The organism is Photobacterium sp. NCIMB 13483 (assembly GCF_003025475.1).
GTDB lineage: Bacteria > Pseudomonadota > Gammaproteobacteria > Enterobacterales > Vibrionaceae > Photobacterium > Photobacterium piscicola.
Genome location: NZ_PYLV01000005.1, coordinates 1 through 115,343, shown reverse-complemented (window position 1 = coordinate 115,343; position 115,343 = coordinate 1). Strand labels below are relative to the sequence as shown.

The 115,343-nt window shown below is 36.4% G+C and carries 105 protein-coding genes, 5 tRNA genes and 1 CRISPR repeat array (1 of these 111 running past the window's edge); of the genes, 75 read left to right on the top strand and 35 right to left on the bottom strand.

Annotation, left to right across the window (positions count from 1 at the left end; all coding sequences use genetic code 11):
• From C9I86_RS06310 to C9I86_RS06285, 6 genes are all read left to right on the top strand, one after another.
• Positions 1 to 1,378: the 3' portion of a sulfatase gene (locus C9I86_RS06310; protein ID WP_080155485.1), read on the top strand. 242 nt of this gene lie to the left of the window's left edge; only the last 1,378 of its 1,620 coding nucleotides appear in the window; its start codon lies beyond the left edge, outside the window; its stop codon occupies positions 1,376 to 1,378.
• Positions 1,379 to 1,455: 77 nt separating this feature from the next.
• Positions 1,456 to 3,015, top strand: a complete 1,560-nt coding sequence (locus tag C9I86_RS06305; protein ID WP_107275941.1) for a DUF2264 domain-containing protein — start codon at positions 1,456 to 1,458, stop codon at positions 3,013 to 3,015.
• Between the two features lie 116 nt (positions 3,016 to 3,131).
• Positions 3,132 to 3,986 (top strand): tagatose bisphosphate family class II aldolase, encoded by an 855-nt coding sequence (locus tag C9I86_RS06300; RefSeq protein WP_045036245.1) that lies wholly within the window; start codon positions 3,132 to 3,134, stop codon positions 3,984 to 3,986.
• Between the two features lie 191 nt (positions 3,987 to 4,177).
• Positions 4,178 to 5,158 carry a sugar kinase gene (locus C9I86_RS06295; protein ID WP_107275940.1) on the top strand — a complete coding sequence of 327 codons (981 nt, stop codon included), beginning with the start codon at positions 4,178 to 4,180 and terminating at the stop codon, positions 5,156 to 5,158.
• Entirely contained in the window at positions 5,145 to 5,789 is a 645-nt protein-coding gene (locus C9I86_RS06290) for a bifunctional 4-hydroxy-2-oxoglutarate aldolase/2-dehydro-3-deoxy-phosphogluconate aldolase (RefSeq protein ID WP_158258925.1), read from the top strand. Before C9I86_RS06295 ends, C9I86_RS06290 begins: the two co-directional genes overlap by 14 nt.
• Positions 5,790 to 5,798: 9 nt before the next feature.
• Complete coding sequence (locus C9I86_RS06285) at positions 5,799 to 6,386, top strand: DJ-1/PfpI family protein (RefSeq protein ID WP_080155489.1); 588 nt, start codon at positions 5,799 to 5,801, stop codon at positions 6,384 to 6,386.
• Positions 6,387 to 6,528: 142 nt separating this feature from the next.
• On the opposite strand, the gene C9I86_RS06280 is transcribed toward C9I86_RS06285, so the two are convergent.
• Positions 6,529 to 7,212 (bottom strand): type 1 glutamine amidotransferase domain-containing protein, encoded by a 684-nt coding sequence (locus C9I86_RS06280; RefSeq protein ID WP_107275939.1) that lies wholly within the window; start codon positions 7,210 to 7,212, stop codon positions 6,529 to 6,531.
• 268 nt (positions 7,213 to 7,480) lie between these two features.
• Positions 7,481 to 8,203 (bottom strand): YebC/PmpR family DNA-binding transcriptional regulator, encoded by a 723-nt coding sequence (locus C9I86_RS06275; protein WP_080155491.1) that lies wholly within the window; start codon positions 8,201 to 8,203, stop codon positions 7,481 to 7,483.
• Between the two features lie 326 nt (positions 8,204 to 8,529).
• Here C9I86_RS06275 and C9I86_RS06270 point away from each other — a divergent pair, with 326 nt between their 5' ends.
• The 4 genes from C9I86_RS06270 (at position 8,530) to C9I86_RS06255 (ending at position 10,659) form a co-directional block, all read left to right on the top strand.
• Entirely contained in the window at positions 8,530 to 9,258 is a 729-nt protein-coding gene (locus C9I86_RS06270; RefSeq protein WP_199190749.1) for an IclR family transcriptional regulator, read from the top strand.
• 17 nt (positions 9,259 to 9,275) lie between these two features.
• Positions 9,276 to 10,286, top strand: a complete 1,011-nt coding sequence (locus C9I86_RS06265) for a formimidoylglutamase (RefSeq protein WP_241956854.1) — start codon at positions 9,276 to 9,278, stop codon at positions 10,284 to 10,286.
• Positions 10,287 to 10,451: 165 nt separating this feature from the next.
• Positions 10,452 to 10,542 (top strand) — tRNA-Ser (locus tag C9I86_RS06260).
• Positions 10,543 to 10,582: 40 nt separating this feature from the next.
• A tRNA-Asp gene (locus C9I86_RS06255) sits at positions 10,583 to 10,659 on the top strand.
• 795 nt (positions 10,660 to 11,454) lie between these two features.
• On the opposite strand, the gene C9I86_RS06250 is transcribed toward C9I86_RS06255, so the two are convergent.
• A complete protein-coding gene (locus C9I86_RS06250; protein ID WP_107275937.1) occupies positions 11,455 to 12,075 on the bottom strand; it encodes a LysE family translocator in 621 nt (206 codons plus the stop codon).
• 343 nt (positions 12,076 to 12,418) lie between these two features.
• Here C9I86_RS06250 and C9I86_RS06245 point away from each other — a divergent pair, with 343 nt between their 5' ends.
• Positions 12,419 to 13,057: a deoxynucleoside kinase gene (locus tag C9I86_RS06245; RefSeq protein ID WP_158258924.1), complete on the top strand. Its 639-nt coding sequence runs from the start codon at positions 12,419 to 12,421 to the stop codon at positions 13,055 to 13,057.
• A gap of 67 nt (positions 13,058 to 13,124) precedes the next feature.
• Here the strand turns inward: C9I86_RS06245 and C9I86_RS06240 are convergent, their stop codons facing one another.
• Entirely contained in the window at positions 13,125 to 14,159 is a 1,035-nt protein-coding gene (locus C9I86_RS06240; protein WP_107275935.1) for a PotD/PotF family extracellular solute-binding protein, read from the bottom strand.
• Positions 14,160 to 14,347: 188 nt separating this feature from the next.
• Between C9I86_RS06240 and C9I86_RS06235 the strand changes: the two genes are divergently transcribed.
• The 5 genes from C9I86_RS06235 (at position 14,348) to C9I86_RS06215 (ending at position 17,928) form a co-directional block, all read left to right on the top strand.
• On the top strand, positions 14,348 to 15,628 hold the full coding sequence (locus C9I86_RS06235) for an FAD-binding oxidoreductase (protein ID WP_080155497.1): 1,281 nt from the start codon (positions 14,348 to 14,350) through the stop codon (positions 15,626 to 15,628).
• 104 nt (positions 15,629 to 15,732) lie between these two features.
• The gene (locus C9I86_RS06230; RefSeq protein ID WP_107275934.1) at positions 15,733 to 16,080 is read left to right on the top strand and encodes a RidA family protein; all 348 of its coding nucleotides are present in this window, start codon (positions 15,733 to 15,735) and stop codon (positions 16,078 to 16,080) included.
• A 163-nt stretch (positions 16,081 to 16,243) separates the two neighbouring features.
• Positions 16,244 to 16,334: transfer RNA gene (locus C9I86_RS06225), tRNA-Ser, on the top strand.
• Positions 16,335 to 16,374: 40 nt separating this feature from the next.
• Positions 16,375 to 16,451: transfer RNA gene (locus C9I86_RS06220), tRNA-Asp, on the top strand.
• Between the two features lie 826 nt (positions 16,452 to 17,277).
• Positions 17,278 to 17,928 carry a DUF1919 domain-containing protein gene (locus C9I86_RS06215; RefSeq protein WP_080155499.1) on the top strand — a complete coding sequence of 217 codons (651 nt, stop codon included), beginning with the start codon at positions 17,278 to 17,280 and terminating at the stop codon, positions 17,926 to 17,928.
• A gap of 65 nt (positions 17,929 to 17,993) precedes the next feature.
• Here the strand turns inward: C9I86_RS06215 and C9I86_RS06210 are convergent, their stop codons facing one another.
• Entirely contained in the window at positions 17,994 to 19,619 is a 1,626-nt protein-coding gene (locus C9I86_RS06210) for an AMP-binding protein (protein WP_199190753.1), read from the bottom strand.
• Between the two features lie 298 nt (positions 19,620 to 19,917).
• Entirely contained in the window at positions 19,918 to 21,171 is a 1,254-nt protein-coding gene (locus C9I86_RS06205) for a leucine-rich repeat-containing protein kinase family protein (RefSeq protein WP_107275932.1), read from the bottom strand.
• A 230-nt stretch (positions 21,172 to 21,401) separates the two neighbouring features.
• Between C9I86_RS06205 and C9I86_RS06200 the strand changes: the two genes are divergently transcribed.
• From C9I86_RS06200 to C9I86_RS06165, 8 genes are all read left to right on the top strand, one after another.
• The gene (locus C9I86_RS06200) at positions 21,402 to 22,121 is read left to right on the top strand and encodes a murein L,D-transpeptidase family protein (protein ID WP_080155502.1); all 720 of its coding nucleotides are present in this window, start codon (positions 21,402 to 21,404) and stop codon (positions 22,119 to 22,121) included.
• Between the two features lie 130 nt (positions 22,122 to 22,251).
• Entirely contained in the window at positions 22,252 to 22,713 is a 462-nt protein-coding gene (locus C9I86_RS06195) for a TetR family transcriptional regulator (protein WP_080155503.1), read from the top strand.
• A 216-nt stretch (positions 22,714 to 22,929) separates the two neighbouring features.
• Entirely contained in the window at positions 22,930 to 24,345 is a 1,416-nt protein-coding gene (locus tag C9I86_RS06190) for a TolC family protein (RefSeq protein ID WP_080155504.1), read from the top strand.
• Entirely contained in the window at positions 24,345 to 25,319 is a 975-nt protein-coding gene (locus C9I86_RS06185) for an HlyD family secretion protein (protein WP_107275931.1), read from the top strand. Before C9I86_RS06190 ends, C9I86_RS06185 begins: the two co-directional genes overlap by 1 nt.
• 4 nt (positions 25,320 to 25,323) lie before the next feature.
• A complete protein-coding gene (locus tag C9I86_RS06180) occupies positions 25,324 to 26,508 on the top strand; it encodes an ABC transporter permease (protein WP_107275981.1) in 1,185 nt (394 codons plus the stop codon).
• Positions 26,495 to 27,634 carry an ABC transporter permease gene (locus tag C9I86_RS06175; protein WP_107275930.1) on the top strand — a complete coding sequence of 380 codons (1,140 nt, stop codon included), beginning with the start codon at positions 26,495 to 26,497 and terminating at the stop codon, positions 27,632 to 27,634. Before C9I86_RS06180 ends, C9I86_RS06175 begins: the two co-directional genes overlap by 14 nt.
• 175 nt (positions 27,635 to 27,809) lie before the next feature.
• Positions 27,810 to 28,283, top strand: a complete 474-nt coding sequence (locus C9I86_RS06170) for a glycine zipper 2TM domain-containing protein (RefSeq protein WP_080155507.1) — start codon at positions 27,810 to 27,812, stop codon at positions 28,281 to 28,283.
• A 429-nt stretch (positions 28,284 to 28,712) separates the two neighbouring features.
• Positions 28,713 to 29,999: an MFS transporter gene (locus C9I86_RS06165; RefSeq protein ID WP_080155508.1), complete on the top strand. Its 1,287-nt coding sequence runs from the start codon at positions 28,713 to 28,715 to the stop codon at positions 29,997 to 29,999.
• 99 nt (positions 30,000 to 30,098) lie between these two features.
• On the opposite strand, the gene C9I86_RS06160 is transcribed toward C9I86_RS06165, so the two are convergent.
• The 3 genes from C9I86_RS06160 to maoP form a co-directional block, all read right to left on the bottom strand.
• Positions 30,099 to 32,078, bottom strand: coding sequence for a flavohemoglobin expression-modulating QEGLA motif protein (locus C9I86_RS06160; RefSeq protein WP_080155509.1), 1,980 nt, complete (start codon positions 32,076 to 32,078; stop codon positions 30,099 to 30,101).
• A complete protein-coding gene (gshB, locus tag C9I86_RS06155; protein ID WP_080155510.1) occupies positions 32,065 to 33,090 on the bottom strand; it encodes a glutathione synthase in 1,026 nt (341 codons plus the stop codon). Before gshB ends, C9I86_RS06160 begins: the two co-directional genes overlap by 14 nt.
• Positions 33,091 to 33,217: 127 nt before the next feature.
• Positions 33,218 to 33,574 (bottom strand): DUF413 domain-containing protein, encoded by a 357-nt coding sequence (gene maoP, locus C9I86_RS06150; protein ID WP_080155511.1) that lies wholly within the window; start codon positions 33,572 to 33,574, stop codon positions 33,218 to 33,220.
• A 221-nt stretch (positions 33,575 to 33,795) separates the two neighbouring features.
• On the opposite strand from maoP, the gene hdfR reads away from it, so the two are divergent.
• On the top strand, positions 33,796 to 34,656 hold the full coding sequence (gene hdfR / locus C9I86_RS06145) for an HTH-type transcriptional regulator HdfR (RefSeq protein WP_080155512.1): 861 nt from the start codon (positions 33,796 to 33,798) through the stop codon (positions 34,654 to 34,656).
• 226 nt (positions 34,657 to 34,882) lie between these two features.
• Complete coding sequence (locus C9I86_RS20145) at positions 34,883 to 35,047, top strand: hypothetical protein (protein WP_162836320.1); 165 nt, start codon at positions 34,883 to 34,885, stop codon at positions 35,045 to 35,047.
• A gap of 132 nt (positions 35,048 to 35,179) precedes the next feature.
• On the opposite strand, the gene C9I86_RS06140 is transcribed toward C9I86_RS20145, so the two are convergent.
• Positions 35,180 to 35,635: an exoribonuclease R gene (locus C9I86_RS06140; protein WP_080155513.1), complete on the bottom strand. Its 456-nt coding sequence runs from the start codon at positions 35,633 to 35,635 to the stop codon at positions 35,180 to 35,182.
• 294 nt (positions 35,636 to 35,929) lie between these two features.
• On the opposite strand from C9I86_RS06140, the gene mrcB reads away from it, so the two are divergent.
• Both mrcB and C9I86_RS06130 read left to right on the top strand, forming a co-directional pair.
• On the top strand, positions 35,930 to 38,248 hold the full coding sequence (mrcB, locus tag C9I86_RS06135; RefSeq protein ID WP_107275929.1) for a penicillin-binding protein 1B: 2,319 nt from the start codon (positions 35,930 to 35,932) through the stop codon (positions 38,246 to 38,248).
• A 117-nt stretch (positions 38,249 to 38,365) separates the two neighbouring features.
• The gene (locus C9I86_RS06130; protein ID WP_080155515.1) at positions 38,366 to 38,911 is read left to right on the top strand and encodes an NUDIX hydrolase; all 546 of its coding nucleotides are present in this window, start codon (positions 38,366 to 38,368) and stop codon (positions 38,909 to 38,911) included.
• Between the two features lie 53 nt (positions 38,912 to 38,964).
• Here C9I86_RS06130 and C9I86_RS06125 read toward each other — a convergent pair whose 3' ends face one another.
• A complete protein-coding gene (locus tag C9I86_RS06125; RefSeq protein ID WP_080155516.1) occupies positions 38,965 to 39,381 on the bottom strand; it encodes an META domain-containing protein in 417 nt (138 codons plus the stop codon).
• 340 nt (positions 39,382 to 39,721) lie between these two features.
• On the opposite strand from C9I86_RS06125, the gene C9I86_RS06120 reads away from it, so the two are divergent.
• The 4 genes from C9I86_RS06120 (at position 39,722) to C9I86_RS06105 (ending at position 41,781) form a co-directional block, all read left to right on the top strand.
• Complete coding sequence (locus C9I86_RS06120; RefSeq protein ID WP_080155517.1) at positions 39,722 to 39,937, top strand: DUF3820 family protein; 216 nt, start codon at positions 39,722 to 39,724, stop codon at positions 39,935 to 39,937.
• Positions 39,938 to 39,941: 4 nt separating this feature from the next.
• Entirely contained in the window at positions 39,942 to 40,484 is a 543-nt protein-coding gene (locus tag C9I86_RS06115; RefSeq protein WP_235865751.1) for a hypothetical protein, read from the top strand.
• 2 nt (positions 40,485 to 40,486) lie between these two features.
• Positions 40,487 to 40,870 (top strand): VOC family protein, encoded by a 384-nt coding sequence (locus tag C9I86_RS06110; protein ID WP_080155518.1) that lies wholly within the window; start codon positions 40,487 to 40,489, stop codon positions 40,868 to 40,870.
• 122 nt (positions 40,871 to 40,992) lie between these two features.
• On the top strand, positions 40,993 to 41,781 hold the full coding sequence (locus C9I86_RS06105; RefSeq protein WP_080155519.1) for a ParA family protein: 789 nt from the start codon (positions 40,993 to 40,995) through the stop codon (positions 41,779 to 41,781).
• Positions 41,782 to 41,839: 58 nt separating this feature from the next.
• Here the strand turns inward: C9I86_RS06105 and C9I86_RS06100 are convergent, their stop codons facing one another.
• On the bottom strand, positions 41,840 to 42,673 hold the full coding sequence (locus tag C9I86_RS06100) for a mechanosensitive ion channel family protein (protein WP_080155520.1): 834 nt from the start codon (positions 42,671 to 42,673) through the stop codon (positions 41,840 to 41,842).
• Between the two features lie 363 nt (positions 42,674 to 43,036).
• On the opposite strand from C9I86_RS06100, the gene C9I86_RS06095 reads away from it, so the two are divergent.
• Entirely contained in the window at positions 43,037 to 44,920 is a 1,884-nt protein-coding gene (locus C9I86_RS06095; protein WP_107275928.1) for a DUF4832 domain-containing protein, read from the top strand.
• Between the two features lie 134 nt (positions 44,921 to 45,054).
• The gene (locus C9I86_RS06090) at positions 45,055 to 45,609 is read left to right on the top strand and encodes a rhodanese-like domain-containing protein (protein ID WP_080155522.1); all 555 of its coding nucleotides are present in this window, start codon (positions 45,055 to 45,057) and stop codon (positions 45,607 to 45,609) included.
• Between the two features lie 71 nt (positions 45,610 to 45,680).
• On the opposite strand, the gene C9I86_RS06085 is transcribed toward C9I86_RS06090, so the two are convergent.
• The 3 genes from C9I86_RS06085 to C9I86_RS06075 form a co-directional block, all read right to left on the bottom strand.
• Positions 45,681 to 46,103 carry a DUF3010 family protein gene (locus tag C9I86_RS06085; RefSeq protein WP_080155523.1) on the bottom strand — a complete coding sequence of 141 codons (423 nt, stop codon included), beginning with the start codon at positions 46,101 to 46,103 and terminating at the stop codon, positions 45,681 to 45,683.
• 159 nt (positions 46,104 to 46,262) lie between these two features.
• Positions 46,263 to 46,613 (bottom strand): hypothetical protein, encoded by a 351-nt coding sequence (locus tag C9I86_RS06080; protein WP_107275927.1) that lies wholly within the window; start codon positions 46,611 to 46,613, stop codon positions 46,263 to 46,265.
• A gap of 40 nt (positions 46,614 to 46,653) precedes the next feature.
• On the bottom strand, positions 46,654 to 47,160 hold the full coding sequence (locus C9I86_RS06075; RefSeq protein ID WP_080155525.1) for a M48 family metallopeptidase: 507 nt from the start codon (positions 47,158 to 47,160) through the stop codon (positions 46,654 to 46,656).
• 145 nt (positions 47,161 to 47,305) lie between these two features.
• Between C9I86_RS06075 and C9I86_RS06070 the strand changes: the two genes are divergently transcribed.
• From C9I86_RS06070 to C9I86_RS06005, 14 genes are all read left to right on the top strand, one after another.
• Complete coding sequence (locus C9I86_RS06070; RefSeq protein ID WP_146142626.1) at positions 47,306 to 47,746, top strand: isoprenylcysteine carboxylmethyltransferase family protein; 441 nt, start codon at positions 47,306 to 47,308, stop codon at positions 47,744 to 47,746.
• Positions 47,747 to 47,865: 119 nt separating this feature from the next.
• Positions 47,866 to 48,399 (top strand): molybdopterin adenylyltransferase, encoded by a 534-nt coding sequence (gene mog / locus C9I86_RS06065; RefSeq protein ID WP_080155527.1) that lies wholly within the window; start codon positions 47,866 to 47,868, stop codon positions 48,397 to 48,399.
• Between the two features lie 368 nt (positions 48,400 to 48,767).
• Positions 48,768 to 49,046 carry a molybdenum cofactor biosynthesis protein gene (locus C9I86_RS06060; protein ID WP_080155528.1) on the top strand — a complete coding sequence of 93 codons (279 nt, stop codon included), beginning with the start codon at positions 48,768 to 48,770 and terminating at the stop codon, positions 49,044 to 49,046.
• A 582-nt stretch (positions 49,047 to 49,628) separates the two neighbouring features.
• A complete protein-coding gene (locus tag C9I86_RS06055; RefSeq protein ID WP_107275926.1) occupies positions 49,629 to 51,041 on the top strand; it encodes an undecaprenyl-phosphate glucose phosphotransferase in 1,413 nt (470 codons plus the stop codon).
• A 3-nt stretch (positions 51,042 to 51,044) separates the two neighbouring features.
• Complete coding sequence (locus C9I86_RS06050) at positions 51,045 to 52,352, top strand: outer membrane beta-barrel protein (protein WP_107275925.1); 1,308 nt, start codon at positions 51,045 to 51,047, stop codon at positions 52,350 to 52,352.
• A gap of 1 nt (position 52,353) precedes the next feature.
• Positions 52,354 to 52,893, top strand: a complete 540-nt coding sequence (locus tag C9I86_RS06045; RefSeq protein ID WP_080155531.1) for a polysaccharide biosynthesis/export family protein — start codon at positions 52,354 to 52,356, stop codon at positions 52,891 to 52,893.
• Between the two features lie 16 nt (positions 52,894 to 52,909).
• A complete protein-coding gene (locus tag C9I86_RS06040) occupies positions 52,910 to 55,009 on the top strand; it encodes a polysaccharide biosynthesis tyrosine autokinase (RefSeq protein ID WP_080155532.1) in 2,100 nt (699 codons plus the stop codon).
• Complete coding sequence (locus tag C9I86_RS06035) at positions 55,006 to 56,214, top strand: lipopolysaccharide biosynthesis protein (RefSeq protein WP_080155533.1); 1,209 nt, start codon at positions 55,006 to 55,008, stop codon at positions 56,212 to 56,214. Before C9I86_RS06040 ends, C9I86_RS06035 begins: the two co-directional genes overlap by 4 nt.
• Positions 56,215 to 57,606, top strand: a complete 1,392-nt coding sequence (locus C9I86_RS06030; protein WP_080155534.1) for a capsular biosynthesis protein — start codon at positions 56,215 to 56,217, stop codon at positions 57,604 to 57,606. It begins immediately after the preceding gene.
• Positions 57,594 to 58,094, top strand: a complete 501-nt coding sequence (locus tag C9I86_RS20340) for a serine O-acetyltransferase (protein ID WP_080155535.1) — start codon at positions 57,594 to 57,596, stop codon at positions 58,092 to 58,094. Before C9I86_RS06030 ends, C9I86_RS20340 begins: the two co-directional genes overlap by 13 nt.
• Positions 58,095 to 58,097: 3 nt before the next feature.
• Complete coding sequence (locus C9I86_RS06020) at positions 58,098 to 59,321, top strand: glycosyltransferase (protein WP_107275924.1); 1,224 nt, start codon at positions 58,098 to 58,100, stop codon at positions 59,319 to 59,321.
• A 14-nt stretch (positions 59,322 to 59,335) separates the two neighbouring features.
• Complete coding sequence (locus C9I86_RS06015) at positions 59,336 to 60,541, top strand: glycosyltransferase family 4 protein (protein ID WP_080156509.1); 1,206 nt, start codon at positions 59,336 to 59,338, stop codon at positions 60,539 to 60,541.
• 60 nt (positions 60,542 to 60,601) lie between these two features.
• On the top strand, positions 60,602 to 61,711 hold the full coding sequence (locus C9I86_RS06010) for a glycosyltransferase family 4 protein (protein WP_080155537.1): 1,110 nt from the start codon (positions 60,602 to 60,604) through the stop codon (positions 61,709 to 61,711).
• A gap of 9 nt (positions 61,712 to 61,720) precedes the next feature.
• The gene (locus tag C9I86_RS06005) at positions 61,721 to 62,140 is read left to right on the top strand and encodes a hypothetical protein (protein ID WP_080155538.1); all 420 of its coding nucleotides are present in this window, start codon (positions 61,721 to 61,723) and stop codon (positions 62,138 to 62,140) included.
• Positions 62,141 to 62,344: 204 nt separating this feature from the next.
• Here the strand turns inward: C9I86_RS06005 and C9I86_RS06000 are convergent, their stop codons facing one another.
• The gene (locus C9I86_RS06000; RefSeq protein ID WP_107275923.1) at positions 62,345 to 63,865 is read right to left on the bottom strand and encodes a DUF4832 domain-containing protein; all 1,521 of its coding nucleotides are present in this window, start codon (positions 63,863 to 63,865) and stop codon (positions 62,345 to 62,347) included.
• A gap of 255 nt (positions 63,866 to 64,120) precedes the next feature.
• Between C9I86_RS06000 and C9I86_RS05995 the strand changes: the two genes are divergently transcribed.
• Positions 64,121 to 65,020, top strand: coding sequence for a hypothetical protein (locus C9I86_RS05995; RefSeq protein WP_080155540.1), 900 nt, complete (start codon positions 64,121 to 64,123; stop codon positions 65,018 to 65,020).
• 75 nt (positions 65,021 to 65,095) lie between these two features.
• On the opposite strand, the gene C9I86_RS05990 is transcribed toward C9I86_RS05995, so the two are convergent.
• Positions 65,096 to 66,661, bottom strand: coding sequence for a DUF4832 domain-containing protein (locus C9I86_RS05990; RefSeq protein WP_107275922.1), 1,566 nt, complete (start codon positions 66,659 to 66,661; stop codon positions 65,096 to 65,098).
• A 288-nt stretch (positions 66,662 to 66,949) separates the two neighbouring features.
• Positions 66,950 to 67,441: a CreA family protein gene (locus C9I86_RS05985; protein WP_107275921.1), complete on the bottom strand. Its 492-nt coding sequence runs from the start codon at positions 67,439 to 67,441 to the stop codon at positions 66,950 to 66,952.
• 378 nt (positions 67,442 to 67,819) lie between these two features.
• Here C9I86_RS05985 and C9I86_RS05980 point away from each other — a divergent pair, with 378 nt between their 5' ends.
• On the top strand, positions 67,820 to 68,158 hold the full coding sequence (locus C9I86_RS05980; protein WP_241956853.1) for a hypothetical protein: 339 nt from the start codon (positions 67,820 to 67,822) through the stop codon (positions 68,156 to 68,158).
• A gap of 89 nt (positions 68,159 to 68,247) precedes the next feature.
• Here C9I86_RS05980 and C9I86_RS05975 read toward each other — a convergent pair whose 3' ends face one another.
• The 5 genes from C9I86_RS05975 to C9I86_RS05955 all read right to left on the bottom strand — a co-directional run bounded on the left by C9I86_RS05975 (position 68,248) and on the right by C9I86_RS05955 (position 72,486).
• Positions 68,248 to 69,288: a DUF2157 domain-containing protein gene (locus C9I86_RS05975; RefSeq protein ID WP_107275920.1), complete on the bottom strand. Its 1,041-nt coding sequence runs from the start codon at positions 69,286 to 69,288 to the stop codon at positions 68,248 to 68,250.
• A 122-nt stretch (positions 69,289 to 69,410) separates the two neighbouring features.
• Positions 69,411 to 69,716, bottom strand: coding sequence for a DUF1289 domain-containing protein (locus C9I86_RS05970; RefSeq protein WP_080155544.1), 306 nt, complete (start codon positions 69,714 to 69,716; stop codon positions 69,411 to 69,413).
• Between the two features lie 118 nt (positions 69,717 to 69,834).
• Positions 69,835 to 70,374 (bottom strand): GNAT family N-acetyltransferase, encoded by a 540-nt coding sequence (locus C9I86_RS05965; protein ID WP_080155545.1) that lies wholly within the window; start codon positions 70,372 to 70,374, stop codon positions 69,835 to 69,837.
• 140 nt (positions 70,375 to 70,514) lie between these two features.
• Positions 70,515 to 71,009, bottom strand: a complete 495-nt coding sequence (locus tag C9I86_RS05960; protein ID WP_235865752.1) for an SRPBCC family protein — start codon at positions 71,007 to 71,009, stop codon at positions 70,515 to 70,517.
• Between the two features lie 937 nt (positions 71,010 to 71,946).
• On the bottom strand, positions 71,947 to 72,486 hold the full coding sequence (locus C9I86_RS05955; RefSeq protein ID WP_107275919.1) for a hypothetical protein: 540 nt from the start codon (positions 72,484 to 72,486) through the stop codon (positions 71,947 to 71,949).
• Between the two features lie 166 nt (positions 72,487 to 72,652).
• Here C9I86_RS05955 and C9I86_RS05950 point away from each other — a divergent pair, with 166 nt between their 5' ends.
• Complete coding sequence (locus C9I86_RS05950; RefSeq protein ID WP_080155546.1) at positions 72,653 to 73,135, top strand: GreA/GreB family elongation factor; 483 nt, start codon at positions 72,653 to 72,655, stop codon at positions 73,133 to 73,135.
• 12 nt (positions 73,136 to 73,147) lie between these two features.
• Here C9I86_RS05950 and C9I86_RS05945 read toward each other — a convergent pair whose 3' ends face one another.
• Positions 73,148 to 74,053, bottom strand: a complete 906-nt coding sequence (locus C9I86_RS05945; protein WP_107275918.1) for a LysR family transcriptional regulator — start codon at positions 74,051 to 74,053, stop codon at positions 73,148 to 73,150.
• 133 nt (positions 74,054 to 74,186) lie between these two features.
• Here C9I86_RS05945 and C9I86_RS05940 point away from each other — a divergent pair, with 133 nt between their 5' ends.
• From C9I86_RS05940 to C9I86_RS05925, 4 genes are all read left to right on the top strand, one after another.
• Positions 74,187 to 77,018, top strand: a complete 2,832-nt coding sequence (locus C9I86_RS05940) for an FAD-binding and (Fe-S)-binding domain-containing protein (RefSeq protein WP_107275917.1) — start codon at positions 74,187 to 74,189, stop codon at positions 77,016 to 77,018.
• A 540-nt stretch (positions 77,019 to 77,558) separates the two neighbouring features.
• Positions 77,559 to 78,605 (top strand): HlyD family secretion protein, encoded by a 1,047-nt coding sequence (locus C9I86_RS05935; RefSeq protein ID WP_080155549.1) that lies wholly within the window; start codon positions 77,559 to 77,561, stop codon positions 78,603 to 78,605.
• Positions 78,605 to 80,113: a DHA2 family efflux MFS transporter permease subunit gene (locus C9I86_RS05930; RefSeq protein ID WP_107275916.1), complete on the top strand. Its 1,509-nt coding sequence runs from the start codon at positions 78,605 to 78,607 to the stop codon at positions 80,111 to 80,113. Before C9I86_RS05935 ends, C9I86_RS05930 begins: the two co-directional genes overlap by 1 nt.
• Before the next feature lie 411 nt (positions 80,114 to 80,524).
• Positions 80,525 to 80,737 (top strand): cold-shock protein, encoded by a 213-nt coding sequence (locus C9I86_RS05925; protein WP_036791338.1) that lies wholly within the window; start codon positions 80,525 to 80,527, stop codon positions 80,735 to 80,737.
• A gap of 196 nt (positions 80,738 to 80,933) precedes the next feature.
• On the opposite strand, the gene C9I86_RS05920 is transcribed toward C9I86_RS05925, so the two are convergent.
• Both C9I86_RS05920 and C9I86_RS05915 read right to left on the bottom strand, forming a co-directional pair.
• On the bottom strand, positions 80,934 to 81,149 hold the full coding sequence (locus C9I86_RS05920; protein WP_107275915.1) for a hypothetical protein: 216 nt from the start codon (positions 81,147 to 81,149) through the stop codon (positions 80,934 to 80,936).
• A gap of 243 nt (positions 81,150 to 81,392) precedes the next feature.
• The gene (locus tag C9I86_RS05915; RefSeq protein WP_080155552.1) at positions 81,393 to 81,947 is read right to left on the bottom strand and encodes a YbhB/YbcL family Raf kinase inhibitor-like protein; all 555 of its coding nucleotides are present in this window, start codon (positions 81,945 to 81,947) and stop codon (positions 81,393 to 81,395) included.
• Positions 81,948 to 82,120: 173 nt separating this feature from the next.
• Here C9I86_RS05915 and C9I86_RS05910 point away from each other — a divergent pair, with 173 nt between their 5' ends.
• Positions 82,121 to 83,032: a LysR family transcriptional regulator gene (locus C9I86_RS05910; protein WP_107275914.1), complete on the top strand. Its 912-nt coding sequence runs from the start codon at positions 82,121 to 82,123 to the stop codon at positions 83,030 to 83,032.
• 28 nt (positions 83,033 to 83,060) lie between these two features.
• On the opposite strand, the gene C9I86_RS20020 is transcribed toward C9I86_RS05910, so the two are convergent.
• On the bottom strand, positions 83,061 to 83,213 hold the full coding sequence (locus C9I86_RS20020) for a hypothetical protein (protein WP_158258923.1): 153 nt from the start codon (positions 83,211 to 83,213) through the stop codon (positions 83,061 to 83,063).
• On the bottom strand, positions 83,213 to 83,593 hold the full coding sequence (locus C9I86_RS05905) for a hypothetical protein (protein WP_241956851.1): 381 nt from the start codon (positions 83,591 to 83,593) through the stop codon (positions 83,213 to 83,215). The genes C9I86_RS20020 and C9I86_RS05905 overlap by 1 nt, the downstream gene beginning before the upstream one ends.
• Positions 83,594 to 83,818: 225 nt before the next feature.
• Here C9I86_RS05905 and rpoS point away from each other — a divergent pair, with 225 nt between their 5' ends.
• Both rpoS and C9I86_RS05895 read left to right on the top strand, forming a co-directional pair.
• Positions 83,819 to 84,673, top strand: a complete 855-nt coding sequence (gene rpoS / locus C9I86_RS05900; RefSeq protein WP_107275912.1) for an RNA polymerase sigma factor RpoS — start codon at positions 83,819 to 83,821, stop codon at positions 84,671 to 84,673.
• A 187-nt stretch (positions 84,674 to 84,860) separates the two neighbouring features.
• A complete protein-coding gene (locus C9I86_RS05895) occupies positions 84,861 to 85,373 on the top strand; it encodes a hypothetical protein (protein WP_080155556.1) in 513 nt (170 codons plus the stop codon).
• A 69-nt stretch (positions 85,374 to 85,442) separates the two neighbouring features.
• Here the strand turns inward: C9I86_RS05895 and C9I86_RS05890 are convergent.
• Positions 85,443 to 85,533: transfer RNA gene (locus tag C9I86_RS05890), tRNA-Ser, on the bottom strand.
• A 297-nt stretch (positions 85,534 to 85,830) separates the two neighbouring features.
• Between C9I86_RS05890 and C9I86_RS05885 the strand changes: the two genes are divergently transcribed.
• A complete protein-coding gene (locus tag C9I86_RS05885) occupies positions 85,831 to 86,400 on the top strand; it encodes a hypothetical protein (protein ID WP_107275978.1) in 570 nt (189 codons plus the stop codon).
• A 111-nt stretch (positions 86,401 to 86,511) separates the two neighbouring features.
• Here C9I86_RS05885 and C9I86_RS05880 read toward each other — a convergent pair whose 3' ends face one another.
• Positions 86,512 to 86,913, bottom strand: a complete 402-nt coding sequence (locus C9I86_RS05880; RefSeq protein ID WP_199190750.1) for an H-NS family nucleoid-associated regulatory protein — start codon at positions 86,911 to 86,913, stop codon at positions 86,512 to 86,514.
• 616 nt (positions 86,914 to 87,529) lie between these two features.
• Between C9I86_RS05880 and C9I86_RS05875 the strand changes: the two genes are divergently transcribed.
• A complete protein-coding gene (locus C9I86_RS05875) occupies positions 87,530 to 89,452 on the top strand; it encodes a BCCT family transporter (protein ID WP_107275910.1) in 1,923 nt (640 codons plus the stop codon).
• An 88-nt stretch (positions 89,453 to 89,540) separates the two neighbouring features.
• Here the strand turns inward: C9I86_RS05875 and C9I86_RS05870 are convergent, their stop codons facing one another.
• A complete protein-coding gene (locus C9I86_RS05870; protein WP_080155559.1) occupies positions 89,541 to 90,179 on the bottom strand; it encodes a phage repressor protein CI in 639 nt (212 codons plus the stop codon).
• Between the two features lie 417 nt (positions 90,180 to 90,596).
• Entirely contained in the window at positions 90,597 to 90,845 is a 249-nt protein-coding gene (locus tag C9I86_RS05865; protein ID WP_036792931.1) for an ogr/Delta-like zinc finger family protein, read from the bottom strand.
• A 655-nt stretch (positions 90,846 to 91,500) separates the two neighbouring features.
• On the opposite strand from C9I86_RS05865, the gene C9I86_RS05855 reads away from it, so the two are divergent.
• The 12 genes from C9I86_RS05855 (at position 91,501) to C9I86_RS05795 (ending at position 105,609) form a co-directional block, all read left to right on the top strand.
• A complete protein-coding gene (locus C9I86_RS05855; protein WP_080155561.1) occupies positions 91,501 to 92,070 on the top strand; it encodes a lysozyme in 570 nt (189 codons plus the stop codon).
• A gap of 11 nt (positions 92,071 to 92,081) precedes the next feature.
• Complete coding sequence (locus tag C9I86_RS05850) at positions 92,082 to 92,399, top strand: hypothetical protein (RefSeq protein WP_107275909.1); 318 nt, start codon at positions 92,082 to 92,084, stop codon at positions 92,397 to 92,399.
• Between the two features lie 245 nt (positions 92,400 to 92,644).
• The gene (locus C9I86_RS05840; protein ID WP_107275907.1) at positions 92,645 to 95,380 is read left to right on the top strand and encodes a hypothetical protein; all 2,736 of its coding nucleotides are present in this window, start codon (positions 92,645 to 92,647) and stop codon (positions 95,378 to 95,380) included.
• 341 nt (positions 95,381 to 95,721) lie between these two features.
• Positions 95,722 to 98,658 (top strand): phage tail protein, encoded by a 2,937-nt coding sequence (locus C9I86_RS05835; protein WP_080155565.1) that lies wholly within the window; start codon positions 95,722 to 95,724, stop codon positions 98,656 to 98,658.
• 302 nt (positions 98,659 to 98,960) lie between these two features.
• Positions 98,961 to 99,449: a hypothetical protein gene (locus C9I86_RS05830; RefSeq protein WP_107275906.1), complete on the top strand. Its 489-nt coding sequence runs from the start codon at positions 98,961 to 98,963 to the stop codon at positions 99,447 to 99,449.
• Positions 99,418 to 102,219 (top strand): M66 family metalloprotease, encoded by a 2,802-nt coding sequence (locus tag C9I86_RS05825; RefSeq protein WP_107275905.1) that lies wholly within the window; start codon positions 99,418 to 99,420, stop codon positions 102,217 to 102,219. Before C9I86_RS05830 ends, C9I86_RS05825 begins: the two co-directional genes overlap by 32 nt.
• A 142-nt stretch (positions 102,220 to 102,361) precedes the next feature.
• Entirely contained in the window at positions 102,362 to 102,613 is a 252-nt protein-coding gene (locus C9I86_RS05820) for a DUF2999 family protein (protein WP_107275977.1), read from the top strand.
• 107 nt (positions 102,614 to 102,720) lie between these two features.
• Positions 102,721 to 103,692, top strand: coding sequence for an MOSC domain-containing protein (locus tag C9I86_RS05815; RefSeq protein WP_107275904.1), 972 nt, complete (start codon positions 102,721 to 102,723; stop codon positions 103,690 to 103,692).
• Between the two features lie 142 nt (positions 103,693 to 103,834).
• The gene (locus tag C9I86_RS05810; protein WP_080155568.1) at positions 103,835 to 104,134 is read left to right on the top strand and encodes a helix-turn-helix transcriptional regulator; all 300 of its coding nucleotides are present in this window, start codon (positions 103,835 to 103,837) and stop codon (positions 104,132 to 104,134) included.
• 12 nt (positions 104,135 to 104,146) lie between these two features.
• Positions 104,147 to 104,569 (top strand): YeeE/YedE family protein, encoded by a 423-nt coding sequence (locus C9I86_RS05805; RefSeq protein WP_107275903.1) that lies wholly within the window; start codon positions 104,147 to 104,149, stop codon positions 104,567 to 104,569.
• Complete coding sequence (locus C9I86_RS05800) at positions 104,569 to 105,006, top strand: YeeE/YedE family protein (protein ID WP_107275902.1); 438 nt, start codon at positions 104,569 to 104,571, stop codon at positions 105,004 to 105,006. Before C9I86_RS05805 ends, C9I86_RS05800 begins: the two co-directional genes overlap by 1 nt.
• A gap of 48 nt (positions 105,007 to 105,054) precedes the next feature.
• Positions 105,055 to 105,609 carry a hypothetical protein gene (locus C9I86_RS05795; protein ID WP_107275901.1) on the top strand — a complete coding sequence of 185 codons (555 nt, stop codon included), beginning with the start codon at positions 105,055 to 105,057 and terminating at the stop codon, positions 105,607 to 105,609.
• Between the two features lie 393 nt (positions 105,610 to 106,002).
• On the opposite strand, the gene C9I86_RS05790 is transcribed toward C9I86_RS05795, so the two are convergent.
• Positions 106,003 to 106,734 (bottom strand): hypothetical protein, encoded by a 732-nt coding sequence (locus C9I86_RS05790; RefSeq protein ID WP_107275900.1) that lies wholly within the window; start codon positions 106,732 to 106,734, stop codon positions 106,003 to 106,005.
• Between the two features lie 667 nt (positions 106,735 to 107,401).
• On the opposite strand from C9I86_RS05790, the gene C9I86_RS20015 reads away from it, so the two are divergent.
• The 3 genes from C9I86_RS20015 (at position 107,402) to C9I86_RS05780 (ending at position 110,144) form a co-directional block, all read left to right on the top strand.
• Entirely contained in the window at positions 107,402 to 107,539 is a 138-nt protein-coding gene (locus tag C9I86_RS20015; protein WP_158258922.1) for a hypothetical protein, read from the top strand.
• A 162-nt stretch (positions 107,540 to 107,701) separates the two neighbouring features.
• Positions 107,702 to 107,836, top strand: a complete 135-nt coding sequence (locus C9I86_RS20335; RefSeq protein ID WP_255418361.1) for a hypothetical protein — start codon at positions 107,702 to 107,704, stop codon at positions 107,834 to 107,836.
• A gap of 13 nt (positions 107,837 to 107,849) precedes the next feature.
• Complete coding sequence (locus C9I86_RS05780) at positions 107,850 to 110,144, top strand: phage tail protein (protein ID WP_107275898.1); 2,295 nt, start codon at positions 107,850 to 107,852, stop codon at positions 110,142 to 110,144.
• 1,298 nt (positions 110,145 to 111,442) lie between these two features.
• On the opposite strand, the gene C9I86_RS05770 is transcribed toward C9I86_RS05780, so the two are convergent.
• Complete coding sequence (locus tag C9I86_RS05770; protein WP_107275896.1) at positions 111,443 to 113,917, bottom strand: hypothetical protein; 2,475 nt, start codon at positions 113,915 to 113,917, stop codon at positions 111,443 to 111,445.
• A gap of 442 nt (positions 113,918 to 114,359) precedes the next feature.
• A CRISPR array of direct repeats spans positions 114,360 to 114,740; the repeat unit is 20 nt; unit sequence CTGCCTACTCGGCAGTACAC.
• 128 nt (positions 114,741 to 114,868) lie between these two features.
• Positions 114,869 to 115,213, bottom strand: coding sequence for a type I-F CRISPR-associated endoribonuclease Cas6/Csy4 (gene cas6f / locus C9I86_RS20385; protein ID WP_369925145.1), 345 nt, complete (start codon positions 115,211 to 115,213; stop codon positions 114,869 to 114,871).
• Positions 115,214 to 115,343: the final 130 nt, after the last annotated feature.

Here is a 115,343-nt window from a genome sequence, read left to right as displayed (position 1 = left end):
GGTCGATGCCGCTAAACGTGCGATGCCAACGGTGGCGAGTTTAGCGCAACAAGGCGTAAAAATGACCAATGCTTTTGTGGCTCATCCTGTTTGTGGTCCTTCGCGCGCGGGTATTTTTACCGGTCGTTACCCAACTAGCTTTGGCACTTACAGTAATGATGATGCACTTCAAGGTGTGCCATTAGATATCAAATTACTTCCCGCTCTATTTCAAGAAAATGGCTACAATACTGCCAATATTGGTAAGTGGCATAATTCAAAAATAAGCAGTAAAAATGCCGTTGCCGATAATAATAAAACTCGTGACTATCACGATAATCAGATCCCTGTAACACCAACAGAATATTCACCTGAGAATCGCGGTTTTGATTATTCCTACAGTTTTTACGCCTCTGGTGCCGCATTATGGAACTCACCTGCGATTTATCAAAATGGTAAAAATATTCCAGCACCGGGTTATTTAACCCATAACCTGACCAATGAAGCACTGCAATTTATTGAACAAAGTGGTGATAAGCCATTCTTTATTAACCTTGCCTTTAGTGTGCCGCATATTCCATTAGAAGAAGCGTCACCCGCGAAATATATGGAGCGTTTTAATACCGGTAATGTTGAAGCGGATAAATATTTTGCGGCGATCAATGCTGCTGATGAAGGGCTTGGACAAATTGTTGAATTGCTGAAGAAGAAGGGTGAATTAGACAATACATTGATTTTCTTCTTATCTGATAATGGCGCGGTACATGAATCACCGATGCCAATGAATGGTATGGATCGTGGCTATAAAGGCCAGATGTATAACGGTGGCGTGCGTGTACCGTTTGTGGCTTATTGGCCAAAGCATATTCCAGCGGGTGGCACCAATAATACCTTAATTTCAGCGTTAGATATTCTGCCAACGGCTCTAAGTGCTGCTGGGATTGCGATTCCAGAAGAGATGAAGGTTGACGGTAAAAATATTTTGCCTGTACTTGAAGGAAAAACAACACAGTCTCCACACCAATACATTTACTGGGCAGGCCCTGGCGCGAAACATTACAGTGAAGAAAATGATGCATTTTGGCATGGTTACTGGAAGTGGATCACTTATGAGTCAAATGACATTCCTAGCAATCCAAATCTAGAGAAGCTATCAAAAGGTTCATGGGCAATTCGTGATCAAGAATGGGCATTGTATTTCTATGATGATGGCTCCAATAAAGTGAAATTATTCAATGACAAGCTTGATCCAAGTGAATCAAAAGATCTTGCTCAGCAATATCCACAAAAAGTGAAGCAAATGAAACAAGCTTTTTATGAGTGGATCAAAGACAAGCCAAAACCAGTTGCATGGGGACAAGATCGTTACCAAGTGCTAACGGAATCAGCAAAAGGTTAATCACCCACTATCGCACTGCAATTATGTTGACGTTTATCAACATGGCTGTAGTGCGTTATTGTTCATGGAGGATAACAATGATACATGATACTCAAGCGGCTATTTCACTTTCTGAATCGGCGTTAAATACCCCCGCCGATGTTACAGAGCCATTACCTTATGTAGCAAAACAAATTCAAGCAACTGAACGCCCCGTTATTCCTTATGAGCATCCAACACCGGCAATGTATTTGACGTTATTTAAACAGCGACTTGTGCGTTTAAAAATGAAAGCGGCGACTTACTCTGATCATGATGCTGCAGTGGCGGCCTGTTTTACTAATGATGCGCTGAGTATTGAGAACAAATGCCAATATTTGGTGCGTTATGTTGCACAAGCGTTTGATCATTATGCGGTATGGGACTATAGCCATGCTTACTATCCGGGGCGTCCTAGCCAGCAAAGTGCACGTACCGATGCGATGGAAGGCACGAGTCGAGTGTTACCTACAATAGCTGCATGGGTCAGCCAGCATGGTTCGCAGCCGCTAGAGGGGCTAAATGGTCAGCTATTAGACCTTATTGCAATGTTACGTAATGCTTTTTTAGCAGGAACCGACCCTCAGCATGCGGGATATTGGGGGGAATTGCATGACTATGATCAGCGTATTTGTGAAAGTGCTGATTTAGCGTTAGCGCTATGGTTGAGTCGTGACCATGTTTGGCAACCAATGAACACGGCTGAGCAGACCCAAATTATTACGTGGTTTAAACAAGTTAACCATTGTCAAACGGTTGATAATAATTGGCACCTTTTTCCGTTGACGGTGCAATTTGTCATTAAGGCATTAACGGGTGAAGACACTATTGCACAGGATAAATACCAACGCATTAAAGCGTTTCATGTGGGTGATGGCTGGTTCCGTGATGGTGCGAAAGGGAATTATGATTATTACAACGCGTGGGGATTTCATTACTCACTCTATTGGCTCGATCAAATAGATTCAAGTTTTGATAGCGGATTTATTCATCAAGCTCTTGCGGATTTTGTCAGTCAATATCGCTATTTATTTACCGCAGAAGGCCTGCCTTTTTTTGGCCGCAGTGCCTGTTATCGTCTTGCCGCCACCGCACCTCTGATTATGGCTATAGATCAACACAGTGAAGCTATTACTGCTGGTGAAGCTCAACGCGCCTTTGCTACTAGTTTGGAATATTTTATTGGCCATGGTGCAATGCAACATGGCGCGCCAACACAAGGGCTGTTTGATGATGATACTCGATTAGTTGATAACTACAGTGGCCCAGCAAGCAGTTTCTGGTCATTGCGAGCATTGAATATTGCATTATTTTGTGGAGATCGATGTGGCTTGTGGCAAGCAGATCCACAACCATTACCCATTGAACAAAGTAATTTTAATGTGGAATTTAAGGCGATTAATGCACAAGTCATTGGCGTTTTCGAAACGAAAGAGGTGGTAGTGATATTTAAAAATGATTATATCACCGAACAAAATCCATTATCTCGTCGTTTAGAGACCCAATCAGCCCGTTCTTACTGGCTAGAAACTATTTTAGGACGAGCGGAAAGGCCGAAGAATAACTTATTGCGTAAAGGCATTACCTGTTATTCATCCAAAATGTCTCATTTCTTTTGATTTCATTTTGTTATTTATTTTCGATTTGAAAGTGTTTATGTGATTCAGATCTTTTTATTTGTTTTTGTTTTCGAATATCATCTAAATCGAAAGTTAACGGAAGGTTTGGGGTTTTTATGTTTTTGGTTTCTTCGCGTGAAATGCTGTTGAAAGCGCAGCTAGGCGGTTATGCCGTTCCTGCTTTTAATATTCATAATCTTGAGACAATTCAAGTTGTACTTGAAACAGCGGCTGAGATGCGTTCTCCCGTTATTCTTGCTGGCACGCCTGGAACTTATTCTTACGCGGGCACTGATTATTTGGTGGGTATTTGTCTTAAAGCGGCAAATATTTATCAAACGCCAATTGCGCTACATATGGATCATCATGAGTCGTTCAGTGATATTCGTACTAAAGTAGAAGCAGGTATTAAATCAGCGATGATTGATGGTTCGCATCATAGCTTTGAAGGCAATATTGATCTCACCCGTAAAGTCGTGCAATTTTGTCATGGTTGGGATTGTTCTGTTGAAGCAGAGCTAGGTCGTTTAGGTGGCCAGGAAGATGATCTTATTGTTGAAGATAAAGATGCACTTTACACCGATCCTGATGCTGCGGTTGAATTTATTAATGCGACAGGCATTGATTCATTAGCGATTGCTATTGGTACTGCTCACGGTATGTATAAAGAGCAACCGCGATTAGATTTTGATCGTCTTGGCATTATTCGTAGTAAAACGGATACACCATTAGTGCTTCATGGCGCTTCAGGTGTGCCAGATGCTGATGTACGTCGTTGTATCGAACTCGGTATTACGAAGGTGAATGTTGCGACTGAACTTAAAATCGCCTTTGCTGATGCTGTAAAACAATACTTTATTGAGCACCCTGAAGCGAATGACCCACGTCATTATATTATTCCGGGTAAAGCAGCAATGAAGAAAATTATTCAAGATAAAATTCGCGTATGTGGTAGCGAAGGAAAAGCGTAATTAGCCACAGACTATAACCTCTCGCCAGGGATGACACAATGTAATGCCATTTCCCCCTTAAGCTGATCAGCTTTATTTGGCATTACATTTATAACTTTGAGTGATGATGTTTTTTGGCCATGATTGATTTTCATATCTCATCGTCATGGCCTTTTTTCTGATAGCGAATAATGGTTAATAGGTGAGGAAAAATGACATTTCCAACTTCAGCAATAAAGCGCAATATTGCCATTTTAGGTGAGTGCATGATTGAGCTGAGTGGTGCGCCTTTTGCAACTCAGCAACAAAGTTTCGGTGGCGATACGCTTAATACTGCGATTTATCTTTCTCGATTGCTTCCTCAAAGTTCCCCTAGTTATGTCACCGCATTAGGCATTGATAATTATAGTAACGCCATGATTGATGCATGGCAGCATGAAGGCATTGATTGCCGTTTTGTGATGCGTGAGCGCGATAAATTACCCGGCATGTACGCCATTGAAATTGATGCCGAAGGAGAGCGTAGCTTTCATTATTGGCGCAATGATTCCGCTGCACGCTATATGTGTGAACATGCTCAGTTTTCGCAGATTATGGCACAATTAAAAGACTATGATTTGATCTACCTCTCAGGGATCTCTTTGGCTATTTTGCCTGAACATGGCAAAATTAAGCTCGTTGAAGCCCTTGAAAAATTAAAAGCTTCAGGTTGTAAAATTGCGGTTGATTCAAATTATCGGCCACGATTATGGAATGGTGTGACCCATGCAAAAACATGGTTATCAGAATTGTATCGCTTGGCTGATATTGCGTTAGTTACCGCTGATGATGAAGATTTATTACGAGGCGAACTGGATACTCCCGCAGACATTATTGCTGATCGCTTGCACCGTTTAGGGGTTAGCCAAGTGGTAGTGAAGTTAGGCAGTAAAGGCGCGATGTGGTCACAAGCAGGTCAAAAAGGTTTGGTTGATGGTAATAAAATTGATGCTGTCATCGATACAACAGCCGCAGGGGATTCTTTTAATGCTGCTTATTTAGCGGCATGGGCCAAAGGTATGCCAATGATTGCTTGCTGTCAGTGGGGAAATAATCTTGCCGCTCAAGTAATTCAGCATCGCGGTGCCGTTATTCCTCTGCAATGTACCCAATATTTAACGGATTTAATGAGTAGTAATTATGATGACAAATGAATGGATTGATCGTTTGCGTGCATTGCGAGTTATGCCTGTCATTCAAATTGAACATGCAGCAGATGCTGTGCCTCTTGCTAAAATATTAGTTGAAAATGGTTTGCCTGCTGCTGAAATTACCTTTCGTACCGCAGCTGCCGCGGAATCTATTCGCTTAATTCGCGCTGCTTATCCTGAGATAGTGTTATGTGCAGGCACTGTTTTAACGGTTGAACAAGTTAATGCAGCTATTGAGGCGGGGGCTGATTTTGTTATTAGCCCTGGGTTTAATCCAACCACGGTGAAATATTGCCTAGCCAATAATATCAAAATGATCCCTGGGGTGAATAATCCAAGCTTGGTTGAGCAAGCATTAGAATTAGGTGTGAGCGCACTGAAGTTCTTTCCTGCTGAAGCTTCTGGTGGTGTGAACATGCTTAAATCATTAGTTGGGCCTTATAGTCAGGTTCAGTTAATGCCAACGGGCGGTGTGACACCGCTTAATTTGGGTGAGTATTTAGCTATTCCACAAGTAATCGCTTGTGGTGGAACATGGATTGCACCAACCAAGGCAATTACTAATCATGACTGGGAGCTGATTGCCGGTAATGTACGTGAAGTGTGTGCAATGATTGCTCAGCTGAAGGCATAGGGATTGATGATGGCAGAAGTAAAACACGTGGCAGTACTGCTTGCTGATGGTTTTGAAGAAGGCGAAGCGGTGGTTTTTATCGATATTATGCGCCGTTTGGATATTAAAGTGGATGTATTATCTTGCATGAAAACCACAGCGCTTAATACTTACTTTGAAACTAAAATCAGCGCCGATTATGTGTTAACAGATAAATTTGATAAGACTTATGATGCGGTTATGATGCCTGGTGGACCACAAGGAACTGATAATTTATCCGCTAACGCCAATGTTATTGCTTTTTTAAAGCGTCATATTGAAGCCAATAAGTATATTTGTGCATTATGCTCATCTGGCGCCAAAGTACTTGCTGCGCATCATTTATTACAAGGTCGTACATATACTACCGGTGATAAGTTGGCGGAAAAGTTTGATGATGGTGAGTTTATTAAACAGAAAGTGGTTGTTGATGGGCAGTTTATTACGGGGCGTGGTTTGGGGGTGAGTTTTGAATTTGCTTTTACAGTGGCACGTTATTTATTAGCTGATAACCATGAAAAAGTTGATTGGCAAGCAAACCATATCTATTTTGATCACTGGCCGTTAAATAACGCATAGTACTATAGTGATAATTATAGAGAGAAAGTAGTAAGCCTAGTTAAGTTAAATAACTAGGCTTTTATATATTTAGCGGAAACTTTTTAAATAACCATCTGATAATAAATTTATTAAAGATAGGTCACAATTGAAGGGGCATATATTAATGTGCTTTTAATTGACGAATTATCTCTGTCGCAACAGCCTGTGCTGATGCTGGATTTTGGCCGGTGATAAGATTGCCATCGACTACAATATAGCTCTGCCAATCAGGGCCCTGGCTATAATGTGCCCCTTGGCTAGTTAACATATCTTCCAGCAAAAAAGGAACCACAGTACTTAATCCAACCGCGTCTTCTTCACTATTACTAAAACCTGTGACATTTTTACCCGCGATAAGTGGGCTGCCATCAGCATTTTTAGGTGCTTTTAATGCTGCGGGGCCATGACAAACAAGGCCTGTTGGTTTGTGGTGTTGATAACTTGATTCAATAATATGTTTTGATGCAGCATTTTGCGATAAATCCCATAATGGTCCATGTCCACCAGGATAAAATACAGCGTCATAATCAGTTGGAACGATAGTTGATAAGAGTAAGGTGTTGGCTAACTGTTTGATTGCATTTGAATCATTTTTAAATCTAATAACTGATTCTGTTTGCATCTCTGCGGTATCACTTTTGGGATCGATAGGCACTTGTCCACCTAAAGGCGAGGCAAGAGTCACTGTATCGCTATTATCTTTAAATAGATAAAAAGGGACGGTAAATTCATCTAACCATAGGCCTGTTTTTGCTGTGGTTGTACCTAAATTTTGATGAGATGTTAATACGATTAAGATATTCATATTAGTTTAAGCCCTCGTTTAATCATTGAGATTAAAAATACATAATTTAATGCCTGTATTAGTTATAGGCTTAAATAATGTGGCTCACAAGCGTAATAATTACTCTTTTTATCAATATTATATCTAAGGAAAAATAATAAATAATGGCTTGAACATTAGCATTATTATAATTGTAGTGCAGTCAATGTTTTTAATCGTAGATATTATTAAGGGGATAAACAAAAAGGCCACTAAAGTGACCTTTTTGTGAAGAAATGAAAGACTATAATTAGTCAGCCATTTCCGCATTGTGGTAAACGTTTTGTACGTCATCACAATCGTTTAGTGCATCAAGGAATTTTTCAAACATTGCAATGTCGTCACCAGCCAATTCAGTCATTGTCTGTGGTACGAAAGCAATTTCTTCTGAATCAATGATAACGTCAGCCATTGTTGCAGCAAGTGCGTTTTTCACTTTAAAGAATTCAGTGTGTGGAGCGTAAACAGTGATCTCGCCATCTTCACAAGTGATGTCAGTAACGTCTACGTCTTCCATCATTAGATTTTCAAGAACAACTTCTTCGTCAGTACCTTTAAATTCAAACACAGCTTGGTGTTCAAACATGTGGCCAACAGTGCCTGGGCTACCGATTTTTGCATTGTTTTTAACGAATGCTTGACGAACGTCCATGAAAGTACGGTTGTTGTTGTCTGTTAGACAGTCAACGATAACCATGCAGTTGCCTGGGCCAAAACCTTCGTAACGTGCAGTTGAGTAATCTTCACCGCCGCCGCCTTTTGCTTTATCAATTGCTTTTTCAATAACGTGGCTTGGTACCTGATCTTTTTTCGCTTTTTCGATAAGACGACGAAGCGCTAGGTTACTATCAGGATCCGGACTACCGTTCTTAGCACAAACGTAGATCTCTTTACCATACTTTGAGTAAACCTTGATCTTAGCGCCTTGGGTTTTTGCCATAGACAATTTGCGTACTTCGAACTTTCTTCCCATGAGGAATCACTCTCTTTTACTGTTTTAAACGGTCAATTATGCAAATATTTTACCAGCCCCCCTTTATTCTGGCTAGCTAGATCTGTATTTATGCTAAGTAAAGACGTTTTTTTTATTTTTACGTTGAAATATTAAACCAACTTAAAAAAGAGTAATCGGAATACTTATTTTTGGAGCTAAAGATTTCAAATATAGTTTAATTTCTCGTAAGGTAATAAAACAAAGCAAATAAATCCTATATTTTCTTACAATATAAGAATTCCTCTTGTTGTTCGCGCTATAATTGGTTACAAATAATCATCACACAAATTAGAGATAACTTACCTGTGACTCATTCACTAAGCGCTAATGAAAAATTGTTACAAGTGCTGGTTCATATTGCGGCGTCAAATGTACCGCTTCAAGCACAGCAACTCAGTACCGAAATGGAAATGCCGATAAGTAGTTTATATCGCTATTTAGCGTTGCTTCGTGATTGGAATTTAATTGAAGAGAATCATGGGCGTAATACTTATAGTGCGGGTCCTGCTGCGTTACAACTGCAACGTAATTTTGAAATGAATTCACCGTTACCTGATGGCGTAAGACCGATTTTAAAACGATTACAACAGCAAACCGGTGAAATGTCAGCGTATATGGTTGCTGTCGGTTTTAATGCACTTTGTGTTGATAGTATTGATAGTCCTTATGCGTTGCGTTGTAGTTATGAAAAAGGCCAAAGCCAGCCATTGATTCGTGGTGCATCAGCTAAAGTTATTTTGGCTTACTTACCGTTAGCTCGCCAATTAACGATTTTAGAGCATTATGATATTACCGAACAAACACAGATAGATACGTGGATTGCTGAATTAGATCTTATTAAACAAGATGGTTTTGCAATCAGTACATCCGAAATTGATGCGGGTGTTTCTGGTGTGAGTGCACCGGTATTTGTTGGTAATAAAGTTGTCGGTGCGGTTAGTGTTATGGCGCCAGCAGAGCGTATAAATAGCCGTAAAAATAAAATTGTAATGAGTGTATTACAAGCAGCAAGAGCATTACCACCACAACACTAGCCTGTGTTGTTTGTGCAATGAAAGAGAGGGAAGATTGGCGTATGTTAGTTGATCAATTAAAAAAGTTATTTAAAAATGAGCCTCAAAAACCGATGGCATACCATCGTAAACATACGCTCATCAGCCCTTATGTCCAGCAATACCAGCCTGGTATTATGCTTGTTGGTGTCATTTCTGATCTGAGTCTTGATTGGGGACGTGGCTTACAAGGCGCGAAAGAAGGTCCTGCAAGTATTCGACGGATATTGCCTTACACCCATGCTCAAACAAAATTACCTTTTTATGATGCGGGTGATATAGAACAAAACAATAATGATCATAGTTTTGCTGCCGTTAGCCAACGACAGCACCAATTATTATTACGTTGCTTACGTGATGGTCATTTTCCTGTTGTGCTCGGTGGTGGGCATGAAATCTCTATTGCTAGTTATCAAGCACTGTCTGATTTCAGTACCGAAGTAAAATCAGCCCCCGTGATGATTACTGAAGATCAGCAACCACAATTGTTACCGCAACGAGTGGGCGTGATTAATTTTGATGCGCATTTTGAACTAAGACCATCATTATCGTTACGGGCGGGATCTGCGTTTCATGCTGCATGGTGTTATAGCAAAGAACAACAGCGCAGTTTTGATTTTCTTGGTCTTGGTATTTGTGATCATGCTAATTCACAAGCAATGTTTAAATTGGCAGAAGATCTCGGTTGTCAGTGGCTACTTGATAATCAAATGACGACGCGTAATAAAAAACATGTTCAAGCACAATTAGATAGCTTTATTGATAGTGTTGATTGTATTCAATTGAGTATCGATCTTGATGTATTTTCTTCCTCGATTGCTCCTGGTGCGAATATGACGCGTATGCATGGTGTTAGCTTATCAATGGTGGAGTGGGCGATTAAATATATTATGGCGAGTGGCAAAGTTAAAATTGTTGATATTGCAGAGTTGAATCCAGAATATGATTACGATAATCAGACTGCAAAATTGGCGACTAAACTGATTCAAACCATTGTTCATTTTGTTTAACGCATTTTTATATATGAGTAACAGCATGAAAATGATGATTTTATGATCATAAAGATGCTCTTTTGATGGCTTTGGTTGAATAGTAATACAAAAGTCATTAATTATAATGTTTTTATAAAAAAAGCCTTTACAGCCACCGTGATGATAGGTATTATTCGCGGCATTGGAGAGATGGCTGAGCGGTTGAAAGCACTGGTCTTGAAAACCAGCATACGTTTATAGCGTATCTAGGGTTCAAATCCCTATCTCTCCGCCACATTCTAGAAATTTGATTTAATCGAGTTTCATACAGAATTGGAGCGGTAGTTCAGTTGGTTAGAATACCGGCCTGTCACGCCGGGGGTCGCGGGTTCGAGTCCCGTCCGCTCCGCCAACACAACGAATCCTCGTCAGAAATGACGGGGATTTTTTGCATCTGGAGTTTCAAAATCTAGATAATAAATGTTAGATGCGATAAATGACGGCATAAGTGTCAATATCGGCCTGTCACGCTGGAGGGCGCGCTGATTTTCGGAATGGCAAGTCCCGTCCGCTTCACAACACAACGAATCCTCGTCAGAAATGTGAGGATTTTTTGCATCTGGAGTTTCAAAATCTAGATAATAAATGTTAGATGCGATAAATGACGGCATAAGTGTCAATATCGGCCTGTCACGCTGGGGGGCGCGCTGATTTTCGGAATAGCAAGTTCACGTCCGCTTCACAACACAACGAATCCTCGTCAGAAATGTGAGGATTTTTTGCGTTTTGAGTTTCAAAACTTAGATAATAAATGTTAGATGTGATGGCATAAGTGTCAATAATCGGCCTGTCATGCTGGGGGGCGCGCTGATTTTCGGAATGGCAAGTTCACGTCCGCTTCACAACACAACGAATCCTCGTCAGAAATGTGAGGATTTTTTGCATCTATTCTATGCTAAATGATTGTGGGTTATTATCCGTCATCTCGGAAGAGAGGTACGAACTATCCGTGATCTATTCATCACGTGTTTGAGCATTAAAGACGGCAGTGAACATACGTTAAAACTCAACGAAAACAGTCACTTTACTACACGTGGGAAGTAGATTCCCTATCTCGTTCGTAACCTTACTGTAGGGAATGACGGGGGGTTGTTCGTCACCTCGCTGTCGAGAATGATATAAGGTTAGTTAGTCGCGAATCAAACAACTACTTATTCACCGCTAAATACGCACCTGCCGCGATCATAATGCTACCTGCTGTTTTATTTAATCGTTGCTGTGCGATGGGTGTCTTAATCACTTTAGCTAATCGTGAAGCGCCATAAGCAACTAACATAATGGCTGACATCAAGGCAATGGATGACAAAACAGAAATTAGGATGATATCAGTGCTGTTTAAACGGGTTAAATCAATAAACGTCGGTAAAAAAGACACATAAAACAAAATAACTTTTGGATTAGAGGCTGAAATCAAAAAGCCATGACCAAAACTGGCTAAAGGTGCTTGCTGTGGCTGTTGCTCAGTATCTGATTGTTGGTTTTGTGATAAAGCCGTCAACATTTTATAGCCGAGGTAAATTAAATAACCTGCGCCTAAATAACGAATAATCACAAACACTTCTGACCAATTGTCAGCGATAGTCGCTAAACCAAAGCAGGCTAATTGCAAATAGAGCAGATCACTTGCCACCATTCCTAATGCCATCATGATGCATTGACGAGGACCTTCGACTATCGCTTTGGCGAGAATAGCAAATACACCAGGGCCGGGAGCAATGGCAAAAATAAAAATAGCAAAAAAGAAGGCAATTGCAGCTTCTAGTGACATCATATCATCCTTGTAAATGAATCTTTTTCGCATGCTATCATGCTAACAATGTTTTGCCTTTAAATTTTCATACATCAATGACAATATTGTTCATTTTTGTATAACTTATTGTATTTATATGTTTTTATTTGTTGGCTACCGCTGATTTATGATAATAATTATTATTGTTAATTTGAACGTGATAATTAAAGTACTCCTTTTTGCTTTTTTAATAATCAAACAACACATAAAACATGGTTTTTTGGAGCGATTAGTTTCAGAATGTCGAGCTTATTGCATTAGCAAATCTTAAGAGTATCACTGCGTGGTTCTCTGTCTATTAAGTCTTCAGAGGGAAAAGTTCTTGGATAAGCCTAAAATTATATGTGTAGAAGGTAATATTGGTGCTGGTAAATCGACCTTACTCCCTCAATTAGCTGTCGCCTTAAATGCAACTGCCATTTTAGAACCAGTAGATTCTGATCCTGAATTTCAACATTTATTAGGTGAATTTACTTGTGATCCATTTAACGTCGAGGCTCGCAGTAATTTTCAGTGCTACATCACGGCTCAACGTGCTGAACTTTTGAATAATTTGAATCCTCAAGGTGTCTATATTATTGAGCGTTCTTTACTTAGTGATTTAGTCTTTACTCATGCTTGTATTGCTAATTACAACAGCACGGCTGAAGATATTGCTAAGCATATGGCGTGCTATCAGCATTTGATCAGTCAAATCAATCAATACCCAACCATTGATTATTGTATTTATTTAAAAACCGATCCTGAAGTGGCTTATAGCCGTATGCGTCAGCGTGGACGTGCAGAGGAAATGGGATTAGATATTGGTTATATTAGTGATATTGATGCATTTCATGATGCTGTATTACCACAAGCATGTCGTAAGATGGGAACGACGTTAATTCATATTGATTGGAATACACCACTTGCTGTTGCTGATCTATTACCACAATTGAATGCTGCTGGTTTAGATATGAACTAATGTCACTGAGTAGTGATATAACACCAGAGAGGCTACAGTTAACTATTAACTGTAGCCTTTTTTGTGATTAGCTTTTTAGCATCTGCCAATATTTTTGGTAAATATTAACAGCGTCACCTACATCATCAGTGAACTCACCGTGATCAACTTGTGCGTCAGTTGGGAAAATCATCGGGTCATTTTGTAATTCAGTCGGTAAAAACTGTTTGGCTTGTTTGTTTGGGGCAGGGAAGCCTAGCTCTTCAACAATTTTTGCCTGATTTTCAGGACGCATAAAGAAGTCGATAAATTTAAATGCGAGATCTTTATGCTGACTACCTTTAGGGACGATAAAGTTATCCATCCATAAAATAGCGCCTTCGGTTGGATAAACAAATTTAAGCTCTGGCATTTCTTTTTGTGCCATAAAAGCATTACCGTTCCATTGCATTCCTACCATTGCTTCCCCGGTAACATAAGGAACATGAGGAGCATCAGAATTATAAACGACAACGTTTGAGCGTAATTGACGTAATTTCTCGTAAGCTTGCTTAATTTCTGCTTCATTGGTGCTATTAATACTATGACCTTGTGCTCGCAGTGCCATACCGAACACATCTCGAACATCATCAAGTAACATCACTTGTTGTTTGAAATTGGTGTTCCATAAATCTTTCCAGCTCGTTACCTGATCGGATGTGATCACTTCTGCATTATAGCTAATTCCCGTGACGCCCCATACATAAGGTAAAGAGTAATCATTATTAGGATCAAATGGTTGTTTCATTAGACCAGAATAAATGTCATTTAAGTGATGCATTTTGCTTTTATCTATCTTTGCAAGCATGCCTTCACGCGCCATTTTCTCAATAAAATACGTCGATGCAAATGCAACATCATAGCCTTTACTATCAAGTAGCTTAAGCTTGGTGTACATCGATTCATTATTATCAAACGTAGAGTAATTGACGGTGACATCATATTCTTTTTCAAAGGCTTTGATTACATCTGTTGGCATATACTCAGCCCAGTTGTAAACGTTAAGCACATCATTTGCTGCCGAAACATTAAATGCTGAAAGTGCGAATGCTAGTGTGGTCACCCCTTTGAATATTTTCTTCATGTTATTAATTCCTAATTGACCAGGTAAGTCAGATCTGAGCGCGGATATTAGACAGAAGTTTGTTTGTGTCAAAAACAATCAAGCTAAATTATGAACTAAGTCACAGTAATAAATTGCTTGTGAAGCATCAAGACTCGTGACATTATCCGCGCGATTTTTAACCTGTATTTTTTTTGTGGGCAATTGGAATGTCAATCAACAGTCAATATATCGATAGTTACTACCAAGCAACCGTTAATGCGTTACCTGAACAACCCCTACTAGATCAAGCAATTGAAGCTGATGTATGTATTATTGGTGGTGGTATGACAGGATTAAACGCCGCGATTGAATTACGTCAGAAAGGATTCTCTGTTGTGGTGCTTGAATCACAACGCTTAGCATGGGGAGGGTCTGGGCGTAATGGAGGTCAGTGTTTAGTGGGTTATTGCCTAGGGTTACGTGAAGTTGATGAAACATACGGACCTGAGTGGGGTAAACAACTGTGGGATCTCTCTTGTGAAGCGGTTGATATTGCTCGTGATCGCATCGAGAAATTTAATATTGATTGTGATTTTCAACAGGGTTATATCGAACTGGCGTTGAAGAAAAGCCAAGAAACAGAACTAAAATCTTGGTATGACTTAAAACAGAGCCGTTATGATTATCCAAGTGCTAGCTGGTGGGACAAAGATAAAGTCAATCAAGTGGCACACACTGAGCGTTATTTAGGTGGCTTATATGATTCAAACAGTGCTCACATGCACCCATTGAATTACACCTTAGGTTTAGCACAAGCAGCGTTAAGCTTAGGTGCGACTATTTTTGAGAATACGCCAGCAATAAAATTGGACAAAGGCAATCCGCATATTATCCATACGCCAAAAGGTCAGGTTAAAGCCAAACAAGTTTTATTAGCTTGTAATGCGTATCTTGAAGGATTACATCGTAAAGCACAAAGCGTTGTACTGCCTGTTGTATCTTACATTGGTGTGACAGAGCAATTGGGCGATCGTCAACCTATCAGTAATATGATGGCAATGTCAGATTTAAATAACAGCCTTGATTATTACCGCCCAACACCGGATGGTCGTATTTTGTTTGGTGGTGTCAATCATCCATTCAACGGCGAGTACAGTGATTCAAGTGAGCGTTTACGCCAGCGCATGATTACTGTTTTTCCACAACTTGCTGACGTGAAGATGGAATACCATTGGGGCGGATTGTTTGCAGTTACTCGTTCTTATATGCCGCAAATCGATCATCTAGGCAATGATATCTATGTTGCTCATGGCTATACTGGTCACGGTGTAGGATTAACTAATATTGCAGGTAAGGTTGTTGCTGAAGCAATGGCAGGTACTGCTGAGCGCTTTGATGTGTTCGCTAAAATTAAACATGGTTGGATTCCAACCCCTGAAGTTTTACGCAAACCGGCACTAGCAATGGCTATCTGGAAAGCACGATTAGAAGACTCACTGGGTAAATGATTAAAATTTAGTTGCAATAAAATACAAAAAAGTAAGTTTATTTGCTATCTTGGTGCGGTTAATAGTGAATTATTTGCTTATTTAAACCAATCAGAGAGAGTCTTATGATCGAGCGTCAAGAAACAAAAGCCCGTATGAGTCGTGTTGTTAAGCACAATGGTACTATTTATCTTTGTGGTCAGGTTTGTTCTGATGCAACTAAAGACATTACCGAGCAGACACAGACGATGCTTGATAAAGTTGAAGTGTTGCTTGAACAAGCGGGCAGTGATAAAGAGCATATGTTATCAGCGACTATTTATATTAAAGATATGAGTTTGTTCGCTGAGATGAATGCGGTGTGGGACAATTGGGTACCTGCCGGCTATGCTCCTGCTCGTGCATGTGTTGAAGCAAGCATGGCACGTGATGTTTTATTAGTTGAAATCTCTGTGATTGCAGCTGAAAAATAAAATCATACCGAGTTATATTTATTAAGGTCGACAGTGTGTCGACCTTTTTTTATGTGTAAATAAATGATAAAGAGCCATTTTAGTATAAAAAACATTCGGTTGATCTTTTAAATTAAACTTTAGCTTTACACCATTCATTAACCTCGTTATCATGCGCGGCATTGGAGAGATGGCTGAGCGGTTGAAAGCACTGGTCTTGAAAACCAGCATACGTTTATAGCGTATCTAGGGTTCAAATCCCTATCTCTCCGCCATATTCTAGAAATTTGATTTAATCGAATTTCATACAGAATTGGAGCGGTAGTTCAGTTGGTTAGAATACCGGCCTGTCACGCCGGGGGTCGCGGGTTCGAGTCCCGTCCGCTCCGCCAACACAACGAATCCTCGTCAGAAATGACGGGGATTTTTTGCATCTAATGTATCTAAATTCTAATCAATAGAACGTAATATCCCTTTGCTTATGATTGCGACCCGTCACGCTAGGGGGGCGCGCTGATTTTTGGAATGGCAAGCTCACGTCCGCTTCACAACACAACGAATCCTCGTCAGAAATGTGAGGATTTTTTGCATCTAATGTATCTAAATTCTAATCAATAGAACGTAATATCCCTTTGCTTATGATTGCGACCCGTCACGCAGGGGGAAGCGCTGATTTTTGGAATGGCAAGTTCACGTCCGATTCACAACACAACGAATCCTCGTCAGAAATGTGAGGATTTTTGTATGTAGAATAATCGGATTTTAGGCAATGATACAAATTGCTTATTTTTTATATTTACAGTAGATCTGTCTCTGTTGCGGTTATCTTGCTCTTCTAATATTTAATTTATTTATATAATATATTGATAAAAAATAATATAATAAGAGATGTTGTTTGTATTTGAATTAATACACAGTTAGATGAATTATATTATAAGACTATAATTTTTAATTGAATTAATATTGTATAACTTATCTGAGTTGCTGTGATAAGTGAAAATTATTCTATGTTTTCATGAATAAGAGTAATATAGTAGTTTTATTATATTAATAACAATTATATAAACAATTAATTTTTTTGTTATATATGAAAGAATTACTTATTATTAAGTTAAACATATAAAATTGAATTATATTATTTGTTTGTTTTATCTTGGTATAATTTATATAATAAATTATAGTCAATTTTTATATTTTAAAAATCCCCAAGGATAATCAATGATTCAACGAGTTATAGCATACGTTTATAAGAGAACCTTATTTAGAGTTTATCGTTCTTATGTAAATGATAAACATAAGAAAAAGCTAACGAATGAAAATTTTAGTATTATTTCCAATAACTGTATTGGTGGTATTACTTGTAGCGATTTAGATCAACCATTTAACTCACCTACTGTTGATTGTTTCTTTTATTCTAGCTGTTATATTAAATTTTGCCAGAATCTAAAATACTATTTTTCACAAGAACTTGTTGAGGTTCCTGAATCAAAGTATGCGGGTAAATGTAACTATGTTGTTGCGCATCTAGATGATATTGAAATTCACTTTATCCATGATCAAGATTTTTCATTAGCAAAAGAAAAGTGGGATCGCCGTAAGCAACGTGTTAACTTTGATAACTTATTCTTTACTATGTCTGATCGTGATCTATGCGATGAGAGCGATGTTGATGCTTTTTTGAATATAGATAAAGATCGTGCAATTTTCTTCTCAGCACAAAACCGTTCAAATGCGAATAACTTTATTTATTGTTATGATGAAAAAGGTGAAATTACAACACCTCTTTTTGCTATGTATCGTACTTTTGAAAAATATTTTAATATGGTTGAATGGCTTAATACGGGAAGTGTTAAAGCTGGTGAAAAATAACATAATATATAATAAGTACTAAATCTATTATTAGATTTAGTACTTAAATTTAAAAATACTATTTATTATTGCCATTTTATTAGTTGTTTATTATTCCAATTATCATCAAGTGTTGCATAGTGTTGTTCTAATACATGACGCTTTATTTTTAATGTTGGTGTTAAAATACCATTATCAATACTCCATGGTTCTTTGATCATCAATACACCTTTTATTTTTTGATGTGATTCAAGCTCAGTATTAATTTTTTCAATAATCGATTGGAGTTTTTTCTCATAACGCGATTGATCAAATTGAGTATAATTGTGGGCGATAGCTAATAAAATAGGTGCGGCCATTCCCGATCCAATTAAACAGACCATCTCAAAATTACCTAAATCCATTAAACGTTTTTCAATAGGGACCGGTGAAACAAATTTGCCTTTCGCTGTTTTAAATGTGTCTTTTTTACGACCTTGAATCGTTAAATAACCATCGCTGTCTACATCGCCGATATCACCAGTATATAACCAGCCGTCATTGTCAAAACTTTCTTGGGTTGCTTGTGGATTGTTATAGTAACCACTAAATAAGCCTTTACTACGAACTAAAATCTCTTTATCTGCTGCAATTTTTAATTCAATACCGGGACCTGCACGACCGACAGTACCAATTTTATCACTACGATAAGGATGATTAAGGGTGCTATAAGCAAATGATTCGGTCATTCCCCATGCTTCGGTAATATTAAGTCCAATACTTTCATACCAAGATAATAAGCCAGCAGATACGGGAGCAGAACCACAGCCGAGCACCCGTGCTTGATCGAGTCCTAATCCTTGCGCTAATTTACGTTTAATGAATGTCGAGATGAATGGGATTTTAAGTAGAATATTTAATTTAGGTTGTGGCAGTTTATCTTGGATCCGTTGTTGGAATAAGGTCCATAAACGAGGTACAGATACAAATATAGTCGGTTTGTGCATTTTTACATCGTCGATAAATGTATCGAGAGATTCAGGAAATGCGACCTGTAACCCTGACATAATTGAAGAGCCAAAGATATACACACGTTCGGTTATGTGTGCTAGTGGCAAGTAAGAAAATAGGCGTTCATTACTTTCTAAACCAATATGTTCAATAATTTTGTGTGATGACCATACAAATGCACCATAAGTTAACATTGCACCTTTAGGCATGCCTGATGTGCCTGAAGTGTAAACAATCGACATTAAATCTGTATCATGATGTGTTCGGCGTTCAGTCGTTGGTGAATATTGTTCAATAAGGTCATCGAATTGATACTGACATGTCGGTGTGCCAGGGTAAGAAAAGGCAATTGTTGGTAGGCTAGCGTGGTTAGTTATGACGTTATTGATAACGGTTGGGCTGTCTAATTTTCCTATAATGACTAACGCTGCATCACTATGATCAATACAATGAGTAATGGTGTCAGCCCCCGCGGTAGGAAAGATAGGGACACTAACATAACCACCTAACATCATGGCTAGATCACAAATAAACCACTCGGCACAATTTTTAGAAATCAGCGCAATACGATCACCGGGCTGAATGCCCAGTTGCTGAAATGCAGTAACAAGCCGTAGTGCTTTATCAGCAACACTTGCGTAAGTGTAATTTACAAATTTACGATTAATAATTTGCTTTAAATAAACATCGTCAGGACGCTCATTGGCCCATTTGATGATCATATCAGCAGGTGTTTGCAATTGAGCCATAAGCACTCCGATTGATAAATGGACCGAAATTCACTGTGTTGCCATAATGTTAAATTTAAGCTGTTATATTTACTATAGTCAAGAGTGTATATACTAGTTAATTAGTATTATATAGCCTTGTAATAAGAGAGATTAAAGCTAAGGTTATGAATAATAATGTTTTATTTTTTTAGTGAATGTATAAATAACTGGGCATGAGACTTACTCAATTTAGGTGTCTTATGTGACATGGATAAATTGAGTAAGGATATTAAGAAGAGAACAATGGTAATTAAGCGGAAATATAACCTTGGGCTTGGGTATATAATTGTTGATATAACGCTGTATTCTTATCTTGAGTATGACAAATAGATAATAAATCCTCAATAAAATAGCCAACAGCTCGCCACTCAATAGCGGCAATTTTTTGTTGTTGTTCTGAGGATAAATCATCATAAATAGATGCAGCCCCAAAATCACCCACTAAAATATTAGCATTATCGTCAACTAATACGTTATGTGTGTAAATATCACCATGAGCCACGCCTTGTGTCTGCATATGGCTAATTACATCGACCATTTGTACAATAATTTTCATGATTGCTTCAATTGACAGTGTAAATTCAGTTGGAAATGTATCGCGAGTGCATGTAGTTAAAGTAGGTGGTAATCCAAGATTATGATAATGGGCTGGAATTAATGGCATTATCAATGCGAGATAATCGGGTTCGCTAACTTGAGCTAATGATGCCACTAAATTGGGGTGTGAGCCCGTTTTTAAACATGCATTTAATTCATCTTGCGGGTAACCATCTGAAGTGACTTGGCCTTTAAATACTTTAACCGCAATGTCGTTATCTAGTTGATGTGGGTTAGATCGCCATTGAGCTAAAGAGATAACTCCAGAAGCCCCTTGTCCTAATACTTTTTCTAGTTGGTAATCATTTGAGGCAACATCAGGCAGTGAATTAGTAACCTGTTGATAACGATTGAAATGATTACCAGAAAAAGCAAGCCATGCTAATTTGGGTAAATCTAATAGTTGATCTGGAAAGGCGGTTAATGCATTTGCGGATAATCGAATTAATTGTAAGTTAACTAATCGCTTCATTGAGAGTGGTAGCGCTGTTAGAGCGTTACCTGCAAGTGCCAGTTTTTGTAAATGGATACAATCGCCGAGTGCTTCAGGTAAGGCTGTGATTTTATTATCGGTTAAGATTAGCCAGCGTAATTTTTTAGGAAGTGCACTTGCTTCAACAGTAGTGATCTGATTTGATTTAAAGCCGATCATTTCTAAATTAGAACAACTGCCTAAAATCGTGGGTAATGCTGTAAAGCAGTTATTAGAAATAAAAATAATGCGTAATTTAGTTAGCTGGCTGAAACTATCAGGTAAATGGCTTAATTGATTGTTGGTTAGATCTAACACTTCTAAGCTGTTTGCAAGCGTGAGAATCTCTTCAGGAAAGTGAGTCAGTTGTTCGCTTAAAGCTAAATGAGTGACACCTTCAAGTTGGCCTGAGCGTAATTGTTCTAAAGTTTGCAAAATCGTCTCATTTTTAAATAGGTATAATTTATAATGCTATTGTAAAGATTTTAAAGGGTTAGATCACGACTACTGTATAAGTTTACGAAATCATGAAAATTGACGTATAAATTGATGGTTGTTTAAGCAGTAATTCGAGTAAACTGATACTATTCAGCCATAGAGCATGGTTAGTTATCGGTAAATTACCGCAATGTTATGCGTGTAGAAAAATTATCATTGAGGGTAGTGTGCTAAAGAACGTTATTTGTCCAGTAATGCTAGTGTTAACATCAATCAGTTGCGCACGCGCAGAGCCGTTATATATTCCATCATCAACTTATTCATTATATCCACCAACAGGCAGTCGTACTGTTAGTGATGTTATGAACCGTTATTCGCCTTTTGTTGAGCCACGACTGAAACGGTATTTTGATAATGTTGGGTTAACTTATCCGCCGCAAAACATTGCTTTATTTGCGATGAAACAAGAGCAAAGCGTTGAGCTGTGGGCGAAAGAAAAGGGTAAATGGTCTTACGTAAAACATTATGATATACAAAAAATGAGTGGTCATATGGGGCCGAAAATGCGTGAAGGCGATAAACAAGTACCTGAAGGCGTTTATCAAGTGTCATTACTTAACCCTAATAGCCGTTATCATTTATCAATGAAGCTCAATTATCCTAACGCATTTGATCGAAAGTATGCGCAACTAGAAGGACGTACTGCACCGGGGAGTAATATTTTTATTCACGGTAAAGAATCCTCTATAGGTTGCTTGGCTATGGGAGATTACGCGATTGAAGAATTGTTTTTATTAGCTGAAAGGACGGGTATTAATAATATCGAAGTACTGATAAGCCCACACGATCCTCGAAAAGGTAAATTGCTCGCTGCAAACACGCAACCATATTGGACTAAAATTTTATATCGTGATATTGAACAACACGCGAGAAAATTTAATCGTTAATTATGCCGCTTTGCCCTAGTTAAGCGAAAAACATTTTGTAATACTACAGCGAACCAATATTCTTGACATGATTATATCGTGTTAAGGGTATTATCGTTGCATAAAATGATTAGAACAGAGCCAACGCATTATGCCCAAGCGTAGTAAAGAAGACACAGAGATCACTATTCAGACCATCATGGATGCTGTGATTGAGCAAATATTGACCTTAGGTTACGATAAAATGTCGTATACCACCTTGAGTAACCAAACGGGTATATCAAGAACAGGCATTAGTCATCACTTTCCTAAGAAGCAAGATTTTGCTCATGCACTTGATAGTCGCATCTACCATCTCTTTGTTGATAAGTTGGATTTAACTGGGGATTTGCAGGCATTTGCAACAAGTTGGTCTGCTGCATTAGATGATGAAAGTTTTCGCGCTATTTTACGATTATTGTTCCATCATATCTCCTCTGCTGAAACATCTCATGAATTTGCTCATCGTGGCATTGAACGTTTGTTTATGCTTTGTGAGCAACGTTACGGCAAAGAAAGTATTGGTGAACTAGAGTGTTTATTAGGACGCTCATTAATTCGTTTAGCACGTTAATTATTGCTTATTGAATAACTGTGATTATTTGACTAAATATTAATAGCCCACTTTTTGTGGGCTATTTTATTTGTAGTTAAAACGGACATTATTATTTGTGCTGAATAGATAGATAATTAAAATAACGTAATCATTTCATTATCTGTTAAAATTTATCATTTTAGAGTATGTACTCTATATTTGCGCATTGGCTGGAAAGAGGTTAAAGGTTAATACATGAAGATTAGGCCATTGATGGTGAAGCAACTCGCGATTGTATTATTAGCTATCGTCCCAACGGTACACGCTGCCCCCGTTAGTTTTAATGATGCATGGCATACTGTTGTTACGACAAATGATGGCTTAGCGGCTGATCGAGCCAGTGTTGAACAAGCACAATATATGCAAGATGCAGCTCGAGATATGTATTTACCTAAGGTTACCATAGGGGCTAATTATACTCGTTTAGATCATGATATTAAATTGTCGCCATCCGATCTTTTTGGTAGTACCTCAGCTTCACAGACTGAAATTGGTCAAGTGATCAATAATATTATATCTAATTCACAATTAAACTCGGCGTTGACATCTAATATTTCTGATCGCGATGTATTTACCAGTTCGATTCGCGCTATCTGGCCAATATTTACTGGTGGTCGAATTAATGCGGCGCAAGATATTGCTGAAGGAAAAACAGACCAAGCAAAATACATGTTAGCCATGCAGCAACAAGCAAAGTTTGAAGACTTATCCCGGTTTTATTTTGGGGTAGTATTAGCAAAAAATGTATTACAAACCCGTACTGAAGTAGCGAGTGGCTTACAACGTCATTATGAAGATGCCATAAAGTTGGAACAGCAAGGTCAAATTGCGCGAGTTGAACGGTTACAAGCGCAAGCCGCTTATGATAAAGCTAAAGTCGAACAACAGAAGTCTTTACGTGATTTAGAAATCGCACAAGTAGCGCTAACGCAGCTATTAAAACAAACTACGCCTGCAATGCCATCAACCGGGTTGTTTATTAATCATTCATTACCACCGATGTCTGCTTTTGTTGATAAAACCTTAGCGACGTATCCCGGCTTACATATTTTGGATGCTAAACGTAAGCAAGCGGGAGGCTTGATAGATGTTGAACAAGGCAAATATTACCCTGAAGTGTATTTATATGGTGATTATAACTTGCATGACAGTGGTAGTTTAGCCGCAACACTGGCTCCTGATTGGGCTGTAGGGGTTGGGGTGAGTGTGCCACTGATTGATAACTCTGGTCGTTCAGGGAAATTAAGTGCAGCGCATTCAATGGTGACACAAGTTAATCACTTACAAGCGCAAGCACAGCAAGATCTAACGGTATTAGTTGAAAAAACGTACCGTGAAGCGAAACAAGCATTAGAAGAATATAACGGTCTTGCATCTAGCTTAGCACTGGCGAATGAAAATAGTGTATTGCGAGAAAAAGCGTTTGGCCAAGGATTATCAACGTCATTAGATGTCGTCGATGCCGAGTTATTTGTTGCCAGTATTAAAACGCAACGGTTAGCGGCAGCTTATCAATATGTCGCGAGTCTAACGCGCTTACTTGCTATCAGTGGCGAGATGAATACATTCAAAAATTATCAGCAATATCAAGGGATCGAGGTTAAATTATAATGAGTAAGTTAAAAGCAATTGCAGTGGCGGTGCCTGTTATCGCAGTGGTTGGATGGCTCGGTTATACCTTCTGGCATGCTTACCAACCTCAACCCGAACGTATGCAAGGTCAAATTGAAGCCCAGCAATATAATATCGCCTCTAAAGTACCGGGGCGTATTGACAAAATTTTAGTACGTAAGGGTGATGAAGTACAACCTGGACAGTTGATTTTTACTATTTTAAGCCCTGAAATTGATGCTAAATTAGAACAAGCACAAGCGGGTGAACAAGCTGCGGGAGCATTAGCTCAAGAAGCAGAAAATGGCGCTCGTATTCAACAAATTGCGGCGGCAAAAGATCAGTGGGGTAAAGCAAAAGCGGCGGCGGCACTGATGCAAAAAACTTATGTTCGTATAAATAACCTATATAAAGATGGTGTATTAGCAGAACAAAAGCGTGACGAAGTGTATACCCAATGGCAAGCGGCTCAATATACAGAAAGTGCTGCTTTCCAGATGTATCAAATGGCTAAAGAAGGCGCGCGTGTTGAAACTAAACGAGCAGCTCAAGAAAAAGTAAAAATGGCAGCAGGCGCTGTTGCTGAAGTTCAAGCTTATGTTGCTGATACAAAAGTAAGTAGCTGGCATAAAGGTGAAGTATCACAAGTACTATTACATGATGGAGAATTAGCACCACAAGGTTTCCCCGTGGTTAATATTATTGATATTAGCGATGCTTGGGCTGTATTTAATGTTCGTGAAGATAAATTAAAAGATTACCAACAAGGTAAAACCTTTAACGTGACTATTCCTGCACTAGGAGATAAAAGCTATCAACTGAAAGTGACCCATGTAGCGGTTATGGGTGACTTTGCGACGTGGCGTGCAACCGACACCGCGAAAGGTTTTGATATGCGAACGTTTGAAGTTGAAGCTCGTCCAACTCAACCTATTCAAGGGTTACGAGTTGGTATGAGTGTGATTGTTGAGTAATGATATGGTTGTCTATTCAGCAATAAAGAACGAGTGGCATACTATTTGGCAAGATAAATGGTTGCGAGCGTTAGTTATTTGGCTTCCTGGATTGTTATTTTTGACGATGTGGGCGATTTTTGCGACGGGTATAGCACGTAATTTACCTGTTGGTATTGTGGATCTTGATCATAGCCAAATGTCACGCCAGTTAACGCGTTATATTGATGCCAGCCCAAGTATGGCCGTGACACGCCAGTTTACCGATGATCACACAGCCAGTGCTGCAATGCGGGCTAATGACATTTATGCGATGGTGGTGATCCCAGATAACTATGAAAAAGACGTTAAGTTGGGACAAGCTCCCCAAATTACCACTTTTTATAATGGTCAATTTATCTTAATTGGTAAAGTTATTAGCTCGGCAATGCTGCAAGTTGAAGGCACCTATAATGCTGGTGTTGAGGCAATGAGGAACATGAGTTCTGGCGCGTCAGTGCCATTACAAGCATTAGGTCAAGCGGTGCCTATTCGTGCTCAGATAACCCCCTTATTTAATAGTAATAGCCATTATGGTCAATTTTTAGTTTCAGCGATTATTCCGTCTATTTGGCAAATTCTAATTGTAGCGACGACTGTGTTGGCATTAGTACATGAGGCTCGTGGCCAAGGATTATGGCGTTGGTTAGCACATACTCCGTGTCAAAAATTATTAGGTAAGTTACTTGCTTATTCTGGTTTGTTTTTAATTCAAGGTGTGCTGTTTTTATGGTGGATGTATGTTGCGCTTGATTGGCCAATGCATGGTCAATGGGGAATATTGATTGTCGCGCAGCTATTTATGGTGTTTGCTTGTCAAAGTATGGGGAGCTTGATTTATTTTGTAGCAATGGAAGCGCCACGCGCAATGAGCTTTGTTGCCGCTTATACTGCACCTGCATTTGCTTTTATGGGCATTACCTTTCCCGCTACTGATATGCCGATTATTGCTAAAATGTGGCGTGGATTGCTACCCGTTAGCCATTATATTGAAGTGCAATTACAGCAAGTTGATTATGGTAGTGGTTGGTATCAAGCTTTCCATCAATTGGCGATATTAAGTAGCTTTATTTGTGCTTTATTTTTAGCGATGGGATTAATGTTAGTTCGCCGTAAAAAAGCATTGGCGACCATCGGCACTGTCGTGGGAGATCATCATGAGTTGGGGTGATTTATTTAAACATGAATTAAAAGCTATTTTCAGTAATTTTTCATTGGTATTTACTGTCTTTGGTGGGGTTGTTTTTTATTCATTTTTATATCCTTTACCTTATATAAATGAATTACCACGAGAACAACGGGTGGCAGTGGTTAATCTTGATCATAGCCAAATGAGTCGTGAGTTAATTAGAATGGCGAATGCCACGCCACAAGTTCATATTACACAACATCTTGGCAGTATTCATGCTGCGACAGTTGCGCTAGAAGATCGGCAAGTGGATGGTATTTTGGTGATCCCTGAACATTTTTATCGTGATGTGATGATGGGAACCAGCCCAACATTGGCTTATGCTGGTAATGCTGCCTTATTCTTAGTTTATGGTACGGTAGTTGAAGGCTTAAATGATGCCGGCAATGGCTTAGCCATTAAAGCCAAAATAAACCGTATGATGTTGACCGGAGATGGTGCAGTTGAGGCAACTCAGCATGTGACAGCCATGAAGCTTAATATGCGGCCAGTATTTAATGTCACTATGGGCTACATCAATTATGTTGTACCTGCCGTTTTTGTGTTGATTCTACATCAAACCTTATTAATTGGTGTTGGAATGATGGGAGCAACAGAGAATGAAGCGCGTGCTGCGGGTAAAACAGGATATTGGGCGCACTATCCTATTTGGATGGTAATGACGGTACGCGCATGTTTATTTTGTTTGATTTATTTACCTTTAGTGATGTATTACTTTGGTTTTAGTTATGTTTATTACGGTGTGAATCGGTTGGCATCAATAGGTGACTTGATCATGATGACGATCCCATTTTTATTAGCCGTTATCATGTTTGGTATGGTATTGGGCCAATTATTGCCACGTTGTGAATTAGTCACATTAGTTGTACTTCTGAGCTCGTTACCACTGGTATTTAGTGCTGGATTTATTTGGCCACCGTCAGCGATACCTACAGCGATTAACTATATTGCACAATTAGCGCCTTCTACGGCGGCAATCAATGGTTTCCTTGGACTTAATCAACTTGGCGCGACGTTTGCTCAAGAAATCGATCGCTGGGGCCAGTTATGGCTACAGTTTATTGGTTTTGCAGGGATCAGCTATTGGCTGATGCGACGTTCACGGTGAATAATTAAATAATAAAAAAGAGCATTTAGGTGCTCTTTTTTTTGCATTTAAATGTACGCTGTTTTATATTGGCGCTAGTTGCGTAAATAAGATGTGGCAAATGTTAAATTTACAGCCACACTTAGTAAGCAGAACGAGACTTTAATAGTAGGAGGTTGTCTTGAGTCATAAATCGATGACGAATAAAAAAGTAATGGTCGCTGTGGCAATGGTATTGTCATTCGGTGTTGTAGGCTGTGCTCAAAACCCTTATGGCGATGCTTATAATGTTGATGAAGCTCGTACTATGCAAACGGTTTCGACTGGAACAATTACCAAACTAGATGCCGTCACAATGAATTCTGATGGTGAAAGCACGATTGGTACACTTGCCGGTGCTGCTGTCGGCGGTATTTTAGGATCTAAAATTGGTGGTGGTTCAGGCTCTGATATTGCAGCCATTGGTGGTGCACTTGCTGGTGGTGCGTTAGGTAGTAGCGCTGGTGATGCGATTGGTAAACGCCAAGGTGTCAATATTGTCATCAAACTTGATAGTGGACGTACTGTTGCTGTTGTGCAACAAGTTGATCCTAATATGATCTTTAAAGTTGGACAACGCGTCGATCTTTATCAGCAAGGGCGTACAACACGAGTTGTTCCTGCCAATTAATTTGACCGCATGATTAATAAAAAGGCAGTGAAGACTGCCTTTTTTATTGGCTATTATTTAATAATATTATTTTAGATCTTGTGGTTTGTTATTCTGCTGGCGAGAATGTTGCTCTAGTTAGTGTTTCATGTTGATTTATGATCGTTAAATTAGTCTTTTTTTAACTAAAAAAAGTCGTTTTTAGCAAATTATTATGCTGTCAGTCATGATTTGGTCTTCATGAGTTGCTGTTGTTTTCATATATTTGATTTTATATTCTATAAAATTTAAATTTATTAGGTTTTTATCTGGTCGGATAAGTTTATGTATTAATGTTGCAAATGAATATTCCAAAGACTAAATAATGAACGAATAATTAAATTGTAACTAATTGTGTCGAAGAGTAGGCTGTGCGCTCTCTAAAAAACCTCTTTGAACGATACATATTTAATGAATAATCCTAAGCTCGATGCGACTTATAAACGCCTTCGTTGGCAAATAATTATCACGACTTTCTTAACCTATACAGTGATGTATATTTCAAGAAAAGCGTTTGCTGCTGCGGCACCGTTGTTAATGAAAGATCTTGGCATGACCGTAGTTCAGTTTGGTTTAGCCTCATCGATTTATTATATTCTATACGGCCTTTCAAAATTTAGTTCAGGCCTTCTTGCCGATAGAATTAACCCTCGTTTATTTTTAGCTCCAGTACTTGTTGTTATTGCCATTATTAACGTTGGTATTGGTATGACGAACAGTGTCACTATGCTGTTAGTGTTGTACTGTTCTACGGCTATTGTTCAAGGTTGTGGTTTTCCACCTATTGCGAAAGCGATCAGCCAATGGTATTCAAAATCTGAACGTGGTGGTTGGTATTCACTTTGGAATACTTCGCATAATGTTGGCGGCGCATTAGCACCATTAATTGCCTCTGCTGTGATTGCTTACACAGGTAACTGGCGTTATGCGTTTTATGTACCAGCGGCTATTACTGCCGTACAAGCTTTGATTGCCGCTATCTTGATGCGCGGTAAGCCTGAAAATTATGGTTTACCTAACGTTGGTGTATGGCGTAATGATGCGAAACAACTAGAAATAAATGAGCGTTCTGAAGCTGGATTATCAATGTGGGTAATGTTTCAACGCTACATTTTAACTAACCCAATTATTTGGTTAGCGATTGGTGGTGATTTATGTATCTACGTTATTCGTACTGTTTCAAGTGACTGGGTAAGTGTTTACTTCGTTGATGTGCTGCATTGGGATTTGGTTAAGTCTAATTCTTTAGTGGCTTGGTTTGAAGTCGGCGGTATTGTTGGTGGCTTAACCTCTGGTATCATCTCCGATAAATTCTTTGGTGCCGATCGTTGGAAAACAATTTTAATTTATAGCTTTGTGTTGATTGGCGGTATGGTAGGTGTTGCTCTAACTATCCATATGAGTTACTTACTTGTAGCGCTATGCTTCTTCATTATTGGTGCTGGTATTTATGCGCCACAGATGCTATTTGCTTTAGGTATTATTGAAGCGTCACATGCCGATGGTGCTGGTGCGGCAACGGGTCTTAAAGGTGGTGTAACTTATATTGGTGCAGCGCTTGCTGGTGCGCCGATTGCAATGATTGAAACAGCTTACTCATGGAATGGCGTGTTTACATTGTTAGCGGCTATTGCAGTGACATTAGTTGTGTTAATTTGCGTTATTATCCGCGTTGATAGTAAACGTCTACCTATGTAATCTTTTGATTTTATGGGTAATAAAAAAGCGACCATCATGGTCGCTTTTTTTGTATCTCGATATTAGTAATAATAAATGATGAAAAATTTATACTGCAGATTATCGAATAGAGTTCAACATAAAATCCATTACAGGATCTATATCGGCATCGATATCCAATGCTTTTGGCATAAAGCTTGGCGTATTTAAAATACCACGCTCAATCAGTTCATCAAGTAACGGTTTAAATTCAAACCCTGTTTTACCAATAAATAATGAGGTTAGGTCTTCTGTTTGGTACGCATGAATGGCATCTTTTAAGCCACGTAAGTAAAGGAAGTCTTTTGTAAAACCACCACCACGATAAGCACGAGCTGTAATGGTAAAGGCTTCATCATCACATACATCATAATCATGACGTAAACTATTAAAACAATCGTTAAAACTGTCGCCATTAACCATCATTTCAACTGCAACCACACGTAACGCCAATGTTTTTAGACGATGAAGTGGAAAGTTGCCAGATAAATGCTCACATAAAATCGCTAGGCCTTCTTGAGTATGGGTATTACCTGGTAAGCCTAGTTGTAAAATTTTAAGTGGTTGTCTTTCAGCATTAACTGAAGTAACAAGGTGAACACCTAATTCATGGTGGATCAACGCATCTAAATCATCTTGGGTAAAGCGACTATTTGGATTAACTTTAATCACTTTGCCACTTACCATTGCACGGGCAATTAATTGCTTTGATGATACTACTTTGCAAGGGATGTCATATTCAGCAGCCGCGATTTTAAAGGCTTCGATTGCTTCTTTAGCACTGATATTTGCAGGTTGTTGATCTTTATATTCACATGCATGAAGAATAAATTTCGCATTAGCAATATCACGCTCATCAGGTTGCCCGTAATAGCGCAATGAATTGTATAAAAATTCATCAGTGCCAATGCTGCATAGCAAATCAATACGTACAGCTAACTGATCGATAACTTTACGGTACATTTTTTGTACGTCAGCATCACGAATAGTTTCAACGGGTAAGCGATAAAGCTGCTCACGGAATTTATACGGATCCAAATCCAGTTGACGGTAAGTAAACTGTGGCTGATAACTGTATGGCTTATTTAAAAAACGTCTTTTTTCTTGCTTTAGGTTAGTTGGGTTAATATAGCTTAAGGTATTGATACCTCTTGCTATTTTATACAACTGACGGTCAAGGTTTAGCACTTCTTTTGAAAGGTTAGATGCTAATACATCACTACCAGTAAGCCCTTTAGCTTTAGTGCGTTTAGTGATAGTGAACGCTGCATGTTCAGTGATCACTGTCTTCATCGATTCATTCAATTTTTCAATCACGAGTGGGTAGGCTTCGCCTCCTTCTTCGTTCATGAAAATCTTTTTCACCTCAATCGGCATAATTAAGGTGTTTTTGAAGTGTTGCTTAATAAAAGCGGCTTGGTAGCCTAAACCTTTAAAAATATCATTCTCAAGTGCATTGACATCAATATTAGGTAGCTCAACATTGTTAAGCCCTTCTAATAGAACATCAATTTCTTTACGCCAGCGACGACGGTTAACCTGCATCGTGCCCACATTAAATGTCGGTGTTGCAGTATCAATGCGTTGATAATTGTACGAATGAATATCATAAATTAGGCATAGTCCAAATTGCAGCTCTAACGTCTCTACTAAACACTGTAGAATACGGTAGTAACTTTGGTGTTTAGCCAAGGTTATTTCGCGTTCAGCATCACTAAGAGGCGCTAGCCAAACATTTTTACCCCATGCGTCATCATAGATGCAACTTTCAGGTGCACGATTGAGATCATACTCATATCGTGAATCTTCACCTTGCAATACAATCGGTAATGAAGAAATAAAATCACCAGTAAAGGGATCTTCTTCAAAATAGCGTTCTTCTTCAGTCAATGCACACTGTGATTGCAATGACTGACGTAGTTTATGACCGTTATGGATCGCTGTTGCTATATAAGGCTGATACTCACTGATGCGAATCATTAAGCTACCATCATCGAGATGGGCTTCAAATGGCGTAAGAGTGCGGATTTTTTCTAAAATTTCTAACTCAGTAAGCTGCATCTGCAATTACCTTCCGAAAATCGTTTTTGCGAGTGATGCCAACCTCTTTTGCCATTACTACGCTTTCTACAAAATCGAGCACATTACGCTGTAATTTCACACGGTTTAAGCGATTAATACGGGTAATGCCGCCAGGGCTTAATACATTAACTTCAACTAATTTGCCGTTAATTACGTCTAAACCAACGAAGTAAAGGCCATCACGTACTAACTTAGGACCAATGTGCTTACAAAGGGCAAGTTCTTGCTTGGTTAATACGTGTTTTACTTCGCGACCACCGGCATGAATATTTGAGCGTACATCGCCTTCTGCAGGGATACGACGCATAGCACCGATAGGTTCACCATTAAGTAGCATGATACGTACATCGCCTTGCTCAGCGCCTTCAATGTAGTCTTGAAGAATAACGTAGTTTTGATCATCACCAATGTAGAAATCTAATAGTGATTTAACGCTTGATTTAGCGCTCTTTTCAATCAAGATAACGCCTTTACCGCCGTAACCATTTAACGGTTTAAGAATCATGCGTTCTTGTGGTGATTCATCAAGAACACGTTCAAGGTAATCACGGTTTTTAGACACGTGAGTAACAGGAATAAATTCTTTGTTTGGATCGGGTAATGAAGCGGTATAAAGTTTGTTATTAGCTACACGTAGGCCATCAATATCGTTAACGATAAAGGTGTGGTCGCGCACTGAATCAAGGAAGTTCAGTGCCATGGTGTCTAACGGTGGGTTAGCACGCATAAAAATAACGTCAAAGCCCGCTAACGGTAGTTCGGCGTTATTAAATTCAGCTTTGCGGTAGAAGCTTGGAATATTGTTTGAGACTTCACCTTTTTTTAATACGTTACAGAAAGCAATTGCCATACTGTCGCGCATGGTTAAGTTACTCGGTGTTGTAATTGCAACCGTGTGACCGCGGCTTGCGGCTTCGTGAATCAAACGTAAAGTAGAGTCGTTTTCTGCTTCAACGCGTTCCCACGGATACATAACAAAACAAATTTTCATAGCTATACCAAAAAGTGGCCTGTTAAATTATTGCACAGGCTAATATAAAGAAATAAGCCATCACACAGAGTGGGATGGCTTCATTTTGTTGGCGATTGTCTTGAAAATCCGTTTCTAAAAGTATTACTTAATAATCGAGATCGTTATCAGTGCCACTATCGCTATCATCATCTTCACCGAAAGAGCCTGTCGTATGTGCTCGTTGTGAAACACATAATGTATAACTACGTGTTTTATGACTGGTGTGGTTTAGGTATTTGAGCCAACATTTACCAAATTCAGACACTGCTTGTTGTTGGCCTTGAACTTCAGCTAAAAACTGAACTTCAGACTCATCAATAGGTTGGGTAGTGCCATCAAATAGCGCTCGCATAGAACGTCCATAGTTTTCTAATACGCTGGCTTCACTAATAGTAAAAACACCCGAGCGGTTAAAGCCGCGTGGGAAATTTTTATCGTCGTAAAATTTACCTTCACTTCTCATTCATAAAGTCCTTGATGTGATTTGCGCTGATATTTATCCAGACTTGCAAAGTTGTAAATCAATTATTTTTTATTGTTATGATGAAAATATTTGATTAATATTCAGCGATAATAGGTTGTACTATTCTATTAGGTATTAACATTGAATTTATTCGCTATATAATGCGCGATTTATACCGTTTCTTTTTTATTTAACCTACTCTTATTATTGAGAATTTTTCCGTGGATACTGAATTACTTAAAACGTTCTTGGAAGTTACCAAAACACGTCACTTTGGTCGTGCTGCAGATAACTTATATTTGACCCAATCTGCAGTTAGCTTTCGTATCCGCCAGCTTGAGTCACAATTAGGTAACCCACTATTTTCTCGTCAGCGTGGAAATGTGCATCTTACTGCTGCTGGTGAGCGTTTACAGCCTTATGCAGAAGCAATTTTGCAAACGTGGGGGCGAGCGAAACAAGATGTAGCGTTAACTGATAGTCTAAATACCCAGTTGGCGATTGGTGCCTCGCCTTTATTTTGGGAATTTGATGGTATCTCAGTTTGGATTAATCGTATTTATGCCACCGTACCCGGCCTTGCTTTACGTTTAGAGTCTGTAAAACGAGAAGGTATGGCAAAACGATTGTTTGATAAAAGTATTGATTTGTTCATTACCAGTGAACCACCTAAAATTGAAAACTTACATGTTCAAAAAGTACGAGACTATCAATTACAGTTAGTGACTCACCAACCTAATTGTAATATGCATAGTGTGCGTGACATGCCTTTAATCTATCTTGATTGGGGAACGCGTTTTTCGGTGGAACACAGTCGCATACCTGAATTACAGCGTACGCCTGTACTGCATACCCATTCATGCAAAATGGCACTCGATTATCTTTTGGCAAATGGTGGGGTTGGATATTTTCCTTCGCTTATTGTCTCAAGTAACGCTGATTTGGGTAAATTGTATGTTGTTGAAGACGCACCAATTATGGAGCAGAGTCTTTATTTAGTATGGCGCGAAGGTAGTGAAAAAGAAGCATTAATTAATGCAATTGTCGATGTTCCGTTTCAGAATGTGATCGAAAGCATTTGATTTGAATTATTTGTCATTACCAGTAAAATAACTTGTTGTACGGGAGCGATTTCCTGAATTAGTCTAAGAAAAAATACTGCTAGGGTAAGAAACAATGAACTATGGACCGGATTGTCTGTCATGTTTTTTGCATCAACTTAGCACTGTTTTGTCACAATAGAACATTACAATTGCCAGTGTTCTATTTTAATAATTATCTACTCTGGATGTAGTTCAGGAAACGCAAATGGCTAAGTTAAACCAAAAATTTCACAAAGGCAGCAAATCAAAATTCAATTCTGAATTTGCAGATGATTTTCAGGATTTAGATCTGCAATCTCGTGGTAAGAAGAAACGTCGTGTGACTCGTTCGCGTTTCGATAGTCCGGAGTACAGCGATTTCGATTATTAATAGTGATGTGTAATTCACGATAAAAGATCGGCAATTAAGCATTAAAAAAGGCGTACCTAGAAGGGTACGCCTTTTTGTTATGTAATAGTGTCACAAATTATATACTGTTGTGATAGCTATAATGACTAGCAGTTATGATGTGCTTTTTTGCTCACTTAACGTAGCATAACGGTGCAGCAATTCAGTTAATACACTGACCCAACCAAACGCATTATCTGGTGCATTGACTAAGATTTTTTCTACTTCAGCACAGTGTTGTTCTAATGTTATCGCTTCTTCTAGCTGAAAAGATATTGCATAAAAATGCCATAATAATAAACGGATCATGCGCTCACTATTTTGTTTAGCATTATCAGAATCAGAAAATGCAACATTCACTTCTCCCAAGGCAATTGCGGTCATTCGTAACATCGCATCAAACTGGGTTGATTTTAAACGCTCGTCACTGTCGATTTCTTCTTGATCAAAGGTAAATATTTCCTGCATTACATCTTCTGGTACCATACGACCGATTACGCGAAGGCTAAATTCTTCTAATTCATGTCGCGGCATGGTTAAAAGGCAGTTTAAAGTATAATCACGTTGCATATAATTTCTCGCAGATACCACGACGCCGATCAGGATTGATCATGGGCGAATAAATAAAGAAGCGTATTTTGGAGTATTTATGTCTAAAAGGCTAATAAAACCCAAACTGATAGATTGGCGCCGAAATATCTGACAACGTGATGACAACCAAATTTACACATTAAGTTATAATAATTTCATTTAAAATCAGTGTGCAGACGCTGGTATCATTTAGCGAATGCTTTACCAATATACGTTGGTTGCCACCGTGAATTATAAGGTGGTAATGACGAACTTATTACATTGAACAGGCTTATGACGTCAAATAATCAACAAGCACCTTCTCAAGTGCCTCAAACAAAGAAAAAACGCAGTGTTGTTGTGCGAACCTTAATTGGTGCTGCATTAATTGGTACTGCTGGTATGGCTTATTTAGGTTATAACTTAAACCAACAAATTAGCGCTAAGTTTGCAGGTCAATTATGGCAATTGCCTTCTGTTGTTTATGCGCGTGAAATGGCATTACAGCCTGGTGCGCCGATAACATACAATACCTTGGTAAATGAACTTAAAGTATTAGGATATCAAAAGGTTGCACACCCAGATCAAAGTGGTGAATACGCAGCTAACGGTTGGAAAGTTGATTTTGTCCGTCGACCATTCAATTTTAAAGAAGGGCCGGAAGGGGCGCGTCATGTTTCGGTGTCGTTTAATAATGACAGCATTACTCGCATCATGGATTTAGATTCTAATCGTGAATTAGGCTTTTTGCACATAGATCCTAAAATGTTAGGGATGCTAGAAGCCCATTCAGATGAACAGCGTATTTATTTACCTGAAGATAAAATGCCTAAATTGTTGGTCGCAGGATTGATTGATACAGAAGATCGTCATTTCTATGAACATGATGGTATTTCATTAGTGGGTATCGCACGCGCCTTTGTTGCCAATATTAAAGCGGGTCACACTGTTCAAGGTGGTAGTACGCTAACGCAGCAATTAGCTAAAAATATGTTTTTAAGCAGTCAGCGTTCATTTTGGCGTAAATTCAAAGAAGCTTACATGGCGATCATTATTGATACTCGCTATGGCAAACAAGAAGTCCTTGATGCCTATATGAACCAAGTATATCTGGCTCAGTTTGGTGGTCATGGTATTCATGGTTTTGCTTTAGCATCACGTTATTATTTTGACCGACCATTATCTGAGTTACGGGTTGATCAACTTGCTCTATTAATTGGCATGGTAAAAGGGCCAACTTATTATAACCCTTGGCGTCATCCAGAGCGCGCTAAAGAACGTCGTAATATTGTCTTGGGCCTGATGAACAAAGATGGCGAAATCAGTGATAAAGTATATCAAGCTTCGATTAAGCTGCCGCTTGATATTCAGAAAAAAGGCCAACTGGCTAAACGTCAACCTGCTTATTTTGATCAAATTAAAACGGAACTTGAGCAAAAAGCAGGAACAGCGTTTGAAGCCGGTAAAGGATTACGGATCTTTACCTCGCTTGATCCTCAATCACAAAAATTAGCGGAAGAAGCTGTTGCTAAAGTTATGCCTGAAGTGCAAAAACGCGCAGGTAAAGACTTACAAACCGCAGTGGTTATTGTTGATCGTACTACGGGTGAAATTCGTGCGATGATCGGTGGAGATAAACCTGGATTTGCAGGTTATAATCGCGCAATAAATGCTCAGCGCCAAGTGGGATCCGTTATTAAACCTGCTTTGTATCTCAGTGCGTTGGAAAATCCAGCGCAGTTTAGCCTTGCAACGTCCTTAAAAGATCAACCGCTATCGATCAAAATGCATGATGGTGCCACTTGGAGTCCACGTAACTACGATCGTAAATACCGTGGTGAAGTGCCATTATTTGTTGCGTTGGCGAAATCGTACAATGTGCCCACTGTAAATCTGGGTATGGCAGTTGGTGTTGATAAAGTAACTGATTCGTTAACCAAATTAGGTATTCCACGAGAAGATATCCCTCAAGTGCCTTCTTTATTCCTTGGTTCTATTAGTTTGTCACCGTTAGACGTTGCACAAATGTACCAAGGTATTGGTAATGAAGGCTATTTAGCACCATTAACGGCGTTAAATGCGGTAGTCGATGAATCGGGTAAGGTGCTATATCAAAACTGGCCAAAAGCGGCTGAAGTTGTTCCGCCACAAGCGGCATGGCTAACGATGTTTGCACTACAAGATACCGTTAAGTTTGGCACGGCTCATTCATTGAATAAACTGTTTCCAAATACTCATTTAGCGGGTAAGACGGGTACCACAAATAATGGCCGTGATAGCTGGTATGTGGGTATTGATGGCCGTGAAGTCGTTACTGTTTGGATGGGACGCGATGATAATAAGAGTACCCATTTAACGGGGGCGAGTGGTGCCTTACGTCTCTATACTAACTATATTCAACACCGTAAGCCTGAGCCATTATTGTTGCGTCAACCTGCAAATATTGAAGCTGAAAAATATAATATTGCCGCTGATGGTGAGTATATTCCAAGTTGTGCAGGTAAAACACGAATGCCTATTTGGGACCCACATGGTGATCTTAAACAAAATTGCCAAGTTGAAAAAGTAAAACATAAAGTTGAAGGTTTTTTCAATAATTTGTTTAACTGGTAATTAGTACTTACTACCAATAAGCCTCCAGTTATGGAGGCTTTTTCATATATAGAGGGTTCGTGTTTTAACGATTGATTCGGTAGAATGTTCGCTTGCAATATAAAATGAGTAACCGTGATGCGCTTTTTAAAATCGTCAATACACACTGATTTAACCAAGCTTGATCTTCAATCACCTACGTTGAGAATATATCATCGCCAAGCAACACGTGCGATTGTACTCAATGGTGATAATATTTTGATGTTATACACCGCACGTTATCATGATTACACGCTACCCGGAGGTGGCATTGATGCTGGGGAAGATCAGATTCAAGGATTAAGTCGAGAATTAGCTGAAGAAACGGGTGCGATGAATGTGCGTAATATTAAGCCGTTTGGGTTATATGAAGAGTTTAGACCTTGGCATAAAGCTGAATATGATATTGTTCATATGGAATCATTTTGCTATACCTGCTCGATTGATGAACAATTAGGTAAAACACAATTAGAAGATTATGAGCAGAAAAATGGTATGAGACCGGTATGGATTAATATTTTTGATGCCATTGCTCATAATGAACACACCATGCAGTTTTCTGATAAAAAGGGGATGTCAATTGAGCGCGAAACATTTTTATTAAAACGTATTGTTGCTGAATTGTTATCTGTATCAATAATCTAATAGTTAGCAAGACCCACAATCATTGTTTTTTTGTTGTGGGCCTAAATATAAACTTATTTGTTTTCAACACGCTTAAAAGTCACAGTGTGATTATCTGAGCTTAAAATCAGGGTATTATTATTAACTAAAAAATTAGATGGGCCTGTTAGCATTTGCTTTACAAAACCATCAACGGTTGCTTGCTCTGTTTGAATACACATTTTTTGAGTTGAAACTAAATTTTTGGTCGTAATATCCTGAGCCGTTACGCGTATTTTACCTGTTAATGTATTACAGCCAGAATAGCTAACATTAAGATTTTTATTAATAATTAGCTGTGGCTTAGTTGTTAATGCATCGATAGGTTGAGTATAACCATCAATAGAACTTACAGCCCAAGTATTGATAAGATCAGTTGTCGTTTTAGGTGAATTCGCACAACCTGTTAATAGGGTTGTGATAAATAGCGTTGTTAGTAACGTTTTTTTCATAGAGATTCTCTTAATCTTATTGACGAGGTGTACCGTAAGGTATTGAGATTTTATTTGTTTTCTATATTGATAATCAGCGTATAGAGGAAAAAAAGTGTGGTGATTATCTGTTGTTTGTTATATCCGTTTGCTATCAATGAAAAAAACGGACGTTAAGTGTGACAAAGATCGCTAAAAATGTAAATGTTCAGCTGTTAAATAATAGGATAATAATCGAGTAAATATCTACATGGTATTTATTATTTTTAATATGGTAGATTATCTGTTGCGAGTATTTTTAGGGGCTATTTTCTTTTTAGTTGCTGTTATTTTAGTTATTTATGTCATTATCGGGGGCTTTATGTTTCAAAAACAACATCTTGTGCAATTGGCTAATATGAAAATGCCTTTTGGTAAATATGCAGGTCGAGTATTAATTGATTTACCGGATGAATATTTGTTGTGGTTTCAAAAGCAGGGGTTCCCCGAAGGGCAGTTGGGTACACTAATGGCATTGGCACTTGAATTTAAAATAGAAGGATTAGAATCTGTTATTCGTCCTTTAAGGCAGGTTTAGTCAGGTGTTGGAATGTAGTCATCGTCATGTTCATAATATTGTAATCACAGCTATTATTAGTGCTGTACTCTCAGGGTGCGCACAACCTAAAACAGTTAGCTCATTAACATTTCTTGATCCTAATTTTAAGCGCTGTGTTATTGCGCAAGGCAAAGAAAATATTCAACAGATCACTTCTTTAAGATGTAGCCATTTCAATATACGAGATGCGCGAGAAATACGTTATTTAACGGATCTAAATAGCTTGGATTTATCATCAAATCAATTGACTTATCTTGATGTTAGCCATAATCATCAATTACAACTATTGAGTGTTGAACATAATAAATTGAGCCATTTGAATTTGACGGATAATCCTCAATTAAAAATTGTTAATGTTAGTTTTAATCATTTAAAAACAATAGATGTGAGTGATAATCCGTTACTCATGTACTTAAATTATGATCAAACGTTGGTTAATGATGTTGATATTAGCCATAATCCTCGTTTACTTGCTCCCTTTAATACTATCAATGTGCCCAATGGGCCGACAATAATGGCAGAATAATAATGTTAAAAGCAATTCATCATGTCGCAATCATTTGTAGTGATTATGCGCGCTCAAAAGTATTTTATTCACAATTATTACAACTAGAAATTATCTGTGAAACGTACCGTGAAGAGCGGGATTCATATAAATTAGATTTAAAGTTACCCGATAATAGTCAAATAGAATTATTTTCATTTAATGGTGCTCCGCAACGTCCGAGTTACCCTGAAGCGCAAGGGTTACGTCATTTAGCATTTGCTGTTGATGATATCACCGCGACCGTACATTATTTGCAGACGAACGGGGTTGATGTTGAACCTATTCGTATTGATGAATTAACCAATAAAGCATTCACTTTTTTTAATGATCCTGATGGCTTGCCGCTAGAGTTGTATCAAATCTAATAAACATACTCGTGAATAAATCATTGTGTATCGATATTAATATTAATGACATCTTTAACTAACAACTATATGCATGAATGTGTATAGTTGTTAATAGTTATCGATGATCAGGGATGAAATAGATGCGTAGGATTATTTTCAATCAGAAAGGTGGAGTAGGTAAATCAAGTATTACTGTTAATTTAGCTGCAATTAGTGCAGCTAAGGGATATAAAACATTAGTAATAGATCTTGATGTACAAGGTAATAGTAGTGCCTATTTAGGGGTTGATATAAACCATCCTAACGATAAAACGATTGCTGAATTATTAAATCAAACAGCATCTTGGTTCGCGATGTCGACACCTGCTCGTGATTATCCTCAAGCAACTGCATATGAAAACTTATTTATTATTCCATCGAGTCCTAAACTTGATAAATTAGAAGTGGAACTTGAACGACGTTATAAGATTTATAAGTTGCGCGAAGTACTTGATGCATTGGCCGATGATTTTGATCGTATATATATTGATACTCCACCGAATTTAAATTTCTATACCAAGTCAGGTTTAATTGCAGCAAATAAGTTATTAATTCCTTTTGATTGTGATAATTTCTCTCAGCAAGCTTTAATTAAGGTCATGGATAATCTAGCAGAATTACGTGATGATCATAATCGTGATTTAGTGTTAGAAGGTATTATCGTGAATATGTTCAATGCACAGGCAAAGTTTCCCCGCCAAATTATTGAAGAGATCAAAATGTTGGGCTTTCCTATTTTAGAACCATATTTACCTCAATCCATAAAAATGAAAGAGTCACACTACCAGCAATGTCCAATGTTACATTTTGATCCTAAGCATAAATTAACTCAACAGTTTATTGCATTGTATGATGGACTAGAAGCAACAGTAGCGTTAGAGAATAAATGATGAAATCGTCTAAATGGTAATTCAACGTTGAATTACCATTTAGTGATAATGTCACTGGTTATGGAAAAGCACGTGCATATTCTTCCATAAAATCGCGACGAATATCTTGTTCAAGGTGGGTTGCGCGTTCTGTTGGGCAAAACAACATAAAATGTACAATCTGTTCGCCTGTGGTTGAGCTGCTGATATGTATATGAGGCTCAGACCCAGGTAGGTCGACACCTGCATGTTTTTCTATGACACTATTATAACGGCGAGCCACATCAATAAAATCTTCACTGTGATGATCGATTTTAGCGATAATTATGGGTAATAACGGATAAAGATTAACGAAGTCTTTCACTACAATTGAAAAGTTATGATAAACATAGCGTTTCATAAAGTTGAGGTTTTTTACGGGATAAGTGAAAAACATGCTGTTTGGTAGAGTGGCTGTTTTACCCGTGTAATGGTATTGCCCATGATGAAGATCTATTTCTTGAATCACTGTTGCCATCATATTGTGCTCAATGACTTCACCGCATATTTTTCCCACTTCGATCCAATCTCCAATGCGAAAAGATCGTGAGCTGGCGCGTTGTATCGAGCCAGTAAAGCACAGAATAATCTCTTTTGAGGCGACAACAATAGCAACCGCAATTGCTGTTACAGATAGTGCAAATTCATTTATTTCTGAACGCCATAAGATGAATAAAACCACTAATGTTAAAATAAAGGTGCCGTTTTTAGTGCGTGACATCCATTTACGTTGAGTTTCAGTCACAAAAAATTCATCACCGCGTACTTGTGATAAAATAATTCGGCGAATAAGAGTAATGACGGTGATTATTAATGCAGTAAATAGCAGTTTATTGGTCAATAAATAAGTGAATATTTCAGTAATTATATCCATATCAATTCCCTGATATTAATTATGTTAATTAGTAATGTAAATACGTTATTATATATTGGTGTTTTAATTCAATATTTATAGCTTATTTTGTCAAATATTTATTATTTAAATAAAACTCATAATATCATGTGTATAGATATTTATGTAATTAATGAGTGTGAGAAATACAGTTTAAAGCGTGTTTTTTATTTTAATTCACTCTAAAATACTTAAATTTATAAAATATTATTATGTAAGACTTAATTATATTCTTCTTTTCCTGTAATATCCAAAAAGATATACGCATTGTCTATTTATCTATTTATCTATTTATCTATTTATCTATTTATCTGTTTATCTGTTTATTTTACTATAGGGTATCAAATGAGTTCCACATTACTTTCTTTTCTTCTTGCGTCTTCTATTGTACATCCTGCCATTTATTCTTTCTCTAATAATGATGTTAATAATTCAGTAAATGATAGCAATGTAATAAAAATTTATCCTAAATCAAGTGATGAAATATTAACGAATCCGGGTATCGGTTTTACTGATTTTCAACGAATAGTAAGTAACCAACCAACTAATCCTTTTTATGAAGGAGCACCTGTTCTTTCTTATCCCGATACAAGTACTGTATATTATCGTTTTTATTGGGATCAACTAACAAAATCAGATAATCCGAATCTCAATGAAGCCATGCTTCAAAGAAAGATTGATAATGTGTTACAAATAGCGGCATCAGTAAATAAAAAAGTTGTTATTCGCTTTATGGCTCTACGAGGTAAAGGCGATCCTATTTATGACGCTGATGTAAATAAAGACAGTAGTGGTATACCTTGTTGGTTAGTTCAAGAGTTATACGGCCATGGTTTAAACGGAACCAGCTGTCATTTATCAGATAAAGAAGCAGTATATATGTTTAAAAATCCTTGGTTTCTTCATCGAACCCAAGAATTTTTATCTGCATTAGGTAAGCGTTATGATAATAATAAAACATTATTACGTATTGATGTCGGAATGGTGGGTACATGGGGAGAATGGCATTTATATGGCTATGCGCCAAAGAATAGTGCAAGTGTTGGACTTCCAGATAATGGATATAAATTTAAAGATCTTCAACCTTATATTAATGCCATTATAACCTCTTTTCCACATACACCTAAACTTATGTTAGGCACTAATAAAGGTGATTTTCTTAGTTATGCAACGGTTAATGGGATGGGGTGGCGAGTAGATTGTTTAGGTGATTGGACTAAAGGTTGGAATCACATGGAAAATGGTTATCCAACAATGATTTCTCATATGACTGATACGTCAACCAATAGTCATCCTGACGTCTATTTTAATCAACGTTGGAAAAAAGCTGCGGTTGATTTTGAAATCTGCCAAGGATCATTGCAGGATTGGCATAATATCAATAATCCTCGACACCTTACATATAATCAGGTGCAAAAAACATTTGATTTTGCTTTAAAACAGCACGCATCATTAATTAACGCAAAATCAGCAGCTATTCCTGATGAATATCAACCATTGGTTAAACGATTTTTAAATAAACTAGGTTATCGATACCAATTAAACCAATTAGATGTAAATGATATTGTGCATACTGATGATTATTTGCAATTAAAGTCAACATGGCAAAATTTAGGGGTTGCTCCTAGTTATACCAATTACCCTGTAACTTGGCGTTTACGATCTGCAAATGGTAATATTATTGCTTATTATACTTCTAAGGCGAATATTGTTAATTGGCTTCCTGCCGATAATGATGATGATAAAAGCCCGATTTATATAGTGAACGAGAAGTTTAAAATTACTAATATCCCTAAAGGAAAGTATTTTCTTGATGTTGGTTTAGTGGACAAAAATAGCCATAAAGCGAAGATAAGTTTGGCAATTGATACCAAACTTACTGACGATAATGGGCAATATTATATTGCTAATAAAGAGCACTACAGTTCTTATATTCAACAATATGTGCCTAGTGATGATGGCCAATACGTACCTGATAATCGTGGCCAATACGTACCTGATAATCGTGGTCAATACGTACCCGATAATCGTGGTCAATATAAGCCTAATAATGATCGACAAAAGATGGTTCATGCTAGCCACTTATATGCTATTCGCCATACTAAAACTAATTTATCTCAAAAGTTCGATACACGTGACATGACTATTGATAAACATAGCGAACCATATATTGAGCAGCAGAATTCGATAGGTCGCTGGAATGAGATAACAGTGATAAATATTATTTAATATGTGATTTTTACGGCTTATAGTATTATAAAAAACCTAAATTATTTAATAGTTTAGGTTTTTATATGTAAATTATCTGAAAGAATTTTGATATTATTACATATATAAATATTACTGAGTGAAGGGCAATAAAAATGCATATATTTACAGACCGTAAGCATATTATTATTGATACTCGATCATCTGATGAATTCTTAGATCATCATATAGAGGGTAGTGTCTTTGTTGGATTCAGTGGGGGAAATTTTAAACATTGGTTAGAATTATTATTACCTGATAAAAATGCAGATATTGAGGTTATTGCTACTGTTACAGATGCTAACAAGGTTATGACGACAGTTAATGAGCTTGGTTATAGTAACGCTAAATTAATGGAGCTACATTCTGCAGATGGTATGTTGGATCATATTTCAACGGATGAATTTAAAGAAATAAAACAGAATAATGATTCTGCTGTGCTTGATGTTAGAGAAGCGGATGAGTATTCACAAGGCTCTGTAGCTAATGCGGAGAAATTACCTTTATCTGAGATTCTTCAAGGCCAGCTTCCAAAGCAAGATAAACAATATATTGTCCATTGTGGAAGCGGCTATCGTTCTGTTATTGCGATATCGTTATTAAAGTTACTTGGGCGATGTAAATTGATTAATTTAGATGGTGGCTATCAACAATTGATGGCAAAAAAATAAGATGCAATTAGAGAAAAGGCAGCACTATTGATATAGTCCTGCCTTTTTTTATTGGTTACTTTTTATTGCTATTAGCGACCAAGAAATGCATAACCTGTGGTAAATGCCGCTTCTTGGAACTGACGTAAACCTGTTGCACGGAAATCAATAGCCATAGGGTTACGCTTTAGTTTTTCTTTGATATCTGCATTAGACATAAAGTTAACATCAAGATCTTCAATTAACTGAATAGCAGATTCAAGCTTAAAGCCGACAGAACTTCCTGCAAATTTTCCGCGTGTTTCGCGTGTACGAATCACAACTTTCTCTACTTTATAGTCATCAAGTAGTTTTTTAAATGCAAATTGGAAATCTCTCATTTTTTGGTTATCAAGAGAATTATCCATAATGAACTTTTGAGTACGGCATTCTGGAATACCGATCATTCCGCCCTCTAAAGTGAGTAGGCAAATAATAGCTTCGTTGCTACGTAGTTCAACTGAACAAATTTTCATGTTTATACCTGAATCATAATATTTTGGTCGTTATTGTAGGCTAAAAAGCGGTGAGCTGTTAGTTATGTGGTGATTTTTTATTGATATTGTTGTTGAAACTTAAATTTGTACTCTTAGCAACGCTAACAACAACCCTGTCGTTAGCGTTGTTATTGCATTTTAGCTGCGCTTAACAGGCTTGTAAGCACAACCTGCTGCTTGGTACGTTTCTTTATCTGTAATTTCAAATGTAGTATAGAAGAACCAAGCAATAAAACGTAGCATTTCATCGCCATCATTCATTACCCATTCGGCAAACTCTTCAGGTTCGCCTTGGTCATTTTCTTGACTAAAAACGTGGTAAATACGTTTTTCACCGTCGATTTCCGCTAGACTAAAGTGGCCTATTAATGCTGTCGCAGCTTCAGCAACTTCAGGTTCTTCATTGCTTGCTAGCATTTCAAGGATTGTTGATACGGAATCAAGTTGTGCTAATTCTTTTACCAGTGTTTCAAATTCTTCTTGTTGCATGTTGTTATCTCATAATTACACTATGACGAGTATCATAACCTTAATTGTAAATAGAACCAAAATGTTCAACTTGCGTTAAGTACATACGCATATCAAATTCGAGTTGGTGGTATTGCGGTTCCATGTGACAGCAAAGTTGATAAAAGGCTTTGTTATGATCTTTTTCTTTTAAGTGTGCCAATTCATGTACAACAATCATCCGTAAAAAAGGCAGTGGAGCCTCTTTAAAGATGGTAGCGATTCTGATTTCATGTTTGGCTTTGAGTTTATTGCCATGTACACGTGAAATAAAGGTATGTAGGCCTAATGCATGATTAATCACATTGATTTTATTGTCATATCCGACTTTGCTAATGGGGGCCGATTTTTTCAAATACTGATTTTTTAATTCAATAACATAATCATAAAGGGCTTTTTCTGTTTTAATGGTATGCGATGCAGGGTAACGGTTAAGTAACAATGTCTTGAGTTGGTCCTTATCAATTAATTGCTGAACTTGATCCACGAGATGAGTTGGATAACCTTGGAGATATTTGAGTTGTTGCATGACCGATAGTACTCTTAACCAAAAGGTTTATGCTATAAGTAGCTAACTATCGAGGCAACTTTATTCTTGGGTAAACTGAGATAAAAATACTTGATGCTTGATAATTAACATGACTTTCAATTATAAAGGATGAGTCATTGTGTTCTTGAAAATTCCCCCACCCATCTTTGTTGTTATCGCATTACTTGCCATATATGGATGTAAGTTGTTTTTGCCATTATGGCAGTTTAAGACACTTTGGATAATCGTTATCCCATTAATTATCATTATGATGACTATTGGTTTTTCATCTGTATTAGCACTATCAAAAGCAGATACAACGATCAGTCCTTTTACACCAGAAAAAACAACTCGGCTTGTTACGCGAGGTATATATCAATATAGCCGTAACCCAATGTATCTTAGTTTATTATTATTGCTTATTGTGGCGGTGTTTATCAGTGGGGAATTATCCTCATTTTTTGTGGTGATAACCTTTGTATTAGTGATTAATCACTATCAGATTAAGCCTGAAGAAAAAGCACTAATGCATCTGTTTGGTGATGAGTATCGTAACTATTATCTACACGTCAGGCGTTGGTTATAGAGACTGATCTTATTTATGCCTTTACCATCTTGCTTATTTGCATACACTGTCTAGCAAGTAATAATAAGATGATTGTTATTATGAGAGATAATATTAAGTTTAAATGAATGAGGCTGTACATGAGTAAAGCAAAAATTGGTATCGTAACGGTGAGTGATCGCGCGAGTGCTGGTATTTATGAAGATATCTCAGGGCAAGCAATCATCGACACACTGAATGCTTATCTGACTTCTGCGTGGGAACCTGTTTATCAAGTTATTCCTGATGAACAAGATGTGATTGAGCATACTTTGATTGATCTGGCAGATAACCATAATTGTAGTTTAATTGTAACGACAGGTGGTACTGGCCCTGCAAAACGCGATGTTACGCCTGAAGCGACAGAAGCGGTATGTGATCGAATGATGCCTGGTTTTGGTGAGTTAATGCGTGCTGAATCGTTGAAATTTGTACCTACAGCCATTTTATCTCGTCAAACAGCGGGTCTTAGAGGCGATAGTTTAATTATTAACTTACCTGGAAAGCCTAAATCTATTCGTGAATGTTTAGATGCCGTTTTTCCTGCAGTGCCGTACTGTATTGATTTGATGGAAGGCCCATTCCTCGTTTGTGATGAAAATGTAATTACCCCTTTTCGTCCCAAGCAAAAGTAAAGATATAAAATGCTAAAGAGAGCGACATATTGATGTCGCTTTTTTATTGATCGCTATCAACTAACCTCTTTACTATGTTAAAAAGATAATTTGTATGTAGATCACGAAAACAGATAGTGAGTCTTTATTTATAATACCGTATTTAAGATATAAAAAGAAAAACCTCTCGGGATGTGGTGTTTTTTTTTATATCTTTTTCAATCACTTATGATGAATGATTAATATCGAATAATATTTGTTAGTTATTTGTTGTTATAAATGTTGATTTATTTGTTTTCTTCGCGAATTGTTTTTTTTTGTTATTTGTAATATTCTCACGCAAAATTTTACTGCTAATTTCATATAAGTGTTACTGCGTGGGTTTGAATATGGATGTTAAACAAAGTTGGGGTTTTATTTCTGCCTCTTTAGGCGTGATCTCTCTTTTATGGGGGGCGGTTTCATTAAGTGGTATTGTTGGTCAAGAGCATGTATTTACTGAAATGGGATCATTTCTAACCATGACAGGATCTGATTTGTATAATAGTACTTACACTGAAAATATGCTGGCAGCGGAACGTCATAAAAATTTCATAGTATTACTAGCGGGGATTGTAATGGCAATTATTGGCTCGTTATTAATGAGAATGCGTTTGTTTAAGTTCTAATTAACTTTTCAGTCATGGTTATTATTTAATAAGTATGGCTGATACTTTAATATGATTCATTTCATGTTATTCCTTTAATGCATTTGTTATATAAGTACTAACAGTAGCACATCGTTATGTTAGGTAAGGTATTTGTATAAAAGTTGGTGATCTAAAGAAAAGGCAATATTGTTTTTTAGTGTGTTATACCTGCAAAACCACCGATTCTTTATTACTTTTTGATATAAAAAAAAGTTAAAAATAGCCTGTTATAACAAATATATTGTTTTTTTTTATAAATTTTTTTTTAATCACCTTTTAATTGTACGGTGTTTTATTTATATGGTTAATGACTTGCGTGTAAGCTATTGTTTTAAAGTATTATTTTTTTGTCTTAAAATGTTAACGCTTAAATATCTCTAAGGTGTATTTATTTATCATAAAAGTGACAAAAAGTTGACGATTTGGAGGGTTTTTACAGTACACTTATATAGTAGAAGTAAATATTTAAACACGTAAATATTTAAATACGTAATTGTTCGAAAACAATGGGAATGACATCGCTCATTATGAAATTAGTAGTGCTAGAGGCTAGTTTAATCGATGAAAATACAAGCTATAAAAATAGCGGATGATGGTTATGCTGTATTAATAAAAGCCAGTGATTTTATACTGCTCAATATTACATTAACATTTCTTATTTCTTTACATGGTGTTAGTGAAGCAGCTATTGGTTTGGCTGCTAGTTTTCTTTTTTCTGTCATTTTTTTACTGATAGGAGAATACAGTGGGTTATATAAAAAATATGTCCGTCAGGATTACTCTTATACGGTACTAAAAACGTTATTTACCTTTTTATTGTCATTTTTAATATGGCGAATGTTGTGCCAGCAGTTGAATTCGTTTGAAGGTAGTAATGACACACATTTAAATACTGCTATTGTTTGGCAATGGATTTTTTTATCTGTTAGTTGTGTGATTATTGTTAAGTGCTTAGTTATTTATATAATTAGTGAATTTTTGAAACGAAATTCACATGTTAGACGAATTGCTATATTAGGAATGACCAAAGGCGGCATTGCGATTGAACATGCATTAAGAAAAGACATTCGCTATCAGAAATTTGAAATTTCATATTTTGATGATCGTAATGTGAGCCGATTTGGTTATTTATCAAAATCAGAGCTTCATGGAAATGTAGACCAATTGGTACAGTTAGCTAAAAGTGGTGAGATTGATGAGGTTTACATTGCTTTACCTATGGTCGCTAAGAGTCGTATTCAGAACTATTTAAAATTACTGTCTGACACGATTGTTGAAACGTATATTGTTCCTGACTTATATACTTATGATTTAAATGTAAGTCAGATCCGTACTATTGGTAATGTTCAAACCTTTAGTGTTTTTGGTTCTCCATTTGAAGGTATGGGGGCGGTATTGAAACGCATTGAAGATATTATTATTAGTAGTGTGATTATTTTATTAATTTCACCGGTATTAATTGCTGTTGCTATTGGTGTTAAGCGTAGTTCTCCTGGGCCCGTTCTATTTAAACAAGATCGTTATGGCTTAGGTGGTAAAAAAATCCGAGTCTGGAAATTTCGTTCTATGGGTGTAATGGAAAATGACGCGGTTGTAACACAAGCAACGAAAAATGATCCGCGTGTAACTAAATTCGGTGCATTTATACGTCGAACATCATTAGATGAATTACCACAATTTTTTAATGTACTTCAAGGAAGTATGTCGATTGTTGGCCCTCGACCACATGCGGTTGCGCATAATGAAGAATATAGAGTTCTTGTTGATAAATATATGCTACGTCATAAGGTTAAACCAGGTATTACTGGTCTTGCTCAAATTAAGGGGTTTCGTGGTGAGACTGATACGCTAGATAAAATGGAAATGCGTGTTAAGTACGACCTACAATATATTCAAAAGTGGAGTCTTTCGCTGGATCTAAAGATTATCTTTCTTACGATATTTAAAGGATTTGTCAGCGAGACAGCGTACTAAATTATGCATTTATTTAAGACGAAGAATGTTCATTTATTGCTAGTAGGTTGCGTTTGCGCAACCTACAGTTTTGCAGCGAGTGCTGATAGTACTTTTCAAGACTCTAAGCACATAGATCCTTTTTTAGGTTTAGAATTTTCTTCATCAATCAACGCGGGCTATGGTTTTGATGATAACGTCTTGCATCAGCGCGATAGTAATATTTTTAGTTCTGATTATTATGCGTTAAAACCGACTTTTAGTATTGTGGGTCAGCGTAATACCAAAAATTTTGGGTTTTATTATTTAGGTGACTACCGAAATTACACTAATAACGTAGTGAAAAGTAATAGTTATGATGACCATCAACTTAATGGCGAGTTTAATTGGGAATTAGGTATTCGGCATCACTTATCTGTGACGGGAAGTTATAGTAAAAATCATGAAGCGCTAGGTACTGGCGTAACAAAAGGTTTTTTCTTTGATAACGATACATCAAAGTCTGATATAGCGACATTTAATGCTTTTAATATTACGCATGATATTGGTCGAACCGATAAAAAAATAGATACTCAATATACCTATGGTGCCAAAGGTGCCAAGGGAAATATTATTGTTGATTTATCACAAGTTCGTACTAATTATAAGATTCTAAATAGTTATCAATCGGCATTTAAAAATTATTTAGAAAATGAAAATGTTACAGAAAATGATGTTCGACTTATTTTTAGGCATCAATATACAGACAGAACACGTTTTGATTATACCTTGATGTATAAAGATTTTAATTATCTTGATCATGAACGTAATAATAATGAGTTGATTGGTGCTTTTTCTGTACTTAGTCAGTTAACAGGAAAGTCAAAAATAGAAGCAACAGTGTCTAAAGTGCAAAAGAAAATGCAAAGCACGAATTTTTCTGGTGTAAATTGGAATGTTTCTTATAAATGGCAACCTGTTGATTATTCAACAGTAATGTTAAAAACCTTAAGTGAAGTCAAAGAGCCTGATAATACTGGCGATTTTGTACAATCATTTCAAAATAGCATTAGTTGGAAGCATCAATTTTTAGGGCATATAACAAGTTTATTATCTTATAAACATACCTCTGATAAGTATCATATTCGAAAACGAACTGATCGATATGATGATGTAGCGTTAAGCTTACACTACTTATTTAGACCTAAAATCGAATTTATTTTCGATTATCAATATACATTATTTCATACTGATAATAGTACTGATCCGGTGTTCATTGATGGAAATACTTATGAGAGACGATTAGGTTATGAGCAAAATCAATTTGGTTTATCAGTCAAAGTGGCGATTTAAAATGAAGAAAATAGTGTCTATTATTTGGATATTAACCGTTAGTTTATTTATGAGCACTACTGTATCAGCTGCACCAAAAATAACAGGTAATGATTATTTACTTGGTGCTGGTGATCAGATTCAGATTTTAGTTTATAACGAAGCTGATTTATCGATGAAATTAAAAATAGATGAAAGTGGCAATATTATTTATCCTTTGATAGGTAAGTTGCAACTTGCAGGAAAGACACCTGATCAAGTCGCCCTAGATATTCGTGACCGATTAAAAAATGGTTATATTAATAACCCAATGGTGACTGTTTCTATGCTTGAATTCCGTCCTATGTATGTTTCAGGTGAAGTTAAAACACCTGGAAGTTATGAATATCAACCAGGACTTACGTTAGAAAAAGCCATTGCAGTTGCTGGTGGTTTTACTGATCGTGCAGATCGTAGTGACATTGATATTCGCCGTTCAAATGGTCAACTGTTGAAAAATGTTACGGTAACTCAAGCTGTCTATCCTGGTGATACAGTTATTATAGATCAAAGCTTTTTCTAGATTAGGGTAGTTATAAATGAGTTCATTATTCGTTGAAGATGGAAGCAAATTGGAAAGTACAATTGACTTTTCACGCTTACTTAAATCGACAAAAAAAAATTGGTGGAAAATCTTAGCTTTTACTATTTTGGTTACAGGGATAGCAACCCCATTCATTTTAAAATTGACACCAAAATATGAAGCTTACGCAACAGTATTGCTAAAAGCTGAATTGACCAATCCAACAACATTTGAAAAAGTGGTTGATTTTGATTCTACACGTAAAGAATATTATGAGACTCAATACCAGTTATTGAAATCTCGTCGTGTAATCTCACAGGTAGTTGATGATTTAAAGCTTTATCAAAATCCTGAGTTTATAGGTAAAAAACCAGTAAAAGATGATACTTTAGCAAAACAAAAAGAACGTAGTATTCAATATGTACTTACACATATGACAATATCACCAGTGCGTAAAACGCAGTTAGTTGAAGTGGGTTTCGAATCAACAACCGCGAAAGATGCCGCAGCTGTTGCAAATGATATTGTAAAAGTGTTTGTTAACTATTCTGTTGAAGATAATCGTGATGCGAGCTTAAATGTTTCTTCGTTACTTGAAACAGAAGTTAACGATTTAAATCATCAATTGAAAGCAAAAGAAGCAAAACTAAATGCTTTCTTGAAAAAAGAAGGGTTAATTACCTTCCGCGGTGTTGATGGTTTCCAGACTGAGCAGTTGTCATTATTGACTGATAGTTTAGCTACAGCAACAGCGCAACGTGTGAATTTAGAAGCGCTTTATAAAACTGTTTCAAGTTATCAAAAACAAGGTTTTAATGCCTTAGCCGCGATTCCTGATGTTTCTCGTCATCCGCAGATGGAAAATCTACGTCAGATGATTATTGAGCAGAAAACACAGCTGGCTGATCTTGAAAACCGTTATGGGCCTAAATATGAGAAAGTAATTCAAGCCCGTTCACAACTTGTTGTTCTTCAAGGTCAAGCAAGTAAGTTGATTAACCAAATAGCTGAAGGTATCAAAGAGCAATATCAAGCATCAGTTATTAAGCAAAATCAATTACAAGCTGCAGTTGATAAACGTACTAATGCATTCCAGCTATTAGGTGAAAAAAAGACACAATATAACAATATGATGGATGATATTAGTCAAACACGTACGTTATATAATCAACTGCTACAACGTCAAAATGAAACGCAAGTGAGTGGTCAGTTCTCTGAGCCGACAGCAAAAGCGATTGATAGTGCTATTGTGCCATTAAAGCCGACAAAGCCTAATAAGAAGCTGTTGATTGTTGTTGTTGCTATTATGTCATTGCTTATTGCGGTTCTTTTCGTGATTATCATGGCAGCTCTCAATAATAAAGTCATGTCGATTAACGAAATAAAACGCCGCTTAGGGCTTGATGTTGTTGGGGAAATTAAATCTTATCCTCAAGCTGTTACGCCTAAAGCAGTGCTGGATAACAGCGCTCAATTCTCGACGTTAGATGAAGCGTCATTAGGAATTCGTAGTCAATTATTGCTATTAAACACTGATGCTAAAATGTTAGCAGTAACATCAGCAACCTCTCAAGAAGGTAAGTCGCTAGTTGCGACATTAGCAGCTAAAGCGTTGGCCATTGATACCAAAGTGCTATTAATTGATATGGATTTACGCCATCGTAATATCACTAAATCGTTAGGTTATGCTGATAGTAAAGGTTTAACTGATATTTTGTATCATAATATCGCAACTAATGACGCTATTGTTAACCATCATGGGATTGATATTTTAGCTGTTGGTAGTGATACGACACGTTCTCCATTAGTTGTATTGACGCATCAGAAATTAGCCGCTTTATGTACAGAATTACGCCAATGTTATGATTATATTATTATAGATACACCTGCAGTTACTGACGCTAAAGATGCTATTTTGATTAGTCAGTTTACCGATTCGGTATTATTTGTGGTGGCATCAAATGAGAATAGCGCTAACGTTTCACTATCAGCGTTAAAGCAACTTAAGCAATACAAAGCAACAGTACTTGGTTGTGTGCTTAATAAAGTGAATACGAAACTGCTTGAATCTAATGAAAATATAACGACAACTTTGTCAAAGGATGTTCTTTTATGAGTTTAATCAAAGGTGCCTCTACAATAGGAGGCGCTTCCGTTATCTCACAATTGATAGGTGCGTTTACCATCCTATTTATGTCATACCGTTTTGGTATGTCAGATGTAGGTAATTACGCACTTACATTTAGTATTATTATGATTGGTGCTCAAATTGCACTGTATGGTTCGCATTTTTTGTTGCCAAAAGTTGATCAACAAGACATAGGCAAAGCCGTGGTGTTTTGCATGTTGCAATCCTGGGGAACAAGTGCAGTTTATATTTATATTGTCAGTCATTTCTTTTCGCTACCATTTTTTGCGATTTATGTTTTAACTGCCAGTTATTCAATGATGATTATTTCTGAGTATGTTTTCTTACGAAATAAAATTTTTAGTAAGTTGGCTATTCAGCGTATATCAGTTACTTCTGTTGTCTTTTTGGCACTATTAGTATCATGGAAAATTGAATATTTTTATTATATATGGGCTTGTGCGCATTTATGCTTGATTGGTTATTGGCTATATAAGTGTTTGGATTTTAGTATGTTTTCTATATCTGACTTCTTACCAACAACCCAAGTTCGATTTTTCATTAAGCACTGGAATCATTTATCACGAGTCGGCACTGCCGAAGTTGTGGCAAACGCAAGTCTACAGCTACCGACGGTGTTAATTAACTATTGGTTTAGTCCATTGGTTGCTGGTTACTTTGCGGTTGTGAATCGCTTTTGTTTATCACCAGTGCTTATTCTTGGCCAATCAGTACGAAATTATACGTTTTCTAAATGGTCTGAAGATTTTCGTAATAAAATTTTCAATTATTCTGAATTTAAACAGGTACGGTTATTTTTAGTGGCGATAGCCTCAGTAACTGTAGCTGGTATTTATTTTGTTTATCCATGGTTAACACAACATGTATTGGGCGAACAATGGGTACAGTCAGTTGAAACATCACGTCTAATGCTGCCTTACGTATTTGCAATGCTTGCGTTTGTACCAATGACAGTGATCGAATTGATTTTTGGCGCACCCAATTATTTCTTACGTATTCAGTGTGAGCAATTAGCGATAGTAATATTAGCTTTTGTGATCATGCCATTTATTTATAAAAGCTATGTGATTTCATTGTTAGCCTTTACTGTGCTAACAGCGGGACGATATTTTATGATTTATATTAAAATAAACAAACATGCGATTATTTTACGAGATAAAGGCGTAGTATAAATGAATACAGGTTTTTTCTTTCAAGCTTATGTATTTATTACACTAATTTTTAGTGGGACAGCACAATATTTTACCGATATTGATGCTTTTCTATGGCTGCCGTTTATTATGACAATGGTGATGGTAGTATTGGTGCCATTACAAACACGTTATAATTATGAGCCGCTAGATCAGCTTGAAACGACAATTCTCGTACTTTTTACTGGTTTTTTTGTGTTAGTGATAACCAGTACTTTGATGCAGGAAGGACTAAAAACCACCATTGCAGGTATTAAAAATGGCTTAGGTATATCATTACTATTACCTTGTTTAATATTGGGTTTTTGTCGTGAATCGCAACTGTACCGTATTTGTCAAAAATTATATTGGGTGTTTTATGCTCAAATTCCATTTGTTGTTTATCAAGCTTTGATTGTTGTTCCTGCGCGAGTAGCTTTTGAAGGTAAGATGGATTCATGGGATTCTGTTGTGGGTACGTTTGGCGGTAGTATGGTCGCCGGTGGTAATGGTGCTTCAATGGGACTATTTACGCTGCTTATTATGATGATGAAGCTGTCGGAATATAAGCATGGGGTAGCAAAACTATGGTCATTAGCGCTACATATTGCTATTGGCTTTATTATTTGTGTGGTTGCCGAAGTTAAATTTGTAACCTTATTAGCACCGTTCTTCTTATTGTATGTATACATAAAATCAAGTTATGTAAAAGAAGTGAGAGTTATCGATTTTAAAACGATTCTATTGTCTATCGTGGGCATTTTTATCTTATTGTCGTTAATAATTACAATCTTATCATTAGGATATACCAGTAAATACCAGTCACATTCGATGAGTATTTTTGATATTTTTCTACAAAATATTGGTTATATTTTTGATCCGACAGTTATCGTAGCCGGTCTTGATGGTAACTTAGATGAGTTAGGACGTGTGACGGCATTGGCATTTTGGTCTCATCACTCTGATATTCACGGTCTTGTTAATCAGTTATTTGGTTATGGTTTAAATAGTTCAAATGCTGGCGGCACTGATCCAGGTTATATTGCAATGCTATTTGAATTGAGTTTAGGTTCAACCGCATTAGCGATTTTCTTGTGGGAAATCGGTCTGGTTGGTACTGGATTATTATTAGCGATAGTATTTCTGATAATAAAAGGGTCAAAGCCTAGGCCATTATTCTCGACTAAGGACTTATCAATAGCAGATATTAACTTGTTATCTTATCAGCCCGCTTTTATAGGGTTTATTATTGCAGGTTTGATTACGTTACCTTATTCACCGCTGCTTGCGTTGATACCGGTATTTCAATTTCAGTTTTATTTTGTGTTAGGTGCCATCATGATTATTCGAAAAGCGACCCTAACAAAAACAAAAGGTTTAGTATGCTTGAATTAATTAAAAAAGAGTTAGCATTAAACCCAGGTTTAACCTCTAAGTTTTTTATTGTTAACTTTCGATTAGCTTCTTTATTTTATACTCCAGGAATAATGAAAAAAATATTCATTATTAACGTTATTATTCTTAAATTACTCAAGTTTATTTGTGGGCTTGATATATCACCCAAAACAAAAATTGGTGCTGGGTTTATTTTGTTTCATCCGCAGAATATTGTTATTAATGCAGACAGTGTATTAGGTGACAATGTGATGCTGAAACACAATGTCACGATTGGTAATAAAATCGATCCTGTGACGGGCCAACATGTATCACCTGTTATTGGTAATAATGTTGAATTAAGCCCCGGTGTCGTTGTGCTTGGTAATGTCAGTATTGGTGATAATTCAATTATTGGTGCTGGGGCAATTGTAGTGAAGAGTATACCTAAAAATGCAATCGCAGTAGGTAATCCTGCTGTTGTTATTAAAAAAATAAGCGAGAAGTAGCGGATGAACACGAAAATTAATGTCATCAATTTTGTACCTGAAGAGCTACCATCTTATCGTCCAGATGTTGATGTTTTATATTCTAAAGAGCTACCTAAAAAGGGTGTGAATACCACTATTGTCGGTATGCCTAAAACTGAAACTGTTAATATTCATACTGAGGGTAGTACCTTAAAAACGAGTAAAAAAACAGCTAATCGCCATTTAGATTCAATAGTTTATTTCTTTAATGCTGCAAAGTTAGCTTTTAGCGCAAAAAAAGATGGTTTTCAATTAATTCAAGTGCGTGACATGGTTTGGGTGGGCTTAATTTGTTTAGTGATCGCTAAATTAATCAAGCTACCTTATACCTATTGGGTGTCGTTTTTATATGCTGAAAGTCGCACTATGCGTGCGAAAGATCAGACTGAAAATATACCTAGCTGGAAGCGTCCTATTATTTTAGTACGTGGTTTGCTTGAGGAGTTTATTCTTTATCGTATTATTTTACCTCATTCAGATCGTGTCTATGTCCAAAGTGACTTCATGCTTAATTACATTAAAAATAAAGGCATCGAACAAAGCAATATGATGGTTGTTCCAATGGGTGTTGATTTTGATAAGATCGATGACTTTGCTAATACGGATGCCATAAAAATACCTAAATGGGGTGATGCTCCTGTTATTGGTTATCTTGGTAGTCTTGATCGACTTCGTAAACTTGACGTTATTATTGAAGCATTTAAAGAAGCTAAGGTTACTGTGCCAGATCTTAAATTACTTTTTGTTGGTGATTCTGAAGTGATGAAAGATCGCGAGTTTTTACAACAAACAGCTGATGATATGGGACTGAGTGATGATTTTCATATTACGGGTTGGGTACAAACAGAGCAGGCGTGGGCATATCTTAAAGGTGTCGATATGGTGATTGGTTTTATGAATCGCGGATTGTTGTTAGATGTATCAACACCGACTAAGGCTATGGAATATATGGCACTTAAAAAAGCCATGATTTGTAATGATTCACCGGATCAGCAATTTGTTATTGAACAATCTGGCTGTGGACGAGTGACTGATGGAACGAGCCAATCCTATGCTGCTGCAATGGTTGAATTAGCACAGCATCCAATGACACAAACAGAGTTAGATGCTGGATATAATTATATTAAAAATAACCGTTCTTACGCGTTTATTGGTGAGCAAGTTGCTGCTGATATTAAGAATGTCGTTAATCAAAAAAATTCATAATGGCTGGTAATTCAATGAAAGTTCTATTTGTTAATAAATTTTTCTTCCCACATGGTGGCGCTGAGACTGTTTTCTTTCAAGAACGCGATATGGTGCAAGAAGCAGGATATCAAGTTATTGATTTTTCAATGAAGCATGAAAAGAATATTCCATCAGATTATGCGGATTTTTTTGTTGATAATGTTGATTACCATGGTAAACATTCTATTTTTGATAATATTAAAGTTGCAGTGAACTTTGTACATAATCAATATGCATGTGATCAATTTGAAAAGCTAATTAAAGCTGAGCGACCTGATATTGTTCATTTCCATAATATTTATCATCAAATCACACCATCAGTGATCAAGATTGCACGAAAATTAGGTTGTAAAACAGTATTAACTGCGCATGATTATAAGTCTGTTTGCCCCAATTACAGCATGCTTGCTGCTGGGGAGAATATTGACTTAGATTGGATCACCGGTAGTAATATTAATCTCTTTAAATACCAGTGGCAGGATGGTTCATGGCCACGCAGTGTATTACTATCATTAGAAGCATTATATCATCGTACAATGAAGAGCTATGAAGCGTTAGATGCTTTTATTGCCCCTTGTGAATTTATGAAATCGATGATCTTACGTCAAATTCCATCAGCAAATGTTGATGTAATTGTTAATGGTATTGATGCATCAACCACAGATATTGGTAACGATGGAGGTTACTTTTTATTTTGTGGTCGGTTAACTCAAGAGAAAGGCATTGTGACGTTGGCACAAGCACATAGCCAACTTAAAGGTAATACACCGCTTAAAGTTTTAGGCACTGGACCGATGCTTGATCATATTAAACAACATTTTGATAATGTTGAGTTATTAGGTTTTCAAACCGGGGATGCATTAACGGAAATTATTAAAAATGCAAAAGCAGTCATTGTGCCATCTGAGTGGAATGAAAACTGCTCTATGTCAGTGTTAGAAGCGATGAGCTACGGTAAGCCTGTTATTGGCGCTAATATTGGTGGTATTCCTGAGCAGGTGTTAGATGGTGAAACTGGCTATCTATTTACGTCTGGTGATGCTGATGATCTTGCTGCTAAAATGCAGTTATTAGCCGATGATGAAGCATTAGTCGCTACAATGGGACAAAAAGGTCGCGCGCGATTATTAGAGAAATATTCATTAGATGTACATAAAAGAGAGTTGATTAAATTATACCAATCACTTTTAGCTAGCTAATTTCCACTAATAATAAAATGTCAGTTAATAGCTGGCATTTTACATTTAAGAGTTTGTATTGTGAATAAATCTATTTTAGTTTTGGGTACGCGCGGTATACCCAATGTACCTGGTGGTGTTGAATCTCATTGTCAGTCGTTGTATCCGTTATTAGTTAAAAAATATGATCTAGATATAACAGTGACTGCACGTAAACCTTATGTACCTTATACTGAAAGTGTATATGAAGGGGTTAAGTTAAAAGCTTTACCTACCGTAACGAATAAATCTTTAGAGGCTCCTCTACACTCTTTTTTAGCGGCTTTTTATGCGATTAAAGAAGGTGCTGATATTGTACATGTACATGCCATTGGGTCTGGTTTAGTTATTCCATTGTTACGATTATTTAATAAAAAAGTCATATTTACACATCATAGCCAAAATTATGATCACCAAAAATGGGGTAAGTTAGCTAAGTTTATTCTTCGTCTTGGTGAAAAATGGGCGATGAAATATTCAACAGAGGTGATTGTTATCTCTGATTTTATGCAAAATTTGATGAATGAAAAATATGGTCGTAGTGATACTCATTTGATTTTTAATGGTGTTAATCCACCACAATTACCCGAACAAAATAAAATCAATGATTATTTATCAAAGTATGATCTTGAACCACGAGATTATATTATTGCTGTAGGCCGTTTTTCTCAAGAAAAAGGCTTAGATGTTTTACTTGAAGCTTATAAGCTTAGCGGAATCAAAAAAAAATTAGTCTTAGTCGGTGATAGTGATCACGTAACAGAATACAGCTATAAACTAAAGAATACAGCAAGGGAGATGGATAACGTTGTATTAACGGGATTCTTATCCGGAGAGGAATTACATAGTATTTTCTCACAAGCTGATACTTTCGTGCTTCCTTCATTTAGTGAAGGGCTGCCTATTGCTTTATTAGAAGCTATGTCTTTTTCATTACCCGCTATTGTTAGTGATATTCCTGCGAATAAGGCAGTTCATTTACCTGAACAGTGTTACTTTAAATGTGGTGATAGCCAAGACTTAGCGAATATGCTTATTGCTGGAATTAATCAGCCTCTTGTCTCGTATGCAGAATACCTAAAATACTACGATTGGAATTTAATTTCAGAACAAACGTTTGGTGTGTACCAACAAGCAATAATGAAAAAGTAAGAACTGTATATGAATTGTAATACTGGTTACACTCAACAAGAAAATTCTATAAAAGATCGGTTTTTTAATTCAATGCCTGATGATGTTCTATCGTCTTTTACATTAGAACAGAAACAAGAAATAGAAAAATCGATTGTTAGAAATACCTCTGGCAGTGATCACTGTATAGATTTAAGACCTGTTATTGGTTTTGGTAAATGGCGTTATTATACTGTTTTTATTGTTGGTAAAGATCGTCGTTATCAGACGCGAAAGAGATCATCATTATCTCTATTAGTTAAATCGTTGCTTATTTTATTTGGCTGTATTAGTTTATTTATGTTTGCAATATTAACAATGTATTTAATTAAGTCTGCACTAGGAATTGATATTTTCAAACATTTTTCTTTTGGTGTTTGGGATGCATTTAGAAATACATTCATTAAATAAATGACACTAATAAGTGTTTGATTCTATTTAACGCTTGATATCACATTCTATTTATATTGATTTTTTAGAGTATAATTAATTTGTTAAAATAAAGGAGCATCAAATGTTAATATTTGATGCTCCTTTATTATCATTATGGTTATTGAAAAGTAGTTATCTGGTCGGGTAATATCAATGCTATGAGTTACTATTAAGTAATATTCATTATTGAATAATAAAATTCATTAATGAATACCATTTTTTATAAGATTTGTTAGTGATCGAAAGTGATATTACTGCATTATGTGTATTTGGTTTTACTAACCCAACTTCTAGTGTGTATTTTCCTGATTTTATGTTTTTAGGTAATGTAAATGTATTCGTTTGTGTATAAACGGGGGGAGCGCTATTGAGTGTTGTTGCAGGAAGCCAGGTTGTAATATTATTCTTCGTATTAAAATAGGCAATTACTTTATGGTTGTTATTTACGATTCGCCATACGATGGGGTAGTTATTATAACTGGGAGCAACACCAATATTTTTCCAAAATGATGTTATTGTAATTAAGCTATTTGGTGTAAAATGGCTATCAAGTATTATTTTATTAATAATAAATCGGTAACCTATTTTTTTTAAAAAAGTATTAAGTAATGGTTGATATTTTTCTGGAATAAGGCTTGATTTTAAATTTAATAATGATGCATGTAATGTGAGCGCTGTTGTAAAGGTTTGTTCAACTTTTTTTTGAGTATAAAGAGTTGGTTGTTGAGCCCATTTTTTCATCGTATCACAAATTTCAAAATCGACCGGGGCTTTTTTCCAACGCGATAAGAACAGCGGATCATTAAACTTTTCAGTGGTACGATTATTGGTAGATGTTTTTCCTTCTATATGACGTAATGTTTGAGGATAGCCATCTTGCATATGATTCCATCCTTTAGCCCAATCACCTAGACAATCTGCTCGCCAACCTAAGCCATGTTTTGTGGCATAACTCGCGAAATCATCATCAGGTGAACCAAGATCGATAGATAACATTTTATTAGGAAACGCTTTCCGCATCATCTCTATATAGGGTGTCAACTCGGATGTAGTGTAACCAATGTGACCCAATGTTGGACGTTTTCCTGCGTAATGTGTTGCAAGATGCCATTCGCCCCATGTGCCGACTAAGCCAACATCTAGGCGTAATATATCAGGATTATGATCATAGCGCTTACCCATAGCAGTGATAAATTGTTGTAGTTTTTGTTTGAATATCGGGTTGTTATAATTAACAATAAAACTATTATTGTTAGTGCAGATATGATGTGTCTGTGGATCTAATTGTTTTTTTAACCAACAAGGAATTCCAAGTATTTTTTTACCTTTTTGTGATGAGTTTGAGTAATAGGTTTCATTTAATCCTGCTAAGGTCATAAATCGGATCACTATTTTTTTATTTTCTTTTTTTGCCGCTTGAATCGTATCGTCGATAAGTTTGTAGTTATATTTACCTCGCTGTGGTTCTAATTGTTCCCAATACCAGCGAAAGTAAACCACAGAAGTTTTAGGATAACTGGGTATATTCCAATTTGGGTTATCTCTGATATCAATGGTTTGATGATCTGTAATACCAATATCAGGATTAACTAATATTTCATGACTCACTGTGGGTTGGTATGTAATTGTCATTGCTTGTACAAAAGATGGTAAAAATAAGCTAAAAAAACACAAAGAAATGTGGTGTTTATTTACTATTGTCATGGTATATAACCTTAGTTCAATTATAAAATATATTGTATAAATATGTTTTTTACAAATAGTCAAATAAATAAATGTATATTTTATAGTATTGATATCTTTATAATTCAGTATATATTTTATTTATATTTATTGTGTTATATTTATTGTGTTATTAATGTGAATGTACTGTATATTAATAATAGATAAAAATATTTTTCATGTATTTATCACTGTTCATATTAACGTTACGTGAAAGCATTTAAGGAATCAAATTAAATGGTGTTGTTAAATAAATTTACTAATCAAGATTTTTGGCGTATTGGATTGATTAGAGAGCATCCATTAGATGTGATTATCAATGGGTTAAATGCTTATGATATTCATTGGTTTAATTTTACAGATAAAGATTTTGAAGCTGATCCTTTTGTGTTTACATTAAACAATAAAGATTATATTGCTTATGAAATTTTTGATTATTCTCATGGTAATGGGAAAATTGAATGTGTTGATTTCGATGGTAAGCGTTATAATTTTTTTGAAGATGTGAATAAAATTGTAGGACATAAATCATTTCCTTTTACGTTTGAAGAGGAAAATGAATTATATTCTATTATTGAAACGTCAGATTTGAATGAAATGTCATTGTATAAATTTAATGGCATTAAATTTGAGAAGGTAAAAACGTTGCTTAATGATGGTAAATATATTGATACCTGTATAAAAAAAGTTGATGATGTATTTTACTTATTTACCTCTACTTCAGACGAACCTTTTAAGCAAAAGTTATTTTGTGCAGATACTTTATTAGGTGATTATCAACCTCATCCTTGTTCTCCTATCGCTAATGATAAAGCTTTTGGTCGTAATGGGGGGCCGATTGTTGATCGCGATAATAATTATTACCGTGTTTGTCAAAACTGCGCCGTAACCTATGGTGGCAGCTTAAAAGTGATGCATATTACGAAGCTATCAAAAACTGCTTATGCAGAAGAATTTTTCAAAGATGTAATGCCAGTTGCTCCATTTTCTGATGGCATTCATACATTGTCATACTGGGGCAATATGACCGTTATTGACTCAAAAAATATTTTATCTAAATATAGTAATATTTATAGAAAAATTAATTACTTAGCTATGGTTAAGTTTGGAAAGGAAATTCCTTATTTTAGTAAATAAAGAGTATTTACAGGCTTAAGATGCCTAAACGAGAAAGCGCCATATTCATTATGAATAGGCGCTTTTTAGTGCTTATTATTTGATATTTATCGTATCAATATGATGCCAGTTATCATCAAGTATCCCATCAATGGCCAGTTTAATTTTAGCCGTTGTTGTGGAGGGTTCAACGAGGGCAACATCTAGCTGATAGTTGCCGAGTTTAATATTCGCGGGTAGATAAAAGGTATTCGTTTGTTTATACGTTGGTGCGCTAGCATCACGGTTTTCTGCGGGTAACCATGTGCGAATATCGTTGTCGGTTGAAAAATAGGTGACAACATGATTATCAACGTTACGTAAACGCCACATTACAGGATAGTTATTATAGCTAGGCGCAACGCCCGTATTCTGCCATTTTGAAATAATTGTTATAGGTGATGATGGCATAAAACGGCTACTTATTTCAACGGATGAAAGTTCAAATCGATAGCCGAGTTTCTTAATGAAATCATCAACAAGATCTTTATAGATCGTCGGTACATTGCCTGACTTTAGATTAAATAAAGAAGCATGTGAATCGAGGGCAAAGTCAAATGTCTTTTTAACATTATCAAGTGTATAAATCTTTTCATTTTGTGCCCAATAATTAAGGTCTTGGCAAACTTCAAAATCAACGGGTGCTTGTTTCCAACGATTAAGGAAATAGGGATCAGCATGCTTATTCGTATTATGACCATTGCCTTGTATGTGTTCAATGGTATTTGGATAGCCTTGTTCCATATGATTCCAATCGGGTTGCCAGTCTCCAATACAATCGGCACGCCAGCCAATACCAAGTTTGGTTGCATAGCTAGTAATATCATCATCAGTTGATGTCAAATCAATAGAAAGTTGTTTGTTTGGAAACGCATTCTGCATTAATTTAATATAGGGGATTAAATCTTTTGTACCATACCCATGGTGACCTAGCGTTGGCTGTTGATAACCCATTTGTGATGCTAGGTTCCATTCTCCCCAAGTACCAATTAAACCGATATCTAAACGTAATATATTCTTATTCTTGTTATAGCGCTCTCCCATCGCAGTAATGAACTGTTGTAAGTTATTTTTTAAGATAGGATTTTTATAATCGACCACAAAGTGATTGTTGTCTGCGCAATCACCCCCTGTTGTATTATTATCTATTTGTTTTTTTACCCAGCAAGGGACTCCTAGTATTTTTTTTCCTTCATTAGGGGATGGATTGTAATAAACTTCATCTTTTCCTGCCATTGTCATAAATCGGATAACTGTTTTTTTACCTAATGCGGCAGCTTGATTAATTGTGTCGTCAATGAGTTGAAAATTATATTGACCTTTTTTGGGTTCCAATTCTTCCCAATACCAACGAAAATAAACCACAGAGGTTTCTGGGTGGCTTGGCTTGTTCCACCATGGATCACCATGAATATTAAATGATTGATGATCAGTAATACCAATATCAGGATTGATTAATATATTGTCGATGATTGTTGGTGTGCTTGTTTGGATTATCTCTTGTGCTATCGTCATATTAGCTAAGGGTAAAGTTGTCAATGTTAGCAAGCAAATTTTCGCCAACAGGGTGATTGATTGGGAAGGCATCTTGAAAGCAATTGATTTTTTAGTGTTTGTTAGCATAATTATTCATCCGTGGAATGTTAAATAATTAAACATAGTTAATATGTATTGTTGTTGTGTGGACTATGCCAAAAAAAGACTAATAGAGAAGAGTTATTATCGGAATCGGAATCACACTTTTCAATAATGATAATTTTATTTGTGGGGGAAGTGTTACTGTTATGTTGGATATAGTTATTAAATTAACGTTTTCTGGATATTGTTATTGGTTTTTTATATGTTTAAAACTGAAGGGTGGGTGCAATATATCGCTTCCAAATCAGATAGATAAGAAGCGATAATGCAATATTATTGAATATTGGTTGCCGACGCCGACGTATGATCAACGTAAGCTTTAGTTCCCCACAATGGTACTGTTGACAAACTGTGTTTATAACTACCGGTTGTTGTTTTGGTTGAATATGATAAATACATCAATGTTTCTGATTGAGGATCATAAATTCGACGTATTTTCATTGATTTAAAAAAGATACTTTTAGATTTTTTAAATACTACTTCACCTGATTTTGATTTATCAATATTGGCGATCATTTCAGGTGTTATCTCACCTGTTTGGCGGCATGAAATAGAAGAATCAGAAGGATCTGCTAGACTTAAATCTGCTTCAATACTTGCTATATGACATGTAACGCCAGGGACGATTGGGTCGACTAATGTATTTAATTTAATGTCTTTAGTAGTAAACATTCCTAAAGAAACATCGCCTACTTCATTATCCGAGCATCCACTTAGTGTTAATGCGACAGCAAGAGAACTTGCGGCTATTAAAAATTTTTTCATACAGACTCCCTGTTAAATGAATAATCTCACTTAAAATTTTAATTTGTTATTATTACGCTAAGTTATACGCGAAATTTTGATCCTTTTCATTATACACTTTTCAAAAAACATGTTTGTCATCAACAGATCAGTCTCGGCAAAGCGTAGTGAAAATAAATATCATAAATTTATGGGTAAGGTTGTTTGTGATTTAAGTGTATGATAATTAGCTGTTATTATACTTTTTTTCTTATGCGCTAAAATCAGAAATGTTGCTTTAATGATAACTTTTATTAAAAATAGTCTTTTCAATTGCTAAAATTACACATAGGATGAATGTAGCAATATTGTTATTATAATAATTATCAACGGATGATTATTACTGATTATGAGGAGGATATGATGTCAAATATTCTTGCGTTTCCAGTAAAAGAACAGCCTCGCGATCGTACGCCGTTAGAATTAATTGTTGAACAGGAATTGTTAGATTTAGGTGCAGATAGTTACATGGTCGACATTATTATCGAGCGAATGGAAAAATTTTTAGCGCTTGCTTCGTTTGAGTTTGATTTGAAAATGAAAGTATCTAAAAATTGCTTAGATGAAATGAATCAAAATGTGTTTCCTGTTATTTCGAATATGCAGGAATCAATGCGAAACACAATGAATGATATGTTAACTGAGCGTGTGTTACATGAAATTCGATTATACAATTTAGAACAACACGCAGTTAAATAAGAGATACTTCTATTTGCTAGTCTTCTGTTCGATTCGATAAATTCATCATTATGCCGCTGGTTTATTATTATGATCACAGCGGCTCTTTATTAATTTTTGGATCCTAATTGCCAAATTTTTTCGGCACGGCTGCCTATTCCCCAAAAACTTAATGCTAATATCGCAAAAAAGAGTGCTTTGTGTAATGTATCCCAGAAGTATTCAAAATAACGGCTATAGAGACACAGTAACAAAAAGATAATGCCAAACGCGCGTATTAAAGCATTGTTGTTTTTAATTCCGTAAAAAATGGCGCCTATAGTGATAAAAAGCATTGCTACACTCCAGCCCCAGAGCTCGATCTGTTTCACATGAGACCAAGCTCGTAAACTGTCATAGTTACCAAAAATAGTTAGCATCCATAGTGCATTAAAGAAATAAATTAACCCAACAAATAGTGTGGCTTCTTTTGCAAAGTAAAATCGGCTATGAGGCTTAAAAATCGTACTTAATCCGACAATTAATATTCCCACAAAAATAAACCGTAATGGAATGTTCATTCCCCAAAAGAGGAAGTGATCTTGTGCAAGATAAGATGTTTCAGTTAGCACCCATAATCCAATCCCGAATAAAGCAAATAACCACACTAAAACAGAACGAAGTTGAAGCCCGATTACCGTATAAGCTATCGTAGGGATGAATATAAAAATACTTTCACGCCAATGTAGCGCTAAAGTGGTGTGACTAAGAAATCCACTCGCGACTGCCGTTATAAGTACGCCAAAAAAGAACATGGCTTCATTACTGACTGTTTTTTCTGGATGACGTTGGCGACGTCTAACGCCAAAGAAAAATAATAGTCCAGCAAGTATTGTACTCAGTAGCGTTAATACACTTGCTGGTGTGTTGATGATACGTGAGATTAAGGTAATCAGATAATCATCGGCCACCAATAAGATCACCGAAAGAATAAAGCAGGCAATAGCAATCCAAAAGGAATAGACCGCGAGGAGTTTCCAATCAAAAGTAATAACGTGGTAACTTTGGCGCAATTGCTGCGCCTGTTGATCATCAATTAGGTGCTGTTGCTGCCATTGAGCTATCGTTTCACTAAGCAGTTGTCCTTGACGCTTATTAACTTTAATGTCCATATCGGTTCCAGATAGTATCGAGCACGTATAGGCGTTGTATTATCTTATAATGCACTAATCATTGTAACGGGTTGGCATTATTAATGATATCGAGGTTATTTTTGTATGCCAATAGTGAAATATCATAAGGTTGGTAATAAGGATAGACACTGGCGACATAGGCAAGCATTGGCTGTATCAGTGAGTGTTTGGCGAGGTTCAATTTCAAAGCACCAGCAGGTCGCTTTTCCTGCTTGAATATCGCATTGTGCGGGCTGTTGGCATTGTGGGCACTGATGGGTTGGTGTTATGGCTTTTATTTGTGCCATGATTGCCAGTTGTTGAGGTTCTGGATAAGCTATCCAGTGGCTGATTTCTGTCATTGTCCGTAAGCAGCCACTGCAAATACCAGCATTATTTTTACATTTAGCGACACAAGGTGATTTCACGATTAAAACTCAGTAATAAGTAACGTTCAGTTATGAGTATGCTAACGATTAATAACTGTAAATGCTACTTTCACCCTAATGATCATCCCGTGAATGGCTCTTCATATTATTCTTTTTGTTATGACGCTGCTTGTTTTAGTACCTCATAGATCGCAATATTATCTTGTGAGATATGATGACTAGGAATGGTAAGAGAGGGAACATGTTTCATGCCAATTTTGATCATGACATTTTCAGGGCCTGATACGGTTTTTAAATGTCGGCCATAAAGATGTTGTAAATTGAGTTTATTAAACCCAAATTCTTTTATGCGCTCAACTGCTTCTGTACAATAGCCATTGCCCCAGAAAGGGACACCAATCCAATAACCTAGCTGTGCGCTATGCTGGCTAATATTTTCTAATCCTGCACAGCCGATAAGTTGGTGATTACTTTTTAGAGTGATAGCAAAAATAGCGGACTGGTGACTATGCCAACCTGCTAAATGTTTACCTATCCACTTTCCTGCCATACCATCAGAATAAGGATGTGGGACACTAATTGTACCATTAGCGATATCAACATTGCCGGCTAGTAGTTGGATCTTGGTCGCGTCAGATAATTCTAAAGGACGTAGAATTAAGCGCTCAGTCGTTAGTAGTGGTTGATTTTTAGTCATAGAATATACTCACAAACATGGCTAGATATGACTATTAATCAATAAATACATATTAATTTATAGGGCTAGGATCAATTATTGAGTGGGTAACTGGTTTAAAAAGTAAGATCTGTGGAGTCACACCGCATTATTATCAAGAGTTAGATCTTTGGGTTAACATTAGTTGAAGGATCTTTAGCGATAGCTTGATTGATCAGTTGAGGATTGGTTTCACTAAAATGAATTAACTTTACCAATGCTAATTTAATGAAGCGATGAATATGTTGCTTGATCAGCCACCCTGTACCAATAAATTTAGGTGAGAAGGTCATGTGGTATTGAATTTTAGTTTGCTCTGTATTGATACTGATAAATTTAATCCAGCTGCCATGTTCAGCAATAGGGGCACCAGTGATAATTTTATAATGAAGATGTTCATTTTCTTTAAAGTCAATAATCTGCTCTTGATAAGTAAAAAAGCCGTTGTTTACTTCACGAATAGCGCCAATGCCATTGTTATGCGGTTTACCTGCACGTAGTAAGATGTAATTAGCATTAAAAAAACGGTGCAGTTGCTCATGATCTGAAAGTAAGGCAAACAATACATTTTTAGGCGCATTAGCTGTAAGTTCAATAGAGATACTGTGTATTGTCATTATGCTTTCCCAAACCTGAAACCTTTTCGCACTATTAAGCATAGATGTTTGAATGATATTTGCATTCTAATAATGCTTAAAAACCGAAAAATAAGTGTTGTAGGCAGTTTTTAAGTAAAGAGGGGGGAAATATTCAATCTTAAAAAAAGAATTGTTAGATAAAGTAAAAATAAAAGTAGGTTATTTTTACCTTGTTTAGCAAGGTGTTAGCCTTTATTCAATCATATAATTAATAAAAGAAAGAGATATCTCACAAAAAAACAGATGAGAAGAGTTGTCAAAAAGTAAAAATATAATTATATTAACTGTGTTGATATAGATCGTTAGGTGAAAGTTATTTTAAAAATCAGAAAGTCTTAGTTTATATTCTTTCCTAAATTACCCTCCACGAAGTCTTATCACAGTAATATTTATTCACAATGGAACTTGTTCTTAGAAGTTGTTGTCATAAATAGATACGCAAATGATGTTGTTCATAATAATTCAATTAATGTGTCATTATAACGTCATATAATATTGGTTAAGTAGAACACGAATAGTCGAGTAAGAACGGTATTAATATATAGTGATATCAACCTTGCTCATTGGGAAAAAATGAGAGGTTTATAATGAAAACACGCAGTCGTAGACAGTGGTTTTACCATAAAAATCAAACAACTAAAGCTATTAAAGCTTAGGTTTGAAACAAACATTTCTTTATAGGTGATAAAGGAATGAATACACTTAATTATCCTCTAATTAAGTGTTTGTTGAAGATTGTTCATAACAAATATCAACGGCCAAAGTGGCCAGAAATACAGATTTACATTACAACATTTCTGGCTAACTTATACTTCCTTTAAATATTAATGCTGATATTAAATTTTCCATACCAAAGCAATCGATTGCTTTGGCATTAAGTAAATTGTTCTTACTCATATATATGCAATTTTTATTGTTATCTATATAACGATCCGCCAATAATAATATCGCTTGGAAGATCTTGGAGTGGCATATTGCCAATATAAATATTACCGTCGACGACCAACTTATTCGGCAATGTTAGAATTTTGCTATTTTGAAGCAATAAATCACCTTTTACATAAAGGTTATCTGGTAATTTTTTCAATTGGGTATGAGCAACACTAAGATCGCCGAGTACTCGTAAACCAAAGTTAAGTTCTTTAATTTTAGAATAAGCAAGATTGATATAGCCATCAACATTGAGGGCTAAAGGTAAGTGCTCAATATTGCTATAAGCTAAATTAAGATTCCCTTTTACAATAAGACGTAAAGGCAACATGTTAATGCGGCTATTCTCGAGATTAAGGTTACCATTAACGGTTAAAGGATCGGGTAAGCGAATATTGCCACTGTCTTTTAATGAAATATTGCCATAGCTATCTTTATAATTGAGTAAATGGATCTGCGTCAATGCCATTGTTGGTTGTGCTATCACCAGACATAGCACACATAAAAATCGTTTAACAATATACATATAAATAAACCTAGGCTTTGTAATAATAAATACCAAAACATATCGGCACCTAAGTGGAATTCTTTAATGTGAAGCTGCACTGATGCCAATAGGTTATTGCCGTTTTTGTTTGTCTCTCTATTCAATGTATAATCAGCGCCCATTTGGTTATATAGAGGGATCTGTGATGAATAAAGTTGTATTACTCGAGCGTATTCAGCAACAGTTAGAACAGACATTACAAATAGCGACTGAAGCTGCAATGCGAGCTTACAATACTGCTACAGATGATGAAAATGTAGCTGAAAATAAATATGATACCTTTGCATTAGAAGCCTCGTATCTTGCTCATGGTCAGGCACAGCGGGTGGCTGAATGCAAAGATGATATTAGTGCGTACCAGCACTTATTTGCCTCAATGCCTATACAACAAGATACTGTCGTCGTTGGCCATTTAGTTACTTTAGAAGACTATGACGGTAATGTGAAACACGTATTTTTAGGCCCTGCGGCTGGTGGGTTAAAGTTTACGATTGATGGACAAAATGTGATTATTGTTACACCTACATCACCCTTTGGTGAAGCATTACTTGGACGTAATATCGATGAAGAAGTTGATATCCATATAAGTAATAACGTCATATGGTTTGATGTGATCAGTATTAAATAGTGTTATCAATATTTATTGGAACTGATCACGCTGACGTTGATAATAATAATATAAATGCTCAATGAATAACTTCACTTTCGTTGGTTGTTGTTTGGTATAAGGATATACCGCATAAATGCCTAATGATTTAGCTACATAAGGTGCCAATACTTCAACTAATGTGCCTTGAGCTAAATCTTGAGCCACTAATACTTTTGGCACGTAAACTAAGCCTTGACCATGTAATGCCGCTCCGCGCAATGCCGAAGCGTTATTGGTGGTAAAATTGCCATTAACATGGATGGTATGGGGACCTAAATTGTCGTTGACGAGCCAAGCATTTGCCCCTGTTTCTTGGAAGCTATAGCCTAAGCAATTATGATGACTTAATTGTTCTGTATTGGTGGGGGTTCCTCGTCGAGCAAGGTAACATGGTGCACCACATATAACCCAACGCGCTTCAACTAATTGGCGTGCAATAAAGCTAGAATCAGGCATTGCGCCTGTACGAATAGCTAAATCAACCCCTTCTTGTACCAAGTCAACAAAACGATTATCAAGATCCATTTCAATATGAATATCGGGATATTTCTCACTAAAAGCGGCTATCGCCTCTGGCAAAATAAGTTCACCAGAGATAGTAGGAACCGTTAATCGAATAGTACCCGTTAAACTTTCACCCAAACCATTCATAGCATCATTGGCATTTTGAACGGCGTTATACACTTCTCTGGCATGGTGATAAAACACTTCACCAGCTTCTGTTAGTGTCAATTTACGGGTGGTGCGGTAAATGAGCTGTACACCTAACGCAGTTTCTAACCCTGTTATACGCTTACTGATGACGGACTTAGTTAAACCGATGTGATCTGCCGCTTTACAAAATGACCCAGTTTCAATCAGATGATAGAACAGTAATAAATTTTTAGTGGTTTGCATTAGTATAGTTTTTGCAACACAGATGTGAATTAATCAATATATATCAACTATACCTATAGCAGTAAAATTATTCATCCTTTATTAAAATAGTAAGCATGATAGATATGCTTAACAATAATTACATGGAGCAATGATGCAGCCTGTTTATATGGATTTGATAGAACAATTACGCCAGCAAATTGATGAAAAAAGAATTATTACCGATCCAACATTACTGTTTGCTTATGGTACTGATGCCAGTTTTTACCGTTTGTTACCGCAATTAGTTCTACAGCTTGATACGCTTGATGAAGTTATTTTTGCCGTTAAAACGTGTTATGAACGTAAAATTGCTGTTACTTTTCGTGCTGCCGGTACGAGCCTTTCCGGTCAAGCTCAATCAGATTCGGTGTTAATTACATTAACGCGTCGGTGGCGTGATTATAAAGTACTGAATGATGGGGCTCAAATCTGGTTGCAACCGGGAATTATTGGTGCTGAGGCAAATACTATTTTAGCGCCATTTGGACGTAAAATTGGCCCGGATCCTGGCTCTATTAATAGTTGTAAAATCGGTGGTATTGTTGCCAATAATGCATCTGGAATGTGCTGTGGTACTTCACAAAATAGTTACCGTACTATTGCTGGAATGACGGTGGTATTGGCTGATGGTACGTTACTTAATACGTTAGATCTCAACAGTATTGCTGCATTTAAAAAAAGCCATGCTGAGATGATCTCAGAATTAATGTTATTGGTGAGTGAATGTCAGGCTAACCGTGTTTTAGCTGATAAGATCCGCCATAAATACCGCTTAAAAAATACCACGGGTTACAGTTTAAATGCGCTGGTGGATTTTGATGATCCCATTGATGTGTTACAGCACTTATTTGTTGGCTCCGAAGGGACATTAGGTTTTATTGCGGATGTCACTTATAACACAGTAGTAAACCATGCTTTTAAAGCATCAGGTTTGTTTGTCTTTGCTGACATCGAACAAACATGCCTTGCTGTAAGCCAATTGAGTAAAACCCGTGTCGCAGCAGTAGAGCTAATGGATAATCGTTCATTGGCATCTGTGGCAGAAAAACCCGGTATGCCACGCTTTATTGCTCAACTGGGTCTTGATGGCAACACTGAAGCGGCGGCGCTATTAATTGAGTTGCATGCTGAAGATGAACAAGATTTAGGTCTTCAAAGTGATGGAATACAACAGATAATCAATGCATTTTCGCCAATTGAACAAGTGAATTTTAGTCGTGATACTAAAGTTTGTGAGCAATTATGGGGTATTCGTAAAGAGCTGTTTCCTGCTGTTGGCGCTGTACGAGAAAGTGGTACTACAGTAATAATTGAAGATGTTGCCTTTCCTATTGCTCAATTGGCACCCGCTGTACGTGATTTACAAACACTGTTCGTACAATTTGAATACCATGAAGCCATTATTTTTGGTCATGCTTTAGCGGGTAATTTGCATTTTGTTTTCACGCAGTCATTTGATACACAGGCTGAAATTGAACGTTACAGCGCTTTTATGGATGCTGTGGCTCAATTGGTTGCTGTTGATTACCAAGGTTCATTAAAAGCAGAACATGGTACTGGCCGTAATATGGCGCCTTTTATTGAACTTGAATGGGGAAATGACGGTTATCAGTTAATGCTCGCAATTAAAGGTATTTTTGATACGCACGGTATTTTAAATCCTGGCGTGATCATTAACGCAGATAAAAAATCACATATTAAAAATTTGAAAGCCATGCCCGTTGCTGATGAACTTATTGATAAATGCGTGGAATGTGGTTTTTGTGAGCCTGTGTGCCCTTCGCGTAATTTATCATTAACACCACGTCAGCGTAATACTGTGTTTCGTGAAATATCACGCTTACGGCGTAGTGATGAGGATCCTGCTCGTTTAGCGGCGATGGAAAAAACCTACCGTTACTATGGGCTCGATACGTGTGCAGCGACGGGATTGTGTGCAGAGCGTTGTCCTGTTGGTATTAATACGGGTGATTTAGTTCGAAAATTACGTCAGAACCATACGGAAAAAGCAAAGAAAATAGCATCGTGGACAGGAAACCATTTTGCAACGGTAACAGCGTCAGCGAAGGCGGGATTAACTGTTGCGAATAAGATGCATACCCTATTAGGTACCAATAGAATGCATAAGCTCACGCAAAAGGTTTATCAATTATCAGGCCATAAAATTCCACAATGGACCGTACATTTACCGTTGCCAGCTACAAAAATAGTTGCTCCAATTATTAGTGGAATCACCAAAGAGCGGATAGTGTATTTCCCAAGTTGTGCAGCTCGAAATATGGGGGTTGAAGCACAAGCAAAGGATAAACGCCCATTAGCTGAAGTTACGATATCGTTATTGGAAAAAGCGGGTTATGAGGTTATTTTTCCAGCTAATTTAAATAATCAATGTTGTGGCATGCCTTATACAAGTAAAGGCTTTCCCGAAACAGCACACCTTAAAGCGCAACAACTGGAGCAAGCGCTGTGGGCAGCTTCAGAACAAGGCCAATATCCAATTTTGATGGATACCAGTCCATGTGCCAGCGCCAGTAAACAACATTTACGTAAAGAATTGATTATTTATGAACCGTTTAAGTTTGTTGCTGAATTTGTTTTACCAAGATTAAAAATCATACCGCAGCCAGAGCCTGTAATGTTACATATTACCTGTACTTCTCGACGTCAAGGTCTAGCGCCTCTGATTGAACAAGTGACTAAAGCATGTGCATTAAATGTTATTATTCCCGATGATATTAGTTGTTGTGGTTTTGCTGGAGACAAAGGTTTTACTAAACCTGAACTTAATGCAAGTGCTCTTGCACCGTTAAAGGCACAGGTACCACAAGGATGTAGTGAAGGGTATTCAAATAGTCGAACTTGTGAAATTGGATTATCAGAGCACAGTGGTATTGAATATCGTTCCATTTTATATTTAGTGGATAAAGTAAGTCGCTTACGTTAAATACTGTATGGTTTATTGGTGTGAAAATATTCAAACATAATTGATAATAAAGCCCTATTTTTTTAGGGTTTTTGTTTTTAAATTTGTTCAAAATATATCGAGATAGATAATATTTCATTTTAATGGCAGAGATTAGTGTCAAAATGTTTAAAAAACAACCATAAATAAAAGTGGTTATTAAGTTTTTATATTTAAAGTCACCTTCTTTCGATAATTAAAATCTCTATTATTAAGGCTATTTAGCGAAGTAAAATCACTATTTTAATGCATTTACTCTAAATCATATTAAATAAGCCGTAAAAATCAGTATCATTGTGGTTGTTTGTGCTGTGGTTCACTGTTTTCTGCACTTGAAAGCATTGGTGTGCAAGCTTATTATTTTATAGCTTATAAATAGTACTTATTTTTAGCGCGATACTGGTAGTTATATTAAGACTATCAGTATGTATGCATGATGAATATAAGAAACATTTTAAGCGAAAATAATTCTTATCATCTAGACTCAAATTTAGCTAACTTTTAGCTAAATAGGATAAATCCATGGCAACGACAGATACGGCTCAAGTAGAACAATCAAACGCAACAAAAAAAACAAATAAGTTTCGAAATATTATTATTTTTATTGTTATTGCTGCCGGTTTAGGTACCGCAGGATATTTTTATATCCGTCATCAAAAATTATATCCAAGTACTGATGATGCTTATATTCATGCCAACATTCTTTATGTTGCACCACAAATCAGCGGCAAAGTTCTTAATGTTAATGTTGAAAACTATCAGCATGTTACTGAAGGGGACTTACTGGTTAAGATTGATCCTGCTCCTTATGAAATTGAGCTAGAACAAGCGAAAGCAGCTTATGAAGTGGCAACACAACAAAATAAAGCCACTGATGATGCAATTTTAGCGGCAAGTGCTAATGTACGTGCAGCTGATGCGAACTTGGTTGATATTCAAAAAAGCTATCATCGTGTAATGGATTTAGTGAATCGTAAAGTATTACCTGCACAACAAGGTGATGATATAAAAGCCAAGTTGGCGGGTGCTCAAACCTCACTTGAAGCCGCGCGTGCAAAAATGTCGCAATTGATTAACCAACAAGGTGCGAAAGGTAATGAAGCCCCACAAGTTAAGCAAGCAGCGGCGGCCTTAAGCCAAGCAACATTAAACCTTTCTTATACTAATATCTATGCGCCATACGATGGTGAGCTAGGTAAGGTCAGTGTTCGTCCTGGTAGTGTTGTCTCTCCTGGTTTGGCGATGATGCCATTAATTGAAGATAACACTGCATGGCTACAAGCGAACTACAAAGAGAAAGATATTGGCTTATTAAAAGTGGGTATGACTGCAAAGGTTACATTAGATATGTATCCCGATGTAACTTATCAAGGACAAATCGAGGCTCTTTCTCCTGCCAGTGGTTCATCTTTCTCATTATTACCCGCTGAAAATGCAACGGGTAACTGGGTGAAAGTACCACAGCGTTTCCCTGTGCGTGTGAAGTTTATTGATTTGAAAAATAAGCCATTACTGCGCGTTGGTGCGAGTGCAAATGTTACTATTGATACTCAATCAGAGACTAACTAATGAGTGGGTCAGTTACACCAGCTAACCGTTTATGGATCACCTTAGCCGTTATGTTATCAGCGATCATGGTATTGCTCGATATGACGATTGCCAACGTTGCTTTACCGCATATGATGGGGGCACTAGGGGTTACGTCTGAACAGGTGACATGGGTACTTACTTCTTACTCAATGGCTGAAGCTATTTTTATTCCCCTTGCGAGTTATTTTGCGCTTAAATTTGGGGTACGTAGATTATTAATTATTTCTGTCATCGGTTTTGTCGTTACTTCAGCTTTATGTGGCCAAGCTGATAGTCTTACTGAAATGGTTACCTTTCGAATCATGCAAGGTGCATTTGGTGCGTCAGTTATTCCATTGGCACAATCGACAATGGTGCAAATTTACCCTGCAGATCAACGCGGTAAAGCCATGGCATTATTTAGCGTTGGTATTTTATTAGGTCCTATTTTAGGGCCTACTGTTGGTGGTATTATCACTGAAAATATGGATTGGCGTTGGATTTTCTATGTTAACGTCCCTATTGGCGCATTGTGTCTGACGCTAGTTTATCTGTTTGTTAAAATTGAAGATAAAGGCGAGTCAAAATTAGACTGGCCGTTAGTTATTGGTATGGCTATTGGTATCGGCTTATTGCAGATGGTGCTTGATAGAGGTAATGAAGAAGGATGGTTTGAGTCTAACTTTATTCTGTTTTCATTGATCATCAGTGCAATTGCTTGGGTATTCTTTATTGTGCGTTCATTGCGTACAAAAGGGGATGTTGCACCGATGTGGCTATTAAAAGACCGTAATCTTGCCGTGTCATGTTTGATCATGGCTGGCTTTTCTATGGGATTATTTGGTATTACCCAACTTCAACCAATGATGTTAGAACAGTTATTACATTATCCAGTAGAAACGACAGGATTTGTGATGGCTCCGCGTGGGTTAGCTTCAGCCATTGTGTTACTTGTTATGGCACAATACATGGATCGATTAGATCCTCGAATGCTGGTGGCTGTAGGGCTTGGTTTTAATATCTTTGGTACTTATTTAATGATGCGGTACTCAATGGATATTAATTTCTATTGGGTTCTTGTGCCGTCAATTATTCAAGGAATGGGGATGGGATTGGTGTTTGCACCGCTGAGTCAAATGGCATATCGCACAATTGAGCAAAAATATGCTGTTGGTGGTGCGGTAATGTTTAATTTATGCCGAACCATTGGTAGTTCATTTGGTATATCAATCGTAAACACCTATTTCAGCCGTACTCAACAACGGGAGTGGCATGCATTAGGCGCTGATATTACGGCAACCAATCCAATATTGCAGCAACAAGCAATGCAGCATCATACTACGGTGACTGATCCTAACTTTATTGCGCAAGTGGGTGCGCTATTACATCAACAATCGACACTACTGGCATTTGTCTATACGTTTGGTTTCTTGATGTTTTCTTATGTTGCATTATTACCATTGTTAGCATTATATCGATTTAAAAAAAATGCGGTTAATGGGAATTAAAAAGCATTCTATTTATAGGATAATTAGCTAATACCGAGAGAGAATATAAAGGCCTAGATTAGGTCTTTGTATTCACTAAAATTTAATGATAATTCATTGATTTTATTAACACTGTTATTATTTATAATGAGATAAAAGTATTGTTTTTGATAGCAATGCTTTTTTTTTAAGCGGTCATAAAACCTCACCTATAAAAAACTTTACAAATACAATGTTTAATGAGATTATGCCTTTACTCTGTAGCTAGAGTTATTGAACGAGAATTAAGTTAAAGAAAAACCTTAGAAGCATCTTCGTTATTGTTGTGTAAATTAGTGTTTCCCTTCGCTTTTCATCGTCATTTTTAATAACCCAAGTTACAGTGCATCGCATTTTGCGATAATTTTAAAGTATTTATATAAGGGACACATCATGTCTAACAAATCAACTGGTCTAGTAAAGTGGTTTAACGAAGAGAAAGGTTTTGGTTTCATTACTCAAGACAACGGCGGTGCTGACGTATTCGTTCACTTCCGTGCAATCGCTTCTGAAGGCTTCAAAACTCTTGCTGAAGGCCAGAAAGTGTCTTTTGAAGTAGAGCAAGGCCAAAAAGGTCTTCAAGCTGCAAACGTTGTAGCTCTATAATTTTATAGTTAATCTATAAAGTTTGATAAAAGCGTAAATAACTCTGTTATTTGCGCTTTTGTAGTTTCTGGGGCTTGTTTTTAAATATCTTCGCGTTAATCTTTCTGCTAACGCATAATCGACTGCATTATCCGCTAATACCTTACCTTTCTTTATTTACATTAATTGATTAATTATCATCTAGTCATAATGTTAATTACTTCTGATTAAAATTGACTAATCGTCCATCATAAGCACAAATAATACTAATTACTTCTTTCTTAAAGATCTGTGGGCATTGATAGTTTGTTTTTAACGATCGCATTTCATTGCGTATATTAGATTCAAATTCTGGAGGATAAACAACATTAATTGATAATGATAAGCCAGTGATTGTTTGGCGAGTCAGATGAAGGTTTTTCCAATATGTCATGCTGTTCCTTATTAAATCCAATGTCTTTATTTAAATGGTATGACATTCTGTATGTGAATGATAGCAGTATTTAGCATGATAAATGTAAACAGGTCGATATTCTGTATAGGGGATAATCTAAGCGGGTTAGGTAATATAAATTGCTAATAATAGAAGGATGTTAGGAGTATAAGATATAGAAAGACTCTTTAATCCATTGAAGCTACTGTTAGTATTAAAGTAGCTTCAATGGGAAATTATCTTTTATCGAGCATTAGTTGGCGCGATAAGACGAGCCTTGCCAATAACGTGAGCAAGGATGTTATAACCCGCTAATGCTGGAGATGCATTTTCAGGTAGTTTGATATTGGCTGTATTTAAGGCATAAACCGTAATTTGGTAATTATGTGGTTTTGCTTTTGGTGGAGGACATGCACCGCCAAAACCTTTAAAACCAAAGTCATTAGTTACCATACTTGCACCTTTGGGTAAGTTTTTACCACCAACGGCCCCAGCACCTTCTGCTAATGAATGGATATTGGCCGGAATGTTGATTACACTCCAGTGCCACCAACCACTTCCTGTTGGCGCATCAGGATCATACATTGTTACAGCAAAGCTTTTTGTGCCAGCAGGGATATCAGTCCAACTTAATTGTGGTGATTCATTCTTACCAGTACAACCCCATTGGTTAAATAGCTGAGAATTACTTAATGTTTGATCATTAGTAATATTTTGACTGGTTAATGTCATTGCAGCCTGTGACATAAAAGATGGTAGGGTAAAAAGCAGCGCCACAGCAAGCGTCTTAATCTTCATAGTAGTACCTATGGGTTAGTTAAAACTAATGTTATTTTAATGTGTCATCATTATCTAACAATCAGTAAACGTTATGGTGAAATATCTTATACGTATAATGTGTTATTTATTACAATAGCTCAAATCAATAAAACTGTACCAATAGTTGAGAAAAAATCACTTAAGGATTCAATGTGAGATCACTTCCCCCATTAAAAGGTATTATTTATTTTGAAGCTTCTGCAAGACTACATAGCTTTAAATTAGCAGCAGAAGAGTTATTTGTAACACCAGGTGCTGTGAGTCATCAGATTCAGACACTTGAAGCATTTATTGGTCAAAAATTATTTATTCGCCAACATAGGGGAATTAAATTAACCAATGCTGGTGTGCGTTATTTCAATCGTATTGGTTTGATTTTAAAAGATTTAGATCAGGCAACGACAGATATTGGTTTCATGACAAAAAAACAAAAAATAACAATAGCGATTCCGCCAACATTATTAAATAAGTGGTTATTACCACGAATTGATTACGCATATCTGAGTGAAAATGATATTTCGGTTGTCTTTATTGATACTATTGAAATGTTAGACTTAAATAAAGAAAATATTGATATTTCAATTCGTTATAGTATTGAAAAACCAAATGAAAAATACTGCCGATTGTTATTTCAGGAACAAATGATTGCTGTTTGTGCACCTGACTATACTGATAAGCCTTTAAGTTACTTGTCTGCAGAATTATTATCAACGAGTACTTTGATTGAAACGACGAATAGACTAATTCAATGGGATTTAATTTTAGCGAATAATAATATTAAATTAGACCCTAATCAAAGTAAGATATATTTTCAAAATTCAATGCATGCCATTGAAGCAGCAATACAAGGAATAGGTGTTGCTTTTATAAACCGTATTTTTGTTGAATCGTATTTAAAACAAGGCATTCTTATTGAAGCTATTGATATGGGTGTTATGCAGGATAATATTCCTAGTTATTACTTGGTGAGTAACTATGAAAAAATGCAAAATCCAGCAACTCAACTTCTTTATCAAGAAATTGAGTCATATATTAATGATGATATTGTGACAGGTGCTGTTTGATATGTCTTAACTGTAAATAATAAATAATTTATTCAGTATGCATTGCGGTATCTGTAATTGCATCATCATTTTCAATATCTTCAAGCAGTGATCTTAATTGTAAGATTGCTTGTGCTAGCGAGTATTTATTATTACAGACTAATGACTGAATCTGTTGTTGGTAATCAGATAACTGTCTCATTATTTATCCTTATAAACATCAGTCGTTAATGGTGCACTATATTTTTCACCAAGTAGTGAATCACGTGCGGCTGACCATGCATTGGCATAGCACATGGCTAATTTAGCTTTATCACTACTTGCCACCGCCCCTTTATCAATTGCAGCTTTTTGGCTCGAGCATTGATTATCAATTTGTTTACTGTATTTATCACCTTGATTTGTAAAATTATAAACTTGATCTTTAGCGTTCTTTGTTGTTTGTTGTAAGCAAAGAATAAGACCTTGCTCATCATAATTTTGATTGCTGACACACGATTGCACAACAATAGAATCCGTTGCATTTGCTGCTGCTGAAAATAGAGCACCAATAGTAAGGGTGACTAAAATTGTTTTTTTCATGAAAGGATGCATTAGATCTACTCTATCATTATTTAGGTTTTATAATAAATAGTATACCTTAGTCATATATAGTAAATATATAAAATAGCCATTAAGCTTTTATCTTTGTAACTGATAAAAAATTATTAGCCACTAGTTAAATTTTTGTAATTAATTGTTGTTAATGGGATAAAAATAGATTTATTATGTAATCTGTAAATAATAGAAAATACTCAAGGATGATGTATGAAAGAAGTAGTATTTGAAAATGATGTTGTTCGGCTTTATTTGAATGATATATCGTTTAAACCTTTGCTAACAAAAAACGACGAAATTCTTTATAGCCGTAAATCATTATTGGGTGATGCGCAGGCTAAACGTGTGCTTATCGAATCTAATTTACGCCTTGTTGTTAGCTTAGCTAAAAAATATCGAGCTTCTACTTTGTTATTGAGTGATTTAATTGATGAAGGAAATATTGGTTTAATTACGGCTGTCGAAAAATTTGATCCAGAAAAAGGATTTCGATTTTCTACTTATGCATCGTGGTGGATTAAACAGACAATTGAACGGGCAATTCATAATCAAAGTCGTACTATTCGATTGCCAGTACATGTGTCAAAAGAAGTGAATACGATCTTACGCGCTCATCGTGATTTAATGGCTAAAAATAATAATGACCCATCACCAGAAGATATTGCTGATTATTTAGAGCGTGATGTGAATGACATAACTTTATTAATAACAAATAATCAGCATGTTTTATCATTTGAACAGACATTGAATGAAGATGATCATAATTCGTTATCGTCTTTTGTTGCAGATGAACATGCGAATGTAGATAAAGTAATAGAGCGTAGTGATATGCAAAAGATCACTAAAAAAATGTTATATATATTAACTGAACGTGATCGTGAAATTATTTGTCGTCGGTTTGGATTATTAGGTTATGAACCGCAAACATTACAAGAAGTTGCTGATGCAGTAGGATTAACGCGAGAGCGGATTCGACAATTACAAATAAAAAATCTTATGCGTTTAAAGCGCGCTTTAGTGAATGACAATTATGATGTGGAAATGTTGTTTTCAGTATCTGCGTAAAAACAATTGTTGCTAATCCTAGTATAAAAGAGGTGACGTTTGTCATCTTTTTTATTATGGATATATTGATCATAAATACAGAGTTATGCTCCATATCTGTAGATTGCACTTTATATTGATAGGCATATTATAACGTTACATCCTTAGTGATAAAGTCATTATCATTCATAAGTTTAGGAGTATAGTTATGCCAACTACCGATGAAGCATGTGAACATTCAGAATTACTTAATGCATTAATCTCTAGGCAATCATTATTATCTACCAATAGAATGCAATATATTGTTTATGCAGCGGCACTTGCTACTCAGAATAAAAAAGTATTACAAACGATTCAACATCTTGTTGGTGATATCACGCTTAATCAGCGTCAAGATATTCATCATGCTGTGGTTAGAATGGCAGCGACTAATGCTTACTATATGGCGATGCATAGTATTGATTTAAAATCTGAAATGACGAATGCAATGCAATTAGCGCCTTTAAAAGAATTAGATGTCGAAGATATAACAAGTTATTATTATGCCTGTATTGCCGCTTGTTTAGTAAATAATGGTTACAGCTGTTTGAACAATCATATTACATTATTACGCTCTTGTGATGAGTCGGACGATTCTATCAATATGGCATTAAGGCTCACAGCATCTGTACTCACTATGTGCCAATCAAGTTTTAATAATGATTACTTCTTAGATAACTGATTGACTTGAACGTAGATGATTATTATAGATATAAAAAAACCGCTAATAAATTAGCGGTTTTTTTGAATGTGGCGGAGAGATAGGGATTTGAACCCTAGATACGCTATAAACGTATGCCGGTTTTCAAGACCGGTGCTTTCAACCACTCAGCCATCTCTCCATGCCGCGAATAATACGGCTATATGTGTGTTATGTAAATATATTTATCATTATTCAAGTTTGATTGAATAATGAATAAACAATAATACTATTATCTGTACTCTTTTATGATTTTATCTCAATCTATTTATTTTATAAAATGATAAGTTAAGTTATTAATCGAAGAAAATTAGTCTTATCGGTTGATGTAATAATCAACAATCGTATGGTATTATCCTCTAAATTTTTAGCATTATTCCAGTATATATATGGATATATGTTAAATATTAATATTAGATCACCATTAATCGTTAATGGTATGTTGAGAGATAGTGTTGTGATTGATTTATTGAAAGATATATTGGGATGGACATCGGTGGTGTTTTATATCTTAATCACTATATTTAACACCATGAAAGTTACCCGTTATGCCGCTTTTGCTTCTGCAACAAACGATACAATATGGTCAATTTTAATGGGGTGGTGGCCGAAAGTTATTCTTAACTTATCGGTTACAGCAATTAATTTATATCGATATTTTAAAGATTTTACTCAAACGGCTAAAATTATTATTCAGTTATTAGCAGCAGTTATGATAATAGGTATATCATATATTGTTTATGTGGCTATTAATGCTTTTATTGCATCGCCTACGTTGGCTGTTGGATTGCAGTTTGTTGATTTAGGTGTAATTGTCATTGCTTTATACATGACTGAATTAAAGAAATATCGTGTATTAATGTTGCTATCTGGTTTTGTAGGTATGGTCGGTTATTTAGGTAACCTTCAAATGATGATAATTAAAGCATTGGTTATTCTAATTATGAGCTATAAACTATTTACAACTCGAAATGATACTCCAGAACAACAAGCTGCCGAAAATAAATGAATTCAGAAGAAAAAGCAGGTTACTCTTCAATTATTTATTGATATAAAAAACGCTCATTGTTAATACAACGAGCGTTTTTTTGAACATTAACTTAATTAAGTTATGTCTGAATTAGATTTCGAAGCTTGCGAGTGCATCGCCATTATCTAATAATTGTTGTAGTGCTTTAGGTGTACGACCTTGGCCTGTCCACGTTTTCTCATCACCATTTTCATCAACAAACTTGTATTTAGCTGGACGAGTTGCACGCTTTTTCTTAGCTTTTGGTGCGTCACCAATTAATGCAATTAATTCTTCCGGTGTAATACCTTCAGCGGCAAGCATATCGCGGTATTTTTGTAGTTTTGCTTCTTGTTCTTTATTTTCAGCTTTAGCTGCTGCTTCTTCTACACGACGTTCTTCAACGACTTGGGTGAACTTTTGTAGACCTTCTTGTAGATCTTCAATAGACATTTCACGCGCTTGAGCTCTTAAAGAGCGTAGATTTAAAAGAGTTTCAATCATGTTATTAATTCTAAATAAAAGTAATTTTGCCTATTGTACTTAACTTTTATAATAAGACACTAAAAATAGTCACCATAGTTGTAACTAAATCTCATTTTTTCTTTTTTAATTGTCATTTTTACTTCTTTTTTATTTAAAGTATAAAATAAGAAGCAATTGACTGTCGTATTATCATTAGTTACACAATAAGAGAAATAGCCGAGACTAATTGATAGTCATTATAATAACGGTGCTTGAATTATACTTTAATGCCATCTGTACTATAAAATAACCGATAAATATTTAATGAGTTATTGATTGTGAAAAACCGATAGCTTCAATTGTGTATGTAACATTAATTTCATATATAGTCCCTTATACATAAGGTTATGTAGCATATAATTTTATTATCACCATGCTTTTTATTAGCAAGTAAGCTGTTTATTTGTTTCAACTTGTAACGTGAAAGTGTTTTTTTTGATTGTTAATTCATCAAAGATGTCATATTCGCTCAAAAAATTCATTACATTAAGTAGAATAAAAAAAATTCATCGTTACCATTACTGATGTTATTTGTATGATTAGTGTTAAAATAACATCATATGTGTAACTTTTCATGGATGATATATAGCAGTAAGGATATCGTTTGAATACATTACGTAAAAACTTCGAATTAATTGATAAGCCCACATTCTTTGGGGCATTAGCAATGTTGATTTCAGTGGTTGTGCCACTCCTTTTATTTCCAAAAGAAGGCGCAGAGTGGATTGCTGTTGCAAAAACCTTCATGACTGACCAACTGGGATTTTTATATTTAGCGCTGGGTATGGCTGCCTTTTTCTTTATGATTTATATTGTTTTTTCTGATATTGGTCAAATTAAATTAGGTGATGCAGATGAAGCGCCTGAATTTAAAACCGCATCATGGGCGGCAATGCTTTTCTGTGGTGGTATCGGTGCCAGTATTTTGTACTGGGGTGCTATTGAGTGGGCTTATTATTATCAAAGTCCACCATTTCAATTGCAACCAGGAAGTGAAGAAGCTGTTCGTTGGGCCGCAACTTACGGTGTTTTCCACTGGGGCCCTATTGCATGGTGTATTTACCTTGTACCAGCGGTGCCAATTGCGTATTTCTTCTATGTACGTAAGCAACCAGTCTTGAAAGTTTCAGCAGCGTTAATGCCTGTTATTGGTGAAGCGCGTAGCCATGGTTGGATTGGTAAAGTTATTGATGTGTTATTTATTTTTGGATTATTAGGTGGTGGTGCTACAACATTAGGTTTGGCCGCACCGTTGATTACTGAAGGTGCACATTATCTCTTTGGCACGCCTAAGACGACAGAAACACAGATTATCGTATTGCTTATCTGTACCTGTATTTTTGGATACTCTGCTTATGCTGGTATGGAAAAAGGCATTAAAGTTCTGAGTAACATTAACTTTTGGGGAGCATTAGGCTTACTTGCCTTTATTCTTGCTGTTGGTCCAACGATTTTCATGTTAGAAACGGGCCTCGATTCATTGGGACGTATGCTATCTAACTTCTTCATCATGGCAACTTGGGCAGAACCTTTCGGTGGTTATGGTACATTTGAAGATACACACTTCCCACAAGATTGGACTATTTTCTACTGGGCATGGTGGCTAGTCTTCGCACCAAGTATGGGGCTATTTATTGCCCGAATTTCTCGTGGTCGTACAATTAAGCAGATGGTTACAGGCTCGATCTTCTTCGGTTCGATGGGTTGCTTCCTCTTCTTTATGGTATTGGGTAATTATGGCTTATCATTACAATTATCTGGTGCACTTGATGTGGTTGGTATTTTAAATGCAGATGGCGCAACTAAAGCTATCTTCTCTATTCTTGAACAACTGCCGTTCAGTACCATTGTTATTGCTGTATTTACCTTGCTATGTTTAATTTTTACAGCAACAACGTTTGACTCTATTTCGTATATTCTTGCTTCTGTGGTTCAAAATGATGTAACAGAAGAGCCTATGCGTTGGAACCGATTATTTTGGGCATTTGCAATGTCGTTCATGCCATCAGTATTGATGTTTATGGGGGGGCTTGTAACATTACAAACAGCTGCAATCGTTGGCGGTTTACCACTGTTATTTATTACAGTCATGCTAATGATATCTGCCGTTAAAGCTGCATCTTTGGATTTAAGAAATCAAGACGGTTACGAAGATCCGGTGATCAATATTGAAGAACTACCTGATGTTGATCCATGGTCAAAAGAAGGAATGGCACTAGCGAAATTTGAACAGTTAAAAGATATTGCGATTGAAGCTGCAGAAACAGAGCGTGGTGCGCTGAATGAAATCTGGAAGATTAAGAAAACAATCCGTGCTCAAGCATTAGCAAGTGGTGATAGTGGTATTGATTCTGGGGATGTACCTCAAGAGTTAGCAGAAGAACTGCACCGTTTAACAGCAGAAGCAATGGCTGCTAAAGAAGCAAAACTTGAAGCATCAGAATTGGCTCAAGAAGCACGAATTATGTTTAACGAGATCATGAAACAAAAAGAAGAAATGTCAGATATAGAAGTACAAAAAGCATAACTTACTATTAATTAAGATATAAATTAATATAAGGCGATCTTCGGATCGCCTTTTTTTGTGTTTTTAAATAAATACAAATAGCAATTATTTATATATGGTTAATAGAAATAATCACTTTTCCCATGATTGTAATGTCAGCTTGAGCAACTGCAATGGAAGATTGACCGTAGTGCAATACTAGCTGATTGCCGGGCAAACGTTGAATATCATTAATCGACATAAGGTTATCAATTGTGATCAGATAGCTACCACTAATAGGTAAAGTATCATTTTGGTCGATGATCATTGTCGTTGAAGCTGTTTGTAGCGCCATGAAATGATGTGGTTCAGTCTGTGATTGCTTAAGTAATATTGGATCAAAAGATAAGGCTGGCAGAGCGGTGAGTTCACCTGATTTCAATTGATAATGCGGTAATGTTAAAGCATGAGAATCTAAATATTGTTCTGATTTACTCATTTCAGGAAATGCGTCACCTTCATTTAATAATAACCACCTTAGTGATACTCCTGTCGCAAGGTGAGATCGAATAGCAATTTCAAATGGGGTGGTTTCTCGAGAATGCCATGTTGATACAGTGCCACGTGGGATACCAAAAACATCAGCAAGATTTTGATATTCATCAATGTTTAATAATGAGCATAATTTAGATGTAACAGCTTTTCCACCAAGATATGGATAAGTAGAAATAATAGGAATATGAGATTTAGGTGTCATATTAGGTTTCATTTTGGACTCTCAACCTTATCAAGGTAATGGTAATAACAACAGATTAAGCCTCTAATACCGACAATAACACGCATGAGTGATACTGTGTGCATAGTGTTTGACTAATGTTTTTTTTATTAATTATACATTTAGTTTATGTGTTGGTATGTAAATTTACCAATATGCCGTCATCAATAAAACTTATTGCATATTATTTCACGGTTTTTTGTCATATTTGACCCGTTTATCATCACTATGTCGTTATCGGTATCAGTTCTCGTATATTAATTATTTTTAGTGATGTAATAGTTAAACTTATACGTCCTAAAAGCAAGAAAATGCCGTATAGCCTTTACAATCGTTAACTATATTAAAAGTACTTTAGTACTGATGGTTATATTCAGTATTAAAGCGGAACGTATAACGTTCCGCATAAGTTTAGATTGTTAGCATTTGATGAAGCTCTTTCACTTTTTCGGGTGGCATTGTTTTAACTAATGCAATAACGAGTTCATTTACATTTTTTGCTGATGGACTAATGGTGTGGCTAAAGCCAAGGGACATAACAAAAGTATGTCCACATTCTGGATCTGAGCACGAACAATATAAGTCTGCTGCTGCATTTGAGAACCAGTTTGTTTTGTTAATACGTGCTTTTTCGCCACACTGAGTACAATGAATACGCATAGCCATTTGAATTACCTGCTTAATATGTAAGGCAAAAATTCAAGAATCATTTATATAAACAATGTCATTACCCATAAAGAGCCAAATCATGGTGAGCATTTAGCTCGACATAGATAAGCTTAAATTTTCACTTTTATAGGAATGATAGTGTTACCTACCGTAATTAACGTCGATCTGCTGTTTTTCAGTTAATGAGATGTCAGTTAATTACTTAATTCTGTCATAAAACCCTTTCTTTTATCTCAAATGGCAAACTGAAATTCGGATATATTCGGATTTACGCTATGTTCCGACATCATCATAACGACAAATGATGCATCAATAATTCAAATGAGCAATAATCACTGCATCAAGTAAAACGCTGGAGTAATTTGAAATATCAATATTGAGACTTACATCGTTGGAGATAGATGTAGGGGGATGTTCCTCATTTACTCTGAATAAACAAGGAATTATAAGGTGTATGAGTTATCGGATTGGTTAGTAAATAAAATGATATTTGTGGTTTATCTTATCATTGGCTATTTTCAATTTATGACAATAGAAGCTTGGTCTTTGATTATTTCACTCAGTATGGGAATGTTCGCTTTATCGTTGAACTATTGGCATAAGAAAGTTATGCAACAAATAGCGAGGGAAAAAGGAATATTCATTCATGAGTAAATTAAAGCCAATTTTATGCTCAATTACTGCAGTTATAGCACTTCTTGGTGATGGCGGAGTAGGAAATAGTACATTACCAATAGGAAATGTTGTTATTGCTGGAGAAAGCCAAGGAAAATTAAAATTAACATATAAAGGATTAAAATTAATAGGAGATTATGAAGGTTGCCGGTTGGATGCTTATCGTTGTCCTGCTGGTTATAAAACAAATGGTGTTGGTAATATCCATAATATAAAAAAAGACATTATAGATAATAAACAAGTAGCAAAAGACTGGGTGTCAAATATACAACAAGCAGAATCTTGCCTTAATAATATTCTAGGTAATAATAAAGTAACATCAGGGCAATATGACGCATTAACATCCTTTATTTTCAATACTGGCTGTAAACGATTTTTAAGAAATAAAGATCTTACAGAAACAAAAATATCATTATATGTTAAAAATGGGAAATTACCTTTAGCTTGTATGCAATTATCTCGTTGGGTTTATGGTGGAGGGAAAAAATTAAAAGGCTTGGTTAAACGGCGGATGTCAGAATATTCACGGTGTATTGAATAGGACGTTTATCTATGAGGTTATTATTGGTATTAATCATCTTCTTATTATTAGTGAAATTTGAATATATGGATCGTGAAATAAATTCACTAATTGTAGATAGAGATAATATTCTATTAATTAATAAATCAAACACTGAAAATTTGAAATTATTAGCAGACCAAAACAAGCAGAATAATGACTTATTTCTGCAACGGGAACAGCGGAAAGAAAAACAACAAGGAGAACTTATTGTCACTACGGAATCTTTGCGTAAGTTACTGTATAAAAAGGAACAATTTAATCATCATTGGCCTGATGATATTATTGAGTGGTTGCAGCTCCCGTATTGAGCCTACACGTGTAGATATTATTTATCTATTGCCTGAACCGTGGTTAGTTACGGCATGTAATAAACCTAAATTAATTGGGAAAACACCAGCTGAGACTATTTCAGAAGATCTTCCGCGATTAAAAAACGCACTGTCTAATTGTGCAAAACAAGTAGATGATTATCTTCGATGGTATAAAAAAACAAAAAAACAAAAAAACAAAAAAACAAAAATTAATTAATCATATAAAAATAAGAGATATTAAAATGACAGTTGTAATTAATGAAAGCATCGTATTAAATAATGAAAATTACCTTACCGCTATTATTGATAGTAGCTTTGATATTAATAGTTTTCCTACTGACTGTACAACTGCGCGATTAGGTGGTTCATCACAGCCTAATCTTCCATCATGGGCGGCTTACGGTAATATGTTGTCACTGGTATCACCAAAATCAGATACAACTGTTCAAATTTTAAGTGGCTATAATAATAAAGATATTGGTTTTCGAAGTGGTAATAAAAATACTCTTCCTAGTCGTGATTTTGTGAAGTTTTATCATGAGAATAATGTACCAACAGCAAAACAAGTAGGGGCTGCAGTTGCTTTAACCGATGGCCTATCTGGCTTCGTTTATAATATGCACTCTGATGGTACCTGGGTAGAAGCTGTTAGTGATGCGCCTCGTGATAATAAAGGCTATGTGCGCAAAAATGGTGAGTGGGAAGAATTTACCACAGTTCCAAGTATTGGTGGTGGACTAAATAAATCATTATGGGTAGAAGCAAGTACAATTGGTATTATTTATAATGATGCTAAAAAAGCCGCGGCCAATGCATTAATTCTAAAAAACTTAGTTGCTGAACAAATCGTACGATTAGCATTTACTGATAATGTTTATTTTGATACTACCGCAGGTGAAATTGTTATTCGTTATGGCTTAGAATTCCATGGGTGTTTAAATAAGAAAATTTATTGGGCTAGTTCACCAATTGGTATTGATGGTAATGATTGTTTAAATGCAATGAGTATGCCTAACGTTGTAGATATGCCCTATTACTGTGAAACTAATTGTCATCATGTAACGACAGGTAAACTTAATTTTATTGCAGGTGATGGCTGGGGGGGGTATCGCGGAATTATTTCACGTGATTGTAGCTACGATGGTAGTTTCCGTTATAAATTTATTGGCAAAGAACAACATCCTATAACAGGCAATCCAAATTCATCAACATACACTTTCCAAGGTGATTATGCGGGGTTTGGTGAGGTTATCTTTGATAATTTAACGTTAACTAATTCACATCATTTGGCATTTTTAGGTGCGAATCAATTTCCTTATGAGCGTATTGTTTTCCGTAATGTGGTGATGCGTAATTGTAGTCGAGGTTTATATTCTGGTGGTATCACTAATACTAATCCATGGTATTTAGATGTTCAAAAAGCGATGCGAAATCTTGTCGTTGAAGGTCTTGATTGGGAAAATGATGCTGATTTTTGGGCGGGTGAAGATAATAACTCAAGCGCATATGTTACCCCCGTATTATGGGAAGGAAATAGATTAATTTTTACGAATGCACGTATTCGTAGTGTTAAAATTCGTTCACATAAAAATAATAAAACGGCTCAAGCTGTATACCCTGTTTATCTTGGTGGTATTCGTGTTGAAATGCATGATTGTGAGACTATCAATATGTATAACTTCAAGTCTGATGGTAGTAATAATACCTGTATTTTCTTGAAAAAAGTTCGCAACGCGTTAATTCATAATATCGAGTATCGTTTTGAAGAAAATTTCTTTAGTACGATGAAGAGTAAATTCAATGTAACGCCTGATAATACACAGGGTACATTTATTGCATATTCGCCAGAACCAGGTATTCCTTGGAATAATAGTGTGAATTATGGCAGTGAGCCAGCTGAATTAATTGTTATCCGTAATGCAAAGTGTTGGTTACCTAAACTATTGCGTACTCCTGAAGTGTCGACGCAGATTGTGGGAAGTTATGAAATAACGGGTTGTGATTTTGAATCACCAGATAATGGTTATAACAGTAATGGCAAGATTTCTGGTGCATTTACATTCCTCACTGTAAATTGGTGGGATAACAGTCAATATCGCAGTGATAACCAAATGGTGAACCGTCGTGCAATATTTAAAGATAACCGTGTTTACACACCAAATAATACCGCGGGTAAGTTAGCTTATATTAGTATTCGTGATAATCGACAAGATCGTATTGGTAACTATGTTATTGATATTAGTGGCAACGATATTACAGCAAATAGCCTTAAAGAATTACAATTAACATGTGCAGCAAGTGATCAATTTAAACCTAAAGATTGTATAATTAACCAAATTACATTAAATAACCGTGTGCATATTGTGGATTCGGCACAAAATAATGTTAAGCCTCGTCATGATGTTTTTGTTACAGGAAATAAAGTACCAAAAGTTATACTGTTAGACCTTGGCGGCAATCATACTTCAACCGCAAAGAACGCATTATTAGGCCGTATTCAACAGAATATATTTGGTGCTGATATGACAACTGGAAAATTTAATTTATCATATGCAGAGCTATTAGGAGCAACGCCTGCTATAACTGTCATGAATGCAACTCGTCCAAGTAATGGTTGTTTAGAGAATAAAATGCATCATTATAACGGTACAATGACAACTAAAGATGGCTGCTTTGATTTTTCGACCCGTATTGAAATTAGCAATGTTAATGTAGAAGCGGAAACATGTACTATTGGCTATTTCCATCCGACCACAAAGTTATGGACTCTGGCACAGTGGAATGCAACCAAGAATGACGGTAGCTTTGAAATTTTATTGAATAGCAGAGATCGTTTTGGTAATTATACTGATAAAACACCATTAAAAGCTCGTATTGGTCGTCAGTCAAATGCATTAACACTCTTACTGTATCCTAATTATGGTAATAGTGATTATTCTTCAGCATTGAATATGGAATTAAATATTAATCATTATTAATATAATTAAGCTAAAATAAATATTGTCAAGAGACACATTGTATAATGTGTCTCTTTTTATTTGTTACTTTAAGATTGTCTTATTATAGCAATAACATTTATTGATGATGTTAATTGTTTTTTATGAATTATTGTTAATATTAATACAGTACAGTAGTATTTAATAATAACTTTCGTTATATTGAATCTACTTTTATAATAAATAATAAGCTATAAATTTTTATAGCGGTATTTAATTACTTATAATTATAGGTTTTAGCTAAGCTATAGAACTCAACTTTATATATATGTATTTATTATGAATTGAGGTGATGTTTATATACAATAATAGTAGGCAGTTTAATGAGTAAAGAAGATTCAATTAGTGATCATAAAGGTATTTCTCGCCGTTCTTTTCTAAGAAATACGACAATGATAGCAGGGGGAGCAACGGCTGGCATGTTTATCCCTGGTGCTATTGATAAAGTTAATGCATTAGATTTGATGAAAAACTCAAATCAACCAGAAGTGATTATTACGGCTAAAGGTCGTGCACTAATAGCAAAAATGCAAGCAGAAAAGAAAATTTTACTAATTGATTCCATGATTTTTGCTTTTAAGTCAAAGAGAGGAAAAGCGCCTACAGAAAATGAACAGTTACAACCTAATGAAATTGTTCATAATGCTAAAATTCAACAACAAATTCGATTATCAGAGGATGCCATAGCGTTGTCTACGACATTAGACAGTGATGTTGGTCCATTTGAATTTAATTGGAGCTGCTTATATTGTAGTGAATATGACACTATTATTGCTGTTACCTATCCGAAATTAACAACAAAAACGGTTGATGGCCCAGGCGCAAAGGGCAATATTTTAATTCGATCATTTATTTTAAATTATAAAAACATAGCTGATATTACGAATAGTGCAGTTATAGATGCTAGCCCTAATTTTATGGCACATCAGCGATTAGGTATTGTTGAAAACTCAGCGTTGCAGGCCATTATTGATCAACAAGGTCAAGATTGGTTTATTAAAAATGCTTTTATGGTATTACCTGTTGAGGGTGTATATAAAATCATGGCTGGTGTGGCTTATATTTCTGGGCATCGAATTGAATTAGAAAACAATCGTGTTATTGATGCTACTAATAAACCATTTTATATCTATGTTGATGTTTATAAAAATAATAATGACATTGATGGGTTAGATACGAAATTTAATATTATTGTTTCAAGTAAAGATTTAAAGAATTACATTAATACAGATGGTGTTCATCATTATTATTGTAAACTTTGTCAAGTTATGGCTGATGGTTCGGTGAGTGATTTACGCCCTCAAACGACCGTGGTAGATAAGGGGTGGGCAGAAGCACAAGATCATCAAGCTATAGAAAGTGTTTCTGGTCTTAAAATATACCCGCTTAGTCGTAATTTAGCTGTTGGTGATACCATTCCTGAAGGATATAACGGCTTACGTATAAAGAACAAAATTTACCGTGTTATTTGCCATGGTAAAGTGAATGAAATTGATTCTAATGCGACCTTTGTCATTGTAAATAAAGATAAATATTTCTTACAACCTTGTATTGAAGGCCAAAGCTTTTATTCTATCGATAATCTTGAGCATTATGCACCTCTTTCTGATTGGGGTGATAAAATTAATTATGCCGCAGAAATTTGTCGTAAAGGTGGGCTTATTTTATGGATTCCAAATAAAGTTTACCGATTTAATAAAACGATTGAATTTAAAGATCTTAATGTTCAATGGGATGGCACTTTAGAGCTTTGCAGTAATGTTGTTGGTGTCGTTTTAAAATATAATGTTAATTTGTCTGGTAATCCTTTTATTATTCGTTCTCGTTCGCTTGATCATTTTGATCAAGCCATGGTAATGCTGACATCATCATCAGAGAAAGTTAATGGTAAATGGAAGACTAAAGGTTGTGTTGAAAATAAAATTAATCAATTAAATATTCTTAATGGTTGGATTGATTATCATGGTCACAGTAATGGTAAAGTTTTGGATAAAACCAAACTTACTGGCCGTGGACTAGTATTATTAGCGGGAAGTTGGACCGCAGGATTAACAACTAAACGTTCCCATGAGTATGTTTGGCGTAATTTTGTTTCAGATGTCTATGTTGATGGTTTTGAACAGCCTTATGTATTACAAGGGGTAATTGATAATATTACGCCAAATCGTTGGATCACTTGGGTTAATGGCAATAAATTACATAATTTATGTGCTCGTCGATTTAAGCAAGGCTTCGTTGTTCAATCGCCATTATTACGTCCCAATGGAAAAATTGGTGGTGAAGTTGCAGGTAATACGTGTGCCAGTCTTGATTTTCAGTGGTCGCGAGAAGGGTCTCAGTCTTTTCTTGTTTGTGAAGGGCGTAATAATAAATTTGAATTAATGGGTTGGGATGCTCCCGAAACTGCGACGAAGACTATTCAATTTTTACGGGCTAAAACGAATACATTTCCACCGGGTTACGGTGAGGCATCAGGTAATATTGTTGAGCTTTATGGCTCAACTCTAGGTAAATTAAATGGTAGTGATTTATCACCATTAGTATATGAATCTAACCCCGGTTTAAATACATTTATAACTGAAAGTTATATTGCACGTAATATTATGCCTGAATTATCACCACCAACCGTAGGTTCAGCGTTAACTAACAGTTATATACCTAAGGTTGATAACTTTTTAGCGTTTATTAATAACCGTCCTCGGTGTCGAGTGGCGTTATTTAAAAATGGAGAGTTACAGCCAAAGGTTGATCTTACACCAATGTTTGATTTTAATCCTGAATCAGCGGTACGACTTACGGTAGAGAAAGGCGATGAGTATCAAGTTGTAATATCATTAGATGGATCTATTAATCATTTTAATATGGTGGGTAGTACACTTGGCTACAATAATCTATCGTCAGGTGTCATTGATATTAATTTACGTGATCGACATAAAAAATCAGTCTATTCTTCTCGCCAACCATTGAAAACAGCCAATGTTACTGGTTTTATTCATGCTGCTAATATTAAGACCTTGGTGATAACGTATAGTGGTTTTGAAAAAGCAGGTAAATTAAATATTAGTGCATTATACGGTCAAACGTATAACCGTAATGCGTCGCAAGGCTTTATGACTGCTGATGGTTCATGCTGGATGCAAGACGATATTAAAATAAACAAACCTGGTGCAGGGGTTGTTGTTCGTGATGAAGTTAATGGCCAACTTTATCGTATTGCGATTGCAAATGGTGAATTGAAATTAGAACCTGTAAAAAAGTAATAATATAATGTACTCAAGCCGCTCTATTAAGGGCGGTTTTTGATATTTATATCCTATCTCTTATCGTAAATTTATTCCTTTCTTATAAAAGCTAAAGCATATTATTTTAAACTAGATGCCATCATTTAATGAGAAAAATGTAGGATTGATGAATTGTTTGCCTATAGCGAATATATAAATGTGATATTGAGCTCAAAAAATTCGTCATTAGCCTAATAACAATAAAAACTACGATGCAATAAATAGCATAAATATGCTTTTATATGTATATTTCTTATGGTTATTACAAATAAGGTTTATACATGAATATTAAATCTATTACTCTCGCAATTAGTGCGTTGTTATGCAGTTATTCGGCGACTAGTTTGGCTGCTTTAAACGCATCAACTGACGCGACGCAGCAACTTGAGCAAATGAAAACACGTGTATTGCAACGAATTATTGAAGCGCAAAAGCTGATCAATGATCCTGCTAATATTGAAATCCGCAATGGACAACGTTTTCTAAAATATAACGGCTATTTATACCCAATTACAGCCAACAACTTACCTTCTTTTATGCCTTTTGTTGATGGTTTTGATTATGCAGATCGTTCCGCTGAGGCTATGTTTGATTTTATTCAAATGCCATGGAAGTTAGTTAACCAAATGGATGGCGTTTATATTTATAATGACCAATTTGGTTATACCTATTTAGAACAATGGGATAAAGATAAACAATGTAATGTTCAATACCTTGCGGGTGATAAAGATTTAGTTAGTGCGGCTTCGAAAGATTGTCTACCTTATTAACGCAGCTTTAATTGATGCTTACGGCTTTATTGATGAACAGCCTATTACTAATCATCTTAGTGGTGATTTTGCTGCACAAATACGTTTTATTCAAAACCAAACAGCAGAACCTTTTGGTAATGATGAAAAAGAACAACAACGAATTGTCTCTCAACGTGAAGCTTTACTTGTTGTCACTCCAATGGCTAACGATGAACCTAAAAGCGTTGAACTGAAAATATTCAAAGATGGTGTATTACTTGAGACTCGTCAAATGACGAATCCTCTACAAATTTTAGAATCAGACCGTGCTAATCACGATGATCGTAAAGATGTGGTTTACTCCAAACGTTCATTCACAACAGTTTTGCCATGGAACTGGGTTGAGAAAGGGTTAAGTTTACAGTTTTCAACTTATAGTGGTTTAAGTGGTGAATTAACAGCAGATCGAATTGATTTTGCAGCTCCTGCTCATCTTGATTTACCTATGATTCGAATTGGTATGTTAACTGAGCCGCCAGCAGCAAAACCATTAGAACTACAAACTGCACATTACGGCTCAGAGCTTTTCCAACGGTTCCCATTAGCATCAATGACGATCAGTAATTACTTACCTATTAAGTTAGATAAAGTGGTGATGTCTAATGGTGATATCAAAACCCAATACAGTGACTATGCTTCTCCCGGCATTCATAGCGGTGATATGCGAGAAGATATAACGAAGTCGTTAATTCAACTTGGTATTGCCAATGCAAATTATGGCGTTGCCAGTTCAGGTCCTAGTCAATGGCAAGCTGATAATTACCCTGCTATTGTTATTGGTCACTCTGTTGGTCGTTATAAAAATGACAAAGGTGATATTGGTGATTATACCCATGGTTTGTCTGGCGGTAATGGCATGGTACTGCTTGCGGATACTACGGGAAATGAAGTCACCCATGAGATTGGACACGCCTTGAGTATGGGTCATTATCCTGGTGGTCACGTTAATGCAACCCATGGTGCAACCACTGGGTGGGGCTATGATGCCTATCGCGGTTACATGGCAGATAACCTTAATTGGTGGTCAAAAGTTGATGGTGAATATGGTTATGGCGATATTATGGTTACGCCATATAAAACTCATTATGGTTATGGTGCAGATCCTATGGGTGGCGGTGGTTTTGACTCATCAACGTCCAGCTATCCATTATTTACCGGCTATTCATCAAAGCGTATTCAACACTATTTAGAGACTAAAGATTATCTTGATACGACGGCGACAAGTGGCTATGGCCATTGGAATGCGGTCGAACAACAATTTGAGCCTGTATTAACAACCACTAAATTAAAGCCAATCGTGCAAGGGGTTGATGTAATGACGGTGGTGGGTTTTTATGATCCACAACAGATCAATACCAGCTATGTCTATCCTGCATTATATGGCAGCTCAGGTAATGTGTATGAGTTACCTCAACCGGTTGCTGGGCAATGTTGGGCAACGGTGACTTATGGTGATAATTCACAGCAGGTTATTGGGCTTGATGGCAGCCGTAAAAATAACGGTTTAAGTAATAAACTGCATTTTAACTTAGCGCGTGATCGTGCGCCGCAAACCGTGACTATTGATTGTCCTCAAACCAGTTTAGAAACGATAGTAAGAGATGAGCTATTAATTCAGTTTGCTCAAGATCGTTTTTATGCTTGGGGTGAGAATAATCGTAGGGGGGAAATCGGTGATGTGTTTGAATATCATCGTAATGGCCGTGTTGAACTTTTTGAATTGAAAAAGCAACATTATTGGTATTTCCCTGGTGCTGGTGAATCAAACAGTGAGTGGGCGTTTGTCGGTTATCTTGACCAATTTATTGCCGATAAACAGCCAGACATAAACTTTGATGAATTAGGTCAAGTGAGACTAGATGCTCGTACCTTTATCGCTAACACTGAATATCCTGCGGCAGCGATTACCATCGGCAAGGGTCAAGGATACGATCTAGCGATTGAGTCACAAAAATCATTTACGGAACAAAGCGATTTAGCACATCTTGATTTTGAAACGATTAACCAGTTTGATCAATGGGTTGCTGATCGTTATGGTAATGGTGAATTGAATAATGGCGTAACGCATAAACGTAAGCGGGCAGGGGCTGTTTATGTTCATGTTAATACAGAACTTAATACCCGTGATTATTTCTTAATGAAAACAGTCATCGCGGGAGAGTTCCCTACGGACCATCGCAGTAATAATGATTGGAAATATTTAGGTTCAGCGGAATCTTATGTTAATTTTGACTTCAACCCACTGATATTAAATCGTGACATGGTATCGAATGTTGAACGTATTCAGCATTACTTTAAGCAGTCAGCTTTATTTACCTGGGATCAACGTACAATCACGACTTGGAATAGTTCAAATAGCGCGGTGTTCATTAATCCAACCGCTGAGGGTATTAATGAATACTTTATTCAAAGAATACCAGCTCAAGGTGGTGAGTTCCCAACCAATAAAGCGTCAAATCGTGATTGGATTTATGTAGCGGATGATAATTCGCTGAATCAATTGGTGCTGGAAATGAGTACCAACCAAGCGGTATTTGAGCAATTAGCACTTGATTGGTATAAACAAGACAGTTTTGGTAACTGGGGTGATAATGGTAAAAAAGGGAATGTCGGTGATATTTATACCTATGATTTCCGTGATAGTAAAACCCATTATTACCGTTTAAAGACAACCCACTATGGCTATTTCCCATGGCCGTCAGACCAAGATCCTAGCAATGGTAATTGGCACTATATTGGTCATTACTAAGCATAATAGGTACTAATTAATGATGTTTTAAAGCCGTATTTAACCTTGTGTTATTTACGGCTTTTTTATTGATGGTGCAACAAGGTGTCGTCAAATGTTAAACTGTCACTCATTTCATTTAATGATCACAAAAGGTAGTGTAATGAATCTAATTATTGCGTTGTTGAAAGAGAATAATATTAGTGATGAGCAGATCAGCAGTATTTTCCAAACGCTGACTCAAAATCCTCTAGCAGCAATGGCAACCATTAGCCAGCTAGGTTTACCGCAAGACAAACTACAAATGCTAATGGCACAAGTAATGCAAAACCCGGTATTAATTAAAGAAGCGGTTGAAGAACTAGGTTTGGATTTTTCAAAAGTAGAAGCTGCTAAAGAACAACTACAAAAATAAGTTTACTGATAACAGCATATTTAAGGCCGTATAAAACCCGTATATTCAGTGGTTTAAGCGGCCTTTTTTATCGCTGTGATATCAATACCACTATTAGGAAAGTCATTATGCTTCCACATTCAATCGTTGAACAGCTACGTTATGGTCGAGTTACAGGGCAAGATTATTTTTTTCGAAGCGGTATTGAAAAAGCGCCAATAGATCAAGTTCAGGTAACAGTATTAGGATGTGTTGGGGATGAACAAGCAGAGCGCTTTCATGGTGGTTTAGAACGAGCCGTGTTGCAGTTTGATTGTGATCATTATGCTCAGTTATCCCTCTTATTTCCTAAATCAGCGCCATTATTTAACAATGGCGGCTATGGGGAAAATTTAGTCGTAGCGGGTATGAATGAACATAATATCTGTATTGGCGATAAGGTTGCTGTTGGTTCAGTGATATTACAAGTGACACAACCAAGGCAACCGTGTTTTAAGCTTAATCATCGTTTTAAAGAACCCACGATTGCACGCTATTCACAACATAATAGTAAAACAGGTTGGTTTTATCGTGTTCTGCAAGAGGGAGAAATTACTCGTAATGATGAAATAGAGGTGATTGAACGTCCTTATCCACAATGGACTATTGCTCGTGTGCAGCATTATCTTTATGCCGAAATGGATAATTTAGCCGCCACTACAGAACTTGCGTCATTACCGACATTAGGGATCGAGGTGAAAAGTGTTTTCCAACGTCGTTTAGCAACGAACGAGATTGAAAATTGGCATTCACGCCTTGAAGGACTAATTAAATTAGAAATGCGAGTGGTTAAAATTATCGTTCAAGCAGCAGTTAAACGCTTTTATTTAAGTCGTACCGATCTTGGTGCTTTGCCTCCGTTTAATGTCGGTGCACACGTCACCGTTAAGTTACCCAATGGCTTAAAATGTGCTTATGCGCTGTGTGACTCTGCAATTGAAGGAGTCTATCAAATTGAGGTTCAACGGGCATGTGACAACCAAGGTGGTTCGCAATACATGCATGAGCAGGTAAATATTGGTGATGTATTATCAGTTTATGAACCTGTGAACGAAAAATAGTGATCAAAGAAGACTCTGTCGCTGAAGTTATCGAAACAGAGTATAGGTGATGATGTTATATTAGATTAATCTAAATTAGAATTGCCTAATATTATCTTTAGCGTAAGATAAAGGCTCTATTATGGTGATTGGATAATAAATAATGCATCTTGATGAAATGAAACAACGAGCGACAGAGGTTTCTGAACTTTTAAAAATAATGTCCCATCCTGAAAGGTTGATCGTACTTTGTCAGTTAATTGATGGAGAAATGAGCGCCAATCAATTGCAACTTAACTCGACATTAAGTCAATCCGCTTTTTCACAACATTTGGCTGTGCTGAGAAAAAATGACATCGTCACTATTCGTAAAGAAGCGCAATCGGTTTTTTATTCTTTAGCTGATCAGCGTATTACAGCACTTATAACCAGTTTCCATGATATTTTTTGTGATCAAGATTAAGGTGAGGTGAGTATGACTTTTCAAATACCTTGGCAATCATTTTTGGGTGGCATGTTACTTGGATTATCTGCGGTGATATTGATGCTGTTTATTGGTAGGACCGCAGGAATCAGTGGCATTATTAATGGTGTGATTAAGCAAGAAAAACAAGAATTAGGGTGGAAAATTGCATTTTTAGTCGGAATGGTTTTAAGCGTATTTATTCTATCCCCCTTGGGCGTAACGTTGCCGACGATTAGTGAACAGAATATAGGTATTGTTTTAATTGCGGGTTTATTGGTTGGCTTTGGTACGCGATTAGGTAATGGATGCACCAGTGGTCATGGTATTGTTGGCATGGGACGTTTTTCTAAACGTTCAATTTATGCAACCTGCGTGTTTATGATGTCAGCCATTATTGTTGTATTTATTCGTCGTTTATTAGGTGATTTATAATGGGCAGCTTAAAGATAAACCGTATTGTTGTTGGTGCTATTACCGGTGTTCTATTTGGCTCTGGAATGATTATTTCAGAAATGGTTAACCCTCATAAAGTGATCGCTTTTTTAGACATTTTTGGTCAATGGGATCCAAGCCTTGTTTTTGTGATGCTAGGAGCTCTGCTCGTGTTTGCACCTTGTTATCATCTGCTGATAAAAAAACGTAAAACAGCCATCAATGGTGATGCAATAGCGCCTAAAAATAGTAATAAGATTGATGCTAAATTAACGGTGGGCGCCATTGTCTTTGGTATTGGTTGGGGGTTGGCTGGTTTTTGTCCAGGCCCTGCAATCACTAATTTAGGTGGTGGTAATTATGCTGTCTTTGTTTTTGTTGCTGCTATGATTTTAGGTATGGTTATTGCCAATAAATATTTAACATTAAGATCTTAGTGAATGAGCGATCTTGCTTTTTTACTTTAATAATATAAAGGGAAGATGATGAAAAAGTGGATGACATTAGTTATTGCAATCATATTGGGAGGCGGTGTTTTTTATACAGTAGCACGTACAGAAGCGCCTATAACATTAGCAGAGCTTGCAACTCAACCTCAGCAATGGCAAGTCAAAGTACCTGATACAACTGCGAGTATTACGTTAAATTCAATCAAAAAATTACAGCAACAACCTTATCTTATGGGTGAATATCAAACACTTGATGGTGCTGATAATGTGACTATTTACCTTAATGCTAATCAGGCTGTCCAACAAGGTAAATATATTGCGACATCTTTTGTAACCACGAATTCGGGTAGTGGTACATTTTACTATTTATCCGTATTTGAACAGCACAATAAAAAACTTGATAATTTGACCAATATTTTTATTGGTGATCGAATTAATATCGAAAAAATTGCCCTTGTTAGCAATAATCCGCTAATGATTAAAATTGATTATAAAACCCATGGTGAAAACACGCCTTATGCTTTACCAGCAGACGTCGCTAAATCACAAATATATCAATTAAAAGATAATCAATTAGTGCTACAAAAATAAATCGTTTAATGATTTATTAATACTTTGATAGATATATAAGTATATTATTTAAAATAAAAAAGGCCACATCAAAGTGGCCTCTAGTTATGAAAACAACTTACATATTTTTTACTGTTATGTGTGGTTCAAATGACCCTGGTACGGAAAATTTGATCATATTGAAGTTAGTTATGTGACTAACTTAAAATTGGACAGAAATTGGCTTAGAGTATTAGCCCTATTTCTGATGGTAGTTATTAGGAAAAGTAAAGAGAACGCTTGACTTCTTTTCAGTATCACTCTTCATGATATTCAGTATTTACTTAAAAGGTGGCTTGGGCTTGTCCAATACTTAGGATAGGTGTCGGCTGCGAGACACATATCCTTATTTGTTATACAGTATTTCCAGTGAACTCACATTGGGTGTTTCATCCAAACATTTGGTTCACGATACAGGCCTAAATTTGAAGCAATATTAACTTCTAGGTAACTAAGTGCACCAGGAATAATATATTGCCCTGATTCAGGGAACACCATGTTAGTCCAAGAAGACCAATTAGATAAATCGCTATTAACTTGCAGTGTGCATTCAGAGATATGGATTATTTCAGCGCCCAGTCTTTCGTGTACTCTAAGCCAAGGGTCATTAAGTAAACCATCTTCTCTTCTCCAATGTGCATATGAGTGGATTGACTGTAATGGATAAGATGATTTTTTCGTTGGGCGTACAGGTACAACTAATGTATCGATATTTAAACTATTAGCTAGTTTTTTCATTTCTTTTAAAACAATAGAGCTGAGCCCTTTTCCTTGAATCTTAGAGTCAACTAAAGCACCAACAGGAATAAGAGTATTAGAGGTTTCTCCAATCTCTTTTATTTTAATACCTTGTTGGATTACTGACTCAATACTCTGTGGCAGTCCTTCCACTTTCTGATTCCAAGTAACAGGTACAGTAAAACCAACTGCTATTACAGTGTCACTCTGGGTTAATACCAAAACATAATCACTTAATTCACTGTAGAAACTAGACCAACTTACAGCATCACTATTTTGTAAGAAAACAGGCCATGAGTTATTATCTAAGCTAGCTACTTGTTCTATAAGGTCACTTCTTTCACTTAAGCTAAATACTTGGTAATCCACGTAACACTCCATTGTTATATAACAGCTTATTAATAAGCATTCTTACTTTCACGCAAAAGCACACTTCTAAAGCCCAGCCATGATAATCAATTTAATTCATAAATATCATGATCTTGATAGCGTATTTTATCTTTCAAATACTTTTTAATGATTTAGAAAGTAAGAAATATTAAATTATTTAATTTTCATGGGGTTATGACTTTTACCTTCGTTGAAAATATAGTGTAGCCTTATCTTTACTTTGCAAATTCAACATGCTGTGAGCCAATTCATTATCACTTTTTGTTGGGATGAAAATAGCTAGATAAACAATTATGGGTGTCCAATATTTTTTGCGTTCACCTTTCAATTTATTACCCATCCAAAAACCATATGCAGGGTAGCCTTTAGCTGATGGTTTTGAAAAATAGGTTTTACGCCATTTTTTATGGGTAGCCCTAGTTCTAACCGTATTTTGTCAGGTGACCAACATCGCAAATATAGCCGTTTAACTGCTTCGCGAATTTCAAGAAAGTATGCCGTGACGCAATGATACGCATAATGATCATTCAATGACTAATGAGTGTTCGGTGTACTTCTGTTTTTCATCAAATCCGAATTGGGTAGAACGTCAATAGGTGCGAATGATTACGTTATTACGTATTCTTGCCGTGATTTGATAATTCGCTTGAATAACACTGCAGTTGGAGCCAGTAAACCTGCATTGCGTGATTTTGCCGGCAGTAATCCTTCAACAGTGGTGCAAATTGCCGGTGTGTTAATGCAAGAGTTCGCGTCAGTGTTAGATATTAAAGTAAAAAAATAGATGCCTTGGTTACGGCATTAGATCGTAACGACTTTGGAAAAATGTTGGCTTGATGGCGTAAGTGGCTGCCAAGTGAAAACGACAGTGATGCTAATTTAGCCCGCACAGTATGGTCGAACTTACCGCCGCTACCAATACACCACTTATTTAGAAATGCCGATTATGGCTAACCCTAATTTATTAGATGGTGATCAGCAGATTACCGTTGCAACAACAAAACTTGAAGTGATGGTGCTACCGAGCCCAAACACAATGGATATAGATTTTGAATGTGTAGTGGCAATAAGCCACGCATAGTCAAGGAGAAACAATGAGCAATACAGCAACCGTTATTACTACTAAAGCTGGTGAGGCATTAATTGCCCAAATGCAGGCTGAAAATAAAGTATTAGTGATTGATAAGTTTATTTTTGCCAATGTACCTAATCGTTCCACGTTTCCTGACCGTGATGATATTGTGCCAACTGAACATGTGGTGCATGAATCTGCAGTACATGAGCAAGGTCGCTTAACTGAAAACTCTATGATTTATTTCACCACACTGGCAAGTAATGTTGGCCCATTCTCGTTTAACTGGTCGGGTTTATTTTGTTCTGAACACAATGTGCTTGTTGCCATTAACTTTCTGCCGTCAGTTGATAAAACCGTAGATGCACCGGGCATCACGGGTAATACCTTGGTGCGTTCTTTCGTGCCGGAATATAAAGGTATTAGCGAGACAACCAATATCACGGTTGATCCATCTAGCTGGCAATATGATGCTCACAAGCGCATGTCAAAAATGGATAACGATACCGCACAAGCAATTATCGACCAGAACGGTAAAGATTGGTTTATTGATAATGGTTTCATTGTTACCCCACAATCAGGTGCTTATAGCATTAAAGCGTGTGCGGGTTATGTGTCCGGCCATCACGTTGACTCTATCAATAATTCACACACTACCCGTGATGCAATTGAATGGCGACCGAATTTAAAAGTAAAAACTAAAGATGCGTTGCAGTTGTTTAGTCACACAGATGAACATAGTGTTAAAAGTTATTACTTGCCGAATTCGAATGATGTGCCGTTTATCACGTCTGCGACTTGGGTTGAAGATATGGCGTTAAATCGTTTTTGTGAGGGATCACTCGTCACTGAATCATTAGCCATCTTATTATCAAGTTTCATTCAAAAGGGGTTATTGATAGATCAACGAGCGGAGACTCAGGCAGCGTTTGATTATGCGGCTGATCACAATAAAAAATTAATTATTGATTGTGTAGTTTGGACTTTACCTATTAATCAGTATGGACGTCCAGTTCACATTTATTGCCCTCCAAATGTGACCGTTGAGTGGCTTGCTGGATGCTCAATTAATTCCCTATCAACTGACCTAGATCATTACGAGATATTAACGGTAGCAGAGGAGAACATCACACTAATACGACCATTCGTCATTGGAGATAAAGAAACTCACATAGGAACAGGAGGTGAATGGGGATATGGAGTTAGCATTATGTCTGGCGCGAATAACGTGTTAATTGATAATCCAATCTGCAAGGACATGTGGGGTGATGGTATATACATTGGATATAGTTATCAAGAGCCAGATAAAGGCTACCCCAAAAACGTGACAATACGAAACCCTGATATTGATAACGTGCGCAGAAACGGTATTAGTCTATGTGCAGGAGATAATATTACTATAATAGATGCTGCATGCAGAAACGTTGGGGGAGCTTGGCCTCAGGCTGGGTTTGATTGTGAACCAGAAGCCCCCCCGGGTTATCCGAAATATTTAAAAGCGGTAGTCGATGGCTTGAGAATAAATGATTGTATTAGTGGATTGGTACAATACGCACTAAATCAAAATTCATCAGACAGCATGATTATAGATGTAGAGTTTGATAATGTTGTCATTACAAGCTGCGAACAACCGATCGTACAGCGAGCGTTAGGCGTTAGCATTGCAAAATTTCACAATAAATCTATAACGATTAACTACGGTGATGGTGGCAATACATCATTGCAAATTGGAAATACAACAGATACTGGATGCTATTTTGAAACTGATAAACTTACAATTAAACAAGGCTGTAGATCATCTCGTCCGATCGTAATTATGGATTCCACTGATAGTGCTATTTTTGGCAATTACAAGATTAATTCCCTAGTGACTGGCTCAGATATTTTCTTGTCTCATAATTATCCAAATATGATAGGTATTGCTAATTTTGAAGTGCTTTCTAATTATCCAGTAAAACCTTATCAGTGGGAGCCAAACGCATTTAATCTAGATAAAACAGTTAAAATCATGAGTGAAATACCATTCAATCTTAGTCATTGCTCAATAGATACATACGAAATACTTCCGCAGTATGTTGCAGCTGGCGTTACTGATGGTTCATCGCTAGTAGATCTTTTTATAACGCGACCGTCGAACGACACACGCGACTTTGTACTAACAAAGAGGTTTTCATCTGTTAATAAATTATATTACAGGGTAGGGGCTGGACGACAAATTTCGTATGAAAACGTTTTATTATCATCGTTAGAGATAAAACTTAAAGGCACTATGTATTACATTAAGTCGGTTGGTCAGATTGATTATATATATCATTAAAGCCTATCGGCAAGAGTAAGCGATATTAAAATATGAGCAATTAAAGGATCTCAATGCTAACCCTAGACGGAACCCAACTACCACTAAAAAAAACTGTGCATTAGTGTCCGTCAACAATTGGCCAGGAAGGATATATCTGGCTAATCGTCAGCGGCCGATCAAGCGGAAACCGGTACTAAAGATAAGGTGCTGGCATTAATGAATTGATCCCCCAATAGTTGGACCCCAATTATTGGGGGTTTTTTATGTCCAAATACAGTAGAGAGTTAAAATGCATCCTAGCCAAGCAATGCTTGGCGGGAGTCTCATCGACTTTGCTCGTTAAACAATATTCCATTTCATCGCGTCAAATACGTTATTGGGCTCAATATTTAACGGTAACAGCAAAGTTAAAAACGATTAATTTAATGTGGACGAAGGGGGTAACACACACTAGTGCGGTATTAAACCTTTCTTCCTCTGGAATACTTTCTGTCTGGTTACAAAAATACAGAGGTATTAAAGAGCTCGAACCTCAACGATTAGGCTGGTCATCTATCCATGAATCATTAATCTCAACGTCCATACAAGGGCGTTTTTTGACAAACTTTACTCTTTACGTGATTTCCCCCAAGCCACATGGCAGGCAGTAAGATTGCGGATAGTTAATGGTTATACGTATGAATGGGCAGAACTTGAAACGGGTGTTACCCGCAAGCGAATAGCATTGGCAGTCGATAAATTAGAACGGGCGTATGAGCAGATAAAAACAGTTTATGGTTTATAGGTGTCGCCACTTTATCGCCACTCTTCTATTTTAGGTACAAAAAAGCCGCTAATAAAGCGGCTTCTTATGGTTGTATCAACACTATTTGTTGAAACAACCATAAGCTGATATTTAATCTTTCTATTAAAATCAATTTATTAATATAAATACAACCATATGTTGATATTACTCAAAACAACCATAAGTTGATATTTTCGTAGGTTCATCACGATTCATGAATATTGGCTGTAAGAAAGTTACTTACATATTTTTTTACTGTTTAAGTATATTTATGTGTAATAGCTATCATCGAAATCAAACATCTAATTTAACTGAGCAATGGTATTAGTATTGAATACTGTAAGGTTCTATCTGTGATTTATAATTCTGATACAGGGGTATGAGTTAGCTGATTAGCTAACTCATTTGTGGACAGAAATGAGTTAGATTAATTTGTAATACTCACCCTTTTTAAAATTCATTTCTTAATCATAAAAAGCTGTAGAGTAGCGACGATTACGCAACAATATACTTATGATCTTGTGCTCATGATTTACTCTTTCAACCGTTCAAGAAACGCATGGGTTCTTTCACCGTAAGGCCCTAGCTCAATGGGTATCTCAGTAAAGCTATCTACCTCATTCGCAATAATAATCTTCACTTCAACATTAGGAGCTTTTTCACGAATATTATCAGCTACTTCCTCTATTTTTTCCTTATATTCATCAACATCAATCTGCTCTTGGCAGTATTGCTCACAGATAAGAAAAGCTATATCAGGGGACAACCTTTGGATTTCATCAATAAACGCAGTGACTTCGTGAGGGTTGTCTACAAAGCTAGCTGCACTTAGTTTAACTTCTGCCGCAACAAATTTACCATCAATGACAGCAAGTAAGTCAATCTCATTATTCTCATTGCCTTCACGATCTTTAAAGAGATTAATTTCGGGCAAATAAAATGCCTGTGCATGACGGTAAATATCCATTAAATGAGCGATAGCCCATAGTACGGTCAATCCATTTTGCTCTATAAGTGCAGAGGTTATAAATGGAGCAACTTTGTATTCCCATGCCATATCAATTGGCGTTTTATGCAGCTTATTACAAATTGAGCAGTTGTTATCCAGTTTGATTGTATCTAGAGTCAATCCATTTTCATTACCGCAGTATGAACAACGCCATCTGTATTCCTGAATTAATACATTTTGATGAACTAAGTATTCGATGGTGTCTTTAAGGTTGTTTATTAAATACTGTTTCGTTTTACCAACATCTCCAAGTCTCATCTGATCAGTAATGTGTGCGAGGCTGACAAGAGCTTTTTGATTAATTATTGATATTAGCTTATCAAGAGAAAATGACGCTTTATCATTATCAATCGACTTTCTAACTATTTCTCGCCAGTAAGAATTCGCTAAGATGCCAGCATGAGACAGGTCGCCGTTAAACAATGAGATAACACCACGGTGTTTTTGACCTTTATCGGACAATTCTAAGCCATAGTATTTTTTAGTGAACAATTGTATACGCATATCACGTTCAAACCTCATCCTGTGGGTATGCTCCAGAACGAGACACTTCAATACTTCTTCTTCACTAGGTATGAACAAAGTAATAGTTAACTCATGTTGTGGTATTCCATTAAAAATTTGTTGTGGTGCATCAGGGATAACAGTAATGGAACCATGTCTAGATACTTTTGCACGATTTTTAGTGAATGCTAATGTCGCCTCAAGTCGTCTCGGTAGCTTCCAATCATTGAAGCCACCTACCACCACATAATTTTCTTTTGGTTTCTCTATATATAGGTTAGAGACACACTGCCCTGTTTTAAAGTCATATAGGTCAGGCGTTAGGTATTTAAAGTGCTCAATTTCATCTACTACAAACTGATTATCGCGCTCATAGACTTTTAGAGACCTTGTTCTTTCTGACTCAATACTATAATGACCACTGATTGCTCGTTCACTCGGTAATGCTGGACTGTCGAAATTGCTTGGCACCATAACACTACTATAGGTATAGTTTTGCAGTTGCTGGGCTAGTTGTTGGCAGTCCTCTCTGGCAATAGATAAGCTTCTTATGCTTAAAGAATTAGGGCCATTGCCGTACCCTTTGAAATTATGAGCATTAATGAACGTACCTAATGCTATTAAAAAGTTATCGTCATCAAGGTGAGCTTTTGAAATACAGAGAGCGCTAAAATCATGTCGTTCGTTGTTTTCAGACAACAACCTGCTATTCCAAAAATTCAGCCTATCTTCTGCGGTATCGCCAACAAATAAATTAAAACTATTTGACCATTCGTAAACATTTGGGTGATTAATTGTTGATGAATGAATGCTCGAAAGCGTTGAGAAAGTTTTGACCTGTTTTTGGGCTAATTTACCCAAAAGTTCAGCTAAGCTATGACAACGCTCATTACCAACATTGTTATATGTGGGTAGATCTTGTGCACAATAACAAACAGTGCCGAAAACATTCTGCCGCCCAAGATTCGAACCACCTCCTCCTTGAGATATACCAAAGTTATCTGGTAATAATCGATATTCATCATTCTGAAAGTGTTGCGTTATGTACATATTTGGCTGAATTTCATTCGACCAGACTTGGTATTTCGCATAAGGGCTGTTAATTGTAGAAATTGCTCTAATAGGAACGAAGCCATAAGGCCAACTAGGAATGAATTGATTCCACCTCTCAACTTCACCATGAACTTCATGCTTTATCATTTCAATAGGTAGAGATCTCTCATTGATTATATTTATTTGTTCTGGTGTTAGATCTACGTAGGAATAAACAAAATCCGGATCATATCGTTCTAGCCAGTCTAAATATCTATCAGATATAAAATCATCATTACTGAAAGGGATCAACAAAGACTTAACACCTCCCCAACGAGTGTATGCTTCGTCAAAAATGCCATCTAAAATCCACTGAGTGCTGTCATCAGATAAAGGAACAATAAATGCAACTTTAACTGGACGATTTGAGTATCTTACATTGACGCTTTTTTTATTTTCCATTTAACAAAATCATCAAAACAATAGTCCTGTTAGCACTTTGCAACAGTATTGAAGTTTGGTCAAATTGTTCATCATAAAAAGAAGTTAGAACACTTTGCTAACACGTTTTGAGGCATAAAGGAGTTATAAAACTTACGTTGAAAAACCTGAAGTAGGATAGGGGAGTGAATTGTATTAGATAAATAGTTTCAATCTTTAGAAAATAAGCATCACACTCGAAAGTATATCAATCAGTTTTGTACTTGAGTGTGATGCGAGGAAAAATATACCTTTAATTATCTACTTATTCAGCAGTATATTGATCTTGAACTCGTATAAATGTGGCTCGTTTTTTATCAGCTACTTTTCAGTAGTAATGGGGATTATAGTCCTCAATCGCAATTAAAACAAACAGCCTCTTGGCTGTTTGTGGATATAACTACAATGTTAATGATAAATGTACCTACCTGCTCGGCAGTACACACATTTGATCGATACTTTGTAACCTAGTAATCGTTATCAGCTGCCTACTCGGCAGTACACACGGCTCTGCACAGTATGTTATTCGTAGTCCTGTTATCAACTGCCTACTCGGCAGTACACGAAATTAACATTAAATATACGTGTGGTGGCAAAGTTATCAGCTGCCTACTCGGCAGTACACGAACAAAATGAGCTCCTATTATTTCGCCAATAGTTATCAGCTGCCTACTCGGCAGTACACTTAGTACTTGCGAAGGCAATGTTTTAGTTTTAGTTATCAGCTGCCTACTCGGCAGTACACAACATACGCTGCGCAAAACAGATACTAAGATAGTTATCAGCTGCCTACTCGGCAGTACACAGCAGCTTATTTAAATATAGCTATTTATTATCAGAAGGTTAGATAAAAAACCAATAAGAGCCCCTAAATTTTTGCTAGATTATAAAACCCATAAAATCAATAAATTAGGAATAGTCAAAATAAAAGGGTTAAATTATGGGGACAGATTGTAATGTGTGTGCTGTGTTTGCTAATCCATAGCTACTAAAAATAGGTATATTATTGATGCTGACTTCATTAGTTCTTTGAATGTTTAATCTAAATCCATACCCTTTACTTTTACTTTCTTCTGCTAATGAATGATAGTGTCCAATATCGCATTGTTTGTAAATGTTATACTTCTTGTTATCAAAAACCTCACCTCTATTATGCGCTCTTTTAGCAAGCCTCTTTATCTTTCGATGAAAACCAGCCGCTGATGATTTGTCGATCTTTTGATACCGCTTAAAACATGCAAAGTTACATTCAATTGGAACAATTAATGTTTTTGATATATTTGTTGTGGCTTAATGAACTTGTACACCTAAATAGGATAAAATACTCTTAATATCAAAATGGTGTACATAATGAAAAAAGCTCGAACAACTTATTCAGTCGCATTCAAGCACGATGCTGCTAATTTAG

Bases quoted from the DNA above. Each gene is read 5' to 3' on its own strand.
- C9I86_RS06305 (WP_107275941.1), top strand. From the start codon at position 1,456: ATGATACATGATACTCAAGCGGCTATTTCACTTTCTGAATCGGCGTTA.
- C9I86_RS06300 (WP_045036245.1), top strand. From the start codon at position 3,132: ATGTTTTTGGTTTCTTCGCGTGAAATGCTGTTGAAAGCGCAGCTAGGC.
- C9I86_RS06295 (WP_107275940.1), top strand. From the start codon at position 4,178: ATGACATTTCCAACTTCAGCAATAAAGCGCAATATTGCCATTTTAGGT.
- C9I86_RS06290 (WP_158258925.1), top strand. From the start codon at position 5,145: ATGATGACAAATGAATGGATTGATCGTTTGCGTGCATTGCGAGTTATG.
- C9I86_RS06285 (WP_080155489.1), top strand. From the start codon at position 5,799: ATGGCAGAAGTAAAACACGTGGCAGTACTGCTTGCTGATGGTTTTGAA.
- C9I86_RS06280 (WP_107275939.1), bottom strand. From the start codon at position 7,212: ATGAATATCTTAATCGTATTAACATCTCATCAAAATTTAGGTACAACC.
- C9I86_RS06275 (WP_080155491.1), bottom strand. From the start codon at position 8,203: ATGGGAAGAAAGTTCGAAGTACGCAAATTGTCTATGGCAAAAACCCAA.
- C9I86_RS06265 (WP_241956854.1), top strand. From the start codon at position 9,276: ATGAAAGAGAGGGAAGATTGGCGTATGTTAGTTGATCAATTAAAAAAG.
- C9I86_RS06250 (WP_107275937.1), bottom strand. From the start codon at position 12,075: ATGTCACTAGAAGCTGCAATTGCCTTCTTTTTTGCTATTTTTATTTTT.
- C9I86_RS06240 (WP_107275935.1), bottom strand. From the start codon at position 14,159: ATGAAGAAAATATTCAAAGGGGTGACCACACTAGCATTCGCACTTTCA.
- C9I86_RS06235 (WP_080155497.1), top strand. From the start codon at position 14,348: ATGTCAATCAACAGTCAATATATCGATAGTTACTACCAAGCAACCGTT.
- C9I86_RS06230 (WP_107275934.1), top strand. From the start codon at position 15,733: ATGATCGAGCGTCAAGAAACAAAAGCCCGTATGAGTCGTGTTGTTAAG.
- C9I86_RS06215 (WP_080155499.1), top strand. From the start codon at position 17,278: ATGATTCAACGAGTTATAGCATACGTTTATAAGAGAACCTTATTTAGA.
- C9I86_RS06210 (WP_199190753.1), bottom strand. From the start codon at position 19,619: ATGATCATCAAATGGGCCAATGAGCGTCCTGACGATGTTTATTTAAAG.
- C9I86_RS06195 (WP_080155503.1), top strand. From the start codon at position 22,252: ATGCCCAAGCGTAGTAAAGAAGACACAGAGATCACTATTCAGACCATC.
- C9I86_RS06190 (WP_080155504.1), top strand. From the start codon at position 22,930: ATGAAGATTAGGCCATTGATGGTGAAGCAACTCGCGATTGTATTATTA.
- C9I86_RS06185 (WP_107275931.1), top strand. From the start codon at position 24,345: ATGAGTAAGTTAAAAGCAATTGCAGTGGCGGTGCCTGTTATCGCAGTG.
- C9I86_RS06180 (WP_107275981.1), top strand. From the start codon at position 25,324: ATGGTTGTCTATTCAGCAATAAAGAACGAGTGGCATACTATTTGGCAA.
- C9I86_RS06175 (WP_107275930.1), top strand. From the start codon at position 26,495: ATGAGTTGGGGTGATTTATTTAAACATGAATTAAAAGCTATTTTCAGT.
- C9I86_RS06170 (WP_080155507.1), top strand. From the start codon at position 27,810: ATGACGAATAAAAAAGTAATGGTCGCTGTGGCAATGGTATTGTCATTC.
- C9I86_RS06165 (WP_080155508.1), top strand. From the start codon at position 28,713: ATGAATAATCCTAAGCTCGATGCGACTTATAAACGCCTTCGTTGGCAA.
- C9I86_RS06160 (WP_080155509.1), bottom strand. From the start codon at position 32,078: ATGCAGCTTACTGAGTTAGAAATTTTAGAAAAAATCCGCACTCTTACG.
- gshB (WP_080155510.1), bottom strand. From the start codon at position 33,090: ATGAAAATTTGTTTTGTTATGTATCCGTGGGAACGCGTTGAAGCAGAA.
- maoP (WP_080155511.1), bottom strand. From the start codon at position 33,574: ATGAGAAGTGAAGGTAAATTTTACGACGATAAAAATTTCCCACGCGGC.
- C9I86_RS20145 (WP_162836320.1), top strand. From the start codon at position 34,883: ATGGCTAAGTTAAACCAAAAATTTCACAAAGGCAGCAAATCAAAATTC.
- C9I86_RS06140 (WP_080155513.1), bottom strand. From the start codon at position 35,635: ATGCAACGTGATTATACTTTAAACTGCCTTTTAACCATGCCGCGACAT.
- mrcB (WP_107275929.1), top strand. From the start codon at position 35,930: ATGACGTCAAATAATCAACAAGCACCTTCTCAAGTGCCTCAAACAAAG.
- C9I86_RS06130 (WP_080155515.1), top strand. From the start codon at position 38,366: ATGCGCTTTTTAAAATCGTCAATACACACTGATTTAACCAAGCTTGAT.
- C9I86_RS06125 (WP_080155516.1), bottom strand. From the start codon at position 39,381: ATGAAAAAAACGTTACTAACAACGCTATTTATCACAACCCTATTAACA.
- C9I86_RS06120 (WP_080155517.1), top strand. From the start codon at position 39,722: ATGTTTCAAAAACAACATCTTGTGCAATTGGCTAATATGAAAATGCCT.
- C9I86_RS06110 (WP_080155518.1), top strand. From the start codon at position 40,487: ATGTTAAAAGCAATTCATCATGTCGCAATCATTTGTAGTGATTATGCG.
- C9I86_RS06105 (WP_080155519.1), top strand. From the start codon at position 40,993: ATGCGTAGGATTATTTTCAATCAGAAAGGTGGAGTAGGTAAATCAAGT.
- C9I86_RS06100 (WP_080155520.1), bottom strand. From the start codon at position 42,673: ATGGATATAATTACTGAAATATTCACTTATTTATTGACCAATAAACTG.
- C9I86_RS06095 (WP_107275928.1), top strand. From the start codon at position 43,037: ATGAGTTCCACATTACTTTCTTTTCTTCTTGCGTCTTCTATTGTACAT.
- C9I86_RS06090 (WP_080155522.1), top strand. From the start codon at position 45,055: ATGCATATATTTACAGACCGTAAGCATATTATTATTGATACTCGATCA.
- C9I86_RS06085 (WP_080155523.1), bottom strand. From the start codon at position 46,103: ATGAAAATTTGTTCAGTTGAACTACGTAGCAACGAAGCTATTATTTGC.
- C9I86_RS06080 (WP_107275927.1), bottom strand. From the start codon at position 46,613: ATGCAACAAGAAGAATTTGAAACACTGGTAAAAGAATTAGCACAACTT.
- C9I86_RS06075 (WP_080155525.1), bottom strand. From the start codon at position 47,160: ATGCAACAACTCAAATATCTCCAAGGTTATCCAACTCATCTCGTGGAT.
- mog (WP_080155527.1), top strand. From the start codon at position 47,866: ATGAGTAAAGCAAAAATTGGTATCGTAACGGTGAGTGATCGCGCGAGT.
- C9I86_RS06060 (WP_080155528.1), top strand. From the start codon at position 48,768: ATGGATGTTAAACAAAGTTGGGGTTTTATTTCTGCCTCTTTAGGCGTG.
- C9I86_RS06055 (WP_107275926.1), top strand. From the start codon at position 49,629: ATGAAAATACAAGCTATAAAAATAGCGGATGATGGTTATGCTGTATTA.
- C9I86_RS06050 (WP_107275925.1), top strand. From the start codon at position 51,045: ATGCATTTATTTAAGACGAAGAATGTTCATTTATTGCTAGTAGGTTGC.
- C9I86_RS06045 (WP_080155531.1), top strand. From the start codon at position 52,354: ATGAAGAAAATAGTGTCTATTATTTGGATATTAACCGTTAGTTTATTT.
- C9I86_RS06040 (WP_080155532.1), top strand. From the start codon at position 52,910: ATGAGTTCATTATTCGTTGAAGATGGAAGCAAATTGGAAAGTACAATT.
- C9I86_RS06035 (WP_080155533.1), top strand. From the start codon at position 55,006: ATGAGTTTAATCAAAGGTGCCTCTACAATAGGAGGCGCTTCCGTTATC.
- C9I86_RS06030 (WP_080155534.1), top strand. From the start codon at position 56,215: ATGAATACAGGTTTTTTCTTTCAAGCTTATGTATTTATTACACTAATT.
- C9I86_RS20340 (WP_080155535.1), top strand. From the start codon at position 57,594: ATGCTTGAATTAATTAAAAAAGAGTTAGCATTAAACCCAGGTTTAACC.
- C9I86_RS06020 (WP_107275924.1), top strand. From the start codon at position 58,098: ATGAACACGAAAATTAATGTCATCAATTTTGTACCTGAAGAGCTACCA.
- C9I86_RS06015 (WP_080156509.1), top strand. From the start codon at position 59,336: ATGAAAGTTCTATTTGTTAATAAATTTTTCTTCCCACATGGTGGCGCT.
- C9I86_RS06005 (WP_080155538.1), top strand. From the start codon at position 61,721: ATGAATTGTAATACTGGTTACACTCAACAAGAAAATTCTATAAAAGAT.
- C9I86_RS06000 (WP_107275923.1), bottom strand. From the start codon at position 63,865: ATGACAATAGTAAATAAACACCACATTTCTTTGTGTTTTTTTAGCTTA.
- C9I86_RS05995 (WP_080155540.1), top strand. From the start codon at position 64,121: ATGGTGTTGTTAAATAAATTTACTAATCAAGATTTTTGGCGTATTGGA.
- C9I86_RS05990 (WP_107275922.1), bottom strand. From the start codon at position 66,661: ATGCTAACAAACACTAAAAAATCAATTGCTTTCAAGATGCCTTCCCAA.
- C9I86_RS05985 (WP_107275921.1), bottom strand. From the start codon at position 67,441: ATGAAAAAATTTTTAATAGCCGCAAGTTCTCTTGCTGTCGCATTAACA.
- C9I86_RS05980 (WP_241956853.1), top strand. From the start codon at position 67,820: ATGATGTCAAATATTCTTGCGTTTCCAGTAAAAGAACAGCCTCGCGAT.
- C9I86_RS05975 (WP_107275920.1), bottom strand. From the start codon at position 69,288: ATGGACATTAAAGTTAATAAGCGTCAAGGACAACTGCTTAGTGAAACG.
- C9I86_RS05965 (WP_080155545.1), bottom strand. From the start codon at position 70,374: ATGACTAAAAATCAACCACTACTAACGACTGAGCGCTTAATTCTACGT.
- C9I86_RS05960 (WP_235865752.1), bottom strand. From the start codon at position 71,009: ATGACAATACACAGTATCTCTATTGAACTTACAGCTAATGCGCCTAAA.
- C9I86_RS05955 (WP_107275919.1), bottom strand. From the start codon at position 72,486: ATGTATATTGTTAAACGATTTTTATGTGTGCTATGTCTGGTGATAGCA.
- C9I86_RS05950 (WP_080155546.1), top strand. From the start codon at position 72,653: ATGAATAAAGTTGTATTACTCGAGCGTATTCAGCAACAGTTAGAACAG.
- C9I86_RS05945 (WP_107275918.1), bottom strand. From the start codon at position 74,053: ATGCAAACCACTAAAAATTTATTACTGTTCTATCATCTGATTGAAACT.
- C9I86_RS05940 (WP_107275917.1), top strand. From the start codon at position 74,187: ATGCAGCCTGTTTATATGGATTTGATAGAACAATTACGCCAGCAAATT.
- C9I86_RS05935 (WP_080155549.1), top strand. From the start codon at position 77,559: ATGGCAACGACAGATACGGCTCAAGTAGAACAATCAAACGCAACAAAA.
- C9I86_RS05930 (WP_107275916.1), top strand. From the start codon at position 78,605: ATGAGTGGGTCAGTTACACCAGCTAACCGTTTATGGATCACCTTAGCC.
- C9I86_RS05925 (WP_036791338.1), top strand. From the start codon at position 80,525: ATGTCTAACAAATCAACTGGTCTAGTAAAGTGGTTTAACGAAGAGAAA.
- C9I86_RS05920 (WP_107275915.1), bottom strand. From the start codon at position 81,149: ATGACATATTGGAAAAACCTTCATCTGACTCGCCAAACAATCACTGGC.
- C9I86_RS05915 (WP_080155552.1), bottom strand. From the start codon at position 81,947: ATGAAGATTAAGACGCTTGCTGTGGCGCTGCTTTTTACCCTACCATCT.
- C9I86_RS20020 (WP_158258923.1), bottom strand. From the start codon at position 83,213: ATGAGACAGTTATCTGATTACCAACAACAGATTCAGTCATTAGTCTGT.
- C9I86_RS05905 (WP_241956851.1), bottom strand. From the start codon at position 83,593: ATGAAAAAAACAATTTTAGTCACCCTTACTATTGGTGCTCTATTTTCA.
- rpoS (WP_107275912.1), top strand. From the start codon at position 83,819: ATGAAAGAAGTAGTATTTGAAAATGATGTTGTTCGGCTTTATTTGAAT.
- C9I86_RS05895 (WP_080155556.1), top strand. From the start codon at position 84,861: ATGCCAACTACCGATGAAGCATGTGAACATTCAGAATTACTTAATGCA.
- C9I86_RS05885 (WP_107275978.1), top strand. From the start codon at position 85,831: ATGTTGAGAGATAGTGTTGTGATTGATTTATTGAAAGATATATTGGGA.
- C9I86_RS05870 (WP_080155559.1), bottom strand. From the start codon at position 90,179: ATGAAACCTAATATGACACCTAAATCTCATATTCCTATTATTTCTACT.
- C9I86_RS05865 (WP_036792931.1), bottom strand. From the start codon at position 90,845: ATGCGTATTCATTGTACTCAGTGTGGCGAAAAAGCACGTATTAACAAA.
- C9I86_RS05855 (WP_080155561.1), top strand. From the start codon at position 91,501: ATGAGTAAATTAAAGCCAATTTTATGCTCAATTACTGCAGTTATAGCA.
- C9I86_RS05850 (WP_107275909.1), top strand. From the start codon at position 92,082: ATGAGGTTATTATTGGTATTAATCATCTTCTTATTATTAGTGAAATTT.
- C9I86_RS05840 (WP_107275907.1), top strand. From the start codon at position 92,645: ATGACAGTTGTAATTAATGAAAGCATCGTATTAAATAATGAAAATTAC.
- C9I86_RS05835 (WP_080155565.1), top strand. From the start codon at position 95,722: ATGAGTAAAGAAGATTCAATTAGTGATCATAAAGGTATTTCTCGCCGT.
- C9I86_RS05830 (WP_107275906.1), top strand. From the start codon at position 98,961: ATGAATATTAAATCTATTACTCTCGCAATTAGTGCGTTGTTATGCAGT.
- C9I86_RS05820 (WP_107275977.1), top strand. From the start codon at position 102,362: ATGAATCTAATTATTGCGTTGTTGAAAGAGAATAATATTAGTGATGAG.
- C9I86_RS05815 (WP_107275904.1), top strand. From the start codon at position 102,721: ATGCTTCCACATTCAATCGTTGAACAGCTACGTTATGGTCGAGTTACA.
- C9I86_RS05810 (WP_080155568.1), top strand. From the start codon at position 103,835: ATGCATCTTGATGAAATGAAACAACGAGCGACAGAGGTTTCTGAACTT.
- C9I86_RS05805 (WP_107275903.1), top strand. From the start codon at position 104,147: ATGACTTTTCAAATACCTTGGCAATCATTTTTGGGTGGCATGTTACTT.
- C9I86_RS05800 (WP_107275902.1), top strand. From the start codon at position 104,569: ATGGGCAGCTTAAAGATAAACCGTATTGTTGTTGGTGCTATTACCGGT.
- C9I86_RS05795 (WP_107275901.1), top strand. From the start codon at position 105,055: ATGAAAAAGTGGATGACATTAGTTATTGCAATCATATTGGGAGGCGGT.
- C9I86_RS20335 (WP_255418361.1), top strand. From the start codon at position 107,702: ATGGCTAACCCTAATTTATTAGATGGTGATCAGCAGATTACCGTTGCA.
- C9I86_RS05780 (WP_107275898.1), top strand. From the start codon at position 107,850: ATGAGCAATACAGCAACCGTTATTACTACTAAAGCTGGTGAGGCATTA.
- C9I86_RS05770 (WP_107275896.1), bottom strand. From the start codon at position 113,917: ATGGAAAATAAAAAAAGCGTCAATGTAAGATACTCAAATCGTCCAGTT.